84 protein-coding genes are annotated in these 102,696 nt (G+C 40.8%); 34 read left to right on the top strand and 50 right to left on the bottom strand.

Features of this window, described 5'->3' with window-relative positions; genetic code table 11:
* Nucleotides 1–427 precede the first annotated feature (427 nt).
* A complete protein-coding gene (locus QWZ08_RS23865) occupies nt 428–1,492 on the bottom strand; it encodes a branched-chain amino acid aminotransferase (protein WP_290340125.1) in 1,065 nt (354 codons plus the stop codon).
* 50 nt (nt 1,493–1,542) lie between these two features.
* On the opposite strand from QWZ08_RS23865, the gene QWZ08_RS23870 reads away from it, so the two are divergent.
* The 3 genes from QWZ08_RS23870 to QWZ08_RS23880 all read left to right on the top strand — a co-directional run bounded on the left by QWZ08_RS23870 (nt 1,543) and on the right by QWZ08_RS23880 (nt 3,227).
* Entirely contained in the window at nt 1,543–2,043 is a 501-nt protein-coding gene (locus QWZ08_RS23870) for a hypothetical protein (protein ID WP_290340126.1), read from the top strand.
* A 7-nt stretch (nt 2,044–2,050) separates the two neighbouring features.
* Nucleotides 2,051–2,632 (top strand): RdgB/HAM1 family non-canonical purine NTP pyrophosphatase, encoded by a 582-nt coding sequence (gene rdgB, locus QWZ08_RS23875; RefSeq protein WP_290340127.1) that lies wholly within the window; start codon nt 2,051–2,053, stop codon nt 2,630–2,632.
* Nucleotides 2,633–2,792: 160 nt separating this feature from the next.
* On the top strand, nt 2,793–3,227 hold the full coding sequence (locus QWZ08_RS23880) for an acyl-CoA thioesterase (protein ID WP_290340128.1): 435 nt from the start codon (nt 2,793–2,795) through the stop codon (nt 3,225–3,227).
* Here the strand turns inward: QWZ08_RS23880 and QWZ08_RS23885 are convergent.
* The 3 genes from QWZ08_RS23885 to QWZ08_RS23895 form a co-directional block, all read right to left on the bottom strand.
* A complete protein-coding gene (locus QWZ08_RS23885; protein WP_290340129.1) occupies nt 3,224–3,964 on the bottom strand; it encodes a shikimate dehydrogenase family protein in 741 nt (246 codons plus the stop codon). The two genes, QWZ08_RS23880 and QWZ08_RS23885, sit on opposite strands and share 4 nt — an antisense overlap.
* A gap of 7 nt (nt 3,965–3,971) precedes the next feature.
* Complete coding sequence (locus tag QWZ08_RS23890; RefSeq protein WP_290340130.1) at nt 3,972–4,733, bottom strand: phosphosulfolactate synthase; 762 nt, start codon at nt 4,731–4,733, stop codon at nt 3,972–3,974.
* 80 nt (nt 4,734–4,813) lie between these two features.
* Entirely contained in the window at nt 4,814–6,235 is a 1,422-nt protein-coding gene (locus QWZ08_RS23895; RefSeq protein ID WP_290340132.1) for a tetratricopeptide repeat protein, read from the bottom strand.
* 160 nt (nt 6,236–6,395) lie between these two features.
* Between QWZ08_RS23895 and QWZ08_RS23900 the strand changes: the two genes are divergently transcribed.
* Nucleotides 6,396–6,743: a hypothetical protein gene (locus tag QWZ08_RS23900; RefSeq protein WP_290340133.1), complete on the top strand. Its 348-nt coding sequence runs from the start codon at nt 6,396–6,398 to the stop codon at nt 6,741–6,743.
* Between the two features lie 50 nt (nt 6,744–6,793).
* Here QWZ08_RS23900 and QWZ08_RS23905 read toward each other — a convergent pair whose 3' ends face one another.
* The 4 genes from QWZ08_RS23905 to QWZ08_RS23920 form a co-directional block, all read right to left on the bottom strand.
* Nucleotides 6,794–7,450 (bottom strand): hypothetical protein, encoded by a 657-nt coding sequence (locus tag QWZ08_RS23905; RefSeq protein WP_290340134.1) that lies wholly within the window; start codon nt 7,448–7,450, stop codon nt 6,794–6,796.
* 118 nt (nt 7,451–7,568) lie between these two features.
* Nucleotides 7,569–9,401 carry a membrane protein insertase YidC gene (gene yidC, locus QWZ08_RS23910; protein ID WP_290340135.1) on the bottom strand — a complete coding sequence of 611 codons (1,833 nt, stop codon included), beginning with the start codon at nt 9,399–9,401 and terminating at the stop codon, nt 7,569–7,571.
* 113 nt (nt 9,402–9,514) lie between these two features.
* Nucleotides 9,515–10,159: a 50S ribosomal protein L25 gene (locus QWZ08_RS23915; RefSeq protein ID WP_290340137.1), complete on the bottom strand. Its 645-nt coding sequence runs from the start codon at nt 10,157–10,159 to the stop codon at nt 9,515–9,517.
* A gap of 119 nt (nt 10,160–10,278) precedes the next feature.
* Nucleotides 10,279–11,235, bottom strand: coding sequence for a ribose-phosphate pyrophosphokinase (locus tag QWZ08_RS23920; protein ID WP_290340138.1), 957 nt, complete (start codon nt 11,233–11,235; stop codon nt 10,279–10,281).
* Nucleotides 11,236–11,317: 82 nt separating this feature from the next.
* On the opposite strand from QWZ08_RS23920, the gene radC reads away from it, so the two are divergent.
* Nucleotides 11,318–12,019 (top strand): RadC family protein, encoded by a 702-nt coding sequence (gene radC, locus QWZ08_RS23925; protein ID WP_290340139.1) that lies wholly within the window; start codon nt 11,318–11,320, stop codon nt 12,017–12,019.
* Between the two features lie 13 nt (nt 12,020–12,032).
* On the opposite strand, the gene QWZ08_RS23930 is transcribed toward radC, so the two are convergent.
* The 3 genes from QWZ08_RS23930 to QWZ08_RS23940 all read right to left on the bottom strand — a co-directional run bounded on the left by QWZ08_RS23930 (nt 12,033) and on the right by QWZ08_RS23940 (nt 15,415).
* Nucleotides 12,033–12,344 (bottom strand): DUF3467 domain-containing protein, encoded by a 312-nt coding sequence (locus QWZ08_RS23930; protein WP_290340140.1) that lies wholly within the window; start codon nt 12,342–12,344, stop codon nt 12,033–12,035.
* A 127-nt stretch (nt 12,345–12,471) separates the two neighbouring features.
* Nucleotides 12,472–14,583 (bottom strand): ComEA family DNA-binding protein, encoded by a 2,112-nt coding sequence (locus tag QWZ08_RS23935; RefSeq protein WP_290340142.1) that lies wholly within the window; start codon nt 14,581–14,583, stop codon nt 12,472–12,474.
* Entirely contained in the window at nt 14,570–15,415 is an 846-nt protein-coding gene (locus tag QWZ08_RS23940; protein ID WP_290340143.1) for a PorV/PorQ family protein, read from the bottom strand. Before QWZ08_RS23940 ends, QWZ08_RS23935 begins: the two co-directional genes overlap by 14 nt.
* Nucleotides 15,416–15,496: 81 nt before the next feature.
* Between QWZ08_RS23940 and QWZ08_RS23945 the strand changes: the two genes are divergently transcribed.
* From QWZ08_RS23945 to QWZ08_RS23990, 10 genes are all read left to right on the top strand, one after another.
* Entirely contained in the window at nt 15,497–16,369 is an 873-nt protein-coding gene (locus QWZ08_RS23945) for a bifunctional 5,10-methylenetetrahydrofolate dehydrogenase/5,10-methenyltetrahydrofolate cyclohydrolase (protein ID WP_290340144.1), read from the top strand.
* Between the two features lie 122 nt (nt 16,370–16,491).
* Nucleotides 16,492–17,115, top strand: coding sequence for a 7-carboxy-7-deazaguanine synthase QueE (locus QWZ08_RS23950; RefSeq protein ID WP_290340145.1), 624 nt, complete (start codon nt 16,492–16,494; stop codon nt 17,113–17,115).
* A gap of 205 nt (nt 17,116–17,320) precedes the next feature.
* The gene (locus QWZ08_RS23955) at nt 17,321–19,255 is read left to right on the top strand and encodes an OmpA family protein (protein WP_290340146.1); all 1,935 of its coding nucleotides are present in this window, start codon (nt 17,321–17,323) and stop codon (nt 19,253–19,255) included.
* Nucleotides 19,256–19,318: 63 nt separating this feature from the next.
* Nucleotides 19,319–20,416, top strand: a complete 1,098-nt coding sequence (dprA, locus tag QWZ08_RS23960; protein WP_290340147.1) for a DNA-processing protein DprA — start codon at nt 19,319–19,321, stop codon at nt 20,414–20,416.
* 57 nt (nt 20,417–20,473) lie between these two features.
* Complete coding sequence (gene guaB / locus QWZ08_RS23965) at nt 20,474–21,967, top strand: IMP dehydrogenase (RefSeq protein ID WP_290340148.1); 1,494 nt, start codon at nt 20,474–20,476, stop codon at nt 21,965–21,967.
* 207 nt (nt 21,968–22,174) lie between these two features.
* Nucleotides 22,175–23,362 carry an Lnb N-terminal periplasmic domain-containing protein gene (locus tag QWZ08_RS23970; RefSeq protein WP_290340149.1) on the top strand — a complete coding sequence of 396 codons (1,188 nt, stop codon included), beginning with the start codon at nt 22,175–22,177 and terminating at the stop codon, nt 23,360–23,362.
* 6 nt (nt 23,363–23,368) lie between these two features.
* On the top strand, nt 23,369–24,175 hold the full coding sequence (locus QWZ08_RS23975; RefSeq protein WP_290340150.1) for an alpha/beta fold hydrolase: 807 nt from the start codon (nt 23,369–23,371) through the stop codon (nt 24,173–24,175).
* 75 nt (nt 24,176–24,250) lie between these two features.
* Nucleotides 24,251–26,884, top strand: coding sequence for a PKD domain-containing protein (locus QWZ08_RS23980; RefSeq protein WP_290340151.1), 2,634 nt, complete (start codon nt 24,251–24,253; stop codon nt 26,882–26,884).
* A 145-nt stretch (nt 26,885–27,029) separates the two neighbouring features.
* Entirely contained in the window at nt 27,030–27,791 is a 762-nt protein-coding gene (locus QWZ08_RS23985; protein ID WP_290340152.1) for an SDR family NAD(P)-dependent oxidoreductase, read from the top strand.
* Between the two features lie 176 nt (nt 27,792–27,967).
* Nucleotides 27,968–28,444, top strand: coding sequence for a hypothetical protein (locus QWZ08_RS23990; RefSeq protein ID WP_290340153.1), 477 nt, complete (start codon nt 27,968–27,970; stop codon nt 28,442–28,444).
* 158 nt (nt 28,445–28,602) lie between these two features.
* Here QWZ08_RS23990 and QWZ08_RS23995 read toward each other — a convergent pair whose 3' ends face one another.
* Nucleotides 28,603–29,262: a metal-dependent transcriptional regulator gene (locus QWZ08_RS23995; protein WP_290340154.1), complete on the bottom strand. Its 660-nt coding sequence runs from the start codon at nt 29,260–29,262 to the stop codon at nt 28,603–28,605.
* Between the two features lie 171 nt (nt 29,263–29,433).
* Between QWZ08_RS23995 and QWZ08_RS24000 the strand changes: the two genes are divergently transcribed.
* Nucleotides 29,434–31,848 (top strand): TonB-dependent receptor, encoded by a 2,415-nt coding sequence (locus QWZ08_RS24000; protein WP_290340155.1) that lies wholly within the window; start codon nt 29,434–29,436, stop codon nt 31,846–31,848.
* Nucleotides 31,849–31,955: 107 nt separating this feature from the next.
* On the opposite strand, the gene sov is transcribed toward QWZ08_RS24000, so the two are convergent.
* Together sov and ruvA are read right to left on the bottom strand one after the other, a co-directional pair.
* Nucleotides 31,956–39,257: a T9SS outer membrane translocon Sov/SprA gene (gene sov, locus QWZ08_RS24005; protein WP_290340156.1), complete on the bottom strand. Its 7,302-nt coding sequence runs from the start codon at nt 39,255–39,257 to the stop codon at nt 31,956–31,958.
* 28 nt (nt 39,258–39,285) lie between these two features.
* The gene (gene ruvA / locus QWZ08_RS24010; protein WP_290340157.1) at nt 39,286–39,903 is read right to left on the bottom strand and encodes a Holliday junction branch migration protein RuvA; all 618 of its coding nucleotides are present in this window, start codon (nt 39,901–39,903) and stop codon (nt 39,286–39,288) included.
* Between the two features lie 106 nt (nt 39,904–40,009).
* Between ruvA and QWZ08_RS24015 the strand changes: the two genes are divergently transcribed.
* Entirely contained in the window at nt 40,010–41,017 is a 1,008-nt protein-coding gene (locus QWZ08_RS24015; protein ID WP_290340158.1) for a beta-ketoacyl-ACP synthase III, read from the top strand.
* 91 nt (nt 41,018–41,108) lie between these two features.
* On the opposite strand, the gene QWZ08_RS24020 is transcribed toward QWZ08_RS24015, so the two are convergent.
* Nucleotides 41,109–41,828 carry a porin family protein gene (locus tag QWZ08_RS24020; RefSeq protein ID WP_290340159.1) on the bottom strand — a complete coding sequence of 240 codons (720 nt, stop codon included), beginning with the start codon at nt 41,826–41,828 and terminating at the stop codon, nt 41,109–41,111.
* Nucleotides 41,829–42,070: 242 nt separating this feature from the next.
* On the opposite strand from QWZ08_RS24020, the gene QWZ08_RS24025 reads away from it, so the two are divergent.
* Nucleotides 42,071–42,913, top strand: a complete 843-nt coding sequence (locus tag QWZ08_RS24025; RefSeq protein ID WP_290340160.1) for a sugar phosphate isomerase/epimerase family protein — start codon at nt 42,071–42,073, stop codon at nt 42,911–42,913.
* 30 nt (nt 42,914–42,943) lie between these two features.
* Here QWZ08_RS24025 and QWZ08_RS24030 read toward each other — a convergent pair whose 3' ends face one another.
* From QWZ08_RS24030 to QWZ08_RS24050, 5 genes are all read right to left on the bottom strand, one after another.
* Nucleotides 42,944–44,053: an SGNH/GDSL hydrolase family protein gene (locus QWZ08_RS24030; protein WP_290340161.1), complete on the bottom strand. Its 1,110-nt coding sequence runs from the start codon at nt 44,051–44,053 to the stop codon at nt 42,944–42,946.
* Between the two features lie 74 nt (nt 44,054–44,127).
* Nucleotides 44,128–45,498, bottom strand: coding sequence for an AGE family epimerase/isomerase (locus QWZ08_RS24035; protein ID WP_290340162.1), 1,371 nt, complete (start codon nt 45,496–45,498; stop codon nt 44,128–44,130).
* 308 nt (nt 45,499–45,806) lie between these two features.
* Complete coding sequence (locus QWZ08_RS24040) at nt 45,807–46,838, bottom strand: cytochrome d ubiquinol oxidase subunit II (protein ID WP_290340163.1); 1,032 nt, start codon at nt 46,836–46,838, stop codon at nt 45,807–45,809.
* A gap of 2 nt (nt 46,839–46,840) precedes the next feature.
* The gene (locus tag QWZ08_RS24045; RefSeq protein ID WP_290340164.1) at nt 46,841–48,175 is read right to left on the bottom strand and encodes a cytochrome ubiquinol oxidase subunit I; all 1,335 of its coding nucleotides are present in this window, start codon (nt 48,173–48,175) and stop codon (nt 46,841–46,843) included.
* A 169-nt stretch (nt 48,176–48,344) separates the two neighbouring features.
* A complete protein-coding gene (locus tag QWZ08_RS24050; RefSeq protein WP_290340165.1) occupies nt 48,345–49,514 on the bottom strand; it encodes a THUMP domain-containing class I SAM-dependent RNA methyltransferase in 1,170 nt (389 codons plus the stop codon).
* A 204-nt stretch (nt 49,515–49,718) separates the two neighbouring features.
* Here QWZ08_RS24050 and QWZ08_RS24055 point away from each other — a divergent pair, with 204 nt between their 5' ends.
* Complete coding sequence (locus QWZ08_RS24055) at nt 49,719–50,486, top strand: NYN domain-containing protein (protein ID WP_290340166.1); 768 nt, start codon at nt 49,719–49,721, stop codon at nt 50,484–50,486.
* Between the two features lie 11 nt (nt 50,487–50,497).
* Nucleotides 50,498–51,232, top strand: a complete 735-nt coding sequence (locus tag QWZ08_RS24060; protein WP_290340167.1) for a glycosyltransferase family 25 protein — start codon at nt 50,498–50,500, stop codon at nt 51,230–51,232.
* Nucleotides 51,233–51,253: 21 nt separating this feature from the next.
* Here the strand turns inward: QWZ08_RS24060 and rfbD are convergent, their stop codons facing one another.
* The 7 genes from rfbD to QWZ08_RS24095 form a co-directional block, all read right to left on the bottom strand.
* Nucleotides 51,254–52,129, bottom strand: coding sequence for a dTDP-4-dehydrorhamnose reductase (rfbD, locus tag QWZ08_RS24065; RefSeq protein ID WP_290340168.1), 876 nt, complete (start codon nt 52,127–52,129; stop codon nt 51,254–51,256).
* Nucleotides 52,130–52,137: 8 nt separating this feature from the next.
* The gene (gene rfbC, locus QWZ08_RS24070; RefSeq protein ID WP_290340169.1) at nt 52,138–52,692 is read right to left on the bottom strand and encodes a dTDP-4-dehydrorhamnose 3,5-epimerase; all 555 of its coding nucleotides are present in this window, start codon (nt 52,690–52,692) and stop codon (nt 52,138–52,140) included.
* Nucleotides 52,693–52,706: 14 nt separating this feature from the next.
* Nucleotides 52,707–53,693: an SDR family oxidoreductase gene (locus QWZ08_RS24075; RefSeq protein ID WP_290340170.1), complete on the bottom strand. Its 987-nt coding sequence runs from the start codon at nt 53,691–53,693 to the stop codon at nt 52,707–52,709.
* 48 nt (nt 53,694–53,741) lie between these two features.
* Nucleotides 53,742–55,034, bottom strand: a complete 1,293-nt coding sequence (locus QWZ08_RS24080) for a nucleotide sugar dehydrogenase (RefSeq protein ID WP_290340171.1) — start codon at nt 55,032–55,034, stop codon at nt 53,742–53,744.
* A gap of 171 nt (nt 55,035–55,205) precedes the next feature.
* On the bottom strand, nt 55,206–56,189 hold the full coding sequence (locus QWZ08_RS24085) for a UDP-glucuronic acid decarboxylase family protein (protein WP_290340172.1): 984 nt from the start codon (nt 56,187–56,189) through the stop codon (nt 55,206–55,208).
* Between the two features lie 145 nt (nt 56,190–56,334).
* On the bottom strand, nt 56,335–57,666 hold the full coding sequence (locus QWZ08_RS24090) for a UDP-glucose dehydrogenase family protein (RefSeq protein WP_290340173.1): 1,332 nt from the start codon (nt 57,664–57,666) through the stop codon (nt 56,335–56,337).
* 9 nt (nt 57,667–57,675) lie between these two features.
* On the bottom strand, nt 57,676–58,803 hold the full coding sequence (locus QWZ08_RS24095) for a DegT/DnrJ/EryC1/StrS family aminotransferase (protein ID WP_290340174.1): 1,128 nt from the start codon (nt 58,801–58,803) through the stop codon (nt 57,676–57,678).
* A gap of 118 nt (nt 58,804–58,921) precedes the next feature.
* Between QWZ08_RS24095 and QWZ08_RS24100 the strand changes: the two genes are divergently transcribed.
* Nucleotides 58,922–60,169, top strand: a complete 1,248-nt coding sequence (locus QWZ08_RS24100; RefSeq protein WP_290340175.1) for a 3-deoxy-D-manno-octulosonic acid transferase — start codon at nt 58,922–58,924, stop codon at nt 60,167–60,169.
* Here QWZ08_RS24100 and QWZ08_RS24105 read toward each other — a convergent pair.
* Nucleotides 60,142–60,861 (bottom strand): DUF8457 domain-containing protein, encoded by a 720-nt coding sequence (locus QWZ08_RS24105; RefSeq protein ID WP_290340176.1) that lies wholly within the window; start codon nt 60,859–60,861, stop codon nt 60,142–60,144. The genes QWZ08_RS24100 and QWZ08_RS24105 overlap by 28 nt on opposite strands.
* 122 nt (nt 60,862–60,983) lie before the next feature.
* Here QWZ08_RS24105 and QWZ08_RS24110 point away from each other — a divergent pair, with 122 nt between their 5' ends.
* The 5 genes from QWZ08_RS24110 (at nt 60,984) to QWZ08_RS24130 (ending at nt 64,970) form a co-directional block, all read left to right on the top strand.
* On the top strand, nt 60,984–61,550 hold the full coding sequence (locus QWZ08_RS24110; protein WP_290340177.1) for a thymidine kinase: 567 nt from the start codon (nt 60,984–60,986) through the stop codon (nt 61,548–61,550).
* A gap of 99 nt (nt 61,551–61,649) precedes the next feature.
* Nucleotides 61,650–62,303 carry a heme exporter protein CcmB gene (locus QWZ08_RS24115; protein WP_290340178.1) on the top strand — a complete coding sequence of 218 codons (654 nt, stop codon included), beginning with the start codon at nt 61,650–61,652 and terminating at the stop codon, nt 62,301–62,303.
* 95 nt (nt 62,304–62,398) lie between these two features.
* Nucleotides 62,399–63,076, top strand: coding sequence for a cytochrome c biogenesis protein CcsA (ccsA, locus tag QWZ08_RS24120; RefSeq protein WP_290340179.1), 678 nt, complete (start codon nt 62,399–62,401; stop codon nt 63,074–63,076).
* Complete coding sequence (locus QWZ08_RS24125; protein WP_290340180.1) at nt 63,066–63,284, top strand: CcmD family protein; 219 nt, start codon at nt 63,066–63,068, stop codon at nt 63,282–63,284. The genes ccsA and QWZ08_RS24125 overlap by 11 nt, the downstream gene beginning before the upstream one ends.
* A gap of 264 nt (nt 63,285–63,548) precedes the next feature.
* The gene (locus QWZ08_RS24130; RefSeq protein WP_290340181.1) at nt 63,549–64,970 is read left to right on the top strand and encodes a Glu/Leu/Phe/Val family dehydrogenase; all 1,422 of its coding nucleotides are present in this window, start codon (nt 63,549–63,551) and stop codon (nt 64,968–64,970) included.
* 70 nt (nt 64,971–65,040) lie between these two features.
* Here QWZ08_RS24130 and QWZ08_RS24135 read toward each other — a convergent pair whose 3' ends face one another.
* Nucleotides 65,041–65,334, bottom strand: a complete 294-nt coding sequence (locus tag QWZ08_RS24135) for a chaperone modulator CbpM (protein WP_290340182.1) — start codon at nt 65,332–65,334, stop codon at nt 65,041–65,043.
* Between the two features lie 7 nt (nt 65,335–65,341).
* A complete protein-coding gene (locus QWZ08_RS24140; protein ID WP_290340183.1) occupies nt 65,342–66,223 on the bottom strand; it encodes a DnaJ C-terminal domain-containing protein in 882 nt (293 codons plus the stop codon).
* A 245-nt stretch (nt 66,224–66,468) separates the two neighbouring features.
* On the opposite strand from QWZ08_RS24140, the gene QWZ08_RS24145 reads away from it, so the two are divergent.
* Nucleotides 66,469–67,317, top strand: coding sequence for a DUF6263 family protein (locus tag QWZ08_RS24145; protein WP_290340184.1), 849 nt, complete (start codon nt 66,469–66,471; stop codon nt 67,315–67,317).
* 50 nt (nt 67,318–67,367) lie between these two features.
* On the opposite strand, the gene QWZ08_RS24150 is transcribed toward QWZ08_RS24145, so the two are convergent.
* The 8 genes from QWZ08_RS24150 to QWZ08_RS24185 all read right to left on the bottom strand — a co-directional run bounded on the left by QWZ08_RS24150 (nt 67,368) and on the right by QWZ08_RS24185 (nt 77,926).
* Complete coding sequence (locus tag QWZ08_RS24150; RefSeq protein WP_290340185.1) at nt 67,368–68,132, bottom strand: DUF1223 domain-containing protein; 765 nt, start codon at nt 68,130–68,132, stop codon at nt 67,368–67,370.
* Nucleotides 68,133–68,164: 32 nt separating this feature from the next.
* Nucleotides 68,165–69,403: an MFS transporter gene (locus QWZ08_RS24155; RefSeq protein WP_290340186.1), complete on the bottom strand. Its 1,239-nt coding sequence runs from the start codon at nt 69,401–69,403 to the stop codon at nt 68,165–68,167.
* Nucleotides 69,404–69,547: 144 nt separating this feature from the next.
* Entirely contained in the window at nt 69,548–69,973 is a 426-nt protein-coding gene (locus QWZ08_RS24160) for an acyl-CoA thioesterase (RefSeq protein WP_290340187.1), read from the bottom strand.
* 269 nt (nt 69,974–70,242) lie between these two features.
* Entirely contained in the window at nt 70,243–72,063 is a 1,821-nt protein-coding gene (locus QWZ08_RS24165; protein WP_290340188.1) for a DUF4139 domain-containing protein, read from the bottom strand.
* 174 nt (nt 72,064–72,237) lie between these two features.
* On the bottom strand, nt 72,238–74,151 hold the full coding sequence (locus QWZ08_RS24170) for an SPFH domain-containing protein (RefSeq protein WP_290340189.1): 1,914 nt from the start codon (nt 74,149–74,151) through the stop codon (nt 72,238–72,240).
* A gap of 491 nt (nt 74,152–74,642) precedes the next feature.
* On the bottom strand, nt 74,643–75,320 hold the full coding sequence (locus tag QWZ08_RS24175; RefSeq protein WP_290340190.1) for an SGNH/GDSL hydrolase family protein: 678 nt from the start codon (nt 75,318–75,320) through the stop codon (nt 74,643–74,645).
* 158 nt (nt 75,321–75,478) lie between these two features.
* A complete protein-coding gene (gene glgP / locus QWZ08_RS24180; RefSeq protein ID WP_290340191.1) occupies nt 75,479–77,131 on the bottom strand; it encodes an alpha-glucan family phosphorylase in 1,653 nt (550 codons plus the stop codon).
* 414 nt (nt 77,132–77,545) lie between these two features.
* Nucleotides 77,546–77,926 (bottom strand): RidA family protein, encoded by a 381-nt coding sequence (locus QWZ08_RS24185; RefSeq protein ID WP_290340192.1) that lies wholly within the window; start codon nt 77,924–77,926, stop codon nt 77,546–77,548.
* 111 nt (nt 77,927–78,037) lie between these two features.
* Here QWZ08_RS24185 and QWZ08_RS24190 point away from each other — a divergent pair, with 111 nt between their 5' ends.
* A complete protein-coding gene (locus tag QWZ08_RS24190) occupies nt 78,038–78,697 on the top strand; it encodes a metal-dependent transcriptional regulator (protein ID WP_290340194.1) in 660 nt (219 codons plus the stop codon).
* Nucleotides 78,690–80,570, top strand: a complete 1,881-nt coding sequence (locus tag QWZ08_RS24195) for an Nramp family divalent metal transporter (protein WP_290340195.1) — start codon at nt 78,690–78,692, stop codon at nt 80,568–80,570. The genes QWZ08_RS24190 and QWZ08_RS24195 overlap by 8 nt, the downstream gene beginning before the upstream one ends.
* Before the next feature lie 164 nt (nt 80,571–80,734).
* Here the strand turns inward: QWZ08_RS24195 and QWZ08_RS24200 are convergent, their stop codons facing one another.
* From QWZ08_RS24200 to QWZ08_RS24220, 5 genes are all read right to left on the bottom strand, one after another.
* A complete protein-coding gene (locus tag QWZ08_RS24200; protein WP_290340196.1) occupies nt 80,735–81,691 on the bottom strand; it encodes a glycoside hydrolase family 5 protein in 957 nt (318 codons plus the stop codon).
* 122 nt (nt 81,692–81,813) lie between these two features.
* Nucleotides 81,814–82,413, bottom strand: a complete 600-nt coding sequence (locus tag QWZ08_RS24205; protein ID WP_290340197.1) for an SGNH/GDSL hydrolase family protein — start codon at nt 82,411–82,413, stop codon at nt 81,814–81,816.
* A 114-nt stretch (nt 82,414–82,527) separates the two neighbouring features.
* Entirely contained in the window at nt 82,528–83,721 is a 1,194-nt protein-coding gene (locus tag QWZ08_RS24210; protein WP_290340198.1) for an AGE family epimerase/isomerase, read from the bottom strand.
* Nucleotides 83,722–83,814: 93 nt separating this feature from the next.
* On the bottom strand, nt 83,815–85,023 hold the full coding sequence (locus tag QWZ08_RS24215) for a glycoside hydrolase family 130 protein (protein ID WP_290340199.1): 1,209 nt from the start codon (nt 85,021–85,023) through the stop codon (nt 83,815–83,817).
* Between the two features lie 86 nt (nt 85,024–85,109).
* Complete coding sequence (locus QWZ08_RS24220) at nt 85,110–86,234, bottom strand: glycoside hydrolase family 26 protein (RefSeq protein ID WP_290340200.1); 1,125 nt, start codon at nt 86,232–86,234, stop codon at nt 85,110–85,112.
* Between the two features lie 319 nt (nt 86,235–86,553).
* Here QWZ08_RS24220 and QWZ08_RS24225 point away from each other — a divergent pair, with 319 nt between their 5' ends.
* The gene (locus QWZ08_RS24225) at nt 86,554–87,432 is read left to right on the top strand and encodes an AraC family transcriptional regulator (protein ID WP_290340201.1); all 879 of its coding nucleotides are present in this window, start codon (nt 86,554–86,556) and stop codon (nt 87,430–87,432) included.
* 139 nt (nt 87,433–87,571) lie between these two features.
* Here the strand turns inward: QWZ08_RS24225 and QWZ08_RS24230 are convergent, their stop codons facing one another.
* The 7 genes from QWZ08_RS24230 to QWZ08_RS24260 all read right to left on the bottom strand — a co-directional run bounded on the left by QWZ08_RS24230 (nt 87,572) and on the right by QWZ08_RS24260 (nt 94,264).
* Entirely contained in the window at nt 87,572–88,876 is a 1,305-nt protein-coding gene (locus tag QWZ08_RS24230) for a bifunctional folylpolyglutamate synthase/dihydrofolate synthase (protein WP_290340202.1), read from the bottom strand.
* A gap of 114 nt (nt 88,877–88,990) precedes the next feature.
* Entirely contained in the window at nt 88,991–89,914 is a 924-nt protein-coding gene (locus QWZ08_RS24235; RefSeq protein ID WP_290340203.1) for a hypothetical protein, read from the bottom strand.
* Between the two features lie 172 nt (nt 89,915–90,086).
* Nucleotides 90,087–90,803, bottom strand: a complete 717-nt coding sequence (locus tag QWZ08_RS24240; RefSeq protein WP_290340204.1) for an SDR family NAD(P)-dependent oxidoreductase — start codon at nt 90,801–90,803, stop codon at nt 90,087–90,089.
* 3 nt (nt 90,804–90,806) lie between these two features.
* A complete protein-coding gene (locus QWZ08_RS24245) occupies nt 90,807–91,574 on the bottom strand; it encodes a sulfite exporter TauE/SafE family protein (protein WP_290340205.1) in 768 nt (255 codons plus the stop codon).
* A gap of 323 nt (nt 91,575–91,897) precedes the next feature.
* Nucleotides 91,898–92,548 carry a YggS family pyridoxal phosphate-dependent enzyme gene (locus QWZ08_RS24250; RefSeq protein ID WP_290340206.1) on the bottom strand — a complete coding sequence of 217 codons (651 nt, stop codon included), beginning with the start codon at nt 92,546–92,548 and terminating at the stop codon, nt 91,898–91,900.
* 44 nt (nt 92,549–92,592) lie between these two features.
* Nucleotides 92,593–92,946, bottom strand: coding sequence for a four helix bundle protein (locus QWZ08_RS24255; protein WP_290340207.1), 354 nt, complete (start codon nt 92,944–92,946; stop codon nt 92,593–92,595).
* Nucleotides 92,947–93,109: 163 nt separating this feature from the next.
* A complete protein-coding gene (locus tag QWZ08_RS24260; RefSeq protein WP_290340208.1) occupies nt 93,110–94,264 on the bottom strand; it encodes an acyl-CoA dehydrogenase family protein in 1,155 nt (384 codons plus the stop codon).
* Nucleotides 94,265–94,625: 361 nt separating this feature from the next.
* Here QWZ08_RS24260 and QWZ08_RS24265 point away from each other — a divergent pair, with 361 nt between their 5' ends.
* From QWZ08_RS24265 to QWZ08_RS24280, 4 genes are all read left to right on the top strand, one after another.
* A complete protein-coding gene (locus QWZ08_RS24265; RefSeq protein ID WP_290340209.1) occupies nt 94,626–95,993 on the top strand; it encodes an exonuclease domain-containing protein in 1,368 nt (455 codons plus the stop codon).
* Between the two features lie 68 nt (nt 95,994–96,061).
* Entirely contained in the window at nt 96,062–98,317 is a 2,256-nt protein-coding gene (locus QWZ08_RS24270; RefSeq protein ID WP_290340210.1) for a Tex family protein, read from the top strand.
* 690 nt (nt 98,318–99,007) lie between these two features.
* On the top strand, nt 99,008–99,988 hold the full coding sequence (locus QWZ08_RS24275) for a ribonucleoside-diphosphate reductase small subunit (RefSeq protein ID WP_290340211.1): 981 nt from the start codon (nt 99,008–99,010) through the stop codon (nt 99,986–99,988).
* Nucleotides 99,989–100,111: 123 nt separating this feature from the next.
* A complete protein-coding gene (locus tag QWZ08_RS24280; RefSeq protein WP_290340212.1) occupies nt 100,112–102,502 on the top strand; it encodes a ribonucleoside-diphosphate reductase subunit alpha in 2,391 nt (796 codons plus the stop codon).
* The last annotated feature ends 194 nt before the right edge of the window (nt 102,503–102,696 follow it).

Raw genomic sequence — 102,696 nt, forward strand, 5'->3', positions numbered from 1 at the left:
CTTTTTCAAGCGGGTTGCAAAAGTAAATCACTTTATTTATTTTACCTAATTTAATTTTAAAAAACTTCTAAATTTCTTTTGGTTATTTTTCGAATTTAAGGTGATTTTTATTTTTAAGAACTACCCCTTTTTTATTTGGGAGTGCGAAGGTAAGGGCGTTCACTATAGCTTCCAAATTTTATTAAAACTAATTGCCGCTTTGTGCAAAATACTTTTATGAAAAGCTGCAGGAAGAGATGCTTTATAACTGTTTTATATATGCTACCCTACCAACCCGGGCAAAATACAAATTGCCCTGAAACCTTTATGTATAAGGACTTCAGGGCAATTGATATATCTGTCTGAATTAAATTTTTGCGGGTAAACTACAAGCCGGAAATATTTTTCAAAACAGAATAAATCTTTTATTTATTCAGGAAATAATTTTTTAAACGGCCATCATCCACTGATGATTATCCGGTGCTTCGCCATATTTAATTGCATCCATCCTCGTTTTTATTTCCGGCGCAATTGTCCATTTGTCTACATCAAAGGTCATAATAAAATCTTTGTACTTTAATTCCTTAATTAAAGAGATGGTTGCAGCGGTTCCTGTACCAAAAATTTCGTTTAAAGTACCTGCTTTATAAGCATCCATTATTTCTTCAATACTCAGCTTCCTTTCTTCCACGATATACCCCATTTCTTTTAAAATTTCAATGGTACTATCCCTGGTAACGCCTGCTAAAATGGTACCGTCTTCCAAACCAGGTGTAATTACCTTGTTGTCTATAATAAAAAAAGCGTTCATTGTGCCACATTCCTGCACATATTTATGCTCAAACGCATCCATCCACAATACCTGGTCGTAACCCTGTTTTTGTGCTATTGCAGATGCATGCAACGAACCTCCGTAATTACCAGCTGCTTTGGCATAGCCGTATCCTCCCTGCACTGCACGCACATATTTTTCTTCTACATAAATACGCATGGGCGCTGCATAATAAGGGCCAGTTGGGCTTAGAATGATCAGGAATTTATACTTATCACTTGGCCGTACTCCAATGGCTTCATCGCTGCTGAACATGAAAGGGCGGATGTATAATGAGTGATTCGGCTTTGCAGGTATCCAGTCTTTCTCAATTTCAATCAGCTGGCGCATTCCTTCAATAAATATTTCTTCGGGCACAACAGGCATTTCCATTCTTTCCGCAGAACTATTGAATCTTTTGAAATTATCATAAGGCCGGAAAATAGACGCATTACCATCCGCATCCTTATAAGCTTTAATACCTTCAAAAATAGCCTGACCATAGTGCAGGGCAGCTAAAGAAGGTGCGAGGGAAAGTGGCTGATAAGGTTTAATGGACGGAGTTTGCCACTCGCCATTTTCATAATCCACTTCCAGCATGTGGTCTGTAAAATATTTACCAAAAGGCACGTTATCCAAACTTATTCCTTCCAGTTTACTCTGTTTTACTTTGGTGATATTAAAATCTTCTGCGGCTATCATATTCCTTAATTTTACAACAAAGTAACAAAAAAAATACAGAGTAAAGGTTCATGAACATAGATAATATTCAGTTAACGCCGTTTTTAATACAGGAGTTATTTAAAAATTCACTGGTTGAATCAGACAATCCGGAGCCTGTAAAAAAGCCCGATGCAGCGGCTTCATTTGCTATATTGGGACATAACCGCAAAAAAATAATTATCCTCGTAGCCAATGATGAAACCTTGTATTTGCCAGATGAACAATTAAATTTTTTGCTGGGTATATTATCGGCTTGCAGCTTAACCATGGAAGATGTAGCCATTATCAATACCAGGAAAAATAAAAACATAACCTACAAGGCAATTGAACAGGAGTTAAAGGGAGAAAAGGTTATTTTATTTGGCGTAACACCTGCACAAATCAACCTGCCTATTGAATTTCCGCAATACCAGGTACAGGCCTTTAACAGCCAGACCTATCTTACTGCCGCTATGCTTCCGGAAATACAGGAAAATAAAGCTGAAAAAGCTAGACTGTGGAATTGCCTGAAACAAATTTTTTCTATATAATTTTCTTATGGATCAATTGATTTTTGCGACCAACAACCAGCATAAAGTAGATGAAATAAGAGTTGTGCTTGGTGATCTGTTTGCTATCAGTACATTAAAAGAAGCTGGCATTGACATCGATATTCCTGAACCGCATGATAAGCTGGAAGCGAATGCAACTGAAAAATCGCTGACTATTCATCAACTCACCGGTAAAAATTGTTTTAGCGAGGATACCGGTTTGGAAGTAACCTCATTGAATGGAGAACCGGGCGTAAAGAGTGCACGATACGCCGGTGAAGAAAGATCGTTTGATGCCAATATTGATAAGCTGCTTGATAAGCTGTCTTCATTACCCAACCGGGAAGCCAGGTTTAGAACGGTGATATCACTTATACTAAATGGAAGGGAAATACAGTTTGAAGGAATTTGTGAGGGTACAATTATTAAAGACAGACGGGGCGGCCACGGATTTGGGTACGATCCTGTTTTTGTACCTGCCGGAAGTGACAAAACTTTTGCTGAAATGTCTCTGGAAGAAAAAAGCCAGTTCAGTCACAGAAAAAAAGCAATTACCAAAATGATTGCATTTTTAAAAGAACAGAAATAATAGGAAATAATTAAAGCCTTAGGGATTGCAGCGGAAAGCCCGGAACGAAGCGCAGTGCAACGAAGTGTAGTGAGGACTTGTAGCGGAAAGCCCGGCCCGCCGCGGAGGGAAATGCCCAGGCTAAAAACATCTTTATTCTTTTTTTAACTTCGTGATATCAATGGCAAGAATAAAGATTATCATTCCTTCATATAAAATTTTCACTGTAACTATCCCGGTGCGGATCAGTGATATCAACTATGGTAATCATGTTGGCAACGATGCATTTGTTTCTATTCTGCACGAAGCCCGGGTGCAATGGTTAAAAAGCCACTTCTTTACTGAGCTCAATGTCGCAGGAATCGGACTCATCATGAGCGATCTGGCTGTGGAATTTAAAAAGGAATCTTTTTATGGCGACAGTATTGAAGTACAACTAAGCTGTGGCGAAATTTCAAGCGCCGGATTTGAATTGTATTACCAGCTTTTTACAAATAGAAACGAAGAAATGTGTTTGCTGGCCAATGCTAAAACCGGCATTGTTTGCTATAACTATTCTTCAAAAAAAGTAAGTGCTATCCCGCAGGTATTAAAGAATATTTTGGCAGCTCATTAAGTGTTGTTCCATATCTCCCAACTCGCTTCCGCCTGAAGAATCAGCATTTTATAGCCGTTTTGTATCTGCGCCCCACGCTCCTCTCCTTTTTGAAGAAATAATGTTTTGGCAGGTTTGTACACCAAATCGTACAGGTAATGTTGCGAATTGATAAATTGATATGGGAGATGCGGACAGGTGTGATTGTTGGGTGACATGCCAGCAGGTGAGCAATTGATAACAACTAGGTAAGATTGCATTATTTGTTCATCAATTATATCATAATTGATATAACCAGGTCCTCTGTCTTCCTGGCGTGTAACCAATAAAAATTGAATACCCAATTTTTGCAACACATATTGTACTGCTTTTGATGAACCTCCTGTTCCTAACACCAAAGCCTTTTTATGATGCGGCTGCAATAATTGGCGAAATGATTGTTCAAAGCCAATGACATCTGTATTAAATGCTGTCAACTGTTCCCCCTCTATTTTGATACAGTTTGCGGCCCCAATTGCCTTCACCTCAGGAGTTACCTGCGTAACAAATTGCAGCACCTGTTCTTTATAGGGAATGGTAACATTTAATCCTTTTAAATTGGGATTGTCTCTAATTAATGATGGAAATTGATCAATGGCCGAAATGGGAAAGGCCTCATAAAAACAATCACTAATTCCTTCCCTGGCAAATTTTTCTGCAAAATATTGCTTTGAAAAAGAATGGCCCAACGGATAACCAATCAATCCATACAACTTCATGTGGTGGTTATTTATTAAGATAGAGTTCGAAGGTATCTCCACGCAATCCTATGCGCATGGCTTCCAAAGGAATGACTTCTGTTGGAGCAATATTACCCAGGTTAACGTTGCAGCCAATCAGCTCCAGGAAGTACAACTGTTGTGCCTTTTGGGGAGCTTCCCATAAAATTTTGTCTTCGGGTATCTGTGTTAAAATTTCCTGTACCAGGCCTTCTCTTACTTCACCACTGCCCCGGTAAATACCAACATTGCCAGCTTCCCTTGCTTCAGCTATAACATAGGCAGAGCCTGCTTCCAGTTCGGCCCGCATTAACTCTATCCATTTATAGGGAGGAATGATATGAGCCGCATCTTTGCTGCCAACTTCGCTCAACACAATAAAATTTTTGGCTAGTTTTTCAATGTATCCGCATTTCTCTGTATGTGGTATAGTAACTGAACCATCGCTCACTTCAACATATTTAATTCCGAATTCATTGCAGACTTTTATATAGTCATCAAACTGGTTACGAATCAGGAAAGCTTCAAATAAAGTACCGCCAAAATAGACTGGAATATCATAAGAAAGATAAACTTCCAGTTTCTCTCTCAGTGTTGGCGTAACAAAGGCAGTCCCAAAACCAAGCTTCACAATATCAACGTGCGGATGGGAAACACTCATGAAATTTTTTGCCTCCTGTACACTTAGTCCCTTGTCCATTACCATTGTGATACCATGCGCACGTGGCTTTTTGTGGCGCTCCGGTATCTGAGAAAGATTGAAATTCATTCCACTATTTTTTTGATTGGCGCAAAGATAACCATTGACTACTAATAGTTAGTAATGCACCAGCAGAAAAACGGGATGTTTTAAATTGACTTGTTGCGCTTGAATCTGGCAATAACATCTACTACCAATTGATTTTGGAGAATGGAAGGATTTAATTCGATGAATTTTTTTACCAGCTTGGGGTTCTTTTCCATACCCAGTTCCAGCTGAATGATAGCTTCCTTTGATTTACCCGCTGCTAAAAGAAAGGCACTTTTATAAAAAAGGAAAATTGGTTTTACATTGGTTAATTCGATGGCGTGCTCAACATACTCCAGGCCTTCATCTATGCATTTGGCATGATACAAACATTTTAACAGCTCCAGCCAACCGTTGCTGTTTTTTGGTTTGTTACGTACCACATTGCCAAAGTATTGCACTGCTTCTTCTATTTTGCCCTGCTCCATAAAGCACTGCCCCATGGCTAAATTATATTCCGGCTGTAACCGGTGAATGCGCATTGCAATGTGAAGATTTTTTATAGCGCTGTCCCAAACGCCTTCGTTCATATACGTTACTGCAATCTTATAAAACAACTGGCTGTCATCCTGGTTTAGATGTGTAGCCTTGCGATAATTAAATCTTGCCTGTGCATAATTGTGCAATTTGTCGTAGCAATGGCCGATGGCTTCATAAATAACATCTTCCGGCCTCGCCAATTCCAATACTTTTTGCAATACTTCAATAGCATCCTTGTATTTTCTAAGTCTCAAGTAAGCATCGCCCATGTTACGCCAGGCATAATCAAATTTTTCGTCTATTGCGACGGCGTATTGGTAGGCATCAATTGCCTTTTCGTATAATTTAATTCCCTGGTAAGCTGCGGCCAGGTTAAACCAGGCTAATTCGCTGAAGGGAAAATCCTCAATAATTTTCTGGTGCAATCTTATCCCCTCCTCATTTCTGCCAGTGAAATCTGTCCAGAAACAAATTTTGTACAACGCTTCTTCGTTATTAGGATCCATTTCAAGTATCATTTTCAGGCAATCAAATACCTTATCAAAATTTTCGTAATCATCATATACGTCTGTCAATTCAAAAAGCAGTTCCAGTTTTTCCTCTCCCCCAAAATAATTGAGGGCATCTTCCAGCACCTCGGCGGCTTTTTCCTGCTGATCCAATGCCAGGTAAGCATCCGTTTTAAGAATGTACAGATTAATATCGCTGCTGTCCAGGATTTCTGCCTGCTCTAAAAAATACAGCGATTCCTTGTACTTTTTTGCTGCAATTAAAAGGTCAGCCCTTTTTATAAGTAATGAAGAAGAGTATGGATATTGATTGATAGCGTAGTCGGTGACTTCCAATGCCTGAATCAGTTCGTCTTTGTCATCAAAATAGTCGATGATTTTTTCGAAGGCATCCTCTTCAATAAAAGAATGGCTGCGCCCTGTTTTAAGGTTGTCATACTGTTGCAGCAGTTCCTTCAACTCTTCCCTGTCTTGACGGTATGGATTTTTGCTCATGCGCTTGTAGGTTACTGTAAAATACATTAATTTGAATAAACCATCAAAAAAAAGTAACATTTCCTAAGGCTATGCGTTAAACTCATCATAAAGATTTGTATAAGTGGTACGCATTTTGACAGAACTTTAATATATCTTTGTTTAGTTAAAATTATTTTAAATGAAAACGTTCACCAAAAAGTTACTTACAATTGCTCTGCTGTTTGGCATTGCACAGGTTGCTATGGCTGACAGAGGCGTTGGGAAAAAGAAGAATAAAACTATTTTAAACATCTATACACCGTCTACTCTAAGAAATTCAATTGCATTTAATCTTAAATCGGGATTAAGTTACAAGGGAAGTTTGTTAACCAATACGCAAACAGTTGGCAACAGCATTATGGCCAACTCATTAATTACTTATCAGAAAGGAAATATAACTTATGTTATTCCTTACAAACATAAAATTGTAATGCCGGAAATTACACAGGGTTATACAGGAATGAAATTGATCATTCACAGCCATTAACTGCTTTCAGCAAAAATATTTTGAAAGATCTTTCTTAACGAAGGTCTTTTTTAGTTACTGTCTTTTTTCCCAACCCGGCTTTCGTCGTAACTCATTACCCGGTAACCGGATTTTGGGATATCAAATTTGGAAACGGCAACTGCACCCGGATCAACAGAAGCAAGTGTATATTTAAATTTCAGTTTGCCACTTTCAAATTCGTATTCTACAGGAAGCCCGGGAAGATTTTTAAATAGCTGGTTGTAGTTTTTATCATTCACGTTTATATCCGGCGAATAAAAGACTGTCATAACGCTGCCATCCTTTAATTTGGCGGTTGCCATTACGCAGTTATAGCCCGCGATTTTTTTGGTATCAGTAGTTGGGGTAAAAACTATGCCTTCGAATTTTTTATTGTGACTTGTCCAGTTATCTTTCGTTAATGTAATCATCAGCTTCTGACCGCTGTATTCTTTTAATATAACACCAGTCGAACTCTTTGCATCGTAAATAGTTGTTTCCTTTCCCAGCGGACTTGACATTTCTGTTTTGCTTAAATTTCCTTTTAAATACACAGTATTCGTAGCACCGCTTAAAGGGTCGGGCTGCGCAGCATTACTACCGGTTTGCGTAGCAATCGTATAAACCAGGGTCCCCTCTGAAATTATTTTTTGAGCATAGACATAACCATTGAGCGCTAACATTACAACCATTGCTACAGCTTTCATAACTTTCATTTTGTGTTGATAAAGATAGGGAAATACAATGCCAAAATAATCACAAACTCATACACGAAAAAGCCTGCAGTTGTTGAAAACTGCAGGCTAATATTTTCTTTAAAGACGTTTACTTCTTTTGTGTTTTGGCTTTCACATCCTGCACCTTTTTATTAGCATCCTGCATTGCCTGAATTCTTTCCTGCAGCTTACTTTGCTTAACCGGCTTCTTTCTGTTTTCTTCAATCTGTGCCAGTATTTTATCATGATCAATAATGTATTTCTGAATCACAATCTGCAGGATCAAAGTAATGGTATTGGAAATAGTATAATACCATGTTAGGGCCGAAGGCAGTTTATTAAAAACGCCCAGCAGCAACACGGGGAAAATATAAGGCATGTATTTCATCACAGGATTGGAATTATCCTGCATGTTAGTCATGCTATATATCGAAATCAGTAAACTGGTTATTACCGCCGTTAATGTGAAAAGGCTCACATGGTCGCCGTAGAAAGGAATATTAAAGGGAATGTTATAAATAGAATCGTATGCCGCCAAATCTTTTGCCCAAAGAAAATTTTGCCCCCGCAACGAAATGTTTGACTGGAAGAAATAATACAGCGACATAAAGATCGGAATCTGTAACACTGCCGGTAAACAACCGCCTAATGGACTTACCCCCGCCGATTTCCACAGCTTCATCTGATCCATACTAAAAGCCTGCTTATCTTCTCCATGCTTCTCTTTCAGCTTATCTATTTCCGGCTTTAGTGCTTTCATTTTTGCACCACTTACATAACTCTTATATAAAATGGGCGAAGTAAGTAAACGGATAAAAAGGGTCAATAATAAAATTACGATTCCCATACTGGCCACATTCTTTCTTAATATATCAAATACAGGTAATAAAACATGCCGGTTGATATATTTTACAAAAGCAAAAACACCACTTCCGTAAGGCACGATATTTTCCATTTTATTATTGTACGCTTTTAACACATGGTAATCACTCGGGCCATAATATAATTGTAAGGGAACGGTTGCCTGGGAACCTGAACCGATGTTTATATTACAGCTGGCCACTGTTTGCGCCAAAATATGCAGGGAAGTATCCGCCGGCACAGTCCATTTAATTTCGGCACTTTGAAATTTATTTTTGTTTACCAGGGCACTTACAAAAAACTGTTGCTTTACAGAAAGCCAGTCAACCGGCTTTTCAAATTTCTTGTCATCGCCGCTATTACCGAGCATAGTAAAATCATAACTGCCATCTGTGAGGTAACAAATATGGGTTTGTCCTTTTTCGTATACCTCGTCTTTTTCAATTTGATTGGTTTGCGTTTGCCATTGCAGGTTAATGGTATTTTTTGACACCAATTTTTCTGCACCGTTTAATACAATTGCAAAGTCGAGTAAATAATCATTAGCACGCAACGTATATTGATGGGTGATTTGCTTACCCGCCGAATCTTTGATACTGAATGTGAGGGTCTGGCTTTTGTCAGCGTTTTCCGTTTTAGCACCGGTTACGAAAACCAAGTCGGCAGTGTGCCCGGTTACATTTTCGCCGGTATTTATATCATAAGAAATCTTATTGAATTCGCCCTGTTGTATGATCACAGGTTTACCATCCAGTGTTTTATAGTTTTTTAATTCAACTGTTTTAGGTTGTGCACCTTTGTTGGTAAAAGTAATTTTCATCACTTCGTTTTCAAGCGTGGTTTCTGCAACCGCCCCATCCTGCTGTAAACTACCAGCCGCTTTTTCCCTGCGGGTAGAATCAAATCTCAGCGAATCCAGCTTCATTTTTGCGATATCAACCTTAGGTTTTGTTCTTGCAATTGAATCTGCCAGCCGCTGTTGCTCTGCCTGGTAAGCAGCATTGCCTTTATTATTAAAATAAAACATGCCCATCAACAACATACCTATTAGCACAAAACCAATCACGGTATTTCTATCCATTCCCATAATATTAATTTAAGTGGGCAAAGGTAATTAAAGTTTATAGTTGCCCCGTATAAAAAATGCCCTGTAAAAGCAGGGCATTTTTTTGATATAAATTACATTCAAATCACTTATTTTTTTGCAGCAGGTGCGGCTTTAGCAGCGGCAGCAGCAGGTGCAGCAGCTTTTGCAGGAGCCGCGCCCTTAGGAGCAGCAGCTTCTTCCTGTTTCAACTGACGCGTCATTGTGATAGAGGCAATTGGAATACGGGGTGAGTTCATAATCTCCATATTTTCAGCCTTTACATCCTGAACGCGGATATTTTCATTTAAAGCAAGATTGGTAATATCCAGCTCAATGTTTTCGCGTAAATATTTAGGCAACAATTTAACTTTCAAACTTTTCATCTTGATAACCAGCTTACCACCCGCTTTAACACCTGCAGGGGCCCCGGTGAATTTAAGCGGCAATGTAACAGTAACCTTTTTATCTTCCACCAATTCCAGGAAATCTACGTGAATTAACTGGTCACTTACCTTGTCAAATTGCAGATCTTTCAATACGCACCGGTAAGGTTTTCCGTCTATCGTAGCTTCCACTACATTAAAATCAGGCGTATAAACAATGTTTTTAAACGCCGTTGCAGGAGCAGCAAAATTAATCTCCTCAGCACCTCCGTAAATTACAGCTGGCACTTTTTCCTCAAGGCGAAGCTGGCGGGTGGCTTTTTTGCCAAATTCGGTCCTGATTTGTCCTTCGATTGTAATCGTTTTCATTTAATGATTTTTTTAATGAGGCGCAAAGGTAAGGAAATAATGGGTATTTTGATAGTTGAAAACGAATATTTGACATGCCAGCATCTTTTAGCAATTTGAAACAACATTACCCATTATTACTATATCTTTCTATTTGCCATACGGCTGCGTAAGAACAGACTATTAATGCTCTTATTTTCCAATGCATTACGTATTGCAATTGCAAACAGTTCCGCTGTAGAAACTACCCTGATTTTTCCGCCAATATGTTTTACCGGAATGGTATCACAAACTACCAGTTCTTCCAGTGCACTGTTTTCAATATTTTCGTAGGCGTTGCCACTTAAAACGGGATGCGTACAAAATGCCCTTACGCTGCGGGCACCTTTTTCTTTTAGCAATCCTGCGCTTTTTGCCAGTGTGCCACCCGTATCGCAAATATCATCCAGCAACACAATATCCCTATCGGCAACATCTCCAATAACTACCATACTGGCAATTTCATTCGCTCTTTTCCTGTGCTTATCACAAATAACCATTTCGGCTTCAAAATAAGTAGCCACTTCCCTGATGCGGTTAGCGCTGCCTACATCCGGAGCTGCGAACGTGAGGTTTTCGAGATTTAAACTTTCTATATAGGGAATGAAAATAGCAGAAGAATCAAGGTGATCCACCGGAATATCAAAATAGCCTTGTATCTGCGGCGCATGTAAATCCATTGTAACAACACGGTCGGCGCCTGCAGCGGTTAACATATTGGCTACCAGTTTTGACCCGATAGCCACCCTCGGCCTGTCTTTCCTGTCCTGCCTGGCGTAGCCATAATAGGGCATTACTGCGATTACTTTATAAGCCGATGCCCTTTTTGCCGCATCAATCATCAGCAGCAATTCCATCAGGTTGTCTGTTGGCGAAAATGTACTTTGAATTAAAAACACAAACTGGCCCCGGATACTTTCCTGGAATTCCACCCCTATCTCACCATCACTAAAGCGTTGTATATTTACTTTACCTAATGGCTCGCCAAATTTGGTTGCAATGGCCTCGGCAAGATAGCGGGAACCTGTACCGGAAAAAAGTTTTGCGTTATACGACATAATGAATGGTTGCTTGGACGATGAACGAAATATTAAGATGCTGCAAAACTATCGTATATAAGCTGATGTTTAAATTTCTATCATGGAAAATATCAACAAACCTTCCACGTCTATAAAAAACTGGGCAGTGGATGACCGGCCGAGAGAAAAATTGTCACTGAAGGGAGCTGCTGTTTTAAGCGATTCTGAGTTACTGGCAATTTTAATAGCCAACGGCAGCAAAGAAAAATCAGCTGTACAGCTTGCAAAAGAAGTGTTGCAATTAGGTGGCCACAATCTGAACGAATTGGGTAAACTTTCCTTAAAAGAATTACAAAAAATAAAAGGGATTGGAATTGCCAAAGCCATTACCATTGCGGCTGCGCTGGAAATCGGGCGCAGACGACATGCTTCAGCTGCGCTGGAAAAAACTGTGATCAAAACAAGCAGCGATATTGCACAATATCTTCGGGCAACCATTAAGGATTTTAGCTATGAAGTGTTTGCGGTGCTCTTTTTGAACAAGGCCAATAAAATAAATCATTTTGAAATTATAAGCCGCGGCGGGTTAACAGGCACGGTAGCCGATCCTAGAGTCATATTAAAAATAGCATTGGAGCAGGAAGCCACTTCCATCATACTTTGTCACAATCACCCTTCAGGTAATTTACGGCCGAGCAGGGCAGATGAAGAACTAACACAAAAAATTAAAACAGCCGCCCGATACCTCGATATTTTAATGATGGATCATTTGATAGTAAGCGAAGAAGGTTATTATAGTTTTGCCGATGGCGGATTGCTTTAATATCCAACAATACTTAAGCCTGAGCCGGCGGCCCTCCGAAAGTAAAGGGAATCTCAAGTGCTTCCATATCCTGTATTACGCCGTTGGCTGTTTCAAACTTTTTTACATTTTCCACCATTGCCTTCATAAAACGCTTTGCGTGAAAAGGAGTTAAAATAATCCGGCTCTTGACTTTACTCTTTGGTGTACCAGGCATCACGTTTACAAAGTCTATAATAAACTCGGCATGACTGTGCGTAATAATAGCGAGGTTGGCATACTGACCTTCGGACATTTCCTCTGAAATCTCTATGTTTATTTGATTGGGCACTTGTTGATCGGGCATAATAAAAATTTAAATGTGGTTATGTTGATAATCTATAGCTGGACAACAAAAGTAGGAAATAGACCCTATAAAATTGCAATAGTTATATTTTGTAAAAACAATATTCTGAGCAAGTCGACGTTAAATTTTAAAATCGGTACTGCAATTGCATTTTAATTTCAGATTTTTTATTTCCCGGTATTTCATCCAGCCCGCTGCCAATGGAAGTTTTATCCTGGTAAATACTTTGTCCCCATTTTATCCATACAGTTATTTGCTTATTCAAATCGTAATTAAAGTTGAGGTAATATCTGAAGCCCTTATCATAAAAAACAGGAATGGAGTAACTATACAACACATCATTTTCATAAGCATATAAACGGCTTTCGTAGCCACCCGTTTCAAAATATTGCATACGCATACCGGCTGAATAATTCTTTAATGCCGGTTTATAAAGAATATCTGCAAAGGATAAAAATCCATTTTGCGCATCCTGACCTTTTTTGTTATACCAAACCATCTCCACCCTGTTGCGGAATGTAATGGCAGAATTAATTTTATAATTAACCTGCGTTCTGAAATTTTGTTTAGGTTTATTTACAACCAGCGAAAGCAGTGATAAATCGGGATTAAAATTCTTTGATTTGGATTCCGCGTGGTACCGTACATACCATTCCAATTGTTTATTCGGTTTATAAGTTGCCTGCAACATGTAATCAGCACCTGCCGATGGGGCATCCGTTAAATATTTAAGCCAGGGAAATTTATATAAATCGGCATATACATCAATACGCCAAAAATTGGTTGGCCTTATGCTGATGCCACCGAACATTCCTTTTTCATTTACCGGTGTTGAATTTTCTGTAAAGGCACTGGAATATAAAGCATGGTATTTTTCTGAAATGTTCCGATATAAAAAACTCAGGTCAACATTTGCATCCACACTAATGAGCAACCCGTTTACAAATGCTTTAGCAAAATTATTGGTCACCGCAGCTTCCCCAAAAAAGTGCATATTCTTAAAAGTATAGGAATAATCAATACTGTAATTGCCCAATGTATTTCCTGACAATGCATATAAATTATAAGGCACTGCTTCCTTATTAATCGGAAGCCGGAAATGATATTGAATTCCATTCACCCCTACATGAAAAATGTTTTTATTATATGCCAGGTTACCACCAAAAGCAAGTTGCTGTTGTATACCTTTATCAGCGGTCTCGCTGCTGGTTCTGTGCAAGCCCGATGTTTGTAAAGAAGTAATAAAGCCATCAGTATTAATTGTGTCCAAAGCAAAATTGCCATCCACGTTTTTGAGCGATGCGAATACCGTTGTCTCCCAGTTTTTTCTGCCAATGGTAATTCCAACTCCACGATGAAAATTAATTTCTCCCGCGGAATTATATGGCCGTAATATTGCCAGCTGTCTTTTAATATTCGTTATATCGGCGCTTTTCTTAAAAGCAAGGCTTTGCCATTGCGTTAAGCCCTGCCCCATGTTCACAGTAAAATCGCCCAATGCCAGTTGTTTTATAACACCAATATTTCGTGCAAATAAATGAGCTGAATAAAAATCAAATCCGTTTTTTTGAGCGCCTTTAAAAAATTGTTCTCCTGCATCCTTTTCCGCCAACAAGCCATACTGCAACAAATTTTTGTACTGGTATTTGTACCGCACAAAAACCTTTTGCGGTGAGCCCGGATAAAAATTGTGTGCTGTTGTAGCATCTGTTCTATACCCTTTCGACTTCTCTAATCCCTCCGATGCTCTTACCAATATTGTATTGCTTCCATTATGCAACCTTTCATTTAAAGAATGTGTCAACACAACTTTGTTGCTAACGGTAATAAATAACCGCAGTTTTTGAATGGTGATAATATTCCATCCTGGCACGGCCTGCAACTCATACAGATTAATAAAATTGCCCAACAGGTTTCTGTAACTGATCAGGTTTTGAATTTGTAGGGGAGATAATATCATTAGTTCTTTTAATTGTTCCGCATCGGCAGTATTCAGGTTAATTGGATCTTTTAAAAACTGTTGCATGGATTGTAAAAAAGAATCGTCTTCTGTTTCATTATCATCATTGTTTTCGGTTATGGCCTCCAGTTGTTGTTCTGCAATGTTGGAAGGTATTTCCGGCGTTTGTGCTATTAATAATTCCGGTAATAAAATGATAGTTCCAATCAACAGAGAATAACCCGCCACTTTTAAAGCAGCAGGTAAAATACATCCTCCATTTTTTTTAAGGCGTATCATCTGGAGCTGATTTGGATGGCTTTTCGAAATTAATAATCAGCAGCAGCCCCGGCGATAAACCAAGTTGCGGGTGATAGCTCCCTGTAACGTCCAATCGGAAATTATTCCATCCAACTCCAAAACCTGCATACCCGGCAGAAGTAGCGGTGGCAACACCAACCCTCGCAAAAAACTGTTTCATAAACTGGTATTGAACACCCGTATTGATATTGACAGGGAATTTTTCTTCTTTAACAATTTCAGCCCCAATAAAAAAATGATCGTTCACATCATAACCCGCCCCAACTGTAACAGCACTGTTAAGCTTTTCATCGGTTTTTGAAAATTTGCCCCCAACAGGATTGTATACATGCAGGCCAAGATTTAGCTTATCCGTGAGATGAAAAACAGTTCCTATTTCAACATTTATAACACTGGAATTTATGTAAGACGGCGCGTTGTAGTTATAGTAATTAAATTGAATGCCGACATTCAGTTTTTTACCAACGCTCCTTGCATAGGCAAGGCCTGCCTGGCTTTCATTAAAATTTTTAAACCCACTGTAATGAACAGCAACCCCGAAGTTACCGTTGGCCGTAGGAACCGCCACAGCAGCGGCATACAAGCTGGTAGCGGCAAGCAAAAATCTTCGTTCGCCATACACGCCTGCCGTAATGTTTTTCACCTGTGCTAAGGCAGCCTGGTTATTTATAAAAGATAAGGCATCAGCCTGGCGTGTACTATAAGCCGAAAGGCCAATATAGCCGGCCGAAAGCGGTTGACGGAAAGATTGTGACAAGCAGTGCGATATGGCAAAAAGTAGCAGGGCGGCTGTACAACTATTTTTTTTCAAAACGTTACAGATTTAATATTAGTAATATAATAATATTTTTCCAATTGAAATAGTTTTATTAATAGTAGTTACTTTTGCAGCATGCAAATTTTAGATGGAAAAATTGTATCTCAGGCTGTAAAAGATGCTATTAAGATTAAAACCGAAGCGGCAAAAAGTGCCGGTAAAAAAACGCCTCACCTTGCCGCCATTTTAGTGGGCAGCAATGGCGCCAGCGAAACATACGTTGCCAGTAAAGTAAAAAGTTGCGAAGAAGTAGGCTTTAAAAGTTCACTGATAAGATTGGCTGACACTATAACAGAAGCTGAGTTAATTACAGCAATTGAGGAACTAAATGCCGATTTGGATGTGGATGGTATCCTGGTACAATTGCCTTTGCCAAAGCAAATCAGCGAAGCAAAAATTATTGGTCTTATTCATCCTGATAAAGATGTGGATGGGTTTCATCCGATGAGTATTGGTAAAATGGTTCAGGGCCTGCCCACCTTTATTCCTGCTACACCTTACGGCATCTTACTGATGCTGGAACATTATAAAATTGACACCAAAGGCAAGCATGCAGTCGTTATCGGCAGAAGCAATATTGTTGGCAGACCCATCAGTATTTTATTAAGCCGCAATGCCTACCCGGGCAATTGCACCGTAACTGTTTGTCATAGCCACACCCATAATTTAAAGGAAATTTGTTTACAGGCTGATATTATTGTAGCCGCTCTCGGCATACCCGGTTTTTTAACGGCCGATATGGTAAAGGAAAATGCTGTGGTAGTTGACGTAGGTATCACAAGGGTAAAAGACGATACAAAAAAATCCGGCTTTGCCATTAAAGGCGATGTTGATTTTGCAAACGTAGCACCCAAATGCAGCTATATTACACCAGTACCCGGCGGCGTCGGATTAATGACCATTGCAGCTTTGCTGATGAACACCTTCAATGCATGTGAACAAAAATAATTATTGTTTACCAGTAGTTGTTTTTCAATCAGCATCGTTGTGTCACTCACTTTTACCGTATACCCTTTAGCGGCTTTTATCTAAGCGTAACAGCAGCTGTTCATTAGAATGATTAATAAAAAATGACTATAACTTCTTCCACCATAACGCAACAACTTCCTGTAATGGAACACTTCTATACCATCCAGGGAGAAGGTGGCCACCAGGGCCGGGCCGCTTACTTTATACGCCTTGGCGGATGCGATGTAGGCTGTGTTTGGTGCGATGTAAAAGATAGCTGGGATGCAAATAAACATCCATTGGTGGCTATTGATACACTTGTTGAAATAGTAGCAGCAACGCCTGCCAGGCTGGTGGTAATTACGGGTGGCGAACCACTGATGCATGATTTAACAGCACTCACATCTGCCTTACAGTCAAAAGGTTTTGAAACAAATATTGAAACCTCGGGATCCCATCCCCTATCCGGCAGCTGGGACTGGATCTGCCTTTCGCCTAAAAAATTTAAAGCACCGCTACCTGAAGTAGTTCCATTCGCTAACGAATTAAAAGTTGTTATTTTTAATCAGTCAGATTTTGCCTGGGCAGAAAAATATGCTTCATTGGTGTCACCACACTGCAAATTATATTTACAACCCGAGTGGGATAAAGCTGCCATAGTTACGCCGTTAATCATTGATTATATTAAAGCCCATCCCAAATGGCAACTTTCTCTGCAAATACACAAATACATAAACGTACCATAAAGCCGAAAGCTTAAGGCAGAAAGTAAAAGGCAAGTGAAAAACCACGTTGCTATTTATCAGTAAATCCAATACTTTCAGCCTTTAGGCTTCATGCTTAAGCGTTTGGCGTTAAGCTTTAAGCCTTCTGCTTCCAAAAGCAACTTTAACAGCCATCACAATTTTTTCTTTGTAATTCGTTTTACCTTCAACCAACAATTGATAGTGTATGGCAATAACAAACATTACTTTTAAAAGACTGGCTTTGGTTGTATGCTCACTTTCCTGCTTTGTTGCAGTAAGTAAAGCCCAATGGTATAGTCCTGAAAAAGTAAATAAAAAAGCGTACGCTATTTATGAATCAGCATATCAAAATGCAATGGATCAAAAATATGATGCTGCCATTGCCGACATTGATAAAGCCATCAGCATTGACCCTAAATTTGTAGAAGCCTGGCTAACCAAAGCAGGAATTTACGCCGATCAGAAAAAATATGATTCTTCGGTTATTAATTTTGAAAAAGCCTTGCAGCTGGATTCCGTGTTTGCAAAAACTTATTTGCTGCCCTACTCAATTTCACTTGCGGGCATGGGGCAATTTCAAAAAGCATTAACAGCAATTACCGAATTTTTAACCAACCCCACACTCAATCCGCAAAGCATTAAAGCAGGCAATTACCGCAAAAGCGTGTATGAATTTGCACTGGAGTATGATAAAAAACATCCCGCAAAAAATTATGTATTTGCCCGTAAAAATTTAGGCGACAGTGTTAATTCAGATGCACTGGAATATTATCCATCCCTTACCATTGATGGTAAAAAATTAATTTTCACCAGGCGACTTTCAGGCGATGAAGATTTTTATGAATCCGACTTTACAAATGGAAAATGGAGCAAGGCAAAACCGCTCGGAGGAAAGGTGAATACCAATTTAAATGAAGGAGCACAAAACATTTCGCAGGATGGTGAGTGGATTATTTTCACGGGATGTAATTACCCCGAAGGCCAGGGCAGCTGCGATTTATATATTTCCTTTAAAACAAAAAATGGCTGGAGCGAAGCAGAAAATATTGGCCCAATAGTAAACACCGATTTTTGGGAATCGTCGCCTTCACTCTCCCCGGATAAAAGAGATCTTTATTTTTCCAGCAACCAGTCTGGAACCTATGGTGGTAAAGACATTTGGGTAACGCACCGGAGTAATGCCGGCAAGTGGAGCCGGCCGGAAAACCTGGGACCTGTCATCAATACCAAAGGCGATGAAAGCTGCTCATTTATGTACGCCGATAACCAAACATTATTTTTTAACAGCAACGGCCATCCCGGCTACGGTCAGACAGATTTATTCTTTTCCAAAAAAATAACAGACAGCACCTGGAGTGAACCCGAAAATTTAGGCTATCCCATCAACACCATTGATGAAGAAGGTTCTTTGATTGTAGCTGCTGATGGGAAAACAGCCTATTACGCAAGCGACGGAAGTGACACCCGTGGCGGGTTAGATTTATATAGTTTTCAATTAAGGGAAGATATACAACCACCCAGAACATTGTGGGTAAAAGGAAAAGTATTTGATGCCAAAACAAAAAATGGTCTGCCTTCTTCAGTTGAATTAACGGACATCAATACACGCCGTTTAGTCAGCAAAGTACAAACGGATGAAGATGGTAATTATTTAACTACACTGCCTGTAGGTAAAGATTATGCTTTCAACGTAAACCGGAAAGGATATCTCTTTTTTTCCGAGCATTATAATATTGATGCAAGTAGTGATTCAGTTTATACCGCCGATATTCCCTTGCAGCCAATTGAAACCGGCGCTTCAATTATTTTAAAAAATATTTTTTTCGACACAAAGAAAACAGCATTAAAACCAGCGTCGATTGTTGAACTGGATAAGGTAATTCAATTGATGAATGATAACCCGAAACTGAAAATTGTAATCACCGGCTTTACTGATAATGTTGGTAAACCACAGGATAATGTTGTGCTGTCCAACGGCAGGGCATTGTCTGTTGTAAACTACCTGCTGGCCAGCAGGCAAATAGCCCGCGAACGACTGCAGTTTAAAGGCCTGGGTGCTGCAAAACCTATTGCAGATAACACTACCGAGACGGGTAAAGCCCTCAATCGCAGAACGGAATTAAGCGTTATCAGCAATTAATATTGTGTTTTGGTAAAAAGATTTTTTATTATTGTTCTTATATTTACCAAGCCGCCATCCCCCATGTCTGATTTGCTTTATCAAATTGCATTAACCCTTGTGCCTAATATTGGCGATGTACATGCCAAGTCATTGATAAATATATATGGCGACGCACAGTCTGTTTTTAAAGCAAAAAAGAAGGAGCTTGAAAACCTGGAAGGTATTGGCACAGTAAGGGCTAACAGCATTAAATCATTCACCGATTTTACCAGCAGCGAAGCGGAAATAAAATTTATTGAACAGTACAAAATTACCCCACTCTTTATAACAGATAGAAATTATCCGCAACGCTTATTAAACTGTTACGATAGCCCGCTGCTGCTGTTTTACAGGGGAACAGCTGACTTAAATACGAGCCGGATTATTTCCATTGTGGGCACCCGCAGTAATAGTGATTATGGCAAAGCCGTTTGCGAAAGACTGGTAGAAGAATTACAATCTGAAAATGTACTCATAGTAAGCGGACTGGCATATGGGATTGACACCATCGCACATAAAGCGGCATTAAAAAATAATCTACCTACCTTAGGCGTGCTGGCGCACGGGCTCGACAGGATTTATCCGCCGCAAAATAAAAGCATGGCCAAACAGATGGTTGAACAGGGCGGATTGCTAACCGAATTTTTAAACAACACCAACCCCGATAAACAAAATTTTCCCAAACGTAACCGTATTGTAGCTGGCATGTGTGATGGGTTAGTGGTGATCGAAAGCGGCAAAAAAGGAGGTTCATTAATTACAGCTGAATTAGCCAACGGGTACAACAAAGACGTTTTTGCTATACCCGGCAAAACAACTGATAGCAAAAGCGAAGGATGCAATTATTTGATAAAAAATAATAAAGCTTCTTTAATCACCGGCGGAGATGACCTGCTTGAAATGATGAATTGGAAATCTGCAGCAAAAACTACCCATAAAAAACAACGGGAACTATTTATAGAATTTACCGCAGATGAAAAAATAGTGGTAGATATATTACAGCAGCACGAAAGCCTGCAGATAGACCAGCTGTATTTTAAGAGTAGCCTCAGTAGTAGCGCCATGGCTGCAGCTTTACTGATGCTGGAAATGAATGGAATAGTTGACAGCTTACCCGGTAAAGTATATAAAATAAGTTGATACTTTAAAAAAATTCTTTGGTTTTGGGAGCGTTTACTTTTTCATATATCTTTGCCTATGGCAACAATAAACAACACTCCGGCACAAACAAAATCCAACAAATTTTTCGGTGAAGGCTTAACGTTCGATGACGTTTTACTTATACCTGCTTATTCAGAAGTCCTTCCCCGCGAAGTTGACATCACCGCTACACTTACCAAATCGATAAAATTAAATGTACCCATGCTGAGCGCAGCCATGGATACCGTAACTGAAGCCCAGCTGGCAATTGCCCTGGCACGGGAAGGTGGCCTTGGCATATTGCATAAAAATATGAGTATTGATCAGCAGGCCGACCAGGTAAGAAAAGTTAAAAGAAGTGAAAACGGATTGATACTTGACCCTATTACATTGACCGCTGATGCAACGATTGGCGAAGCAATTCGTATTATGCGGGAAAATAAAATCGGCGGTATTCCAATTATTGATGGTGCACAAAAATTAATAGGCATTCTTACCAACCGCGACCTACGCTTTGAAACCAATTTTAAAGAAAAGGTAAGTACCATCATGACCAAAGAAAATCTCATTACCGCTCCCGAAGGCACCGATCTTAAAAAAGCAGAACTCATCTTCAAAAAAAATAAAATTGAAAAATTACCCGTTGTCAACAAAGCCGGCAAACTGATTGGCCTGGTAACATTTGGCGATATCCTTAAATTAAAAAGCCATCCCAATTCAGTAAAAGATTCCTTTGGCAGGTTACTGGTTGGCGCAGGAGTTGGCATTACAAAGGATACACTTGACAGGGTTGCCGCTTTACAAAAAGCGGGTGTTGACATTATTTGCATGGACAGCGCACACGGCCATACAAAAGGCGTAATAGATGCGGTGAAAGCAATTAAAAAAACTTTCAAAGGTATACAGGTAATTGCGGGTAATGTGGGCACCGGTGCAGGTGCCAAAGCGTTGGCCGAGGCCGGCGCTGATGCGGTGAAAGTAGGTATAGGACCAGGTTCTATCTGTACTACGCGTATTGTTGCTGGTACAGGTGTTCCTCAAATAACTGCCGTGATGGAGGTTGCCGCAGCATTAAAAGGAAAGAATGTTGGCATCATCAGCGATGGCGGCATACGTTACACCGGTGATATGGTTAAAGCATTGGCCGCAGGTGCCAGTTGCGTGATGATGGGCAATGTTTTTGCAGGCACGGAAGAGAGCCCCGGCGAAACAATTATTTACGAAGGAAGAAGGTTCAAGCAATACCGCGGCATGGGTTCGCTGGGTGCAATGTCGCAAGGCAGCAGCGACCGCTATTTCCAGGACGTGGAGGCCGATATCAAAAAATTTGTACCGGAAGGCATTGAAGGAAGGGTTGCCTTTAAAGGTCCGTTAAAAGAAATTGTGTATCAGTATACAGGTGGCTTGCGGGCAGGAATGGGCTATTGCGGCGCCAGTAATATCAAGGCTTTACAGAATGCTACATTTGTAAAAATAACGAACGCGGGTATGCGTGAAAGTCATGCACACGATATTGCCATTACAAAAGAGGCACCTAATTACAGCAGGTAAACAGTGCAGTTTTAGTGTCCGGGCTTTGAAGCTTTGTGGTGCATCGTTGCATCGCCCTCTTGTACTGTACCGCTTTAACGAACTATTATGTCCAAACATATTAATTAATGCAACGATTGTATCGCGAAGGATGTCATTGTTACGTTACAAATTTTAAAACAAGAAAATATATTCCGGCAAACTTCTGCACAGGCTGAAATAATTATCATGAAACAAAACCTGCATAATAGTACAGCCTCTGCATTTTACCGTTTCAAATTGCAGTTGTTAACTGTAGTATTTTTTCTTTTATCTTTTACTTCGTTCGCCCAGGATTCCTCACATATCAGGGTTTCATTGCTCACCTGTACACCCGGCGATGAATTGTATTCTACTTTCGGTCATAGTGCTTTAAGGGTAACCGACAGTAGTAGTGTATCAGACATTGTTTTTAATTACGGCACTTTTAATTTCGATGATCCGGGCTTCTATATAAAATTTATCAGGGGCAAATTATTGTATTACGTTTCGACAGCAGATTTTCCTGACTTTAAAGAAGAATATCAAACTACCAACCGGGGCATGACGGAACAAGTATTAAATTTAAGTGCCGCCGAAAAAATAGCGCTCATGCATTTTGTTTACAACAATGCAAAGGAACAAAACAGGTATTACCAATATGATTTCTTTTTGGATAACTGCACCACACGGCTCAGGGATATTATTGTACAATTTAAAACCAATTATCCTCCATTGAAGCCCGTGATGCCCGCAAAAACACGGTTTCGCCAGGCCATTCATGAATACCTTGATAAAGGTAGCAAGTACTGGAGCAAATTAGGCATTGACCTTTTGCTGGGCGCTCCCACTGATGCTGTAATGACTACCGCTCAATCTCAATTTTTACCCGATAACCTGATGAAGGCATTGGACAGCACAAATCCGCAGCATCAGTTGGTTGTGAGTGAAAGCAAGTTATATCCATTTACACCGGCAGACAACGGTCATTCCTTTTTTACGCCAATGGTCGTTTTTTCAATATTATTAGTATTCATCATCGCCTTAAGTTTTTCCGGCAATAAAAAAATAATCCTCTTTTTAAACGGTTTCGATGGATTGTTACTTTTTTTAACCGGCGCTTTGGGCATTTTATTTGTGTTTATGTGGACAAGCACTGATCACTCCATGGTTAAAAATAACTTCAACTTGCTTTGGGCATGGCCAACAAATATCGTGTTTGCATTTTTTGTTAACAGCAAAAAAAATTGGGTAAAAAAATATCTGGGTTTATTGACCATCGGTTTAATCCTTGTGCTATTGAGTTGGTTTTTTCTGCCACAGCAAATGAACAATGCTCTGTTACCGGTAATTCTTATGATGCTGTACAGTAGCTATCGCAGATACCAGTTATTTTAATTTTTTATGGAAGCAAAACATATTATCTGTCAAAATTCGTTCGTTTATTACCAGGTTTATGGTGCAGGCAAACCTGTGGTATTACTTCATGGCTTTGGGGAAGATGGTAAAGTTTGGCAACCGCAAATTGATTTTCTGCAGGAACATTTCCGTCTCATCGTTCCCGATATTCCGGGCAGCGGACAATCGGAAATTATAAAAGATGCCAATATTGATACCTATGCAGATGTAGTAAAACAAATAATAGACAAGGAATACCCGGAAGGGCAAGAACAAGTTACACTCATTGGGCATAGTATGGGCGGGTATGCAACGCTGTCATTTGCTGAAAAATATCCCGGCTGTTTAAACAGCATCGGATTATTTCACTCGACCGCTTTTGCCGACAGTGAAGAAAAAAAACAAACGAGGCGCAAAGCAATTGAGTTTATAAAAACAAAAGGAGCATTTTCATTTTTAAAAACAAGTATACCTGGATTGTTTACCGCATCATTTGTTGAAAACAATCCTGAAAAAATAAATGCACTTATTGGATACGGCAAAAATTTTAGCAATGAAGCGCTGGTTCAATATTACGAAGCAATGATTGAACGGCCAGACAGAACACGCGTATTAAAACAAATGAATACACCAGTATTGTTTATTATTGGCGAAAATGATATGGCCATTCCTTTGCAAAGCAGCCTGCAACAATGCTACCTGCCGGACCAATCGTGTGTTACCATTTTAGAACAGTCGGCCCACATGGGTATGTGGGAGGAATCGGAAAAAGCCAATAAAGTATTGTTCAATTTTTTATTCAATTACTTTTAACAAGTTAACCATCCGGCCACCCAACGTTTTTAACTATATTTATATCTATTATTTGCCTAAACTGCAGGACAAAGAATGAAAAAAATCTTCCTTCTATCGATTTTACTCATGTGTACCTTATGTACTTTTTCCCGCCACATTAAAGGAGGTTTTTTCAATTACCGTTACTTAGGACCAGGCACGGCCAATACGTCCTACATCAAATATAAAATTACACTTACAGTTTACATGGATTGCGATGCAACAGGTGCTCAAATTGACCCCACTGTAAATTTTACCATTTTTAGCGGAACATCTTCCACGCAAGTCGATAACATTCTTGTAAAGCAAACCTCAAGTTTTTTACTACAAAAAATATATGATGATCCCTGCATCACCGGCGACCAGGCGATTTGTTATTACCGGATTGTTACTTACGAACTTGCAAGTGTTGAATTGCCTGCTTCCGCCAACGGCTATACCATCAGCTATCAGCGCTGTTGTCGTATTGAAAATATGGACAACATTGCCAACTCGGGTACCATTGGAAACACCTACACAATTAAAATTCCAGGCACTGCCTCTCCTGTGCCGGATGCCATTAAAAATAGTAGTCCTGAGTTTCCCGTAAATGACACAGCGGTGATTTGCGAGAATAGTTTTTTCAGATACCCGTTTTCAGCAAGCGATCCTGATAAAGATTCATTGAGTTACTCTTTCTGTAATTCGTTTAGTGGTGGCACTGCTACAGAACCGGCTCCTGCAATAGCAGATGCTCCTCCTTATAATACGGTTCCTTATTTTGCTTCATACAGCGGTTCAAATCCACTCGGCACTAAAGTCACTATTAACCCTGTTACCGGCTTAATAAGTGGTATTGCGCCACCCATTACAAATACCGGAGAATATGCGGTAACCGTGTGTGTGTCTGAATATAGAAAAGGGGTTTACATTGGTGAAACCCGGAAAGAATTACACATCAGGGTAAGAGACTGCTCGGCCACCAAGGCATTTTTAAACCCTATTCCAACTAGTTGTGATGGATTTACTGTCAACTTTTCCAACAACGCAACCAATCCCTCCGGTACTAACTATTTCTGGGATTTTGGTGAAGCGGCGTCGGGTATTAATAACACGTCTTCATTAGCAACTCCTACACACAACTACCTGGACACCGGCGTTTATCTCTTAAAATTAAGGGTAGATATAGGTGGCTTGTGTGCAGACTCAACCACTACCCAGGTGAAAGTGTATCCCGGATTTTTTCCTGGTTTTAAATCCAATGCACCTTTGTGTAAAGGATTTCCGGTACAGTTTACGGATACTACCAACGCTAAATTTGGTTCCGTAACGGGCTGGCACTGGGACTTTGGTAACCTGGCTACAACTACTGATACGAGTGCAGCAAAAAATCCCAGCTATATTTACGCAGATTCCGGTACCTACCAGGTTCGCCTGATTGTAGGCAGCACATTGGGTTGTATAGATACCGTTCAAAGCACTATTCAAATCAGGAACACACCCGCCATTTCAATTATACCAAGAGATACATTGATTTGCTTTATTGATACACTGCAAATAAAAACAAACAATACAGGTACTTTTCAATGGAGTCCGAATTACAATATTAACAACGTTGCCAGCGCCAACCCGCTGGTAAGTCCTGATGTACCCACTACCTATTTTTTAACCTTTACAGACCCGACGGGTTGTATTGGTAAAGATTCTGTGTTTGTAGATGTAATACGTTCGGTCAACGTCAATGCCGGTAATGATACCATTATCTGTAAAACAGATGGAATGTTAATAGGTACTACGGGCAATGCGTTGCATTATACCTGGAGCCCGTCAACCTACCTGAGCAGCGATACTGCGAAACATCCCTTTGCCAACCCGCTGGTACCTGCTATAACTTATCATGTGGTAGGCAATGTTGGCAAGTGCAGCAGTGCTGATGATATAACTATTCGTACGCTACCATACCCCCCTGCCAAAGCGGGAAACGATACCACGGTTTGCTATGGACGGTCAGTTCAATTAAAAGCTACCGGTGGCGTTAGTTATCAATGGAGCCCTGCTACTTTTTTGAATGCTACCAATATTCCCAATCCGATAGCAGTAAACCCAACAAACACCACGCAATACATTGTTGCTGTGACGGATGTTACCGGTTGCCCAAAACCTGCTTATGATACGGTGATTTTAAATGTAGATCCTTTAGTAGTGGCTAACGCAGGTCCGCCAGATACAACTTCTGTATTGGGCGAGCCTCTGATTTTTAATGCCACAGGCGGTATCGCTTATGAATGGACGCCGTCCACCTGGCTTAGCAATACCAATACCGCCAATCCTACTGCCCTGCCGGAAGAAAATATTACCTACTATTTAAAAGTAACCAGTGAAGCAGGCTGTAGCGATACAGATAGCATCCATGTAAAATTGTACAAAGTGCCACCCAGTTTTTATGTGCCCACTGCATTTACTCCTAACAATGATCAGAATAATGATGTACTGAAACCCATTTTACTGGGCATGCGAACCCTTAATTATTTCAGGGTATATAACCGTTGGGGTAAACTGATGTTTGCTACCAGTCAGAAGGGACAGGGATGGGATGGCACTTTCAAAGGCAACCCGCAAGATCCCGGCACGTATGTTTGGATGGCGGAAGGGGCTACTTTTCAAAACAATGTAATAAAACGAAAAGGCTATGTTGTGTTGCTGCGATAAGAGCATATTTCACCCTGCCTTACCGTTGTGCCCCAACGCTACAACCTGCCTCCCAAAGTAATAATTTCACTTTCCTGGCCATTACAGGCTTGGAATCAAGGCATTAACCCTTCAAACTTCAAATAATCTACCTTAATTTAGGGGCATGAATAAGATCGTATTAATAACAGGCGCTACTTCGGGTATTGGCGAAGCCTGCGCAAGAAAATTTGCTTCGGCTGGCTATAGTCTCATCATAACGGGCAGAAGAACGGAACGCCTGGAAAAATTGAAAGCAAGTTTAGAGACTGAATATCCAACTGAAGTAATCTCGTTAATATTCGATGTCCAGGACAGGCTGGCCGTGAATAAAGCAATTGAAGGATTATCAGCACCATGGAAGCAAATTGATATTTTAATCAATAATGCAGGGCTGGCCGCGGGCCGTGATTTGTTTGAAGATGCTGATATGGATGATTGGGAAACGATGTTAAACACCAACGTACACGGTTTATTATACGTTAGTAAAGCGGTATTGCCATTTATGATAGCCAGGAAATCAGGCCATATAATTAACATGGGCTCTGTTGCCGGTAAAGAAGTATATGAAAAAGGCAATGTGTACTGCGCCAGTAAATTTGCTGTTGATGCTATCAACAGGGGCATGCGCATCGACCTGCTTAAACATAACATCAAAGTGACAGCCGTTCATCCCGGAGCTGTTGAAACTGAATTTGCCCTCGTCCGCTTTAAGGGAGACGAAGAAAAGGCTGCTGCCACCTATACCGGCATTACTCCCCTGACGGCGGGAGATATAGCAGACACCATATTTTATTGTGCCGGTCTGCCAGCACACGTTTGCATCAACGACCTGATTATTACCTGTACACAACAGGCTGATGCCTTCTATTTTAGTAAAAATACCTGAGGCTGGCGTTTTTTGACAGCAATTTTTTGGCCATTATATAACATTTTATAAAAATAACCGTTGTTATACTGGCATGAATTTGGAATACTGCCCATTTTAAATTGTTATACATTTATAAATGGCCAATGAACAGATTTATCCCGACGCTTACATCCTATGACCTCTAACCTTAAACCATGAAAATTTACACCCTTCTTATCTCAATTACTTTACTATTGGGCCTAAGTAAAGAAGCAGCTTCTCAAAATGTAATACGACAATCGGCATGCTCAGATCCCTATATTTTACACCAGGCGGATAGTATAAAACAGGAACTGGCAAAACAAGGCTTTTTAATAGTAAAAGAAGCTTCTATGGCAATGGAAAGCGAATATGAAATGCCGGTCATTGTTCCACTTACAGAAGGCAGCTGGTACCAGTTTGTTTTTATTGGTGATGTTACTTCTAAATTATATGAAGTAAGAATGTATGACTGGGATGAAAAGCAGGTTGCTTATCAGAAAAAACAATGGGGAGATGTAGATGGCAATGTGATTAGTTATTCCTACATACCAAAATTATCAGAATATCATATGATGAAACCGGTTCAGGTAAATAAAGGAAAGAAGAACCTTTGCGGCTATGTAATGCTGCTTAAAAAAGTGAAGCAATAAATACGTTTTCCCATAAATGTTGATTATAAATGGTTGATTAAGCGCCCTGGCCACCCGGGGCGTTTTTAATTTTTTTAAAGAGCATACCAGAGTGGCCAATAGTAATAACCTGTTACTTTAAAAAGAAATTCATTGACTAATAAAACAGAATAAAAACATCATCCTTCTTTTTCAACCAATATCCTTTCGCACACGACATTACTTAATACTTCTGCCTGCCTTTTGCCATAACTCACCACCATCGATTTATCAAAAGGCTCTATTGAGCGTATCTTAATCTTTACTCCCAAACGCATTTCGCGGCCATTTAAAAATTTTAAAAAATCCGACGAAGTGTTGATAACGGCGGCTAGTTTTGCTGTTTCCCCTTCACGGCAATCACTTAACTTGTTATACTCTTTCCAAACTATTTTGCCACTTTTATCAGGTATTGGAGAACCATGTGGGTCAACCTTGGGATATCCGAGCAACTCGTCCATTTTTTCAAAGAAAACAGGCGACTGGATATGTTCAATTTGTTCGGCTATGTCATGAACATCTTCCCAACCCAGGTGCATTTTTTCAACCAAAAACATTTCTGTAAGGCGGTGCTTACGGATGATTAGCCCGGCCTCTTTCTTGCCTTTTTCACTCAGCCGTAAAGGCTTATAACTTTCGTACAGTACCAACTTTTTATCTGATAATTTTTTCATCATGCTTGTGACGGTAGGCATCTTTATTTCAAGCCTCCTTGATAGTTCCGTAACATTCACTTCGCCGGCCTCATTGGCCATATTGAACAAAGCTTTCAGGTAGTTTTCTTCTATTAATGAATTCATAACACAAATCTATTAAAATTAGTGCGTCAAATAAAAGCGCAAATATTGACAAATAATTTTGTTAGATTAATCTAACTTATTATTTTTGTTTATCTAATTAATAAACACTTGGTAAAAAATTATTTTTGTACCGGAAGATTTTTTTTGCTTTTTTCCATCTTGATTTTAGAAATGCCGGTGCACTCACAAAATATAAGCGGCGTAGTAAAAGATGCCCAGACTCAGCAGGCGCTTAGCTTTTGCAGCATTCAAATTATGCAAACGGGTGTTGGTACAAGTACGGATGTGAATGGAAAATTTAAGTTACCAATTCCGCAAAACATGACAGCTGTGGAATTGGCGATTTCGTCATCAGGTTACTTTTCAGATACCATTACAATTTCCCCGACTGGTAAACATATGGAGGTATTTATGACGCCCTTATCTGGCACATTAAATGAAGTTGTGGTTACCAGCGCATCGAAAGCGACACTTGCAAAGGAAAATCCAGTCGCCATTACCAGTGTATCTTCAAAAGCAATTGAAAATGGTGCCGAAACAAACATCATAGATGTATTGGTAAAAAATGTACCTGGCCTGAACGCCGTTAAAACAGGACCCAATATTTCCAAGCCTTTCATCAGGGGATTGGGCTATAACCGTGTTTTGGTACTGTACGATGGGTTAAGGCAGGAAGGGCAGCAATGGGGCGATGAACATGGTATTGAAACCGATGCATACAGCATAGGCAAAGCAGAAGTTGTGAAAGGCCCTGCAAGCATTATGTATGGCTCAGACGCCGTGGCGGGAGTGGTAAGCCTGATTCCAGAAACACCTGCAAATAAAGACGAAAATCTGCAGGGAAAATATTATGTAGAATATCAACATAATAATGGTTTAATCAGCAACGGACTAAAACTATCGTGGTCAAAAAACCATTGGGGATATATAATGCGTGGTTCTTTTAAAATGGCAAAAAACTACACTAATAGCATTGATAAAAGGATTTATAACACAGGGTTTCGGGAGACCAATGCATCCGTAATTGTACAGCATTACAGTGATAAAGGTTACTCTAATGTGAGCCTCACATTGTATAACAATCTACAGGGAGTACCGGATGGGAGCAGGGATTCAGCAACCAGAAAATTCACCAGGCAAATTTATGAAGGCAGCAACGACGACATAAAAAACCGGCCAGTGGTTTCAGAGACGACATTAAACGGATATATGCCCAGCCCTTTACATCAGCATATTCAGCACTACAGATTATACAGCAACAATCATTATGAGTTGGGCAGTGGAAACATTGATATTTTGTTGGGACTGCAACAAAATATCCGTCGGGAATATAATCACCCCACTTTACCTGAACAGGCTGGAATGTATGTACGGCTGAACACCTTTAATTACAGCCTTCGTTACAACGCTCCGGCTTTACTGAACACTGAAATTTCGTTCGGCGTAAATGGAATGTATCAGAACAACAAGAGTAAAGATGCTACCGATTTCCCCATTCCCGATTACAGGCTGCTGGATGCCGGCATTTACCTCTATGGAAAATGGAAACAAAAAAAATGGACTATCAGCGGAGGTGTAAGATATGACAACAGGCATTTAAAAGGTGCTCCATTCTATACTGGTGTAAACAACCTGACAGGCTTCAACAAACATATTTATTCGCCCGATACAGCCGGAGCCTATTTACAATTCCCCCAATTTAATAAGTCATTCACAGGCACATCCCTGAGCATTGGCGCTACTTACCAGGCGAACGAGCACGTCAGCATAAAAGCCAACGTGGCAAGGGGCTACCGTGCACCCAGCATTACTGAATTCGCATCTAACGGACTCGATCCCGGAGCACATATCATTTACCTGGGAAACAGCAATTTTATTCCGGAATTTAGTTTGCAGGAAGATATCGGAACAGCGTTTAGTTTTAAAGATGTTACTGCTAATGTCAGCCTGTTCAACAATAACATAGCGCATTATATTTATTTATCGCAATTAACAGATGAAAACGCCAACCCTGTTTTAGATGCACAGGGTAATAAGGCTTTCCAATATCAGCAAGCCGCGGCGCAACTGTATGGTATGGAGCTCAATTTAAATTTGCATCCATCTGGTTTTAAAGCATTTTCATTTGACAATGCCTTATCGATGGTATATGGTTTTAACAAGAAACGTGCTTATAAAAGCAAAGGCATCAATGGGGCTTATTTGCCATTGATCCCACCATTGAAAATATTAAGCAGTCTGATCCAAAATATAAATATGGAGTCAAAAATTTTAAAAGATATCAATGCAAAAATCGAAGCTGAATTCAATGCCGCTCAAAACAGGTTCTTAGCGTTGAACAATACTGAAACCCCAACACCTTCCTATACCCTTTTCAATTTATCAGTAAGCACAAAGATAGTTTTGACAGTAACGAGCATCTTGCAATTTCAATTACAGGTAAACAATTTGTTTGATAAAGCATATCAATCCAACCTCAGTAGGCTGAAGTATTTTGAATATTACGAAAGCCCGCCTGATGGTCGTTCAGGAATTTATGGCATGGGAAGAAATATTTGCTTAAAAGCAAGCTGGTCATTTAAGTAATAGCATCAGTTATTTAAAAATTGTTTAAGAAATCAGTGTGTTACTGCATGTCGTAATAAAAAAAAATCCTCACCGTTAAGCGAGGATGATATACGTTTTATTAGTAGTTATTGTGCCAGCGAAATTCTTATTTGCACACCTGCCCTTGTATTGGTAATCGGCGCACTCGATGAAATATATGGAATTACCCTTCGCTGATCAAAATATAGTTTAAGGTTTACCCTGCTATTAAGGTAATAATCAATAGTTGGCGAAAGTGTTATTTCTTTACTACCGCCTGTAGGTAATGTGGCTTCCTGGTCAAGCCGGTTGTTTACAGTAACATTGTCACGGATTTTCATATCAAACCGGAAATTGATTTCATTATCCAGTTTACCTTTCCCACCCTTGCTTAGGAACTTGGGCAACGTCAAACCACCTAGCAATCGCAGCCCTTTTTTACGGTAGCCGCCACCAATAGAAAATTCAGTAGACCGGGTTTCGCTCAACTGGAAATCTATCAGGCTTAAACTGAGAGTACGCTGTTTTGTATAGTCAATTTTAAACTGTACCTGGTTGGTGAACATTACATCGATACCCACCAGTGGTGCAAACTGCTCTGTAATAGTGATGTTGGGAACCAAAAAGTAGGGAACATAATTTTTAGAAACCGTATCGTAAAAAGAAGGAAATCCGTACCTGAACTGATCTGCATAAAATAAGGCTGAAGTAAATCCATTCATGCTCAGGCTTCCGTTATATGCATGTGATAAGGTGATGTTACTGAATATTTTTTCCAGTCCCTTTACCCTGCTAAGGCCAGTGTAATCAATTTTCCAATTGGGCTTAGGTATAAACCCTTTGTAAGGATTTGATTTGATGTTTGGATTGCTTTGATTGATAAGGGAGATAGACTTGGGGTCTTTACCAGAATAAGCCGCAACAAATGCAGGAATCAAAACGTCTGTTGCATAGCGGTTGTACCCATGCGCATAGCCATCCGCATCCGACGGAATACCTGCATTGTATTTGTTCGCAGTGCCCAGTCGTTGTGAAATAATTTGCCTGTACGACTCGAACTTTTGAAACGTGGTGGAAATTCTGTTGGGATCAAATTTGCCAAACAAGGTTTTGTAGGATATAAAACTAATATCAAAACTTCCACCGGAATAAGGACTCAAGTGACCAAAATTATTGCCCGTACCGGTTGTATCTTTAAATATTTCAGAATAATTTTTACTGAACGTTTTATTGAGGTTTACAGAAATCTGCAAATCACGTATCGGCTCCAGCTGAGCAGTAACCGTCAGCCGCTGATCAAAGGATTGCTGAAAAATAGTGTTGAAATTACTGTCTCTTGTAATCAGCCCTTTCCTTGCAGCAGCACTCATCCAATTGGTATCTGGTTGATTGCCTGCAATAAAACCCATATCAGGCTGCATGCTGCGCCAGTTGCGTCCTATTTCCTGCGTGCTGTCCATATAACCGGGTAAACGGGTATTGGCATTTTCAGATAACGAAACATTTACCTGTTTTAAACTACTCACCAGTTTACCAAAAGCACGGCCCATATTGCCTACATATGGCATGGCGTTGGGATCTTTTATTTTTCTTGTTTTGATTTTCCTGATTTGTTTAATCCTGATGCTGTCTTTCATCACATACTTATACAGCGTATCTTTTTTAATGGTGATATTTTTTTCTGTTCGCTCTGCTTTCGGTTGGTCGATGACCCTGAAAAATTTTGATTTGTTGTACAACCGGGTGAAATCCAATTGAGCGGTCGCTTCTTTGGATTGGCCGTTTTCTAAAATATTGCCAAGCTCAACAGCCAGCCTGGAAGCGCCGATCCAGCGGTAAGTAGCCTGGTATTTCAGGTTTACCGTTGTCCAGTCAAGCAGGGGAAATTTTGCTGTAGGTAACGTATAACTTACGTTCGCCGTTTGATTGTACAACGTATTTCGCCCTCCCTTAAATAAGTTTTTAATAATAGTATCCTTCTTTTCTTTTGTATCAATACGGCCGTAAGGTTCGTCAATGCGACTGTTATTGGTAGCATTAAAATCAAACATGATGGACCGTGTAAGACCCCAGCGCAAAATATAATCCCGTTGAAAAGTGAAGTACTTGTCATAGGTTTCGGGAATTTTATATTTGTCAGATCCAACACTTCTTGGCCTGATGGCACCAAACTGCCGCTGAATATCGGCTCTGAAACTTAGCTGTGAGGGTACCGGGTTTACATTGATATCTTTTACCAAATCGAACCAATGCTTTTTGCGTTTGGTAAACAGTTTCATTTTTTTGAATGGCTCAATGTATTTTGGCTGCGGTACAAAATTGTAGCCCAAACCGCCACGGTGCCGCGTAATTTCATTGTTTTCTATCAACGGACTATGGGCTGTTATATTGATATAAGAATAACTGACATCCACATTTTCTATGTCGTAAATTTTAGGCTTTTTTGTACCCGTGCGGTTTTTGCGAACGTTCGTAAAATTCAGTGTTTTGGTACTGGTAAAATCTACTGCTGCATTTTTTATCGAGTCTCTCATTTTGGCAGGAGACACAGACAGCTTATCTTTTAGTTTGATGTCCAGATCATATGGATCATACAACGGCTTGCTGACGGTTTGAGAAATACTGGCAAAAACAGGTATGGAGATAGCTGCTTTTTTAGGTAACAATTTTCCTAATTCCAGGTTAGCGGCTACATCAAATTGGGTCATATCATCCCTGAATCGCTCGTCTACCCTTTGTTCCAGCGTTCCAAACCCGCTGCTATGTGTGGAAATTGAACCAGTTACGGTACCCAAATCTGCCAGGTTCATGTCCATTCTTGCCAGGGCTGCATACCCTCCTTTTTCATTGATAGACGTAAGCCGCAGTTCGTTCACCCATATTTCGCCGCAGGCGTTCGGATTATTTACATTTTCGACACCAATCAATACGCCCCTCAGCTCGCCGAGGTTAGGATCGCCGAGTATTGAATATGTTTGACCATTGCCCTGCAGTGCACTGAAAATAACAGTCGGTGAACCCTGTACATTTCGTAGCTGTTTTAACTTGGGTAACAGGGTAAGATCTACATTGAGGTTATTGATGGCCCGCCATAATGTATCGTTATAGGCATCTGTATTAGGATTCAGCGTATTGGCCCCAAGCGGCGTCATATACAAAGGAATTTTTATTTCGTAATAGTTGCTTACAAAGTCAGTTCCTATCCTTATAACAGCATTCAGGTCTTTGTCTTTAATACTGTTTGGACTTTTGACATTGTTCTCTGCATGTATGTACATGCTTAAATTACCATACTGGCGAATGTCCCTGTTGGCAAAAGTTTGGAATACACCTCTTGCGTCATTCTTACCCAAAGCACAAAACTGCAGCGACATACTTTGCTCATTTTGCAACAGATTAACACCGTTGTTGCTTTGAATTTGCTGGCGCTGAATTTCTCTTGGTGTGCGGTAAGGCAACGGAGAACGTTTGTCATTTTCTTCAATGTTAACAGCCCCTACATTAAAGTCTACGTTGGTAGAAATAGGAGAATAAATTCCGGTGGTATCAATTTTATTTTTAAAGCTGCGCCAGATGTTGCGGGTTAATTCCAGTTTTCCAAAACGCATTACTACTGAGTCAGAAAAATCTGTCAGGAACATTCTTATAAAACGAATGGATTTAAAGTCGGGTATATTACCTATTTTCCTGTTGTACGATCCGATGGGAATTTTAAACTGGTACCAGGTTTCGTTACGGGTATTGCCATTTACCAATTTTACACCCACCACTTTTTTATCTACAATATAATTAACCCCAATCTGCATGTTCGGATCTGTTTGCGGTTTGATATCCACGATGTACTGGAAATATTCTTCCGACTCGTTCATGGTATTGTCTTTATTCAAATCTTCTGCATCAGGATAAAGTGTTGCTGCTGATGAAAAGATAGATCCATCATTTACTTTTGAATTACCCTGGGGATTATTGAAATTTTTATACCTTTTTAAAATCCCGTCATTGGCCGTGAAAGCAGCATCCCTGTAGTGCGTATAATCATCCTGTGAAGGATCAGCAGACACTTCCTGTAAAGCGGCACTATTAAGTACAGGGCCCAAAGCAGCAAGATAGGGTGCCCTCTTTATTTTTTCAGCAGCATCATCCAAACCGTCAAAACCAACGTCCTGGTATTGCCGTTCGTTCGCATCATTGCTAAAGGCATTGGTCACCTGTATCGGGTTTAAGGGAGCCTTACCCCAAACGGTAGTAGAATCTACCTGAGCCGGTGCATTCGGCGTAGGCATTCCATTTTCGTAAAAACGGCGGCCATCTTTCAACACATCTTCCGAAATATTACCCAGGTTAAAATACAATTTACCTCCCGCTGTTGGGGAGATGGGCGTTTTAATAAATGGATCCTGCACCCAAAATTCTATAAACTCTACATTGGCTGTTTCAAAATCTGTCTGATCAATATTGCGCATTAAACCACCCCATCGTTGCGTTGGGTTTTTTAAACGGTTATTCGCATCAATACTTAAAGGAGAGGCATCAAAATTATAAGGTCCCTTCTGATCAGGATAATAGGCAAGGTCAAACGTTGTTAACTGGTTTTGTCCATAGTCAGTAGTCCGTTGAGGAAAAATTTCACTCTGACTTATCAGGCGCACCTGCGGATCGCTCAGTTCGTCCCTGTTATTGCCGAGCGGGTTATTAGCCCCTTTATACAGTTGCAAAGCTGGCTCAATCTGGTACCAGGCTAGTTTAGCCCTGTTCTTTCCATAATCCAGGTTATTATTTAATTTTCCTTCCTTAAAAATTTCATTACCCGCCTCATCAGTGGCACCCTGCGGAGTAGAAGCAAGTCCCCAGCTGATGGCAGGAAAGCGAAGGTCAATACCAGATTTACTTCCTTCAAAATCATCAATGTACACAGCACCTGCGGAGCCCTTGCCTATTTGCGAAGCATGCCCGGGTTGCAGGTAAGCGCCTTCTGCATAAAAATTAATGGTTGATGGTGCAGTGGTTGAATAGAACGGGAGCTTATCCAACAACTTAGTAATTCTTGGTGTTTCTTTCCGGTAATTCACATCCAGCCCGTACATGGTATTTTTTATCGGGTCTTCGCCAATATTATTTTTTGTAAAAAAAGGTCGCTCGCTTAACCGGACAATGGTACCACCGATGGCCAGTTGTTCTTTCAGGGTATTTTTCGCCAGGTAATCCAGCCGCAATCCTAAAAAAGATTTTTGCTGCAAGCCGTAACCGGCATTATTTTCAAAGTTTACTTGAACTGGTAAACCTGCATTCAAAATGGCTTGGTTGGTAACTTTAATGGTACCAAGGTCATAATTAATATCATAGTCTACTCCTTCGGTTAATGTTTGTCCGCCTGCGGTTACTTTAACACTGCCCTTTGGAATATTATAACCAATGCTGATATCGGATGAGCCCGAAGTTTTGGCAGACCCCTTCATTACAAACCGGTTCAGATTTGGGTATTGCTGCGCCACTGCCTTAATGGAATCATACAATGCATAATACAACGTATCCTTGGCTGTTGCAGGTATCACATTGTATATCTGTGTCGCAAGGTCGCGGCCAAAAGGCTCCAATACAGGAAACACAATTCTGCTGTATTGTGATATAACTGTAAAGCCCTCCACATAATCAAATACACCATCCGGCTGCGGATCCCGGTTACTGTTAAGCCGGTCTAAATTTACCAGTGTTAAAATAGGTGTACCCTGGTTTTTATCGCCGAAAGGCACATATCTTTTTGCTCCGAGGCTTGGTTCCTGGTATAACAAATTCAGTTTAAAATCTGTTGGAGTCAGTACACCATAACCAACAGAATAAACGTTTTTCATCATCAGTTGCCAGATAGGTAATTGGGTACGCTGGGACGTTGCTTTTAATAATTTTAGAAACAACACCTTTTGTGTAGCCGAAGTGCTGTCTGGCGGAAGATCCTGTGAAAATTCACCCACCTGGTACGTATGCCCGTTATAAGAGTATTGATAAGCTACGGCCAGTACCTCATCCGATTGCAGGGGCTGACTTAAAGAAATATATCCCGCCTGCCGGTTAAAAACATACGCGGTTGAATCCAGTTTCCGGGCAAATGTCTTCTCAAAATCCTGTACCGGCGCAAGGCCCAAAGCCTGCAGATTACTAACCACCAAAGCGGGGTTTCTGTTATTGCCGTTAGTTATTATTTTACTATAAAGGTCATTGGTTCCATTTTGTGGGGGAGCAAAATTGCTTATCACATTGATTGTTGGCGGAGCACGAAACGGATTTTTTTCGCCCAGGTCCATTAAGCCGACGATGTCTCTTGTATTGGTTGTTCCACCATTTTTATTGGTCACCCAAACCTCTAACCTAAGAATTTGCACAGGCGTTGTCACAGCTGGCAGTTTCGCCAATACCTTGTTATAGTTGTCTTTAAAATACTGGCCCAGTAAAAAGTGACGGTTCTCTTCGTATTCATCTGCTTTAATGTCTATCACCTGCGAAGCCGCGCCACCCTGCAGGTTGGCTGTTTGCCTTGCTGATTTTTGATAGGCCAATACAGAAGTTACATTCAGTTTACCAAACTGTAACTGTGTTTTTAAACCAAATAACTGCTGCGCTCCGGGAATAAAAGTACTGCGGGAGCTAAATGTAACAGCCCCTGCTTCAATACGTTTTATAATTTCATCATCCACGCCCGAATAGTCGAGCTTTAACTGGTTATCCTGCCCAAAATTGGCAAGTGTGTTGTAGTTGATGGGAAATTTTAATTTGTCGCCGATATTGGCATTTACATTTACCTGGGCGGCCATATTAAAATCGAAGCCGCCATTCTTCCTGGCTCTTTCCGGCAGTGTGGGATTTTTTATATTTTGTCCCTGGTAACCTGCGGTAATATCCACGTTGCCCTGTGGCGCTATATCAATTTTACCATTGCCAAATAAGCGGTTAAAAAGGTTATCATACAACGACATTTTGGGCTTGGTCAGTTTGCGGTTCAACAAATTCATTGTGTTGGCCCGCTTCTTAAAATAATCCAGTTCCGCCTGTTTGTTTTTCAACGCCCAGTATTCATCAAAAGTGTATGTGGTGGGAGTACGGTAATATTTGTTGCCTATTTTTTCGTAGAGGGTATATAAATGTGTTTCAGGATCGTATGCAACGGAATCTGTAATGTTGGATGGCTTTTTAAAATCCAGGGTATTTTTAATACCGCTGTTCATAAAATCATTGCGGGTATCATGAATGGGATACGGCAGTCCCTTTGGCGGAATGGTATCGCCTATAGCAGGCAAATTTCTGCCTGAAGGGGTATTATTTTGTGCCGAAATGGAAAGTGAAATTGAAAGTAAAACCACTAACTGTCCCAACCCAAAGCCAATTACTTTTGGTAACAATTTTCTTTTAAAAAACATCCGCTAAATCAATTAAAGTAAAATTTGATCAAATGGCTTTAAGCGCTTTTTTTATTAAATCTTCTAAATTGTTTATGTCGGGTTCAGTGTGGTTGATTTTTTGTATTGCCAATTCCGCCTGTGGACGGGATATACCCAATGAAACCAATGCATTTAACGCATCCTGCTGTAATCTATTGCCCACTGTGGCAGGCAGGCTGAGATCCGTTGCGGCTTTGGCTACTTTATCTCTTAATTCAAGTACCAGTCTTTCAGCTGTTTTTTTGCCAATTCCTTTTACGCTTTCCAGCAGTTTTACATTGTTTTGGATAATAGCTTTGCTTACTTCTTCGGGTTTCAGGTGAGACAGCATCATTCTGGCAGTTGCAGCACCAACGCCGGAAACACTGATCAGCTGAATAAACATTTCTTTTTCTCCCTTATCAAAAAACCCATAGAGTGTGTGTCCGTCTTCCTTTATCTGCAGGTAAGTATATAATTTACCTTTTTCTAAATTTTGGATATAGGTAAATGTGTTCAGGCTTATATTTAATTCGTATCCAACGCCGTTTATGTCCACATAAACCTGCGCCGCATTCTTCATAGTAAATTTGCCTTCCAGGTATGCGTACATGTCTTTCTTTGAGTCAGCTGCGAAAATAAGCATAAAAACCGACCGAAGGTATTGAAATTCATCCTTGCGATTTTTAGCGTATTTTTGCCCGCTTTTAAAATTATCAAATAAAACCTAAAATAAAAATCTTTTATACGATATGCAAAAAATTACCGCAGCAATTACTTCAGTTGGTGGATACGTTCCGGAATACAGGTTAACCAATGCCATACTGGAAACAATGATTGATACCAATGATGAATGGATCAGGAGCAGGACGGGTGTGGAAGAAAGAAGAATTTTGAAGGGAGAAGGCCTGGCTACTTCGGATATGGCTGTTCCAGCGGTGCTGGAAATATGCAAAAAAAGAGGCATTGACCCTACTGAAATTGATTGCATGATCTGTGCTACGGTAACACCGGATATGATTTTTCCTGCAACAGCTAACATCATCTGCGATAAAATTGGTGCTATAAATGCCTGGGGATTTGATTTAAGCGCCGCCTGTTCCGGTTTTTTATTCGGATTAACAACCGGCGCCGCGTTAATTGAAAGTGGACGCTATAAAAAAGTAGTTATTGTTGGGGGTGATAAAATGAGTGCCATCGTAGATTATACGGATCGTACAACCTGCATTATTTTTGGTGACGGTGCAGGAGCGGTTTTACTGGAACCTTCTACAGAAGATGTTGGGGTGATGGATAGTTTATTGAAAAGCGACGGATCAGGCAAAAATTACCTGCACATGAAAGCGGGCGGATCTTTACGGCCGGCATCTGTTGAAACCGTGCAAGCCAAAGAACATTATATATTTCAGGAAGGACAGCCTGTATTTAAAGCGGCGGTAAAAGGTATGGCTGATGCGGCATATGATTTATTGCAACGCAACCACCTGACAGGTGATGATATTGCCTGGCTGGTACCGCACCAGGCCAACAAAAGAATTATTGATGCCACCGCCAACCGCATGGGCTTACCGGCAGAAAAGGTAATGGTAAATATTCAGCGGTATGGCAATACTACGGCGGGTACTATCCCACTGTGTTTGTGGGAGTGGGAAAGCCAGTTACACAAAGGTGATAACATTGTATTGGCGGCATTCGGCGGCGGATTTACCTGGGGTGCAACTTTGGTTAAATGGGCTTATGATACACCTTCAGCTACCTGATTTCTCATTATCTTAATAGTGTACTCAATACAAAAAAATGGTCGTGTTATTAAAAATGCGACCACTTTTTATATTCCAAAATTTTACTTTATCAGTTGCCCGTCTTTCCTCCAAATATATAACCCACTTTAAAATTTGCGCCATTTGTTTTTAAGGATGAATTTGGGTTAGGATCAATATCGTTAAAGCCCATGGTATAACCCGCCTGAAAATATATTCCGCCCGGGAATTTATAGCCAGCCAGGATATTACCGCCAAAGTCAAGCGCCTTGATGTGTTTATCTGGATCGCTGGCGGAGATCTCACTATCTTTTTTCCCATCAAACCTCACATGACCATTGCCGGATAAAGTTTGGGGAGGGTAACCCGACATAGTAGTGTTGATAGTATAATTATATTTCCCAGACAAGCCATAACTGACGGATGGACCTATCCCCAAATAAAAGGTGTTGGCTCCTGATGGAAAACTGTAGACAAAATTTAAAGGCAGTTCAATAAAATTAAAAGTTCCCTCTCCTGTTGATGCTAAACTCATCGTCGCATCAGTCTTGTTATAATTTGCATTATACCCTTTTTGAATAATATTCAATTCGGGTCTGAAAGAAATTACATGCGTTACAGGCACAACAGCTACAACACCAGCAAGAAATCCAAATTTGGGTTTGGTCAACCCCTTGGTGGTTGTCCCGGATTCTGTACGTTCTCCCTGGAGATTAGCAAAATTTCCACCCAAATGTGCGCCAAAATTAATTTGTGCTGTTACACCTGTTGCTAAAACTGCCAATGCAGCGCTCATGATTAGTTTTTTCATCCAGCTTGATTTTTCTTAAAAATATTGATAAATATAACAATTGCGAAACTGTTCCTGCATTCTGAAGTTTGCTTTGCATTTTAATTTTGCCAATTTTATTGCAGGGTTAAAACAACAGCAATGGATCAAAGCCGTAACGCTGCGATTTTTTTATTTAACTGCTATCATAATTATCAGCATTATATAGTGTAAACGATTTAACTTTATGAAGATAGAGCTACACCTTTAAAACAATTGCCAGTATGAAAGTTTCACCAATTTTACAAGTGTTTATCATCTTCTGCAGCTTAACGATTGGCTCAGTAAACTTGTTGCCTGCCCAACAAATCGGGCTGCAATTATACAGTCTCCGCAATCAATTTAAAACAGACGTGCCGGGTACGCTCGCCAAAATAAAAGATTGGAAAATTACGGCCATTGAAGGAGGCGGTACCTATAATTTACCTGTTGAAGAATATAAAAAATTGCTGAAGCAAAACAACCTGCAAATGGTTAGCTACGGTGCCGGTTTTGAAGAACTTCAAAACAATCCGCAACTGGTGGCAGACAATGCAAAAGCTTTTGGCAGCAAATTTATCATGTGCGCCTGGGTGCCGCACAAAGGTGCCTTTACAATTGAAGATGCGCAAAAAGCCATCGCGGTTTTTAATACTGCCGGAAAGGTGCTGAAAGAAAATGGTCTGCAATTTTGCTACCATCCGCATGGATATGAATTCATGCCTTTTGAAGATGGAACCATGTTCGACTACCTGGTAAAAAACACCAATGCCAGGTATGTAAATTTTGAAATGGATGTTTTTTGGGTAAAGCACCCTGGACAAGATCCGGTAGCATTGCTAAAAAAATATCCCAAACGTTTTTTACTGCTGCATTTAAAAGACCGTAAACCCGGCACGGAAGGAAACCAGGAAGGACATGCCCCGGATGAAACCAATGTTGTACTTGGACAAGGAGATGTTGGCATTGCAGCCGTTATGAAAGAAGCAAAAAAAATCGGTATTAAATATTGTTTTATAGAAGATGAATCGCCCACACCAGTAGAACAAATTCCGCAAAGCCTCCAGTTTTTACATTCACTTAAATAAATCGGTTGTATATATCTGGTGACGAGATTGTTAACCTTTCAATAATTTTCTAAAAAAGGGAATTAACTCTTCGGCGAGTATTGCGTGTTCAGCGACAGAAGGGTGACCGCCGCAACCGGTTGCCTGCATAGGTTCGAAAAAAAACACGGCTACTTTTTTATCCGCAGGATACAACTCATCAATATTTTTTTGTACTGCCAGCAGGCAATTCTGCAGCAGTATCCTGTTACTGCCATTTACCATCGCACTGCTGAGCAGCGCTATTTGTGCCACCGGGTATTTTGATTTTACCAGCTGTACAAATTGGATATAGCTGCTTACAAAAATCCCGCTGTCAAACGGCAACCTTTTTTTGAGGCCATCACCATTGCTGAAATCATTTGTGCCCAATGCAATGCTCACAATTCTTGGTGTGTACAATTTAAAATCCCACATGGCTGAACTGCTTTCCTGGAAATCCGCTTTTTCGTATACCTGTGGCATAACCGGCGCATCACTGTTCCAGTTGCGATAGATGCCGATACCGCTAACACTGCTTAATATAAAATTGGTTTTTAATTCCCTTGCAACCCTTGGGCCATAAGCATAATAGGCGTTGTGCTGATCATGATACTCTCCTGTTCCGCACGGCACTTCAGAAGTATCTGCTGCAGCACCACAGGTTATACTGTTGCCAATAAATTCTATCAGCGGTGCTGATTTTGGTTTAATGGCTTTTACACTTTGCCCGATTATTTTTTCTATTATAATTGCTCCGGTATGTGCTTCCGTAGCCTTGTAAATCCACACGATATGTTTGCCATCTTCACCAGCGGAAATGACAAGAGGGACATGTGAATTTTTTGAAACCTTAATCCGCTTTTGATAAACACCATCCAGTTCATATTGCAGGTAATTGCGGTCTTGTGTATTGGCGATGGATGCAACAACCTGGCAATCCTTACCTTCAAAACTAAACCCAAAATGAACGGCTGAACTTATCAGTTCAAGATTATGTTCTTTATTAATCAGGCATCTCCCATAAGGGAATAAGGCTGTTGCAGGCAACTCGGTGGGTATATCTTTATGGATTGTAAAAGCTGTTACAGTAAGAAACAAAATACATACACCTGCGGCGACTCTTTTAAAATGAAATTTCATAAGCAGCTTTGTTGATTTCTTTGTGTAAATTATGAAAAGAAGATCGGATAGTACGAATATGAATTAAACTTGTTTTATTCTCCCTTACCATTGACTTTTTTCAACCGCTGAATACAGTTGGACAAAGCCCTGAAATTGTGATAATTTCCTTTCCATATATGTCCTTTTAAAGCAGTCTTTCTTTGCGGTTCTTTATCCAATCCTTCTTCGTACCAGTCTCCGTTTACATGATCAATCAGGTAGGTTTGTATATACTTCCACTGCTTTTTAAATTTAGCATAATACTGCATCGCATCATTGGGAAAATAATCTGCCATGAGCAGTAAGGTGTTCATACCTTCAGCCTGTGCCCACCAGTTTTTACTGTCCAGCAATATGGAAATGGTATCACGGTTTTTAAAATAGTATCCTTCATCATAAAAGCCACCAATTGAATTATCCCAGCCATTGCGCAGTGCGTGGTCTACCATCTTTTTGCCTGCATATAATGTGGCGGTATCGTTTTTTATCCCCAATGCGTGCGACGCTTCCAGCATCAGGTAAGCAGTTTCTATATCATGGCCAAAAGATACATGGTCTAAATATGTATGTTTCCTTATAACAGCTTCTGATGAATCCTTAAATGACACCGGCACCCAATCTGGTGTAAAAAAAAGTGTGAGGTACCCTTTGGGGTTGGTGATTTTATCTCTTATCAAATAAAGCATTTCCTCCAGCCTTTCCTTCACCAAATTATCTGGCCATACAGCGTATAATTCTGTAAATGCTTCCAGTAAATGAATAGAAGAATTCTGGTCTTTGTAACCCAGGTCAGCGGTTGAAGGTGTAGCTGCATCTCTTTTTACAACACTGCCATCTCTTTTTAAATGCTGGTAGTAACCCTTATACACCGGATCGTGACTGTGCTGTTCCAGCCACAAAAATGTCTTCTTCGCCAGGTTCAAAGCGCCTGTATCACCAGATGATTTGTAGTAAGCAGACAGCGCATAAATAGCAAAGGCGTTTCCATAGGCTTCCTTGGGAGCATCAGGATTGCTTTTGTCTGTACCCTTCCGCGTGACAAGGTTGTAAAATCCGCCGTAAGTTTTATCCCACATTACATCCCGTAAAAAATGAAACCCGTTTGCCGAGGCCTTCATATAATATTTTATATTGGGATACAACGATGCCGCCTTTGCGCTTGTCCAGGTATGCCTTGCCTGGGTTACAATAAATTTATCCTGTGGACCGGTAGGTTTAAAATCGTACGTATAAGTGGTGAGAAAACCGCCATACATATTATCAATGCATTGCGGATACCATTTGTTTAGTAATTCTTTTTTAACGGAATAATCCATCTCTGCCGCAATTTTAAACCGCTCTTGCTTTGCAGCTGTAATTGCGTTTGTTTGAGCCGATGCGTCGGTGAAAAATAAAAAAGACAGGAACAATAAGATTGTTTTCATGCTTTTGATTGCTATTGTTATTTACCACGTTTTTTTATACCTGCTTATGCTATGCCTTAAATGTCACACGCAACATACGAAAGCAGAGAGAAATAAAATACGAAAGATAAAATGGCATATGATATTGCTAAATCACTTTTTAACGACCCAGTAATTTACTACAATGCACATGAAATCTATTGTACTTCTTTATCTGATCGCAATAATAAATTAGCCGTTAATAAATGAGTTATCTACCAACAACGGTTTAATTGCCGGAGTTAAAAAGGCTAAACTCGTTCTGGAAAAAAGCAATAACTTAATCTCAATCAGGCATTTTTTTTAGGCTTGCTTACAACAATTTTTTTATGTTGAAAATCGTACACTAAATAAAACAGTGCTGGTAAAATAAACAGGCTGCCAATCAGCAATGCCATTGCCAGTGTGTAGATGGTTTTTTCGGGTGCACTTCCATCGGTTAAGGATAAATATTGACCGCCTTTGAGCAATACAATATTTGGGAAATGCTGATAGGTAATCGCAAGTAAAATCATCGTAACCTGGAAACCTGCCAAAACACGAATAATTATTTTTTTTCCCTTAGATAAAAGATACCACAGCAATGCCAGTGACACCATTGCTGTTGCGATGGCGGCTACCCCCACGGCATTGCCAAACAACCATTCGGCAAGTGGCACGCCATCAAGCTTTGCTGCAATAAAAACAAGTGTACCCGCAACTGCTGCGGCAATATTGGTAGTGCGTGCTTTTGTCTTAAATCGTTGAACGTCCTGTTCATTTTCCGTTTCACCAATTAGATACACAGATGCTAAAAAGCCGCAGATGCTTACTGTAAATAAACCAACCGCCACAGAGAAAAAATTGAGCCAGCTAAAAATATAAGCGTCCAGGTAATTGCCTGCCGCGGAATCAATTTTACCTGAAACTGCCGAACCGGCAATGATACCTAAAAACAATGGCGTTACACAACTGGCATACATAAAAATACGGTTGTAAACTACCTGCAATTCATCGGTTACTGCATCGTAATTTCTAAAAGTAAATGCAGTGCCTCTTGCGATAATGCCCAGTAACATACCTACCAACGGAATGTGCAGATTTACCGACATGGTAGTATAGATAGTAGGAAAGCCGACAAATAAAATCACAATCACGATAATAAGCCACATGTGGTTGGCTTCCCAAATAGGACCTATTGCCCGATACATGGTTCTTCGGGTTCTTTCCTGGTTCTTTTTGGTAGTAAATAATTCTATGATGCCGGCACCAAAATCGGCACCGCCCATTAAAAGATACAGCAGTATCGCCACCCACAAAAACGCCATTACTACATACAGCATAATCATTCATTTATTAACTGTTCGCCTGCCGGAATATCATATAATTTACCCACCATTTTTATTTGCCGGTACAACATAAATATTACAATCAGCGCCAATGAAAGATAGACAGCACTGAAAAGATAAAACGAATACACAATGCCTGGCATTGGCGTTACAGCATCTTTTGTCTTCATCACGCCGTAAATAATCCATGGCTGCCTGCCTACTTCAGTTACTGTCCAACCAGCTTCTACAGCAATAAAGCCCAATGGCGTTGCCCACACAAATAATTGCAACAACCAGCGGCTGTTACGCCATTGTTTTTTTCTTATCACTGCAATAAAATACATAATGCCAATACCCATCATGATCATGCCCAGGGCAACCATTACCTGGAATGCATAATGCGATATGGCTACCGGGGGGCGCTCCTCTTCCGGTACACTATCCAATCCCTTTACCTCGCTATTAAAATCACCATTGGCCAAAAAACTTAAACCTCCCGGAATTTTTAATGCATAGTTTACTTCCTTATTTTTTTCATTGGGTATACCTCCAATGATTAAAGCGGCTGACTTTTCTGTAACAAAATGTGCTTCCATCGCAGCCAGTTTTGCGGGCTGGGTTTTAGCAACAAATTTTGCAGAAATATCTCCACTTAAAGGTTGCAGTATAGCAGCAGCTGCACCAAAAACCGCCGCAATTTTAAATGCTTTGGTATGAAAAACTACATTCTTTCTTTTCAACATCATCAACGCATGAATGCCTGCTACCGCGAAACCAGTAGCAGCAAAAGCAGCGATAGACATGTGCAGTGATTGAGAAAACCAGGCCGGGTTAAAGATAGCTTTTACCGGATCAATGTCTGAGTATTGTCCATTTGCAAAAGTAAAACCAGTTGGTGTATTCATCCAGGCATTGGCGGCCACAACCAATACACCGGAAACCAAACCGCTAATACCAACTACCACGCCGGTAACCCAGTGAAACCATTTATTAAACCTGTCCCAACCATAAAGAAAGAAACCAAGTGCAATGGCTTCTATAAAAAAGGCGGTGCCTTCCAGTGAAAACGGTAGTCCGAAAATGGGCCCCGCATGCAGCATAAATTTAGGCCATAACAAGCCCAGTTCAAAAGAAAGTACTGTGCCCGATACAGCGCCGGTGGCGAAAAAAATAGCCACGCCCTTGCTCCATGCTTTGGTAACATTTCTATAAACCGGCTGATTTGTTTTGAGATAATAATAATGGGAAACAGCCATAAAAAACGGCATCACCATACCGATGCAGGAGAACACAATATGAAAGCCCAGCGACAGCGCCATCTGCGAACGGGCGGCGATAAAATCGTCCATAAAAAACTGATTTTTTGCGAGGCAAAGGTACAATCAATGAGATGAGGACAATAGATTTGTTTAGCTATTTGCAATATGAAATGTCTTCTACAAATAACCAGAAAAGATTGCACCGGATTCCAATAATCTGTTCTCAATCCCCCTTGGAGTTAGGGGCTGTCCTTCGAGGTTAGGGGGCCACTCTTTTTGTTCCAGCATACAATTCATATTCAAACAAACGGCAGTCAATTTTACTTGTGTAAAATTCTATGCGGCGGCTGGGTTTAAGACCAATCTTTTTTGCCAGCTCCAGATTACCAGTGAAGATATAGCCGAAGTATCCTTTGCATTTCTTCTTTAAAAAATCACCCATACGGCCATAAGTAATTTCCAGGGCGGCGGCTACCCCCAGGCGGTCGCCATATTCAGGATTGAAATAGATAACACCTGACTGATCTTCCGGAATACGGGTTGTTTCAAAATCACCAACAGCAAACTCAATCAAATCTGCCACGCCTGCAGCACCAGCATTTATTTTTGAAATGTTGATGGCGTCTTCACTAATGTCTGTTGCGATGATGGTAAGGCCCGGAACTACCTTAATTACTTCGTCTAACCGTTGGCGTTGTTGCTGGTACATCTCGATTGCAAACCCCGCTACATGCATAAAAGCGTAATTGCTGCGGTATAAGCCGGGCCTGCGGTTGGTAGCCAGTAAAGCGGCTTCAATGGCCAGTGTGGATGATCCGCACATGGGATTGATAAAGGGCGATTTCCGGTCCCATTTGGTTGCCAGTAAAGTGGCTGCAGCCAAGGCTTCCAGCATGGGTGCTTTGCCGGGTATTTTTCGATATCCATGTTTGGACAATGTCTCACCGGAAGTATCAATAAATATTTCCGCCACGGATTCTTTCCAGTATAAATGAATAACTGTTTTATCCAGTTCCGGACCAGAATTGGGACGTAAGCCAGTTCTGTCGCGGAAGCGGTCAACAATGGCATCTTTCACTTTTACATTGGCGTATAACGAATTGTTGATGGTTTCATTATCGACATTGCTGCTGATGGAAAAATAGCCATCGGCAGGGATGATATCTTCCCATTCAAAATCAATTAAGGTTTTATACAAATCATCCGCATTGTACGCCGTAAATTCTTTTACAGAAAACAATACCTGACTGGCACAACGCAGGTTCAGGTTGAGTTTGATACAATCCGCTAACGTGCCTTTTAGTTCAACACCGGTTTTAAAAACACGGACTGGTGTAAACCCGAGTTCAGTAATTTCCTGCTGCAGGTAAGGAGAAAGCCGGTTGCTGCAGGTAATGATTATTTTGCTGGTGAGGTGGAAGACTTGCATAAGTAGTGCAAAAGTAACCAATACAAATGTTTATTTGGCCGGTAAGAAGTCAAGTGTTTGGTAATAGATTTTTTGCATTAAGACATTTTAGTGTCAGAAAAAGTAAGGCTGTAATCTCATTAATGAAAAGTAAATTGTCGAGACCGCTGATTGCAAATAACTTCGAAGCGGAAATAAAATTATATAAAAGAAGTAACTTGTGTAATGGACTTTCAAAAAGATATACGGCTGGCTGTACTGATAGATGCAGACAATGTGCCTTACAGCAACGTCAAAGGCGTGATGGAAGAAATAGCCAAATACGGCACGCCAACCTTCAAAAGAATTTATGGCGACTGGACAAAACCTACGGTATCCGGTTGGAAGAATGTATTGCTTGAAAATGCAATTACACCCATTCAGCAATACAGCTATACCAGTGGCAAAAATAGCAGCGACAGCGCCCTCATTATTGATGCCATGGATATCCTTTATTCCGGTAAGGTCGATGGATTTTGTATCATCTCCAGCGATAGCGATTTTACAAGACTGGCAACAAGGTTACGGGAAGCGGGAATGAAAGTGTTTGGCATTGGTCAAAAGAAAACGCCCAACCCTTTTATAGTTGCCTGCGATAAGTTTATTTACATGGAAATTATTCCTTTGTTTGAATCAGGCGAACCTGAAACCGTTGTTGCTAAGGCCAGCAAACCTACTACCAAAGCGGTTGTTGACAAAGTAAACAGGGAAACGCTTAAAATTATAAAAGCCACCATTGATGATTTGGCCGATGAAAATGGCTGGGCCTTTTTAGGCGATGTCGGCAACCTGGTGTTAAAAAAACAGCCTAATTTCGATCCGAGGAATTATGGCTTTTTAAAACTCACGCCGCTGATGAAATCGTTACCGCAGTTTGAAATTGAAAAGCGGGAGACAGAAAAAGGTGGTACCAAATTAATTTTTGTGCGCAATAAAGAAGCACAGCAGCAATAAAAAACAGGAGGATGATTGAAGAGTTTGGCATAGAGGACATTTACATTGTTCATGCAAAAAAAGGCTACGAATTTCATGAGAACAGGATCAATAAATTATTTGCAAAAAATGGCTTGCGATTTGAATATGTAACGGATGGTGACCCCAGTTGTTTTGATCAGGCATTATTGGATAAATATTTTTCAGCCGATATAAAACAGGTATTGTCTGTTGGCGTATTGAGTTGTACGCTCAACCATATCTTAAGTTATGAGCGGATGGTAAAACGCAATAATCGCTTTGCGTTGGTATTTGAAAATGACCCTTTCTTTTTAGGTGACTTTGTTGAGCAGATAAAAAAAATAGCGGCTGAAGCCGCCAAACTTACTCCGGGCTTTATCATCTCTCTTGAAAATACAACACTGCAATTTCCTGCAGTTAAAAAATTACGCAAAGGGCAACTGTTATACCCGGCAATTAAGGGGCGGTGCGCCGGTGCATATTTGCTGGATCTACAGGCTGCAAAGAACATGCTGAAGGATCTGGAAACGCATAAATGCAGGCAGGTAATCGACTGGTGGCACAATACTTTGATTGATACAGGTGTGATAAAAATGTATTGGGCTGATCCGCCTATAACAGAGCAGGGATCGCATAATGGGTTGCTTTCTGCCGGTATCTCAACTAAAACAAAAAGCACTCAACGCCGCATTGCATGGCTTGCTCAGAAATATTATAAATCTTATGTGAGCAGGTGGTTTAAGTAAGCCCCATCCCCTGAAGCGGAGTTATGAAGCGTCTAACAATTGCAGGCATTTAACCAAACTGTCTTTCCACGCAGGAATATTTAAATCAAAGCTCTTTTGAATTTTAGTTGTATCCATTACCGAATAGGAAGGCCGTTTTGCCGGCGTTGGATAACTGGATGATGGAATGGGATTAACCATGCATTTGCTACCGGATAATTCTTTGATTGCATCCGCAAACTGGTACCAGTTGATAACGCCGGTGTTGGAATAATTATAAATACCGGCGTGTGATGTTGCTTTTTCTGACACAATGATTTGCATAATGGCTGCAGCAAGATCGGCAGCATAAGTCGGGCAACCTACCTGGTCGCTTACAACATTCAGGCTTTCCTTTTCTTTCATCAGGCGCAGCATCGTTTTTACAAAATTATTTCCAAAGCTGCTGTATACCCAGGAAGTGCGAATGATAATACTGCCTGCATTATTTTCCTGCGCCAATTCTTCTCCTTTTAATTTGGTTGCGCCATACATATTTACAGGTGCAACCGGAAAATCTTCTGTATAAGGAATGGTGGCGGTGCCATCAAAAACATAATCTGTTGAAACGTGTATGAACAGGGCGTTGTGCGTTTTGCAAACAGCAGCCAGATTACCTACCGCAGTTGCATTCACCAGCATGGCTTTTTCAGTTTCTGTTTCAGCTTTATCCACAGCAGTATAAGCGGCGCAATTGACACAATAGTCAATTGCATGGTTATCAAAATAGCTTTTTACTGCTTCCGGATCATCAATTGCGAGTTCATCTTTTGTTACAAATAAAAAATTATACGCCGGAAATGATGCACTGATTACTTTCATTTCGTTACCGAGTTGCCCGTTGGCACCGGTTACTAAAATTGTCTTTTTTTCTGCCACAATAAAAATTAAATAGTAAAATTGGTTTTGCAGTCTTCTATATTAGGAAGCACCAGGTCTTTGGCAGCTACCATTTCTTTGCCTGCCGGTACCTTCCAGTCGATATTCAGTGTGGGATCATTGTACATCAATCCGCCTTCGCTTTCTTTGTGATAAAAACCATCACATTTATACAATACTTCAGCGGTTTCTGTCAATACGGAATACCCGTGAGCAAATCCCCTGGGTACCAGTAATTGCTTTTTATTTTCTGCTGATAATTCTATACTGAAGTGCTTACCAAAAGTTGGTGAACCAACTCTCAGGTCAACCACAACATCTAAGATAGTACCGCTCAGTGAACGGATTAATTTAGTTTGCGCATTGGGGTTTAACTGAAAATGCAACCCGCGGATTACACCGTAAGTAGATCGGGCCTGGTTATCCTGCACAAAAGTCATTGTTGCGCCACCATCTGTGAAAGTATTGTAATTGTAGCTTTCGAAAAAATAGCCACGGTCATCATTAAATACTCTTGGTTCATAAATCAATAATCCCGGAAAATCAGTTGCGGTAAAAGGCATAAATAATTAAATGTTTAAGAATATAATTTTTTAAAAAATTCGATTGTTTCGGTTAACCCGTCTTTAAAATTTTTAACCGGCTCATAACCCAGCAAATTCTTTGCAAGCGAAATGTCTGCCAGCGAATTCCGGATATCACCTGCCCTTGGTTCCCTGTAGGTTGCTTCAAATGTACTATCTAAATAGTCCCTGCACGCATTAAATAAATAATTTACAGAAAAATTTTCGCCAACCGCCACATTATAAACCTGGTCTAACGCCGCCGCATTATCAGTCAGCATACCTTTTACATTAACCTGCACCGCATTGTCTACAAAAGTAAAATCGCGGGTTTGTTCTCCATCGCCATTAATATATACAGGTAACTGCTTCATAATTCCTTTTACAAACAAAGGAATTACCGCTGCATAAGCCCCATCAGGGTCTTGGCGCGGGCCAAAGATATTAAAATAACGGAAACCCATTATTTTTAAGCCGTATGTCCTGGCAAAAACCTGGGCATACAATTCGTTTGTTTTTTTTGTTGCAGCATAAGGAGATAAGCAGTTTCCCACCCTACTTTCCACTTTAGGCAAGGTTGGCTCATCGCCGTATACAGAAGAGGATGAGGCATAAACAAACTGCTCAACTTTGTTATCAGCCGCCGCTTTAAGCATGTTCATAAAGCCGCCAACGTTTACTTCATTAAAGTAAACCGGTTCTTTGATGGATCGTGGTACAGAGCCCAGGGCTGCCTGGTGGCTTATATAATTAATCCCCATGCAGGCTTGCTGACAGATGTCCGCATTTCGGATATCACCTTCTATAAATTCAAATGCGGGGTATTGACGGAGAATTGACAAATTTGAATCAAACCCATTCGCCATATTATCCAGCACCCTTACCTTGCGTGCACCATTTTTTAATAAGTATTCCGCAATATGGCTGCCGATAAAACCTGCTCCGCCTGTTATTAAAAAATCAGCAGTGGTTAAATCTTTGGTATGAAAAAAATTATCCATCGAATTTTAGTCTTTGTAAAAAAGCTGGGCTCTTATTATCCAGGTTATTTATAAACTCCAGTACAATCGGCTTTTTATTGCCGTCCTGTAAATACCCTTCAGATCGGCTATCATCGCTTCAGGCTTTGTAATACCTGTAAAATAATCGTCACCCAGTTGTTTATATTCATTGTGAGGTACTGCAGCAATTACTGCGTCATAATCATTTCCGATATTTGTAGTTAAGCCAAATCCATACTCATGCATCAGCTCCGTGCTTGAAGCATGCGGATCAGTTACATGAACATTGAGCGAGTAAGACTGTAATTCCTTTACAACATCAGCCACTTTACTATTTCTGATATCACTCACATTTTCTTTAAACGTGGCACCCATCACAAGCACCTTCGCGTTTTTTATATTACCATTATGCTGAATGATATGCCGCAACACTTTTTTTGCTATATAGCCAGACATTCCGTCATTGATAACACGCCCCGCTAAGATAACCTGGCTGTCATATCCCAGTTCCTTAGATTTATACGTCAGGTAATACGGATCAACACCTATGCAGTGCCCTCCAACAAGGCCAGGCTGAAATTTCAAAAAATTCCATTTGGTTCCTGCAGCCTCCAAAACTTCAAAAGTATTGATCCCCATTTTATCGAAAATAATAGACAACTCATTCATCAGCGCAATATTTAAATCACGCTGCGTGTTTTCAATAATTTTTGCTGCCTCTGCTACTTTTATGCTGGATGCTTTGTGTACGCCCGCTGTTACTACCAATTCATATACTTTCGCAATCAAATCAAGGCTTTCAGCGTCACAACCACTTACCACTTTTATAATTCTTGCCAAGGTATGTTCCTTGTCGCCCGGGTTTATTCTTTCAGGCGAATAGCCGCTTTTAAAATCCACTACATTTTTTAGACCGCTTAATTTTTCAATAATCGGCAAACAGTCTTCCTCGGTGCAGCCTGGATAAACAGTACTTTCAAAAACAACATAATCGCCCTTTTTTATCACTTTGCCAATCGTTTCACTGGCTCTCGTAACCGGCACCAGGTCTGGCACATTGTGTTCATCCACCGGTGTAGGTACGGCTACTATATAAAAAGAAGCCTGCTTCAGTACTTCAAGATCATTGGTAAATTCGATATCACATCCATCAAATGCAGTTGTTTCCAACTCTTTACTTGGGTCGATATTATTACGCATCATGTCCACCCGCTTCGCATTGATATCAAAGCCAATGACTTTAATTTTTTTTGCAAATTCCAACGCTATCGGTAAGCCAACATACCCCAGCCCTATTACTGCCAGTATTTTATTTTTATCTATCAGTTCCTTGTATTCCATTCTAAATTTATTTTACACGCCTCTAACCCCTGTGGGGAAATGGCATAGATCGTTATTTCTCCAAAACGGAGTGGTTAATTTAATATTTAAACTGTTTTTTGCGGAAACCCACATTTAGTTTTACAACTAATTGCCTGATTTTCTAGCAAAACGTCCCACATAAGCTATTGCCTATTTTTTCTTAATAAATTCCTTAGGCAATTTATACAATTCTTCCTGCGGGAGCGATTTAAAATACTCGTAAGTAATCTTTAATCCTTCGGCACGATTTACAGTAGGCTGCCAGCCGAGAATTTCTTTTGCCTTTGTAATATCCGGTTGACGTTGTTTAGGGTCGTCTGTAGGCAAGGGCTTATAGATAATTTTTTGTGATGTGCCTGTTAGCTTTATAATTTCTTCCGCAAAATCTTTTAAAGAAATTTCATCCGGATTGCCAATGTTAACAGGTTGCTCATGATCGCTCATTAACAGCCGGTAAATGCCTTCCACCAAATCAGCCACATAACAAAAACTCCTTGTCTGACTTCCATCACCGAACACCGTTAAATCTTCCCCTCTCAATGCCTGCCCAATAAATGCTGGTAATGCACGTCCGTCATTGAGGCGCATTCTTGGTCCGTATGTATTGAATATTCTTACAATCCTTGTTTCCAGGTGGTGAAAAGTATGGTAGGCCATGGTAATAGCTTCCTGGAATCGTTTGGCTTCATCATATACACCCCGTGGTCCTATGGGATTTACATTGCCCCAATATTCTTCCGTTTGGGGATGAACCAAAGGATCGCCATACACTTCGCTGGTACTTGCTACCAACATTCTTGCTCCTTTTGAAAGGGCAAGTCCGAGGCAGTTGTGGGTACCAAGTGAACTAACTTTTAAAGTCTGGATAGGTATTTTTAAATAATCAATCGGGCTGGCTGGTGAAGCAAAATGAAGTATGTAATCGAGTGGGCCGGAAACATGTATAAATTTAGAAACATCATGATGATAAAACTCAAATTCTTTTAACTTAAAAAGATGCTCGATGTTTTTTATATCACCGGTGATCAGGTTATCCATTCCGATAACATCGAACCCTTCTTTTATAAACCGGTCACACAAATGTGATCCTAAAAAGCCAGCAGCTCCCGTTATCAATACCCTTTTGTTTGCCATATTACTCGTTTAAAGTCTGATTTTTTATATTTATGTTGGATATCTTATTTTTGAATAGCCGTTGGTGATCTCTTCTTAACTTGAAAAATCTTATATAGATTAAAGCTGCTTCTATATCAGCCACGGTAATTTAGAAATCATCCATTTAGCTATTTTGAACAATTGCTTTTCTACCAATACTTACATAGTGATACCCCAGGTCTTCCATCTGTTTTAAATCAAACAAATTACGTCCGTCAAAAATAGCTTTGTTCTTTAACAGGGATGTTATCTTTTTAAAATCCGGTGTTCTGAACTCACTCCATTCTGTTGCAATTACCAATGCATCAGCATCTTTCAGCGCATCATACTGGCTTTCTACAAAAGTAATCTTATCCCCTACCAGCTGCTTCACATTGTTCATAGCTTCGGGATCAAAGGTAGCCACTGTGGCACCGGCCTCTAAAAACGCATCAATTAAATATAAGGCTGGTGCCTCTCTGATGTCATCTGTATTAGGCTTAAACGCCAATCCCCACAATGCAATTTTTTTTCCTTTCAGGTCATTATTAAAGTAAGATTTTATTTTTGGCACCAGGTGAAGTTTTTGTTTTTCATTCACTTCCATTACTGCATCGAGTATTTTAAAACTATAATCAACTTCAATAGACGATTTTGCCAGTGCCTGCACATCTTTAGGAAAGCAACTACCTCCATAACCAATGCCCGGAAATAAAAAGCGCCGGCCAATGCGTTCGTCACTGCCAATTCCTTTCCGGACCATGTCTACGTCAGCGCCCAACAGTTCACACAACTGTGCAATTTCATTCATGAAAGTTATTTTGGTTGCTAAAAACGAGTTGGCAGCATACTTTGTTAACTCAGCACTTTTTTCATCCATAAAAATTACCGGGTTGCCCTGGCGTACAAAGGGTGCATATAAATCATTCAATACTTTTTTTGCCTTATCTGAAGAAGTGCCAATAACTACCCTGTCTGGCTTCATAAAATCATCTACCGCAACACCTTCTCTTAAAAATTCAGGATTGCTCACAATATCAAATGTTCCTTCAATGCCTCCATTGTCAAGCAATGCCTTTTCTACCTTTGCGGCAGTACCCACAGGCACCGTGCTTTTATCAATAATTATTTTATAATCTCCTGCTTTTATAAGGGCGCCCAAATCTTTTGCAACACCTAATATATATTTTAAATCCGCACTTCCATCTTCTCCGGGAGGTGTTGGTAATGCAAGAAAAATAACCTGGGCATCTTTTATCCCATCTGCAAGAGATGTTGTAAACTGCAACCTTCCTTCACGCTGGTTTCTTAAAAATATTTTTTCCAGCCCGGGCTCGTAAATTGTTATTTTTCCTGAAGACAATTTGTCTACTTTGGTCTTGTCAATATCCACACACACTACTTCGTTTCCTGTTTCTGCAAAACAGGTTCCGGTTACAAGGCCAACATAGCCTGTTCCTACAACTGCTATCTTCATAATTAATGTTTAGTTTATATAGTTTAAGATTTTAGATGCAATAAATGTTTGCTGTTCTTCATCCAGCTCGGTATGAATTGGTAACGAAATCACTCTTTCAGTTAACCAGTCCGTAGTTGCAAGCTGGTAATTTTTTCCGCCAAAGGCGTCAAACATTTTCTGTTTATGACAGGGCACGGGGTAATATATCATTGAGGGAATTCCATTTTCAGCCAGGTACTTATTTAATCCATCCCGGTCAACGTTGTTTAGCGTTAATGTGTACTGATGAAAAACATGTTTACAATACGAAGCCCGGAACGGAGTAGTTATTTGCTTATAACCTGCAAAAGCGTTGTCATAAAAATCAGCTGCCTTTGTCCGCGACGCGATGTATTCATCCAGGTGCTGTAATTTAATGTCAAGAATAGCAGCCTGTATCGCATCTAATCTTGAATTGCAGCCCACCATTTCATGATAATATCTTTTGCTTTGCCCATGTGCTGCAATCATTTTTAATTTTTCTGCTAACGCATCGTCATTGGTAAATATTGCCCCCCCATCGCCGAATGCACCCAGGTTTTTCGACGGATAAAAAGAGGTACATCCAATATGTCCGATGCTGCCGGTTTTTACTATCTGCCCATCACCAAATGTATAATCACAGCCTATTGCCTGGGCATTGTCTTCGATAACAAAAAGGTTATGTTTTTTTGCAATCGCCATAATCTGCTCCATCTCAGCCGCATGCCCATACAAGTGCACAGGAATAATGGCTTTTGTTTTAGGGGTAATGGCCTTTTCCAGCGCTTCCACATCCATACAAAAAGTCCGTTTATCAACTTCTGTAAAAACAGGTTGCAGGTGCAGCAATGCGGCCGCTTCTACCGTAGCTATGTAGGTAAACGACGGGGTAATTACTTCATCACCAGGGTTAAGTCCTAATGCCATCATAGAAATCTGCAAAGCGTCGGTACCATTGGCGCAGGGAATAACATGCCTTACGCCGTTGTATGCAGCCAGGTTTGCCGCAAAATCATTTACCACTTTCCCCCCGATAAACTGACTGCTTTCCATCACACTCAACACAGCTGCATCCACCTCTGGTTTTATTTTCAGGTACTGTGTTTTTGTATCAACCATCTGCAGAGGCCTCATATATAATTTTTTCGTTGGCAAAGATAGGGATTCAAGGGCAGTTTCAAATTTGATCCTATAGTAATAGCAACTGATTGTATTTGAATTTTTGCTGTTAGCTTTGTTGTAAAACAACTAATTGGGCACCTTTCTTTATAGCATTTTCCTCTCGCTTTATATCGCGGGTCTTAAAATTTTATCACCATGGAATGCTAAGGCAGGACTGTGGGTTTCGGGCAGAAAAAAATTTCCGGGAATCACGTTTCCGCGTGATAATAATATAAAAACGGTATGGATGCATTGTGCCAGCCTGGGGGAATTTGAACAAGGCAGACCCGTACTTGAATTGTTAAAAAAACAAAACCCGTCATTAAGAGTGGTGCTTACTTTTTTTTCGCCCAGTGGCTACGAAGTCCAAAAAAATTACACCGGGGCAGATGCTGTTTTTTATTTGCCCATCGATAGTAAAGCCAATGCTGACAAAATGATTTCTATCATTCAGCCCTCGCTGGTTTTATGGGTGAAATATGAGTATTGGTTTTTCTATTTGCAGGCTTTTAAGCAACATAATATTCCGGTTTTATTGGTATCCGGCATCTTCAGAAACAGGCAGCCATTTTTTAAATGGTATGGTGGGATGTGGAAAAAAATTCTGCCGAGTTTTACGCATTTTTTTGTTCAGGATGAAGCATCAAAGGAATTACTTACCAAAGCGGGATTTGCTAAAAATGTAACCGTAAGTGGCGATACCAGGTTTGACCGTGTGATCGAAATTGCAGCACAGTTTACACAGGTTCCAATGATACAAAGTTTTTGTGGCGAAAATAAAGTTATCGTAGCAGGCAGCACCTGGGAGGAGGATGAAGCTGAATTAATTCATTATGTAAAGGCCAATCCGCAGATAAAATTTATCCTGGCGCCGCATGAAATTGATGCGGATAACTTAGAAGACGTTCAGAAACAATTCAGCGGAGCAGTACTTTATTCACAGTTGAAAGATGCCCCCGGTGTTACAACAAATGTTTTGATCATCGATAATGTAGGCATGCTTTCCCGCCTGTATTTCTATGCTGATATAACCTATGTTGGTGGCGGATTTGGAGGCGACGGCGTACACAATGTGCTGGAAGCAGCAGTGTTTGGAAAGCCTGTAATTTATGGGCCTGAGTTTGAAAAATTTATTGAGGCCATTGAGCTTACTAATTGTGGCGGAGGCATCAGCATTAACAGTGCCCTGGAACTGGAGGCTGAACTAAATAAATTGTGGGAAAACAAAACATTATTAGAGACAACCGGTAAAGCAGCAAAAACTTATGTGTATTCCAATGCCGGCGCATCAAAAAAAATAGCAGATTTTATTCAGGCAAATCGTCTCCTGATCAGTTGATCAAACTGCTGCACAATCCGGTTATCTTCCGACCAGCCTATCTTGATTTTTAACTCCCGCTTGATCCAGTATTCTGCTTCAGGCCAGATGGTAAAACTGTTAATTGTTTTTATACTACGTTCGTACATTGCTTCATCTCCTCTAAATAATTCACTGATAAATAAAAAGCGGTCGTTAACACCAATTGCTTTTTTAAGGTCCTTCACGGGGCCATCACTTAGTTTAGAACTCAGCTCTTTAAAAGATTCTCTCAAGGTATCGTTCAAAGATATTTTTTCAGTGGCTACAGCTTCGTTGATTTCTCTTTTTGGGGCAGCAACCGGTTGGTGAATGAATGTTGGAATTTCATCAATCGGCTGGTACTGAACAGTTGGTTTATTGGTAGCGCTGATATGTTGCATAACAGACGCATTGCGTTTTATCTCTTCAAGCTCCGCTTCCATAGCGGCTTCATCTACCTGCAGCACTTCTACTATTTTTTCTTGCTGAACATCTGATGATGCTGATCTTGGTTGTGGATTTTGCATTGGCATGGATACTGTTACCAGTTTGCTGGTTTGCGTCGGTTGCATTCCCTGCACACGCATTAATTCATGGCGCATCATTTCTACTGTGAGCAATATTTTTTCCGGAGGAAATTTTTGAGTTACTTGTTGTTGCAGCTGCTGCAAAAGTGTTTCCACTCTTTCCATAAATACCATTATTTGTTAATAAGCAATTACAAAGAAATTTAGTTTTGACTAATGCCTTAAAAGGGCAATCTTTGCAAACATTCAAAATAAAGTTACAAACTCAATCTCTAAAAAATATATAAATGTTTATTGAGCCAAATTTAAAAGGCGGGCGGGGTTCTATTGAAGTGATTTGTGGAAGCATGTTTAGCGGAAAAACTGAAGAACTCATCAGGCGTTTAAAGAGGGTAAAAATAGCCAACCTCACTTACGAAATTTTTAAACCGGCCATAGATGTACGCTACGACCAGGTAAATATTGTAAGTCATGATACCAATTTTATTCAGAGTACACCGGTTGAAAGCTCACAAACAATTTTGCTGCTCGCAGGTGAGGTTGATGTGGTAGGCATTGATGAAGCACAATTTTTTGATGCGGAAATTGGTAACGTGTGCGAACAGCTGGCACTGCGGGGCATAAGGGTAATAATTGCGGGGCTGGATATGGATTATACTGGGAAACCATTTGGCCAAATGCCCAACCTTTTAGCCATTGCAGATTATATAACTAAACTGCACGCCATCTGTGTAAAGTGCGGTAATATCGCTAATATCAGTTACCGTAAAACTGCCGCGGCTGGACAGGTGGTACTAGGTGAAAAAGACATATATGAACCCCGTTGCAGGATATGTGCCCTGCTGAAAGACTAACCTCCATTTCAATATTGAGGCGGGGTTCTTTATACTAAAAATAATAAATTCCTAACACGCAGTTTGAAAACCTGATTTATAAATAAGCGCTACATTTTAATGAAAACAATTTTTGCTTTATTAAAAAAAGACTTACTGCTGGAGCTAAGGCAGCAGCATAGCTTTTATGGCATATTGTTATATGTAGCGTCTACTATATTTGTATTATACCTGTCCCTCAGTAACCCGGAGCCGGATGTATGGAATGCGTTGTTTTGGGTGATACAATTGTTTGTTTGTGTAAATGCCGTGGCCAAAAGTTTTTTACAGGAAAGCCGTGGCCGCATGCTTTATTTTTATTCTATTTCTGGCGCCAGGGAATTTATCATAGCCAAATTAATTTACAATATCATTTTAATGCTGCTGATGAGCATGATGAGCCTTGGGCTTTTTTTCCTGCTATTAAAAAATCCACTTGATAAACCCCTTGTTTTTTTAGGTATTGTATGTCTGGGTAGCATTAGTTTAAGCCTCGTGTTTACATTACTTGCAGCCATTGCAGCCAAGGCGCAACAAAATGCAGCCCTGATGGCCATCCTGGGTTTCCCTTTAATTGTGCCTCAGTTATTACTGGTAATCCGTTTGTCCAAAGCAGCTTTTGGCGAACAGTTCCGGACAGGAGCAGTTTTAAATTTAACCGGCCTTATTGTGGGGCTGGATATTATGGTGCTTATATTGTCCATTATTTTATTTCCATTCCTGTGGAAAGACTAAGCATTGAGCTCCCCTCTCTATACCCGTTATAGTTTTAAAAATTATCACCCAATAAAGGCAGCTTTCCCCTAAATTTGCCTTCTTATTATTTAAAAATGCGTAAAAGCTGGTGGAAGATATTAGCGGTAGTATTATTGATTTACACTTTTACCGCTGGATTTTTAATACATATACCCCATATCGGTAATTTAAAGGAAACTGCCCGTAATCTTTTTTTTCATGTTCCCATGTGGTTTGGTCAAATTACCCTGCTCAGTATTTCCCTGGTATACTCCATTTTATATTTACGTACGCCTGATTTAAAGTATGATATTTTTGCAGTATGCTTCGCTAAAACCGGTATTTTAATGGGCATATTAGGATTGGTTACCGGATCCATTTGGGCCACTTACACCTGGGGATCGCCCTGGAGCAACGACCCCAAACAAATTGGCGTTGCCATTGCCCTGCTGATTTATTTTGCCTACCTGGTGCTGAGAAATGCAGTACCTGATATTGACAAACGGGCTAAAGTAAGTGCGGTCTACAACATCTTTGCCTACTTTATTTACATTCCCTTAATAATGATTTTACCGAGAATGGTGGAGTCTTTACATCCCGGCGGCAAGGGTGTTGAAGGCAACCCCGGTTTAAACGGTGCAGATCTTGATGCCAATATGCAACTGGTATTTCTGCCGGCAGTAATTGGCTGGACTTTACTGGGCGCCTGGATCAGCACTTTAAATATCAGGATTGAATTAATCAGAGATAAAAATTTACTCAATGCGGAATAAAATTTATTACCTGTTGCTAAGCGTACCAGCACTTTTGTTTAGTTCAAATCTGTTTGCCCAGATGAGTGATAATGAGCAAACAGGGATGCGTAGTAATGGAAAAATTTATGTAGTGCTTGCTGTTTGCATAACCATACTGGCCGGGCTGCTTTTATACGTTGTAAGTATAGACAGGAAGATAGGCAAAATTGAAAAAGAAAACGGGTAGCAACTGCCTGCCCCATTATTGTGTTTACTGATTTTAAGCCTTCCTAAATTAGTCCACTTCCTTTGCAATAAATTTAATACAACAGAGTTATTTATAATACAGTTTCGAGCTGATTACTTATGTATCAGATTAAAAAATACTTTCAACAGTAAGCTGGTTGTGAAATCTTTTTACAATCAACCCCAAGCACCACACAGGAAAACTTCAATAGCTGCCTGCCAGTTGCTATGATTTATTTACGATTGCATCATTTAAACAAAAATTATGTCAGCACAAACAACGTACAGTTTTTTCGAAAGCGTAGAAAAAAGCTTTGATAAAGCAGCCTTATTTACCAAGTGGGATAATGGCATTTTAGAACAGATTAAAGCCTGTAACAGTGTGTACAGGATGAATTTCCCCATCAAACGGGATGACGGCAGTATTGAAGTGGTAGAAGCCTACCGCGTACAGCATAGCCAGCATAAATCTCCTTGCAAAGGCGGTATCCGCTTTAGCCATGCAGTAAACCAGGATGAGGTAATGGCGCTGGCCGCATTGATGACGTATAAATGCGCCATCGTTAACGTACCCTTCGGCGGTGCGAAAGGTGGTATAAAAATCAGCCCGCGGAATTACAGTGTATATGAACTGGAAAAGATTACCCGGCGGTACACTTCTGAGCTGGTAAAGAAAAACTTTATCGGTCCTGGTATAGATGTGCCGGCGCCTGACTATGGTACAGGAGAAAGAGAAATGTCATGGATTGTTGATACCTATCAATCACTCAAACCCGGCGAAATAGATGCCGCTGGTTGCGTAACCGGTAAACCTATTACACAAGGTGGAGTTCGCGGTCGTAAAGAAGCAACCGGACTGGGCGTTTTTTATGGAGTGAGGGAAGTATGCAATATGCCTGATGTAATGAAAAGGTTGGGACTAACGGTGGGTGTTGCCGGAAAAAAAGTAGTAGTACAGGGGCTTGGAAATGTAGGCTATCATTCTGCTAAATTTTTCAGGGAAAATGGTGCCATCATAATTGCCATTGCGGAACATGACGGAGCTGTATATAATGCAAATGGAATAAATGAAGAAGACTTGTTGCAGTTTAGAATCAAAACTGGTTCTGTTGTTAATTTCCCCGGCGCAACTATGCTGGCCCAAACTTCGGATGCGTTGGAACTGGAATGTGATATCCTGATTCCTGCAGCACTGGAAAATGTAATTAACGGAGATAACGCCCCCAGGATAAAAGCAAAAATTATAGGTGAAGCGGCCAATGGTCCCTGCACACCTGAAGCAGATGAAATATTTATAGAAAAAGGGATTTTATGCGTACCGGATATGTATCTGAATGCAGGTGGTGTAACGGTAAGTTATTTTGAGTGGTTGAAAAACCTGAGCCATGTACGCTATGGCCGCCTGGAGAAGCGTTTTACAGAAAATTTAAATGCGCGGATACTGGCGCAGATTGAAGAGTTAAAAGGCGAACCGGTTGTTGACAAAGAAAGACAGATTATTATGCATGGCGCTGAAGAAATAGACCTTGTACACAGCGGCCTGGAAGAAACCATGATCAATGCCACAAGGGAGATTATGGATATCTGGCACAGCAACCCAGGCATACCCGACATGCGCACAGCCGCCTACGTTAGCGCCATCAATAAAGTGGCCATTACTTATACAGAACTAGGCATTTTCCCATAACAACAGATTATACTTTAAAAAAAATCCCTTCCTGTAGTAGAAGGGATTTTTTTTATTCAGCAATTAAAAATCAACCTTCATACAGGCTTAACCGCTTGTTTAATTCTGCAATTTGCCGCTGCATATCATTCATGCGCTGCAACAGGTAAGTAATGGTTTCTATGCCTTCCAGGTTGATATCCATCTCGTGATATAACCTTACCATTTTTTCCAGTTGCGGCAATTCATTCTCCTCTACAAATATTCTTTCTTCCTGTACAACTACGGTTATTAAACCTGATTGCTGCAAAGATTCAATAAACGATAATTCTATATTATGGTAAATACAAAATTCAGTGGCTGCTATCAATTGTGAGGTTGGCATACGATGATTATTTAAGCTTGGATAATTCAGTGAACAATTCCTTTTGCTTTTCTGTAAGATTGGTGGGTAATTTTATATCGTAGGTAACATACAAATCACCAAACTCACCTTCTTTTTTATACACAGGAAAACCTTTTCCCTTTAGCCGGATCTTGGTGCCATACTGGGTTTCAGGATTCACTTTTAATTTCACTTTTCCTTTCAGTGTATCAATAGTGGTTTCGCCGCCGAGCATCGCTGTATATAAATCAATTTCAGCGTGTGTATACAAGTCGTTACCCATTCGCTTAAAGCCGTGGTGCGGCGCAATTACAAAAGTGATAAACAAATCACCTGCAGGACCGCCGTTCACTCCAGGGGCGCCATGTCCTTTTAATTTAATTACCTGCCCGTTTTCTACACCGGCCGGAATGGTGATGCGAATATTTTTTCCATTTACCGCCAGGGTTTGCTGGTGTGTTTCCATAGCTTCTGTTAAGCCAAGATGTAATTCGGCATTGTAATCCTGCCCCCTGAATTTTGTTTGCCTGCTGCGGCCGGATCCTCCAAACATAGATTCAAAAAAACTTGAAAAATCTCCCTCATCGCCGCCGCCAAACTGGCTGCCGCCGGAAGAAAATGGTGATTGCCGTTGCGAGTGGCGTTGTTGTTCAAACTGGTCCGCATGCTGCCAGTCTTTTCCGTACTGATCGTATTTTTTTCTTTTCTCAGGATCACTCAGCACTTCATTGGCTTCATTCACCTGTTGAAATTTTTTGTGGGCATCCTTATCGTTGGGATTCAGATCAGGATGTAATTTTCTCGCCAGTTTACGATACGCCTTTTTAATGTCATCTTCCGTTGCCTTTTTATCAACGCCCAGAATGCTATAATAATCTACAAATTCCATAACCTTGTTTTTACGCTTACTACAAAGGTAATACCCAATAATTTTGTTTTCGTTTTTTTATAAAGTGTAAACCTTCTTACCTGTGTTAGGTGTGTTATTGCTAAACAATTAAGGCTGCAGGATGTTTATTTAACTTTAACAAACAATATTGGTCTATCCTAAATAAGCCAATTTGCAAAATCATCTGCAAACAAAATGGATATCTCTTAATTGTAATTAAATTTGCAGACCAAAAAGTAATCAACATGAAAAGAATTGTAGTAGTTTTTTTATCCGTTTGCTGTGTAAATGCATTTGCACAGGCTCCGTCTGGAAAAATTGTTGTCAAGAAAGGACAGCATTATATTGTGGAATCCAGCTCTGACGGAAGTGTAAACCAGGAAATGATGGGCCAGAGCATGGAAATGAAAATTGGCAGTGCCACTAAATTAAGTGCCGACATAAAAGATGTAAAAAGCAATGGCTATGTCATTACACAAAAGCTAACTTACCTCAAATCTACTTTCAGTGGTATGGGACAGGAAAAAACTTTTGACAGTGACAAAAAAGAAGATATGGATGGAGAAGCCGGCGCCCTCTATAAAGACAAATTAAATGTGCCAAAAGATGTTGAAATAACCAATGAAGGAAAGACAATAGCATCAGCCGACACAACAAAAAAAGATAGCACTGCTGATGCTAATCCTATGGCTGCTGTTATGGAAATGATGGGCGGCGGCCAGGATAATATTACCGGCATTTTGTTTTTGGTAATCCCTTCAGGCAAGAAATCAGGTGAAAGCTGGAAAGATAGTACAGCGGGTGAAGGAATGAAACTGGTAAGGACTTACACTCTGAACTCTGTTGCCAATAAAGTAGCTGCGGTTACAGTTAACAGTGTGCTGGATATAAATAAAACCATGCAGATGCAGGGTATGGATATGAATGCAGTTATGACAAGTAAAATTGTATCTGCCGTTACAGTAGATATGGCAAGCAATGTGCAGAAAGAAAATAAGAGTACCATGGACCTGACCGGAACAATTGATGTAATGGGTCAGTCTGTGCCAATTACTGCAAAGGCAACTTCGGTTAGCCTTGTAAAAATGCAGTAAAATAATAACTACAACAAGCCTTAACCGTTGCTTTACCGGCAACGGTTTTTTTATAACTTGACTCTGGCAGCCCCGGTTATTGCCAAATTATCTTTTTGTTGAATCAATAAAACAACACTGAATTTATCTTTCTCAAAAGAGGACGGTAAGGCTAAGGTGCAGGTTCCCGCTGGTTTTGCCGGCATTGATTGCATACTTCTAACTACGTTATAGCTTGTAAGCATTGCGCCATTATTTTCCCCGGCTTTAATTTTAGTATTGGCTTTAGTTTGCACTAACAAGGCCAGTACATCAGCCTTGCTAACGTTACCGGTTATATTATACCCGATAACAATTGCATCCTTTTTAATTTCCGTGCTATTGACAACAATCGTTGCGGAAGGTTTATGGAGAAGCGCCATCTTGACGGCAGCTTCAACTTTGTTTACTTCGCTGCCCACCATTTCTGTGACACCATTTATTACCAGTTGAGGAGTATAAACAGAACTATTTACAATTTGGCTGGCATAGGTACGTTGCCGTTGCGAAAATGCGGCGTCGCTGAAAGAATCTTTCCAGCCGAGCCGGTTCCAGTAATCGACATGAAATGAAAGTGGAATGATGTTCGGATTGTTTTGTGCCGCATATTTGCCGAGTAACTCATCTGCGGGAGGACAGCTGCTGCAACCCTGTGATGTAAATAATTCCATTATTGCAAAACCATGAACAGTGTCCGTCGTAGCGCCCTTTTCAGGAGATTTTTTAGCAGAACAGCAACTCAGGCTGCCGGCAATAAATGCCATTATAACTACGGATCCAAATACCAATTTTTTCATACTCTTTTTTTTAAGTACGCAGTAATCCCCCGCTAGGTTGCGGAAAATCTTTTATTAACATTCTGTTTGTACAGGTAATGATAACCGGCAGCGCCAACAAAACTGATTACTGCTATTGCGCACCATAAAGTAAAAAAACCTGTCAACTGCACTATCTGTGTTCCGCTGCTGCTGCCTATTACTTGTGCCAGGCTCCAGGCCATGGTATACAAGGCCGCATATTGCCCACGGTTGCCTTCGCTGCTGCGACCAATATAATAGCTGTTCATAAAAGGCATCGCCGTCATTTCCGACAAAGTGATAAAAAACATAAACACCAGCGCAACAATGAAGCCATGTGCAAAGGGGATATTCAACAATAAAAAGGAGAAAGCCATGATCAATGTTCCGTACGACATCAGTACAAGGTAAGGCTTTCTGCCCTCCAGTTTAAAAACGATTATCATTTCAACAAGTGCTATCAGCAGCCCGTTCATTGCCATCACAACGCCGATCAAAAATTCATTCAACTGCAGGCCTTCTTTAAAATACAAAGGTACAGTTGTAAAGAGTTGAAAAAAGCAAACAGCAAACAACACCTGCAGGCATAAAAATAACAGGAATGGTTTATCCTGGTAGGGAGATACCGCGGGTGTACCAACAGCCTTTTTTTCTTTTGATTGCTGCAACTGCTTTTGCTGCACCAGGGTAATTCTTGGCAGAATAGCCAGTAATAAAAACGCAGCAATGATATTGGTTGCACCATCTACCCAAAACAATAAATGGTAGTTGATGGACGCCAGCAAACCACCCAATGCGCTGCCAATTCCCCAGCCAATATTAATGGCCAGTCTTATGAGTGAAAATGATTGGGTCCGGCTCTCGGGCGCACTGTAAAAAGCGATGGCGGTTGCATTGGCAGGTCTGAAGGCTTCGTTGACCATACTTAAAAAAAATGTACAGATACAAATGGCCGCATAAGACTGCATCAGCCCAAGCACAATAAATAATATACCACCGCAAAGCAGGGATAAAAACTGCGTGTAATAAAATCCAAACCGATCACTGATTTTACCGCCTGCAAAAGCGCCCACTAAAGAGCCAATTCCATAGATCGCCACTACCCATCCGCCCTGCTGCATGGTGTAGCCGATGTGATGGCAATACAGGGTCATAAAGGCCAGCACCATTGTCCCGCTGCGGTTGATCAGCATCACCAGCGCCAGCAGCCACATTTTGCGGGCAATGCCAGCATAGGCGTTTTTGTATAAATTGATGGTGGTGTTAAGCATTTAGTATTAGTAATAAAGATACTTTTTTGCTTCCGGATAAATTGTCCGGTCATGTATTTGATGAATGGGTTAAAGCAAAAGCCAAAGCAGCTTCGCATATTACAGTTCGCAAACGCAGTAAATTACCGGGCAAATTTCATTGGTTTATTCGCCGGTATCATTTGAAATAACGCTGAACAAATCTTTGAAAGCCTGTGGCGGAACTGTTAGTTTGCGGTGCACCGTATCCATCCAGGCACCATCAAGCGTTATAACGGCACTCAGGGTGTTTTCGTTTTTCCATATTTCATGCACCATTGTCCAGCGGGAGAAATCGTCATTTGACTTTGCCAGTTTAAGATTGATTTTAACCTGGTCGCCGAATTTTATTTCTTTTCTAAACACACATTCTTCCCTGAAAATAACCGGACCAATATGTGCATTCCTCAACACTTGCGGCGTAATGCCATTTTCATTCATAAACGAAACGCGGCTATACGCTCCAAAATCATAATAGGCCGAATGACGTAAATGAAAGTTAGGATCCAGATCACTCCACCGTATTTCTACCTGCTTAAAATAATCACTCATAATTTTTTCTTTGGATAACAAATGTAAATTAAAATAAGGCAGCGTCATTACCCTCCAAAGGAGGGTTCTTAGAACTTACGAATATGTGGTGCTTACCCTGATTGGAAAAGTCTTACAACCCCTGACTGATGTACCAGCCAATCTAAAAATAAATTAAAAGGCACTCTGGAAATTCAGAGCGCCTTTATGCCCGCGAAATCGGGTCATTTTTTTATGGAGAAACCTATCGCCGATGAATGTTCCAGGAACCCTCCGTTGGAGGCTCCCTGTTATAGGTTTAATAATTTGTCTTTGGGATATTTAACACTGTAGCTCATGCGTACCTTTTTGCTTTCCCCGGCAGCCAATTGCAGTTTCCAGTTTAGTACTCCTGTTTCGGTATTCACTGCAGCACCATCGCTTTCAACCAATTCTACCTCTATCTCTTTATTTTGAGATAACGGGTATTGATCTTTCAGCAAAATATTAATGGCTTCTTTTTTATTATTTTTCACTGTGATTTCATACGTAAATGTTTGTTTTTTGTTAGCGCCCAAAAATTTCACGCTGCTAAAGTCCATTAACTTTTCTCTTTTCACCACTACCCTTTTATCCCGGCCCATGGTAAGGTTCAGCGTATCCTGTGTAGAAGAAGGATCAATAAAGGACTTGCCGATGTAGGTGCCTTCAAAAATAATATTAGCTTCACCCGGCATCAGGTTCAGCTTTTCCCAGTCAGTAATTTGCGCCAGTAAAAAAACTTCCTTATCCAGTTTGGGGACTGCATAAAACTGGTATGTTGCGGGCACTTCATATTCTTTTAAAACCGCTGTTTGCGCCTTACCGTTGGTGGGCACATCGTATGGCAAATCAATATCGAAAATTACATTTAATTCTTTATCAGATACGGTGATGTAATCATCCAGACCGTCTTTAAAAGTAATTACTATTACACCATTACTTGCACGGGTACCATATAAATTAATTGCCGCAGCATCCTTTAATACTTCAATATTTTTAACTGCATTTGCATTGATTTTACTAAAGTCGGTCGCAGACATTTCGCTGCCATTTACAATATACAACGGTGCAGTATCCGATGTTATACTATTAAGCCCTCTTACTTTAATTTTACTTGCAAAACCTGTTGCCTCCACTTCATTTAATGACAGGCCGGGCACTCTTCCAGCCAAACCTGTTATGGTATTTTCCATGGCAAGCGTATTATTATAAAAGTTTACCGGATTGATATAACTCAAAAACCAGGTTTTAAATAATGGCGCATTGCCTGTTTGTGTTGGTGTTGAAGTAGATAAACTCAACTTCACTTGTTTCCAGTCGATACCCGTTGTTTGAAATATTTTAGCCCGGTAAACTATTTTTAGCGGAGAAGCAATATTTGCTGCACGAAGATCGTAAAATGGCGTCCAGTAAGCATTTTGCGTTACGTACGAAATATTAAAATCATATTTTCCGGCAATGGCACAGCTCAATTGCAAAATCAATTTACCGGCAGATTTGGTATTTCTATTTTGCTCTTCGGCGATTTGTTCGTTCAGCTTTTTTAATTGTTTATCCTGCTTTACCTGCTGTTGATTTAAGGCTGCCAGTTCATTCTGCAATTCACCCGATTTTGTTTTGTAATACTCCATCAGTTTCATCAGTTCGGCCACACTTAATCCTGTTTGTGTTCCTTTAATTTCTTTATTGGCCTTTAAAACACTGATCAAATCATTTACAATATTAAGGGAAGACCTGGTTTTATCCAGTTCGCGGCTGATCTTCTCAACCGAATCCTCCAGCAGCCGGACAGTAGGACTTTTCACTTCTTCTTTTAAATAATCGGTGCTAAACTCAATGCCCATCACCGTTACATTGCCATCGCAATTTACCTGTATACTGTTAGGGTCAAGCGCATTGCTGATATTTTCAATTACCAGTTCGTTGTTGCCGGCCGCCAGCTGGGCTTTTGCCTGGTGGGTAAGTTCTGCACCAGTGCGGTATACGGTTACTGCATTGAGTGCGGCTTTAACGGTATTGCCACCACCATTTTTTGCTGTTGCAAAATGAATGCATACAAGAGCAATTAATACAAGACTTATCTTTTTCATGCTGATCTGTTTTTGAACAGATGCTGTCTTCAATTGAAATACATAAACATGAATTTTAAAAATTTGTGCATAGACAATTTTATTTAACCGAGCACTTCATCCTCTTGTATACAATTGACAAAAAAAATCCTTCTCCAAAAATGGAGAAGGATTGTACATGCTTATGATGTCTTTTTAATTCTGCTGCTCCGCATCTTTTTTCTTCGCAATTTCTTCCAGCAGTTTTAAACCCAACAAACCACTGATCGGACCGTTGGCGCCATCACCTCCCCCGCCAATTAAAATGTCAGGCATAATTTTTATGTTTTGTGCACCGATGGCTTCCATCACTTTTAACTGCGTAAAATTATTGCCGCCCATCGCTTCCACTGAAAGCTTGTAAGACTCTGCATTTGATTTACCAATGGCAAGAATTCTTTCAGCTTCAGCGTTACCGGTGAGGCTGATTTGTTCAGCGTTTGCTTTTGCCAGCAATTCAATCTGCTCAGCATTTGCTTTCGCTAATACGCGGATTTTTTCTGCATCACCATTTGCCAACAACCTTAACCTGTCCGCTTCTGCGGTAGATTGTAAACGAACACTGTTTGCTTCACCTGTCGCTTTTTTAACGGAGGCATCTGCAATACGCTCTGCAATCAACACGCCCTGGTCGGCTTTTACAATTTCCTTTTGTATGTCGGCAATCGCTGTTTCTTTTTCCAGCGTTTGTCGTGTTTCCTGCGCCTTCATTTCTGTTTCGTAGGTTACTTTTTGTTCTTCCGCTATTTTACGATCGGTTAATGTTTTCATTAAACTTTCGGGAGGAACGATATCACCTATCAGTGTGTCCACACCGTTTACGTTGTATTGATCCAGCACTTTACCAATGTGCATCCTGGCGGATTCCTGGCGTTCCTTACGGGTTCCTAAGAACGCAATTACATCACTGTCCTGTGCACTGTTACGAAAGTAGTTGCCAATGGTTGGTTCCAACACCTGGCTCACCAGGTTGTTCATGTTACCGAAACGTGCAATTACCTTGGGCGCCTCTGTTGTAGGTATGTGTATAATTTGCGACACGTCCAGGTTAAAAGGGAAACCATCTTTACTACGTACGGTAATGGTAGATAAATGTTTATCCAGCTGATGACTTTCACTTCTTGCATTGGCCCAGTTTAATACCAGGTTGGTAGTGGGCACCAGTTCAACTTTCATAATAAAAGGATTGATGGGATATTTTCCGGGTCCCAAAGGTTCTGCCCAAACACCTTTGCTTCCTTTGGCCACGATGTTGCCATGCTTGAATTCTATACCACTCAGGTCAACGCCTTCGCCCCCCACATAACTGATCACCACGCCTACATGCCCAATGGCAATTTCCGTCATGCTCACCATTTCAACTTTTGTAAACCAGGGATTTAAAAAATAAGTACCGGCCAGTATCACCTGCTCCTGCAAGCCTTTATAACCGCCATTGTTCATAAAAATATCAACGTCCTGGAATTTATTATGGCCTTCAATGATCTTTCCCGCAATCTGCCCTTCTTCCAGCGGTTTACCTTCTTGTGTTGTAACAACGCCCACAGCATTGTCGGGAATGCTGGTCATGTCCGTCATTTCAACACTGAACAAAAAAGTGTTGATACGGTAGGAACCGGGCGCTATAATGGCTGTCTGCCTTCCTTTGCGGCCACCGTTTTTTAAAAAGGCTACTGCATCCTGGTAGCTGTCGCAGTTTACCTTTCGACCCAAAATGCTGCCTGTTTCCAGTTCGGCACCGTCCTTAGCCAGTATTAAACCAAGCTGACCTGTTGGAATGATGATGAATGGCTGAAAAGTAATATCGTACTGCCATATCCATTTGCCGAAATACATACCGGGTGGTAATGTTTGCGCCTGGAAACCTGCTTCACCATCAGTGGCTACGATGCGGCCTTCAGGTAATTGTTGTTTGCCAAACAGTACAAATTTTTTGGTTACGAGACCAATCCTGTCTTCGGGCACAATTACAACGCCTGCAAATACACGTAGAATAAATTTGTATAAAATCAATACAAGTAGAGGGATACCAATGATCAATCCCCATTTGATGAGTTCATGCGTTTCCATGTTAATGTTGGTTTAGGTTTTAGTGAAATATTAGTGGTAAGGAACAGATTGCAGGTGTTAGGCAAGGCAATGAGTTTTGATTGCTAAAGCTATTCAATTCGCTTAAAATGACGGTTTATTTTTTGCCAGTCATGTGTGCTGCTGTAAAGCTTCATTGGCGTCGCACGCTTTTACAACAGTTCATTATTGTACAATAATTTGTAAGCGCCTGCCTTGAAGAAAAAGCCGCAATGGTTAAACCGTCAAAAAAAATCGTGAAGAACAATTGTTCGGTAGCCTCTCGCCTTAAGCATTTTGCTTTAAGCTTTATGCCTTGTATCCGGGCGGAGGTGTGTTGAAGTTGTTAAGAATAAAATCTTTTAAGAAGTAGATTACCTTATCAGAATCGGGTTTCATTGTTTAGTTATTACGGATGTAAAGATTGTACAAACTATACATCCGTAAAAGCGGAACAGGGATGAGCGGTAACTTCGTTTACACAACAGCATCATTTATTGTAGCGCCGCTTTTATGACCGGTACCAATGCCTGTGCCCAAACAGTATATTCAGCGCCGGAAGGGTGCAGCCCATCCGCTGCAATAAGTGATGGATCATTTGCAGCCAGCCTTGTAAAGCCGGTAACATCCACGTATTGAACGCCAGCCTGCTGGGCGATACTTCTGTTCACCGCATTAAATTCATCTATTTCTTTTGCGATGAGCGCAGTATCACTACGGCTTGCAAAAGGCGTAACGCTATAATCAGGAATGGACAACACGATTACCCTGTTTTTACGATTGCCTGCATATTGTATGGCCCGGTTTAGCAGTAGTAAAAATTCCCTTCCATACTCATCTTTAGGCCGGTTTTGGTATTGGTTATTCACACCAATCAACAAGGTCACGATATCATACACAGGCCTCGGTGGATCTGTTTCAGCAAGAAAACCCAGTAAATTTCCTGTAGTCCAGCCTGATACAGCGATTATATCAGGTTGTGTACATTCTATTTTTTCCTGATTTAGCAATTTTGCCGTTTGAACGGGGAAACGGTCGGCGGCGTTAACAGATTGACCGATAGTATATGAATCGCCCAGTGCAAGAAATGAAACCTGGGAGGAATCATTTACTACGACGGGTACTGTGGCAACGAGGGTATCCGGTTTTACTTCGCCTTTCCATTGTTGCATGTGCTGCGGTTTGGTACACGATAAGAGTGCATATAAAATCCAGCAATATAGCAGCCCCGATTTATACATACGCAAATTAACGGATTTAAACCCTAAAAGGTTCGCCGTGAGCACAAAAAAAGCCTCTTTGCAGAGGCTTTTGAATCATTTTTACGTGCTTATTTATACAGAATCTTATAATACTCATCTGCCATACGGTTACTGTCAAATTGCACTTGTACGTCATTCATGCCATTCTTTACAATGTCTCTCCAGGTATCTTTCTGATCGTAGTACAAAGGAAGAATCTGATTTTCAAGTATATCGTACAATTGGTTCAGATCATATTCGTCCTGCTCCTGCACATGAATATTTTCATAATCAATCGGGGGCACCACAAAACCATTGTTGCCGTTGTGAATAAATTCGCAAATCCAGCCGTCGTTGGTACTAAAATTTACCGCCCCGTTCATAGCAGCCGTCATGCCGCTTGTACCGCTGGCTTCCCTCGGCACCCTGGGGTTGTTTAGCCAAACATCTGCCGCCTGTTTTAACCTTTTACTTAAAGCCAATTCATAACCCACACAAACAGCCACATTTTTATATTGCTTGCTTAAATGTACCAGGTGGTTAAAATCGTTTATGGCAGGATAATCCAGCGGGTATGGTTTACCAGCCCAGATAATCTGCACCGGATGTTTGGTATTTTTTAATAAAGCTTCAAAGCGTTTATGATCACGTGTTAATAATTCGGCTCTTTTGTAACCTGCAAAGCGGCGGGCCCAAACAATAGTCAGTACATCCGGGTCCATTAGCTTGCCCGTTTGATCTGCCACAATATCCATGGCTCTTTTTTTCAAAAACCGTTTACGGTCATCAAACCAAACATCGTTGCCTTCGGATTTGGCTTTATACATTTGTTTGTCTGCCCAGTAAGTCCAGTTTTGTGCATTGGTTATAGCCTTAATTTCGCAAATACCTTCATACTTACCCCACATTTTACGACTTACTTCGCCATGCAGCTGTGATACACCATTGGCCAGTTTCGCAAATCGCAATGCAGCGAGTGAATGATTAAACTGGTCGTCTTTAATGCCGGTTAGCCTTCGTACTTCTTCTAAAGGCATGCCGCAGAAATAACTCATTTTCTGGCAAAGAAATATATCATGCTTTTCATTGCCCGCTTCTTCAGGCGTATGGGTTGTAAATACAAGTCGCTTGCGCACATCTTCCAAGTTGCCAAATTTTCTATACAGGTAAAAAGCGGCACTGATAGCATGGGCTTCATTTAAATGATACAGTTCAGGATTGAAATTGATTTCATCCATCAGCTTGGCACCTCCAACACCCAGTAAGATAAACTGGGCTACCTTGGTGGCCACATTACCGTCATACAAACGATGGGTAATGGTTTGGCTAACATAATCATTCTCTGGTAAGTCGGTGCTCAATAAAAACATTGGCGCACTCTTAAATGTCTCCGGATTCAGGTACCATACTTTTACCCAAACCGGGTGATCGTGAATGTTAATCTGAAACTTGATGCCGGTATCTTCTAAAAAATTGTAGATCTTTTCATTCCATTGCACCTGCAATGTCTGGTCAGCATTACGGGCCTGGTCGTAGTAGCCATATTTCCATAAAATACCTATGCCGACCAAATTCTGTTTTAATTCATATGCACTGCGCATATGAGAGCCGGATAAAAACCCAAGGCCGCCGCTGTAAATTTTTAAGGGCTGATGCACTGCAAACTCCATGGAAAAGTAAGCGATTCTTTTGCTGTAATTGTCGTCGACTGGATAAGGGACTTTGTAATTATTAAAACTCATAATAACAGGTAAAATTTTTAGGACCGCAAGATAATTGGATATTTCCAGAAAAACGCCCGTTGCGAAACAAATATTGTGTACAAAATACATATATCCGCTGCCTTAAAAATAAAACTACAGCGGCGTAAAATACAGTCTACACAATACTTTTATAATGTTAGAATTGCACAGAACGGCTACTCCTGTTATGTTTCATGCCACCGGAAACGTTTGCAGTCAATCGCCGTCGATACCAGTGCGAATAGTCAGGCTAGACAATCATAGCATGCCGTGGATAACTTAACCGGCAGAACGTTTTGAAATGAAAAGAGGAAACACTCATATCAACTCAATGGCCCGCGATTAAAATGTAACCATGTCTTACGTAAAACAAAATCAACTTTTGTGTCGTGCATGTGGCACCGGTAGCCACGGTTATGGAATTATGGCAGTTACTTCAATTTCTATCAGCAGATCACTATTGATCAATGCTTTTACTTCAACCATCGTTGCCACTGGTTTTATAGCGGCAAAAAATTCTCCGTGCGCTCTACCTATCAATTCCCAGTCATTTATATTGGTTACAAACATCCGGGTACGCACTACATCGTTTAATGAACTGCCAAGATCCTGCAAAGCTTGTTCTATCTTTTGAAAAATAAATACTGTTTGCGCATATACATCGCCTTCGCCCACGAGTGTATCGCCGTCCATGGCAGTTGTACCTGCTACCTCGATGATATTACCAACTTTAACTGCCCTTGAATAGCCAACAATGTCTTCCCAGGGCGAACCTGAACCAATTTGTTTCCGCATATTTTAAAAATTGAATTACAAGATACAAAACCGGGTAATCCCGCCGAATTTAAAATTGTTGGAAATGCCATTCATTTTTTTTAGATTTACCTAAATTTAAATTTAGCCTCTATGAATTTTTCTGTTTCAGAAGAAAACTATATCAAAAGCATTTATCACCTGCAGCAGCAAACGGCTACTGTAACCACCAATTCGCTGGCCAATGAATTGCGTACCAAACCGGCTTCCGTTACGGACATGCTGAAGAAGCTGCAAACCAAACAACTGGTGGAATACGAAAAATACCGGGGCTTTAAACTGAATGCTACGGGCAACAAAATAGCCCTTGGTATTGTACGCCGGCACCGATTGTGGGAATTTTTCCTGGTGAACAAACTGGGTTTTGAATGGGATAAAGTACATGCCATTGCCGAAGAACTGGAACATGTAAGCAGCATGGAACTGATCAAAAAGCTGGATGCCTTTTTAAACTTTCCGCAAACAGATCCGCATGGCGACCCGATACCGGATACCAATGGCAAAATCACGGTGATAAAGCAATTGAGCCTGGCAGATATTGCGGTAAAAAAAAATGTAGTAGTAAGTTCCGTAAGCAACCAAAGCCCTGAAATGCTGGAAATGCTGAAGCACTACCATATCGGCATCGGCACCAGTTTAAAAGTAAACAAACATTTCACCTTTGATGGCTCGGTAGAAATTAAAGTTGTTCAGCAAAACCCCTGCGTCATCAGCGAGCAGGTGGCCAAAAACATATTTGTGCACCATGACTAATTTTTCTCACACAGACACTTCCCTCAGCGAAGTGCACCAAAGTATTGATACCACTACCGGTAAAAAGACAGGCTTCCGCAAAATCCTGTCTTTCCTCGGGCCGGCCTACCTTATCAGTGTCGGCTATATGGACCCCGGCAACTGGGCTACCGATCTTGCAGGTGGCAGTAAGTTTGGTTATACGCTGATCTGGGTATTATTGATGAGTAACCTGATGGCCCTCCTGTTACAGGGCCTTTCTGCAAGGTTGGGCATTGTTCGCGGCCGCGACCTGGCACAGGCTAACAGGGAAGCTTATCCGAAAGCGGTTAATTTTATTCTATACATTTTTGCAGAAATTGCCATCGCCGCCTGCGACCTTGCAGAGGTGCTTGGTATGGCCATCGGTATACAACTGTTGACCGGTTTGCCGCTTGTATGGGGTGTATCTATTACTGTACTGGATACGTTCCTCCTGCTATTTTTACAACGCCTCGGCATGCGGAAGATGGAGGCATTTATCATTACGCTGGTGGCAATAGTAGCCATCTCTTTTTTGATTGAAATTATTTTTGCAAAGCCTGACCTGGGAGAAGTAGCGCTTGGTTTTATACCACATACCCTGTCAGACGAAGCACTTTATATTGCAATTGGTATCATCGGTGCTACGGTAATGCCGCATAATTTATACCTGCACTCTGCATTGGTACAAACCAGAAAAATTGACCGCACAGATGCAGGCATAAAACAAGCGCTTAAATTTAACCGCATCGATACCACCATTGCATTAAACCTTGCATTTTTTGTAAATGCTGCTATACTTGTTTTGGCGGCCACCGTGTTTTTTAAAACAGGCAATTCGCACGTGGCAGAAATAAAAGAAGCCCATCGCTTACTGCCAGGTTTTTTAGGCAACCTGGCACCCAAAATATTTGCCATCGCCCTCATCGCCGCCGGCCAAAGCAGTACAGTTACCGGTACCCTTGCCGGCCAGATTATTATGGAAGGCTATTTAAGCCTAAGGGTCAATCCCTGGGTACGCCGTTTGATTACCCGGCTGCTGGCCATTATACCAGCCCTGCTGGTCATTATTATTTATGGCGAAGACAATGCTGATGGACTACTCATTTTCAGCCAGGTTATTTTAAGCATTCAATTAGGCTTTGCCATTATTCCGTTGATTCATTTTGTGAGTGATAAAAAAACAATGGGTAATTTTTCTATCAATACCATTACAAAAATTGCTGCATGGGCCATCGCTGCGATACTGGTTTTTTTAAATTTAAAAATGATTATCAACGAGGCTTCCGGCGTTTTTTTAACCGGCAGTTTAATTGCTAAATCAGCCCTTTCGCTTGCTGGCTTATTGTTCACTTTTCTATTGCTGTACATTATCATTTTCCCCTGGCTTGATAAAAGAAAAAAGAAAGCATCCATACAAATGCATGCTGATATCAATACGATTAAAGAACTGGTTATACCTCAATTTAGCCGCATCGCCATCGCTCTTGATTTTAGTGAAAACGATGAAAAACTACTTGCCTTTGCTTTGGGCCAGGGAAAGCAACAAACCAGGTATGTGCTGGTGCATATTGTTGAAAGCGCCTCGGCAAAACTGTTGGGTAAAGAAAGTGATGACTACGAAACACGCAAGGATCAGGAACGAATGGATTTTTATGTGGACTATTTAAAAAACCTGGGCCACACTGCGGAAGGTTATCTAGGTTTTAGAAACCGGTCCAAAGAAATTGTACGGATTGTAAAAGACATCAATGCGGATATGCTGGTTGTGGGAGCTCACGGCCATACCGGTTTAAAAGATTTTATTTATGGCGAAACGGTCAATACAGTCCGGCACGAATTAAAAATACCCGTATTGATTGTGAATGTTTAGAACCGTCTCATAATAGAAGTATAAAATTTAAGCTATTTTTTTGGCCGGGCTAAGAAGCTTTGTGGTACATCATCGGCGTCGCACTCTTGTACATCATACATTATTGACCCTTGGGCTTCACCAGGCGGGCCATCCAAAAAATGGTGGCTCACCTCTGTTGGGTGTTATTTTTTCCCTGCCTTGCTTCGCAACAACTCCCGTGTTTTAATGCCCGACTCTTTGAGGTCATCTGTTTTCCAGTTGCCAAAATCAGATGCACTTTTATTGAGTACTGAACAGGTTTCATCTTTATCCGAAACTGACCAGGTGATCCAGCTTAATTTTCTTGCATCCATCCATTTGATCCATTTATTCCATTCATCATAATCAATCGGGCCATTGCCTGTAGCCTGCATGCCTGCTGATTCTGAAACAAAAATGGGCAGGCCTTTTGCAATTGCCGCATCTGCCTTATCGCGTAAAATTTGCTTGTGCGTACCTGCATAAAAATGCAATGAATACATCAGGTTTTTGAAGCCTGCGATAGGGTCCTCTGCAGGCAGATTAACGTCCTGATCCCAATGCGGACTGCCAACCAAAATAACATTGTTGCTGTCAATGGCACGTATGGCAGTAATCAATTCGGTGGAATATTTTTTTACCTCCGGCCATGTTTCATAGTCGGGCTCGTTGAACAGTTCATAAATAATGTTGGGATACTTGCCGTAAGTGGTTGCCATTTCTTTAAAAAATTCATTGGCTTCCTTTTGATTGATGTTATGGCTGTGCCAGTCGATGATAACATATACACCATCAATGATTGCCTGGTCAACCACTGTCTTAATCAGTTTTTTTTGAGTGGCTGAATCCTTCAAATAACCCTTATCAGGCTCAACACCCAGTGCTGCACGTACTACACTGCACTTCCAGTCTTTGTATAACCACCTTACAGCAGAAGCGGTATAAAACCGCGGATGAAAACAGCTCCAGCCAAAACTCATGCCGTTCAATACTACCGGCTGGTTGTTTTGATCTACCAGTTGCGTGCCTTCTACTTTTAACTGGCCGTGTATTTTGACAGGCTGCGCAACAACGCGGGTAATGCTGATTAAAAAGATAATTGCAATGGATAGTCGTTTCATAATTTGATGTCTGATTTTTTGATGTCTGATGTCTTTCGAGACGAAGCTGCTTTATTAGTTTGTTATCTCCTTCTATTCGTGATACCTGAATTTTTAATTTTGATTTTTTACTTGGTTTTTCATTAACCCAAACCCACTGGCATCAAAATTTTAAACATCTCCTCCGCCACCAGCTGATTGCCTTTATCATTTAAATGCACGCCGTCAGTCGTTAATATCCCAGCGGTTTTGTTTTTTGAATTATATGATCGCTCATAATTTTTAAAAGCAGAACGCAAATCTACCAGCGGACACTTAAGTTGTTTTGCCAAATTGGTCACTACTGCTGAATATGCATCCAGGTCTGCATCCTGGGTATTTTTTTTCGGCTTTTCCCCAATCACCGAAGTTGTACAAAGGACAACACGGATGTTTTTTGACTGCAATTTTTTTATAATGGCCCGGTAAAATTCCTCAAATTTTTCAATCTCTGTTCCTACACCTGCCATCTTATGCCACACATCGTTGATCCCAACATAAATAACGACAATATCCGGATTGAAATCAATTACATCAGCCTCAAGCCGAAGATACAAATCGTAGACTTTGTTACCGTTGATTCCAGCACCAATCAATTCAACCGCATTCCCGCCTTTATTAATTTTATTTTGCAACAGGTCAATATAGCCTTTGTTCAGTGTACCTGCTTTTGTTATAGAATCACCGAAGAATATTATTTTCATTTCCCAGATTTAAGGCTGCAGCTAACAAGTTTTAGCGAATACAATTCTAATCCCCCGCAACTGCCTTTAAAAGTAATCTTTTATCATAAACAGCTGACGATATTCATCACAAAATTACAGGTCCGTATTTATTCTTTTAAACAATTCCATGCAGGCCCGGCTGTTATGATACGGGCATTTCCATAAACCTACTTTATCCTCTTGCTGCATCGGCTGATTGTGCTCATCCAACCCCCAAATCCATTCGCCATTTGTCGCCTTAATTGACTTTTTTATAAACTCCCAGCTGTCAACAGAGTGCTGTAAATACTGCTGGTTTCCGGTAATCTGCCAGGTGTTGTAAAAACCAATCATCGCTTCTGCCTGCGGCCACCAATGCTTTTGCTTTACCAGGTGATCGCCGTCTTTTTCATACCACATTCCTCCATCTGTATCAAGGCCCTCAATGGCCGCATTGGCTAAGTTAACAGCGATTTCTTTTAAATCTTCTATCAATGATGCATCTCCTGTTACTGCCGCAGCTTCCAGTAATAACCAGGCGGCTTCAATATCATGTCCGTAAGAAATAATATGACTCTTTACCTGCCAGGTTTCATTAAAAAATAAATTGAGGTGCCAGGTATTTTTATCAATAATGTGACTTGTGAAATTATTAATCAATAGTACAATGCTGCGGTGTAGTTTTTCATCTGGCCAGATGCGGTATAAATTGGTATACGCTTCCAATATATGCAGGTGCGTATTCATGGTCTTTTTTTCGTTGGCATCCTTGCTGCTCAAACGCAAGTCACCAATTGGTTGCCAGTCACGGGTAAAGGCTTCCAGGTAACCGGTTTGATGGCTATCAAAACTATACTGCTCTATTAGATGATACAGCCCTATGGCCCTTCTTTTAGCATCTTCCAGTTGCGTACTTTGGTAATATTCACTGTAAGCATATAATAAAAAAGCAATGGCATACACCTGCTTTTTTGTATCAGCCGGTTCGCCTTTAAAATTGACAGACCAAAAAGTACCGCCTGCTGCTGTATCAATAAAATATTGATTGATGTATTTATACGCACGGTGTGCCAGCGGGAGGTATTGCACATTGCCTGTACAATTGTATGCAGCAGCGAATGACCATAAAATTCTCGCATTTAATACAGCGCCCCTGGGTGCTGTTTCATCTATGGTATTGGCATGATCAATTTTTCCATAAAAGCCGCCATACTTTTCATCCGGAGTGTATTGCATCCAATACTTTAAAATCTCACTTAATTCCTTTTGCAGTTCGCTGCTGTATCGTTGCAGCAAGTGGGTCATCATCGTATGAAATGTATTTTAGAAGAAATGTCAGCAACACAAAATTATTTACTGAAGCAGCATTGCTGAACACCTGCAACTGCCTTTACTAAAAAATTATTCCGCAACTTGCAAATGCAGTTTACCATCTGATTTAACAGCTTTATTGGCGTCAATAATCTTATTGATCAGACTTACCGAGGCTGCTGAACACCAGCCATCCGGCGATGTATGGGTAACATAATCCACCAGCTGTTCAACAGTAGATGTGGCCACATGCATCCTGCTGTCTGAAGAAGCATAGTATATAAAAACAGTTCCGTTTTCGTCTGCAATCCAGCCATTGCTGAACACTACATTGCTCACATCACCTGTGCGCTCATCGCCTTCCGGCGCTAAAAAATAACCGCCCGGTTTGTAGATTACTTTGGTGATATCATGTAAGTCGGTCATAAACATGTACAACGTGTAACGCAGTCCGGCTGCGGTATTGCGTACACCATGCGCCAGGTGCAGCCAGCCGCTGCTGGTTTTAATCGGCGCCGGTCCAAGCCCGTTTTTCATTTCAAAAATTGAATGGTATACCCGGGGATCGATCACCGTTTCTTTTTTGATTACAGCATTGGTGATATCCGGTGCCAGGCCAAAACCTATACCACCACCCTCACCTGCCTCAATAAAACTATCCTGTGGTCTTGTGTAAAAGGCGTATTGCCCCTGCACAAATTCAGGATGCAACACTACATTTCTTTGCTGCGCAGAAGGTGTTATCAGATCGGGCAAACGGTCCCATTTCAGGAGGTCTTTTGTACGGGCAATGCCGCATTGTGCAATAGCCGCAGACTGATCACCGGGTGCAGCGTTGGGATCCTTTCTTTCTGTACAAAAGAGACCATAAATCCAGCCGTCTTCATGTGCAATAAGGCGCATATCATAAATGTTTGTATCCGGCACGGCCGTTTCCGGCATATTAACAGGATATTCCCAAAACGTAAAATTATCAATGCCATTGGCGCTTTCTGCAACCGCAAAAAATGATTTCCTGTCCGCACCTTCTACTCTTGCTATCAATACATATTTCCCGTTCCATTTGATGGCACCGGCGTTAAAAGTGGCGTTAATACCAAAGCGTTCCATCAGGTAAGGATTAGTAGTTGCATTTAAATCGTACCGCCAAAAAACAGGTGTATGGGCTGCAGAGAGTATTGTATTTTCGTAGCGATCGAATACCCCGTTGCCCCCTGTAAGTTTTGTGTTAGGTTTTGTTAGCAACAGTTGGTGGGCCTGCAATAACTGTTGTAGTCTGGTATTAAATTGGCGGTGCATATGGCTTTATTGAACAATATCAGGTTGCGAAATATGGTTGAATTGTTTATAATGAGTAAATGATTTATTCAATGAAACCGGGGTTGCTACTGTTGATATAGTTTGTTCTTTCTCGCCTTGTTTTCAAAAATGAACTGGTTCATCAAAGCCAACCGTTTAAAATCAGTGGCCGATAACTGGCCTTTGTAAGGCACATAAAACTCTGTTTCCTCCGCTGACTTTTGTCCAGCATTTCTCCAGGCCAATGCATAGGCGATGGCATGATTTTTCGTTGCCCTGGCAAAAACATTCGTCCACCATGTTGCATCGGGAACGGCATTGTATCCAAACTCAGTAAGCGCCGGAATTTTAGTTTTGGCGGCCGCTATTTTTTCAAGCATAGTCAAACTCCTGCCTGTTTCAGCAATAAACCGGTCATTCGCTACAATGTCACCTTTCTGATAAATATCAAAGCCGATCACGTCAACAAAATCGTCCCCCGGGTATCGTTCAAGGTATTCCTCTTCCGTTGCAAAACGGTCTGTATTATAAGCGTACAGCAGGTTGTGTACATTTTTTTTATCGCGTAAATAGGTCTCTGTAAAACGGTACAATTGTTTCAGTTGATCCGGCGTACAATGGCTTTTACCCCACCAAAACCAGCTGCCATTCAGTTCGTGAAACGGGCGAAATATCACGGGAATTAATTCTCCTTTTGGCCCTTTCAAATCCAGCATAAAAGCGGCTACTTTATCCAGCCATGTTGTATACAATTCATTTTTTTCGCCACCAGGTAAAATGGCTGCAACAGTGCCGGGTGCAGGATCCCAGGCCGTTTTACCGGTTAATGGATTGTTTACATGCCAGCTGATGGTTATTACACTACCCTTTTTATAGGCCTCTTTTATGTACCCTTTCATTTTCTCAAATGGCACCCCATCTAAATTTACGGGTGCATCCAATTCAAGCCTTCCGAGTTCCCATCCGTACACTGCAGGGTATTGTCCTGAACTTTCCTTTACATCGCTACGGCCTGGCTGGTATTTCCATCCTACACCATATGCCAGGTCATCCTGGTGGCCAAACATAATGCCGTTGTTTTTTTGCTTTTGTAAATTGACAAACAACAGTTTTGCTTCTTTGGTTGCCTGCTTATCTGCTGTTTGGGCAAACACTGATAACCTTAACAACACTGCGCCAGCTAAACAAAAACAAACAATACCTTTTTTCAAAACGACGATTTTAGCAGGTGATAAGTAAAAGATAACAAGTCCATTAAAAATGCCGGGATAAATTTTTGTAAATGGGTTGAATACCGATGGCAACAAAATTAATGAGAATACTTGCCTGTTTGCTAATACTATCTTATCTTATCATTGATTTAATTTGATTTGAGGTAAACTTTTACGACAAAGTCTTTCCTCTTTTAAAATAGTTTTATTGGTATAAATTGGGTTGATTTGGCAAAAAAAGCGCTGGTACTATTTTAGTTATTATTTTGTATTTTCACTTAGCTGTAAACGATTTTCCATTAAAGTTGTCATATAAAAAATGCATAAAAATATAGTTAGAGAAATTACACCTTTAACGCAAAATGACTGCTTCACTATTTTTAGCAGGGTAAAAAAAGAGTTTAATTTTCCACTTCACTATCACGAGGAATTTGAACTGAACCTCATCATCAACGCGAAGGGTGCCAAACGGATCGTGGGTGATCACATTGAGCTGATTGACGACGTTGAGCTGGTATTGGTTGGCCCTAACTTATCGCACGCCTGGTTTACTGCCCAGTGCGAAAGCACCGACATAAAGGAAGTGACCATACAGTTTCACAAAGATCTTTTTGACGAAAAATTCCTTCGCCGCAACCAGTTAAGTTTCATCCGTAAACTGTTTGATCAATCGGCCAAAGGCATTTTATTTTCCAAAGAAACAGCGAATGCCATTGCGCCCCGGATAGTTTCGCTGCACCAAAAAAGTGGTTTTGATTCTGTGATGTCGCTGATTAACATCCTGCATGATCTTTCCACCTCGCGTAATATCAGAACCCTGTCGGAAGCCACATTCAATAACGAGTTTCAGTTTAACTTCAACAGCCGCCGCATTGAAAAGGCTTTTGAGTACATGAATAAAAATTACGACAAACCAATCACGCTCGGCGATATTGCGAGACTGGTAAATATGACGGATGTTTCCTTCAGCCGGTTTATAAAAAAGCGCACTGGCATTACGTTTATCGACAGCTTAAATGAAATCAGGCTGGGCCATGCCAGCCGTATTTTGATCGACACCACCAACTCTATCGCCGAAGTAAGTTACAGTTGCGGTTTTAATAATATCTCCAATTTTAATCGTTTATTTAAAAAGAAAAAAAACTGTACACCAAAAGAATTCAGGGAAAATTTTTCGGGCACAAGGACATTTTTTTAGTAGCCATTTGAAAGTATTTTTGCCCGGGAGCTTTGTAGAACGGAATTGGCGTCGCACTCTTTTACTGCATATTTCCAGGCAGCATTGCTTTCCAAATTGCAGTATATCAGTTTAACGAAGTTGTTAGTTTTGAAGCAAATTATTTTACTTCTCCAACCAAAAACACACTTCCGCAAACGATAATAACATCATCTTTACCTGCAGCATTTTTTGCACTGTGTATGGCATCATTTACATCATCAAAACAATTACCTGTTAAACCAGCAGTCGAAGCTTTCGCCTGCAGTTCCGCAGCCGGCAATGCTCTTGGGATATGTGCATTGGTAAAATAATAACGGGCGTTTGAAGGCAACAACGATAACACTTTACTAACCTCTTTATCTTTCACCATCCCCATAATAAAATGAATGGTTCGCTTTACCGAAGTATCATTTTTACCAATCCATTTTATTTGCTCCAGCACTTGCTTTATCCCGTCTTGGTTGTGGGCCACATCCAGCACCAGCATTGGGTTTTGGCCTATTACATCCCAGCGGCCATGCAAGCCGGTAATTAACTTTGTATTGGCCAATGCGTATTTTTCTGCCGCATCGGCTATCGTAAATCCAAGTGTTGTTAAAATGCCTTCGGCGCACAAAACCGTGCACAGGTTTTTCGATTGATAAATGCCATTCAGGTCAAGTGTAAAATTTTCTTTTACATCGTTGGTAATATCGGTAACTGTGCATTGCAATGTTTGTGCAGTTACTGTTATATCACCTACATTATATTTATCCTGTGCAAAATAAATGGGCGCATTGCATTGGGCGGCTTTATTGTCAAAAATGGCTTTTGTTTCCGGGATCCATTCGCCGATTACTACCGGAATGTTTGGCTTGATTATGCCTGCCTTTTCAGCCCCAATTTTTTCAAGCGTATCGCCCAATATATTCATATGATCATAACCGATATTGGTAATGATGGACAGGATGGGTGTGATAATATTGGTGCTATCCAGCCGGCCGCCGAGGCCGGTTTCTATGATGGCAATATCTACTTTTTGCTGCGCAAAATAATCGAAAGCCATTGCCATGGTGAGTTCAAAAAAAGAGGGTTCAATCTGCTGTGAAATTTGCCGGGTTCTTGCAACAAAATCAACTACAAAGTCTTCCTCAATCATTTCCCCGTTGATCTTTATACGTTCCCTGAAATCTTTTAAATGTGGTGAAGTATAAAGGCCGGTTTTATAACCTGCCTGCTGCAGCATGGCCGCCATCATATGACTGGTACTGCCTTTGCCATTGGTACCAGCAATGTGTACGCTTTTAAATTTGGTCTGCGGATTATCGAGTGCATTGCACAGGGCAATACTGTTATGCAGATCTTCTTTATAGGCCGCCGCACCAATGCGGCTGTACATAGGTAATTGAGCAAATAGATAATCAATTGTTTGCTGGTAATTCATTGCGCAAATATAGAACGCTTACCGCTTAGATGAAAGCTAAATTGAAATACAAATTTTAAAACGTCCGACGCCATTGAAGCTAAACCAGGAAACAAACGCCCGGCTCAAAAAATATTAATTCTGTACTTTGAAATTGAATAAGATGGTTGACACACCTCCATCAGGACTTGTTGGAAATTTGAGACCTGCTGCTTTTCTTTTTGCTATACCTGTGATGGTTGAATTGGATGTTGTAGTTCCCTTTGCAATGGCACTTCCGGTGTATGCGCCAGCAGCATTGTATTGTACATCGAGGTATACTTTTGCATTTTCACTAAAATCATCTTCAAAACGGAGGGCACCTAAATTGAGCGGACGCACACCACGGGTAACACTTACGCCACTTCTGCCACCGGGTGAATTGCCATAACTGTCAGGCTTACCAGAGGGATCGCCGGCATCACCCTTACCACCGGGTTTATTACCCTGGTAAGTATAGCCATTGTCTTCGGTAGCACCATTTCCTCCGCCATTGCCGGCGCCATTATAAGTTGCTTTGGGCTTTTGAGGCTTGGGTGCCGGCATTACAACGGGAGCTGGATTGGTTGTTTTTACCGGTTTACTAACTGGCTCCTTCGCTATGTTGGTTGCTTTTGGAATTACTTTTTCGGGTTTTGTAACGGGAGCCGCATCCTTGTCTTCAATATCATCCGGCTGAATGTCTTTTGCGGGCGGTTCGGGCGCCGGCGCCGCTTTTGCCTGTGTAGCGGCTACCGCCTGCGATGGTCCCATCTCCCCTTTGATGAGTGGCTGCACCTGGCCAAACCCTTCTTCATTGTTGCCCAGGTTAATTTCAATAAGGTCTTCCACCAACGGTTTGGGCGGTTGTACTATCGGCCATGTAATAAAAAAGGCAAGCAATAATAATACCGCTACAATGATGGCCGTATAGATAAATGCCTTGCGTTGTTTTTCTGCTTCAAATGATGATGCGTACATAGATTGATTGTAATATGTCAAAGTTATTTTATTAAAACCAAACGATGCAATTTCGGGCATAAATACATAATTGCTGCTAAAGGTTTAACAAAATGAAAACGGAAACAGGCAGCTAGCTATAGGCAATAAACAATAGGCAGTAGGCAATAGTGGGTGCCTGACAGGTTAGCTTTTATTGCTTATTTACTATTGCCTACTGCCTATTGCCTATTTACTATTGCCTATTGCCTGCCTAGCCAATCTTTTTATAGATGCCGATGGGCAATACATTCATTAGCCATGCCACGAGGCGCCATCTTTTTGTTATGTATAATTTGCGTCTTTTCTTTTTGATTCCTGTGTAAATCTGCGCCGCTGCTTTATCGACCGGCGCTACCCAAAACTGGCCATTGCCTTTGGCCATTTTTGTTTTGATAAAGCCAGGCTGAATGTCGGTTAGATAAATCGGCAGTTTCAGTTTATGTGCTTTGATGTAAAGTCCCTCCAGGTAATTACTCATGTAAGCCTTACTGGCACTGTATGCGGGGGCAAAGCTGTTACCTCGTATAGCGGCGATGGATGAAGTGGCAGCTATATGCCCCTTTCCTTCCAGCACAAAATAATTAAAAGCGAAATTTACAATTTCTGTAAAGCCATTTACATTGATCAGCGTTGTGTTTTTATCAATTTCCCAATCAAGCGATTCAGAAGGCTCGCCGTAACCGCTGTTATAAATCAGCAAATCAAGACCACCAAGTTGCTGAATTAAATTCTTCATGCAGTCGATATTTTCATCACCCGTTACATCAAAACATTCAGTCAGAATATTATCAGGAAAATCTTTTTGTAAACTATCCAGCAAGGCCCTTCTTCTGCCAGTAACACCTACCAGCCAGTCGTTGGCAGCGTACAGGTGCGCCAGTTCTTTTCCTATTCCGGAGGTGGCGCCAATGATGATCACCTTGTTCATGCACTATTTTTTTACAAATATATCATAGCCAAAGCGTATAATCGTTGCCGTTATAACGAGTAAGAAAAACACGCGGATAAATTTGTTGCCCTTTAATATGGCAAGCCTTGCACCAATCACGGAACCGGTGAAATTACACAACGCCATCGGGATGGCGTACTGGTATAAAATATGTCCGCTGCGGGAGAAAAAAAGTATGGATCCGATATTGGTGGAAACGTTCACCAGCTTGGCATGTGCACTCGCTTTTAAAAAATCAAAGCCCAGCATGCTGATAAAGAAAAGAATAAAAAAGCTGCCTGTGCCCGGTCCAATGAAGCCGTCGTAAAAACCGAGCAGCAGCGCCATGATGCTGCCCCAGGCATATTCTTTTATGGCACTTACTGATCTTTCTACCGCCAGACCAAAATCTTTTTTGGTATAGGTATAAATAAATACCAGGATGAGTATCACGAAGAATAACGGCTTCATAAAAGCATTGCTTACATGTGCCACAGTAAGTGATCCGGCATAGGCTGCCAACAATGCAATGCTGCACATAACAGCTAACAATTTCCAGCGGATATTTACTTTAAAAGCATATTGAAAGGCAGCAATGGAGGTACCTGTCAGTGAAGGGATTTTGGTTGTACCCAATAAACTGGCTACAGGATATTGCGGTAGCGTAATCAGCGTAGCGGGTGTTTGTACCAGGCCGCCTCCGCCAACAATTGCATCAATAAAACCGGCTGCAAAAGCCGCGGTACAAAGAATAATAATTTCCTGGGTCATTAAGAGTATCGGTTTTAAGACAATGGTTTACAACGTTTGGTACCTGCGCAGTTGTGTATTCAGATTGTAAAAGACTTCGCTAGTTGTTGTTTTCACTTTACTTTTTTTGTCTTTACACAAAAAAAAATAACAAAAAAAAGTCAAGCCACCAACGAATACAGCCCGTTGCTGGCAGGCAGCTTTGTTGACCGGTTGTGCCTAGTGGTTTCGGCTTTAGTAATTCTATTCTTAGCTTTGTTACATTTTAAGTATAAACCAGGAATTGCTGTTTTGGAACATTTCTTAACTCTTGCAACTGAAGGTTTTCCTTCTTTTAATCTTTCTTATTTCACAGGGTAATTTCTTTCCCCGAACAACAAACTACCAATACGAACCATCGTACTTCCTTCTTCCACCGCAATGGTATAATCGCCGCTCATGCCCATTGACAGGACGGAAAAATCCGGGTACTGGTCATATAAATGCTTCAACGTTTTAAACTCTTCCCGAACAAGACTTAAATCATCTGAAAAAGAAGCCATGCCCATCAGGCCAACAACGTGAATATTTTTTAAACCGTCTTTCTCTTTCATTACTGCAGAAAGCTCAGTTGAATCCAAACCAAATTTGGTTTCTTCTTTGGCAATATGCACCTGTAATAAACAATCAATCACCCGGTTGTTTTTAGCCGCTTCTTTATTGATTTCTTTCAACAAGCTAAAGCTATCCACGCCATGAATTAAGTAAACAAAAGGCGCTATGTATTTTACCTTATTGCTTTGCAGGTGGCCGATAAAATGCCAGCGGATATCTTTCGGTAAAGCCACTTCTTTATCCACCAGTTCCTGCACATAATTTTCTCCAAAATCACGTTGCCCCAAATCATACAGTGCCTGTATATCTTCTGCAGGCTTGGTTTTGCTGACCGCTACCAGCGTGGCTTTGCCATTTAGCTCCTTGAGTAACTGGGTGTATTTTTCTTTGTTAATGCTCATGTTTTATGTCGATAGTCAATGGTCAATAGTCAATGGCAGACTCTTCAAATCAGTTTACCCCTGAAACTTGAAATCATTTTCACCAACGTTTCGTATTCATTATAATATTTACTAAATATCTCATCCTGAATATAGTTTTTCTTTTTAGCAATAAATAAACAACTTACTACTTCAATGCCCGAACGCAATGAATAATTTAAAAATCTTTTAAACTCAGGATTCGTTTGGCCGGTAGATCCTTCCGCAATATTCAGCACTATTGAATCCGCAGCTTTTCTTATCTGGTTACAAAGATTGAATACTTCATATTTTGGAAAACCCTTTGCCATCTCATCAATTTCAATGGATAAGTCTAGAGCTTTATTCCAAATTTTTAAGGATTCAAATTTAAATGCCATTGGAAGAAGTTTTTACTGTAAAGAAGTGTGTAGAACATAGTCCATGGTCCATAGACAATAGACCATAGATGATGTTCTATTGACCTTTAACTATAGCCTCTTGAACATCGTTTATGGACAATCAACGATGGACTATTGTCTATGGACCATGGACTATGTCTTTCTACTTCAATATACTCCTGCTAATCACAATCCGCTGCACTTCACTCGTGCCCTCATAAATCTGTGTAATTTTTGCGTCCCGCATCATGCGTTCCACATGGTATTCTTTCACAAAACCATAACCGCCGTGAATTTGCACCGCTTCGGTAGCAGTCCACATAGCTGTTTCACTGGCAAAAACTTTTGCCATACTGCCACTCAGTGTATAATCTAAATGTTCATCTTTTTCCCAGGCTGCTTTCAGGCACAATAATCTGGCACAAGATATTTTGGTAGCCATATCAGCCAGCTTAAATTGTATGGCCTGGTGATGCATAATTTCTTTGCCAAAAGCTTTTCGCTGTTTGCTGTAGGCCAGCGCTCTTTCATAAGCACCGCTGGCAATTCCCAACGCCTGTGACGCAATGCCAATGCGCCCGCCAGCCAGCGTTTTCATGGCGAACTTAAAACCAAAACCATCTTCGCCAATGCGGTTTGCTTTTGGCACTTTTACATCGTTGAATAAAATGGTATGTGTATCACTTCCGCGAATACCGAGCTTATTTTCTTTAGCACCTACCACTACACCCGGCCAGTTTTTTTCAACAATAAAAGCATTGATCCCATGACTGCCCTTGCTGATATCTGTTTGCGCAATTACCAAATAAACGCTGGCGCTGTTACCATTGGTGATCCAGTTTTTTGTGCCGTTCAGTAAATAATAATCGCCTTTATCTTCTGCCGTAGTTTGCTGCGAAGTGGCGTCACTACCAGCTTCCGGCTCACTCAGCAAAAAGGCGCCTATATATAATTCATTGTCTTTTTTACCCTGTGCCAGCGGAATTAAATATTGCTGCCGTTGGGTTTCATTCGCATATTCCTGCAGGCCGTAACATACCAGGCTGTTGTTAACACTCATACAAACACTCACACTAGCATCCACTTTGCTGATCTCTTCCATCGCCAAAACATAGCTGATGGTATCCATTCCGCTGCCGCCATATTCCGGCTTTACCATCATGCCCATAAAGCCAAGTGCCGCCAGTTTTTCAATTTGTTCTTTGGGAAATTTTTGTAACTCGTCTCTTTCAATTACGCCGGGCAGGCATTCATTGATGGCAAAATCCCTTGCCGCTTTTTGAATCATCAGGTGTTCTTCAGAAAGTTGAAAATCCATAATCGATCATTTTTATTGCTTTGTAAAAATAAGGTATCGCAATTAACCCATAACAGGGTAAATTTTTTTGTTTACCGGCATTTGTTCCCTGGTTAAGCTTCACAGGCGTCGCACGTTTGAACTGTTCTATTTCAATTGAGCTTTTATCCAAGCGTAAAAATAAGCGCCGTTTTAAATTTTCTCTCAAAAAAATGAAATCACATTTAAACAGGGTTCAAACGGCGTGAATAGAATAACAACACTTGACAAAACTAAAGGGCATTTTTTTACATTTTACTTTTAATTTAACCTTCTTCAGTTTTGTCACAACACAAAAAAAGGTCATTGCTAATTCCTTTAGTATTGTTACATTTGACGTCCAATGTATGCAATCGTAGATATAGAGACCACCGGCGGCCATGCGTCAGCAAATGGCATTACTGAAATAGCCGTATTTATACACGACGGTCAAAAAGTGGTAAAGCATTTCGAAACACTCATCAATCCACAACAAAAAATACCCGCCTATATCACATCGCTTACCGGCATTGATAATTATATGGTAGCCGATGCCCCTTCATTTGAAGAGATTGCTTCAACCCTGTACAACCTGTTAAGCGATACCATATTTGTAGCGCACAATGTCAACTTCGATTATTCTTTCGTAAAGCATCATCTAAAGGCAGCCGGGTATGAGCTGGCAGAAAAAAAATTATGTACCGTTCGGTTGAGCAGAAAAACTTTTCCTGGCCTGCCATCTTACAGCCTGGGCAATCTTTGCCGTTCACTGGCATTGCCCATCAACAACCGTCACCGTGCTGGCGGCGATGCCAATGCAACCGTTCTGTTACTGGAACATTGTATGGCCAATGGTGGCGAAGCGCACATCGCACAGATGCTTAAAAAATCATCTGCCGAACAATGGCTGCCATTGCATTTAACCAAAGCCGATGTAGCTGGTTTGCCAGCCGGACCAGGCGTATATTATTTTCATGATGTCAAAGACAAAATCGTTTATGTAGGCAAAGCCATCAACATAAAAAAAAGGGTGAGCAGCCATTTTACGCATAACGATCCGGATAGAAAACGGCAGAATTTTTTGCGCACTATCTGCAAAATAACCTGTAAAGAATGCGCCACCGAACTGGAAGCCATTGTACTGGAAAGCGCAGAAATAAGAAGACTGTGGCCCAAATACAATGTGAGTCAAAAACAACCACAGCAAAAATATGCGTTGTATTTGTTTGAAGATAACAGAGGCTACAAGCGGCTCGCCATCGATAAAAAGAAAAAAAATTTCCCCGCCTTGTATAGTTTTAATTTATTGCACGAAGGATTGGTGATGCTGAAAAAAATGATTGAAGAATTTGAATTACATGAAAAGTTATGCTTTATAGATAAGACGGCATTTACTGAAACTGATATCGCTTTTTTAGATCCGCCCATGGTGTACAATGGTAAAATTAAAAAAGCCCTGGAAGCGCTGGAAGAAAAACTCCCCACTTTTGCGGTGATGGATGACGGCAAAAAAGAAAATGAGAAATTGTGCCTGCTGGTAGAACGGGGCAATTTCTGGGGAATGGGCTACCTGCCTGCAAGCACAAACATTTCCTCTGCCGACGATTTAAAAATATATTTAAACCCATACGCCGATAATGATACCATCCGCAACAGCATTTACCTGTTTGTGGAAAAACATCCCGACAAGCGCATCAGCCTGCCCGCAACTACTTTAAGGTTTCAAAATTAAATTTTCAGTTTTTTCTTTCGTTGCACACCGCTATTTTCGCAACCCTAAAATTAAAACACAACAACGCAATGTCAGACTTCGTACAACCAATAGCGCAAAAATTAAATATAAAATTACAGCAGGTACAGGCAGTATTAACCTTACTGGAAGAGGGTTCTACCATACCGTTTATTGCCCGTTACCGTAAAGACAAAACCGGTGCGCTGGATGAAGTACAGATACAGCAGATACAGGATGAAGCGAAATTTTTAAAAGAATTTCATGAGCGCAAGACCTTCATCGAAAAAACCATTACCGACCAGGAAAAAATGACGGAAGCGCTGCAGGCCAAAATCAATAAGGCCACCACCATTGCAGAGTTGGAAGATATTTACCTGCCATACAAACCAAAGAGAAAAACCAAAGCGCAAACCGCCAGGGAAAATGGATTGGAACCCCTGGCCAATACATTGCTTGAACAAAAAGATATTGACTTAATTGCTACCTCCGCCACTTTCATTAATGAAAAAGTATTGGATGCCGACGCAGCCTTACAAGGTGCCCGCGACATCATCGCGGAGCAAATAAATGAAGATGCACAAGTAAGGGCCAAGCTTCGCAAACTGTTTGAAACTGAAGCCACACTGCAAAGTAAAGTGGTAACTGATAAAGAAACTGAAGGCATTAAGTACAAAGATTATTTTGATTTTTCAGAGTTGATTTCCAAAACGCCTTCACACAGAATTTTAGCTGTGTTACGTGGCTTCCTGGAAGGCTATTTACGCATTGCCATTTCTCCTGCTGAAGAGGCATCGCAGGAGATGATTGAAGCCATGTATATCAAAGGCATGAGTTCCAGCAGCGACCAGTTGCGGAAAGCTGTGAAAGATGCCTACCGCAGATTATTACAGCCCAGCCTGGAAACAGAATTCAGAACAGCTTTAAAAGCCAAAGCAGATGAAGAAGCCATCAATGTATTTGCAGAAAACCTGCGCCAGTTATTGTTAAGTTCTCCTATCGGCAGCAAGCGGATTTTAGCCATTGACCCTGGTTACAGAACAGGTTGTAAAGTGGTTTGCCTGGATGAAAAAGGAGAACTGCAAAAGACGGACCTCATCTTTCCGCATGAACACAACCGCGTTGCAGCAGAAGAGATAAAAATTAAAAATTTAGTACAGCAATACGGCATCGAAGTCTTCGCCATTGGCGATGGAACTGCCGGCCGGGAAACAGATAATTTCATCAAAAAATTAAACCTGGGGCTGCCGGTATTTTTGGTGAATGAAGATGGCGCTTCTATTTACTCTGCATCTGAAATAGCACGGGAAGAATTTCCAAACGAAGACATAACGGTGAGGGGCGCCGTAAGTATCGGCAGAAGATTAATGGACCCGTTGGCCGAGCTGGTAAAGCTGGATCCTAAAAGCATTGGTGTTGGACAGTACCAGCATGATGTAAACCAGTTTCGTTTAAAAGAAAGGTTAGATGCTACTGTAATAAGTTGCGTAAATAACGTCGGTGTAAATTTAAATACCGCCAGCAAACATTTACTTAGTTATGTAAGTGGTATCGGCGGAACACTCGCTGATAATATTGTAAAATACAGAAATGAAATCGGCAAATTTACCAGCCGCAAACAATTGCTGAAAGTACCACGTTTAGGTGGCAAAGCATTTGAACAATGCGCCGGCTTTTTGCGCATCAAAGAAGGCGAAGATTTGCTGGACCAGAGTGCGGTACATCCGGAAGCCTACCCGGTGGTGGAAGCAATGGCAAAAGATTTGGGCGTGGAAGTAAAGGCACTCATCGGCAAAGAAGATTTATTAAAAAAGGTAGATGCAAAAAAATATGCCACTGAACAGATTGGAGAGCTTACCATTAAGGATATCCTGAACGAATTAAAGAAACCGGGGCTCGACCCACGCAGCGAAGCACAGGCATTTGAATTTGCCAATATTTACAGCATTGATGATGTAAAAGTGGGCATGGAAGTGCCGGGTGTAGTTACCAATATTACCCGCTTTGGGGCCTTCATTGATATTGGTGTAAAACAGGATGGTCTTGTACACGTGTCAGAAATTTCGCATACTTATATTACAGACCCCAACGAAGTGCTGAAACTGAATCAGCATGTAAAAGTGAAAGTGCTGGAAGTGGATGCAGTAAGAAAACGCATCGCATTATCCATTAAACAAACAGAAGAAGCACCTGCAAGAAAGCAATACGGCAACAACAATTCACAAAGCCGGCAGGGAGTGCCTCACACAGGAGCCGCAAAAAAGCCAATCGCCGAGTTGCCACTAAACGATGCCCTTGCAGCACTTAAACAAAAATTTGGTCGCTAACCGCCGGTGAGTCACCCCAAAAAGGGTGGCTCACCGTGAGGTTAGTAGCAGGTCACGGGGGACAAAGACAGCCACATCAGGTGGCAGGGGAACGCCCGATGTTTATCAAAATCATTTATCATATTGAGCTCCACCTCTGGTTTCCTACAATCTTTTACACCGTTCCCGTTCTGCCGGGTGAGCCACCCTTTTTGGGGTGACCCACCCGGAATAGCCCTGTTTTTCGGACTTACAAATTTTGTGGAATTTCCAATATTTTTTTATACCCAATTCGTTAAAAAGATGTTGAAAAATAAGGTATCCCCAGCACAATACGCTGTACACAAAGGTTTCATGCGATATTAACAAATTGTGTGATTAACTTTTACCGCCACCAATAAAAACCGGTAGTACTATTGCATTAGTTCTTGTACATCTTGTTCAGGTAAATTAAGACAAACGAATTTAATAGGAGAACCATGTGAAAATCATGGACTGTTGCGCAACTGTAAGTAACACTATTGATACATATTTCAAACCGGTGAATATGCCGGTGCGAATCAGTTACAAGTCAGATTACCAGCCTGAACAACCAGTGCAGCATCTTCGCAATAAAGATCACAGCACTTCAATAAACCAATTCAACCACGGGTTTACTGTCGGCCGCCGTTTTTCAATATTGCGTTTAAATAAACGAATAATATCACCATCATGTCAGACAGTACAAACAGCAACGAATTACTTTTAAGAGAAAACAAAGAACGTTTTGTTCTGCTCCCAATCAACTATCCCAAAGTGTGGGAAATGTATAAAAAACACGAAGCCAGTTTTTGGACGGCCGAGGAAATTGACTTAAGCAGTGATCAAAAAGACTGGGACAACCTGAATGATGGTGAGCGCCATTTTATTTCTCATATCCTGGCATTTTTTGCCGCCAGCGATGGTATTGTAAATGAAAACCTGGCGGTTAATTTTATGAGTGAAGTACAATTGCCAGAGGCAAGGTGCTTTTATGGTTTCCAGATCATGATGGAAAATATTCACTCGGAAACCTATGCTTTATTAATTGATAATTATATAAAAGATCCGAAGGAAAAATTGCGCCTGTTTCACGCCATCGATACCGTACCTGCTGTAAAGAAAAAAGCAGAGTGGGCGTTGCGCTGGATTGAAAAAGGCAATTTCGCGGAGCGCCTGGTAGCATTTGCTGCCGTAGAAGGTATCTTCTTCAGTGGTAGTTTTTGCTCCATCTTCTGGATGAAGAAGAGAGGCTTGATGCCGGGCTTAACATTCAGCAATGAGCTGATCAGCCGTGATGAAGGATTGCACTGTGAGTTTGCCTGTTTGCTTTACAGCATGCTGGAAACCAAGTTAACAAAAGACGAAGTATTCACCATTATTGCCGATGCTGTAACGATTGAAAAAGAATTTATAACCGATGCTTTGCCTGTAGCCTTAATTGGTATGAATGCCAAACTGATGCAGCAATATATTGAATTTGTTGCCGACCGCTGGCTGGCAGAATTGGGCTATCCCAAAATGTTCAATGCCACCAATCCCTTTGATTTTATGGAAATGATCAGCCTGCAGGGTAAAACCAACTTCTTTGAGAAGCGGGTGGGCGATTACCAGAAAGCAGGTGTAATGGGTTCCAAAGAATCGCAGGCTTTTTCCCTCGAAGAAGATTTTTAAAAAGTAATTAACATCTGTGGAAACAAAGTAAGCAGCAATTTTCAATATAATTGTTAGCTTTTCTGTCTCTAAGATTTTCAGCAAAAATTAAATTATCTACTCCATATATAAAGTTCAGACGCTATGCATGTAATTAAAAGAAATGGTAAAAAAGAAACCATTAAGTTCGACAAGGTAACCGCCCGTATTGAGAAGTTATCTTACAGTTTAAGCCCGCTCGTAAACTCGATTGATGTGGCTAAGAAAGTAATTGAAGGAATATACGATGGCGTGCCTACAACCGAACTGGATAATCTTGCAGCGGAAACAGCAGCATCCTTGGCCACCAAACATCCGGATTATGCGATACTGGCTTCCAGAATTGCGGTGAGTAATTTGCATAAAAATACCATCAAATCTTTTTCTGAAACAATGAAGAAATTGTATTTGTATGTTGATAAATCGAATGGTAAAAAATCTCCTTTACTGGCGGATGATGTATGGCAGGTGATTGAAGACAACGCAGAAGTATTAGATAGCACGATTATATATGACCGTGATTTCAGCTTCGATTATTTTGGATTTAAAACACTGGAAAAAGCCTACCTGTTAAAAGTGGATGGTAAAATTGTAGAACGTCCGCAGCACATGTTTATGCGTGTTTCGGTAGGCATTCATAAGAGTGATGTAGAGAGTGTTATTAAAACCTATAACCTGTTGAGCGAACGCTGGTTTACACATGCTACACCTACCTTATTCAACGCCGGCACACCTAAAGCACAAATGAGCAGTTGCTTTTTGCTGACCATGAAAGAAGACAGCATTGATGGCATTTATGATACGTTGAAACAAACCGCTAAAATCTCTCAAAGTGCCGGTGGTATTGGCTTAGCGATACATGATATCCGTGCAACCGGAAGTTATATCGGTGGCACCAATGGTACCAGCAATGGTATTGTTCCCATGCTGAGGGTATTCAATGATACTGCCCGTTATGTTGACCAGGGCGGCGGCAAACGCAAGGGCGCATTCGCTGTTTATATTGAACCATGGCATGCTGATATCTTTGCTTTTTTAGACCTGAGAAAAAATCATGGTAAAGAAGAAATGCGTGCAAGGGATTTATTTTACGCACTGTGGATATGCGACCTGTTTATGAAAAGGGTTGAGGCTGACGGACAGTGGAGTTTGTTTTGTCCCAACGAAGCACCGGGCCTGAGCGATTGCCACGGTGAAGTATTTGAAAAATTATACACACAATACGAAGCAGAAGGAAGGGCAAGAAAAACCATTAAAGCGCAGGAACTTTGGTTTGCAATTTTAGATTCGCAAATTGAAACCGGCACGCCGTACATGTTATATAAAGATGCTGCCAACAGCAAGAGCAACCAGCAAAACCTGGGCACTATTAAGAGCAGTAACCTTTGCACAGAAATTATAGAATATACCAGCCCGGATGAAGTTGCTGTTTGTAATTTGGCTTCTATTGCATTGCCACGTTTTGTTATCAATGGTACATTTGATATGGACAAGCTGTACGAAGTAACGTACCAGGCTACGCTGAATTTGAATAAAATCATCGATTATAATTACTACCCGGTTGAAGAGGCAAAAAACAGCAATATGCGTCACCGCCCGATCGGATTGGGTGTACAGGGTTTGGCGGATGCATTTATTTTATTGCGCCTGCCTTTTGAAAGCGACCTGGCTAAGATCTTAAATAAAAATATTTTTGAAACCATCTACTTTGCAGCTATGACGGCAAGTAAAGATTTGGCCCTTAAGGAAGGTGCTTACGAATCTTTCCATGGTTCACCCTTATCAAAAGGAAAATTCCAGTTTGATTTGTGGAACGTGCAACCATCTGACCGCTGGGATTGGGAAACCTTAAGAAAAGAAGTAGTTGAACACGGTGTAAGAAACAGCTTGTTGGTAGCACCAATGCCAACAGCATCTACCTCACAGATTTTAGGTAACAACGAATGTTTTGAACCATACACTTCCAACATTTATTCAAGAAGGGTATTGAGTGGCGAGTTCATCATTGTAAACAAACATTTGCTGAAAGATCTGGTGAGCCTTGGTTTGTGGAACAACGACATGAAGAACAGGATCATTGCTGCGAATGGTTCTATCCAGAAAATAAATGAAATACCGGCTGATTTAAAAGAACTATACAAAACAGTTTGGGAAATTAAACAACGCAACCTGATTGATATGGCTGCTGACCGCGGCGCATTCATTTGCCAGAGCCAGTCACTGAATTTGTTTGTAGATAATCCTACTTCATCCAAACTAACTTCCATGCATTTTTATGGCTGGAAGAAAGGATTGAAAACCGGTATGTATTACCTGCGGTCACAAGCCGCTACACAGGCCGTTCAGTTTACGATTGAAAAGCAAGGCAGTGAAGAAATGGCACCGGTTATACCTCATGTAACGGCAGAAAGTAAAAACAATGTAGATGATATTGAAGCTGATTTCACTGGCCAAACGTGTACCATGCAGGATGGTTGTATCAGTTGCGGATCGTAATGAACATACAAACACATAGGAACGCAGGTAATTTTTACCTGCGTTTTTTAATTTCAATATATTCTTGCAATAGGTTCTTTTTACTGTTGCAACAATTAAACATATGTGGGGTTCATCGACGCAACTTAAAAGATTAGGTCTTATGTATGAGTTAATAGAATGCTTTTAATTTTAAAGAGTAAAAATATTTTCTC

Origin of the sequence: Ferruginibacter paludis (assembly GCF_030409685.1) — a bacterium.
GTDB lineage: Bacteria > Bacteroidota > Bacteroidia > Chitinophagales > Chitinophagaceae > Ferruginibacter > Ferruginibacter paludis.

Bases quoted from the DNA above. Each gene is read 5' to 3' on its own strand.
- QWZ08_RS23865 (WP_290340125.1), bottom strand. From the start codon at position 1,492: ATGATAGCCGCAGAAGATTTTAATATCACCAAAGTAAAACAGAGTAAA.
- QWZ08_RS23870 (WP_290340126.1), top strand. From the start codon at position 1,543: ATGAACATAGATAATATTCAGTTAACGCCGTTTTTAATACAGGAGTTA.
- rdgB (WP_290340127.1), top strand. From the start codon at position 2,051: ATGGATCAATTGATTTTTGCGACCAACAACCAGCATAAAGTAGATGAA.
- QWZ08_RS23880 (WP_290340128.1), top strand. From the start codon at position 2,793: ATGGCAAGAATAAAGATTATCATTCCTTCATATAAAATTTTCACTGTA.
- QWZ08_RS23885 (WP_290340129.1), bottom strand. From the start codon at position 3,964: ATGAAGTTGTATGGATTGATTGGTTATCCGTTGGGCCATTCTTTTTCA.
- QWZ08_RS23890 (WP_290340130.1), bottom strand. From the start codon at position 4,733: ATGAATTTCAATCTTTCTCAGATACCGGAGCGCCACAAAAAGCCACGT.
- QWZ08_RS23895 (WP_290340132.1), bottom strand. From the start codon at position 6,235: ATGAGCAAAAATCCATACCGTCAAGACAGGGAAGAGTTGAAGGAACTG.
- QWZ08_RS23900 (WP_290340133.1), top strand. From the start codon at position 6,396: ATGAAAACGTTCACCAAAAAGTTACTTACAATTGCTCTGCTGTTTGGC.
- QWZ08_RS23905 (WP_290340134.1), bottom strand. From the start codon at position 7,450: ATGAAAGCTGTAGCAATGGTTGTAATGTTAGCGCTCAATGGTTATGTC.
- yidC (WP_290340135.1), bottom strand. From the start codon at position 9,401: ATGGATAGAAATACCGTGATTGGTTTTGTGCTAATAGGTATGTTGTTG.
- QWZ08_RS23915 (WP_290340137.1), bottom strand. From the start codon at position 10,159: ATGAAAACGATTACAATCGAAGGACAAATCAGGACCGAATTTGGCAAA.
- QWZ08_RS23920 (WP_290340138.1), bottom strand. From the start codon at position 11,235: ATGTCGTATAACGCAAAACTTTTTTCCGGTACAGGTTCCCGCTATCTT.
- radC (WP_290340139.1), top strand. From the start codon at position 11,318: ATGGAAAATATCAACAAACCTTCCACGTCTATAAAAAACTGGGCAGTG.
- QWZ08_RS23930 (WP_290340140.1), bottom strand. From the start codon at position 12,344: ATGCCCGATCAACAAGTGCCCAATCAAATAAACATAGAGATTTCAGAG.
- QWZ08_RS23935 (WP_290340142.1), bottom strand. From the start codon at position 14,583: ATGATACGCCTTAAAAAAAATGGAGGATGTATTTTACCTGCTGCTTTA.
- QWZ08_RS23945 (WP_290340144.1), top strand. From the start codon at position 15,497: ATGCAAATTTTAGATGGAAAAATTGTATCTCAGGCTGTAAAAGATGCT.
- QWZ08_RS23950 (WP_290340145.1), top strand. From the start codon at position 16,492: ATGACTATAACTTCTTCCACCATAACGCAACAACTTCCTGTAATGGAA.
- QWZ08_RS23955 (WP_290340146.1), top strand. From the start codon at position 17,321: ATGGCAATAACAAACATTACTTTTAAAAGACTGGCTTTGGTTGTATGC.
- dprA (WP_290340147.1), top strand. From the start codon at position 19,319: ATGTCTGATTTGCTTTATCAAATTGCATTAACCCTTGTGCCTAATATT.
- guaB (WP_290340148.1), top strand. From the start codon at position 20,474: ATGGCAACAATAAACAACACTCCGGCACAAACAAAATCCAACAAATTT.
- QWZ08_RS23970 (WP_290340149.1), top strand. From the start codon at position 22,175: ATGAAACAAAACCTGCATAATAGTACAGCCTCTGCATTTTACCGTTTC.
- QWZ08_RS23975 (WP_290340150.1), top strand. From the start codon at position 23,369: ATGGAAGCAAAACATATTATCTGTCAAAATTCGTTCGTTTATTACCAG.
- QWZ08_RS23980 (WP_290340151.1), top strand. From the start codon at position 24,251: ATGAAAAAAATCTTCCTTCTATCGATTTTACTCATGTGTACCTTATGT.
- QWZ08_RS23985 (WP_290340152.1), top strand. From the start codon at position 27,030: ATGAATAAGATCGTATTAATAACAGGCGCTACTTCGGGTATTGGCGAA.
- QWZ08_RS23990 (WP_290340153.1), top strand. From the start codon at position 27,968: ATGAAAATTTACACCCTTCTTATCTCAATTACTTTACTATTGGGCCTA.
- QWZ08_RS23995 (WP_290340154.1), bottom strand. From the start codon at position 29,262: ATGAATTCATTAATAGAAGAAAACTACCTGAAAGCTTTGTTCAATATG.
- QWZ08_RS24000 (WP_290340155.1), top strand. From the start codon at position 29,434: ATGCCGGTGCACTCACAAAATATAAGCGGCGTAGTAAAAGATGCCCAG.
- sov (WP_290340156.1), bottom strand. From the start codon at position 39,257: ATGTTTTTTAAAAGAAAATTGTTACCAAAAGTAATTGGCTTTGGGTTG.
- ruvA (WP_290340157.1), bottom strand. From the start codon at position 39,903: ATGCTTATTTTCGCAGCTGACTCAAAGAAAGACATGTACGCATACCTG.
- QWZ08_RS24015 (WP_290340158.1), top strand. From the start codon at position 40,010: ATGCAAAAAATTACCGCAGCAATTACTTCAGTTGGTGGATACGTTCCG.
- QWZ08_RS24020 (WP_290340159.1), bottom strand. From the start codon at position 41,828: ATGAAAAAACTAATCATGAGCGCTGCATTGGCAGTTTTAGCAACAGGT.
- QWZ08_RS24025 (WP_290340160.1), top strand. From the start codon at position 42,071: ATGAAAGTTTCACCAATTTTACAAGTGTTTATCATCTTCTGCAGCTTA.
- QWZ08_RS24030 (WP_290340161.1), bottom strand. From the start codon at position 44,053: ATGAAATTTCATTTTAAAAGAGTCGCCGCAGGTGTATGTATTTTGTTT.
- QWZ08_RS24035 (WP_290340162.1), bottom strand. From the start codon at position 45,498: ATGAAAACAATCTTATTGTTCCTGTCTTTTTTATTTTTCACCGACGCA.
- QWZ08_RS24040 (WP_290340163.1), bottom strand. From the start codon at position 46,838: ATGCTGTATGTAGTAATGGCGTTTTTGTGGGTGGCGATACTGCTGTAT.
- QWZ08_RS24045 (WP_290340164.1), bottom strand. From the start codon at position 48,175: ATGGACGATTTTATCGCCGCCCGTTCGCAGATGGCGCTGTCGCTGGGC.
- QWZ08_RS24050 (WP_290340165.1), bottom strand. From the start codon at position 49,514: ATGCAAGTCTTCCACCTCACCAGCAAAATAATCATTACCTGCAGCAAC.
- QWZ08_RS24055 (WP_290340166.1), top strand. From the start codon at position 49,719: ATGGACTTTCAAAAAGATATACGGCTGGCTGTACTGATAGATGCAGAC.
- QWZ08_RS24060 (WP_290340167.1), top strand. From the start codon at position 50,498: ATGATTGAAGAGTTTGGCATAGAGGACATTTACATTGTTCATGCAAAA.
- rfbC (WP_290340169.1), bottom strand. From the start codon at position 52,692: ATGCCTTTTACCGCAACTGATTTTCCGGGATTATTGATTTATGAACCA.
- QWZ08_RS24075 (WP_290340170.1), bottom strand. From the start codon at position 53,693: ATGGATAATTTTTTTCATACCAAAGATTTAACCACTGCTGATTTTTTA.
- QWZ08_RS24080 (WP_290340171.1), bottom strand. From the start codon at position 55,034: ATGGAATACAAGGAACTGATAGATAAAAATAAAATACTGGCAGTAATA.
- QWZ08_RS24085 (WP_290340172.1), bottom strand. From the start codon at position 56,189: ATGGCAAACAAAAGGGTATTGATAACGGGAGCTGCTGGCTTTTTAGGA.
- QWZ08_RS24090 (WP_290340173.1), bottom strand. From the start codon at position 57,666: ATGAAGATAGCAGTTGTAGGAACAGGCTATGTTGGCCTTGTAACCGGA.
- QWZ08_RS24095 (WP_290340174.1), bottom strand. From the start codon at position 58,803: ATGAGGCCTCTGCAGATGGTTGATACAAAAACACAGTACCTGAAAATA.
- QWZ08_RS24105 (WP_290340176.1), bottom strand. From the start codon at position 60,861: ATGGAAAGAGTGGAAACACTTTTGCAGCAGCTGCAACAACAAGTAACT.
- QWZ08_RS24110 (WP_290340177.1), top strand. From the start codon at position 60,984: ATGTTTATTGAGCCAAATTTAAAAGGCGGGCGGGGTTCTATTGAAGTG.
- QWZ08_RS24115 (WP_290340178.1), top strand. From the start codon at position 61,650: ATGAAAACAATTTTTGCTTTATTAAAAAAAGACTTACTGCTGGAGCTA.
- ccsA (WP_290340179.1), top strand. From the start codon at position 62,399: ATGCGTAAAAGCTGGTGGAAGATATTAGCGGTAGTATTATTGATTTAC.
- QWZ08_RS24125 (WP_290340180.1), top strand. From the start codon at position 63,066: ATGCGGAATAAAATTTATTACCTGTTGCTAAGCGTACCAGCACTTTTG.
- QWZ08_RS24130 (WP_290340181.1), top strand. From the start codon at position 63,549: ATGTCAGCACAAACAACGTACAGTTTTTTCGAAAGCGTAGAAAAAAGC.
- QWZ08_RS24135 (WP_290340182.1), bottom strand. From the start codon at position 65,334: ATGCCAACCTCACAATTGATAGCAGCCACTGAATTTTGTATTTACCAT.
- QWZ08_RS24140 (WP_290340183.1), bottom strand. From the start codon at position 66,223: ATGGAATTTGTAGATTATTATAGCATTCTGGGCGTTGATAAAAAGGCA.
- QWZ08_RS24145 (WP_290340184.1), top strand. From the start codon at position 66,469: ATGAAAAGAATTGTAGTAGTTTTTTTATCCGTTTGCTGTGTAAATGCA.
- QWZ08_RS24150 (WP_290340185.1), bottom strand. From the start codon at position 68,132: ATGAAAAAATTGGTATTTGGATCCGTAGTTATAATGGCATTTATTGCC.
- QWZ08_RS24155 (WP_290340186.1), bottom strand. From the start codon at position 69,403: ATGCTTAACACCACCATCAATTTATACAAAAACGCCTATGCTGGCATT.
- QWZ08_RS24160 (WP_290340187.1), bottom strand. From the start codon at position 69,973: ATGAGTGATTATTTTAAGCAGGTAGAAATACGGTGGAGTGATCTGGAT.
- QWZ08_RS24165 (WP_290340188.1), bottom strand. From the start codon at position 72,063: ATGAAAAAGATAAGTCTTGTATTAATTGCTCTTGTATGCATTCATTTT.
- QWZ08_RS24170 (WP_290340189.1), bottom strand. From the start codon at position 74,151: ATGGAAACGCATGAACTCATCAAATGGGGATTGATCATTGGTATCCCT.
- QWZ08_RS24175 (WP_290340190.1), bottom strand. From the start codon at position 75,320: ATGCAACAATGGAAAGGCGAAGTAAAACCGGATACCCTCGTTGCCACA.
- glgP (WP_290340191.1), bottom strand. From the start codon at position 77,131: ATGAGTTTTAATAATTACAAAGTCCCTTATCCAGTCGACGACAATTAC.
- QWZ08_RS24185 (WP_290340192.1), bottom strand. From the start codon at position 77,926: ATGCGGAAACAAATTGGTTCAGGTTCGCCCTGGGAAGACATTGTTGGC.
- QWZ08_RS24190 (WP_290340194.1), top strand. From the start codon at position 78,038: ATGAATTTTTCTGTTTCAGAAGAAAACTATATCAAAAGCATTTATCAC.
- QWZ08_RS24195 (WP_290340195.1), top strand. From the start codon at position 78,690: ATGACTAATTTTTCTCACACAGACACTTCCCTCAGCGAAGTGCACCAA.
- QWZ08_RS24200 (WP_290340196.1), bottom strand. From the start codon at position 81,691: ATGAAACGACTATCCATTGCAATTATCTTTTTAATCAGCATTACCCGC.
- QWZ08_RS24205 (WP_290340197.1), bottom strand. From the start codon at position 82,413: ATGAAAATAATATTCTTCGGTGATTCTATAACAAAAGCAGGTACACTG.
- QWZ08_RS24210 (WP_290340198.1), bottom strand. From the start codon at position 83,721: ATGATGACCCACTTGCTGCAACGATACAGCAGCGAACTGCAAAAGGAA.
- QWZ08_RS24215 (WP_290340199.1), bottom strand. From the start codon at position 85,023: ATGCACCGCCAATTTAATACCAGACTACAACAGTTATTGCAGGCCCAC.
- QWZ08_RS24225 (WP_290340201.1), top strand. From the start codon at position 86,554: ATGCATAAAAATATAGTTAGAGAAATTACACCTTTAACGCAAAATGAC.
- QWZ08_RS24230 (WP_290340202.1), bottom strand. From the start codon at position 88,876: ATGAATTACCAGCAAACAATTGATTATCTATTTGCTCAATTACCTATG.
- QWZ08_RS24235 (WP_290340203.1), bottom strand. From the start codon at position 89,914: ATGCCCGAAATTGCATCGTTTGGTTTTAATAAAATAACTTTGACATAT.
- QWZ08_RS24240 (WP_290340204.1), bottom strand. From the start codon at position 90,803: ATGAACAAGGTGATCATCATTGGCGCCACCTCCGGAATAGGAAAAGAA.
- QWZ08_RS24245 (WP_290340205.1), bottom strand. From the start codon at position 91,574: ATGACCCAGGAAATTATTATTCTTTGTACCGCGGCTTTTGCAGCCGGT.
- QWZ08_RS24250 (WP_290340206.1), bottom strand. From the start codon at position 92,548: ATGAGCATTAACAAAGAAAAATACACCCAGTTACTCAAGGAGCTAAAT.
- QWZ08_RS24255 (WP_290340207.1), bottom strand. From the start codon at position 92,946: ATGGCATTTAAATTTGAATCCTTAAAAATTTGGAATAAAGCTCTAGAC.
- QWZ08_RS24260 (WP_290340208.1), bottom strand. From the start codon at position 94,264: ATGGATTTTCAACTTTCTGAAGAACACCTGATGATTCAAAAAGCGGCA.
- QWZ08_RS24265 (WP_290340209.1), top strand. From the start codon at position 94,626: ATGTATGCAATCGTAGATATAGAGACCACCGGCGGCCATGCGTCAGCA.
- QWZ08_RS24270 (WP_290340210.1), top strand. From the start codon at position 96,062: ATGTCAGACTTCGTACAACCAATAGCGCAAAAATTAAATATAAAATTA.
- QWZ08_RS24275 (WP_290340211.1), top strand. From the start codon at position 99,008: ATGTCAGACAGTACAAACAGCAACGAATTACTTTTAAGAGAAAACAAA.
- QWZ08_RS24280 (WP_290340212.1), top strand. From the start codon at position 100,112: ATGCATGTAATTAAAAGAAATGGTAAAAAAGAAACCATTAAGTTCGAC.